Origin of the sequence: Kitasatospora sp. NPDC101235, assembly GCF_044767505.1 — a bacterium.
Taxonomy (GTDB): Bacteria; Actinomycetota; Actinomycetes; order Streptomycetales; family Streptomycetaceae; genus Kitasatospora.
In genome coordinates, this window is record NZ_JBIWNZ010000007.1 from 148,473 (window position 1) to 260,118 (window position 111,646).

General features: G+C 72.6%; 110 protein-coding genes, 4 tRNA genes and 1 riboswitch (1 of these 115 running past the window's edge). Of the genes, 83 read left to right on the plus strand and 31 right to left on the minus strand.

Annotation, left to right across the window (positions count from 1 at the left end):
* Positions 1–45 precede the first annotated feature (45 nt).
* Together ACIRRH_RS14445 and ACIRRH_RS14450 are read right to left on the minus strand one after the other, a co-directional pair.
* Positions 46–119, minus strand: a tRNA-Cys gene (locus ACIRRH_RS14445).
* 40 nt (positions 120–159) lie between these two features.
* Positions 160–232: transfer RNA gene (locus tag ACIRRH_RS14450), tRNA-Gly, on the minus strand.
* 319 nt (positions 233–551) lie between these two features.
* Between ACIRRH_RS14450 and ACIRRH_RS14455 the strand changes: the two genes are divergently transcribed.
* The 3 genes from ACIRRH_RS14455 (at position 552) to ACIRRH_RS14465 (ending at position 3,405) form a co-directional block, all read left to right on the plus strand.
* Positions 552–1,637, plus strand: a complete 1,086-nt coding sequence (locus ACIRRH_RS14455) for a chorismate-binding protein (protein ID WP_403066494.1) — start codon at positions 552–554, stop codon at positions 1,635–1,637.
* A 27-nt stretch (positions 1,638–1,664) separates the two neighbouring features.
* Positions 1,665–2,495, plus strand: a complete 831-nt coding sequence (locus ACIRRH_RS14460; protein WP_403066496.1) for an aminotransferase class IV — start codon at positions 1,665–1,667, stop codon at positions 2,493–2,495.
* Between the two features lie 61 nt (positions 2,496–2,556).
* Positions 2,557–3,405: a GNAT family N-acetyltransferase gene (locus ACIRRH_RS14465; protein ID WP_403066498.1), complete on the plus strand. Its 849-nt coding sequence runs from the start codon at positions 2,557–2,559 to the stop codon at positions 3,403–3,405.
* Positions 3,406–3,417: 12 nt separating this feature from the next.
* Here the strand turns inward: ACIRRH_RS14465 and ACIRRH_RS14470 are convergent, their stop codons facing one another.
* Positions 3,418–3,918, minus strand: coding sequence for a DsbA family protein (locus tag ACIRRH_RS14470; RefSeq protein ID WP_403066500.1), 501 nt, complete (start codon positions 3,916–3,918; stop codon positions 3,418–3,420).
* A 110-nt stretch (positions 3,919–4,028) separates the two neighbouring features.
* Between ACIRRH_RS14470 and ACIRRH_RS14475 the strand changes: the two genes are divergently transcribed.
* Positions 4,029–4,490: a hypothetical protein gene (locus tag ACIRRH_RS14475; protein WP_403066502.1), complete on the plus strand. Its 462-nt coding sequence runs from the start codon at positions 4,029–4,031 to the stop codon at positions 4,488–4,490.
* Positions 4,491–4,511: 21 nt separating this feature from the next.
* Here ACIRRH_RS14475 and ACIRRH_RS14480 read toward each other — a convergent pair whose 3' ends face one another.
* Both ACIRRH_RS14480 and ACIRRH_RS14485 read right to left on the minus strand, forming a co-directional pair.
* On the minus strand, positions 4,512–5,081 hold the full coding sequence (locus tag ACIRRH_RS14480; RefSeq protein ID WP_224278788.1) for a CGNR zinc finger domain-containing protein: 570 nt from the start codon (positions 5,079–5,081) through the stop codon (positions 4,512–4,514).
* A gap of 432 nt (positions 5,082–5,513) precedes the next feature.
* Entirely contained in the window at positions 5,514–5,927 is a 414-nt protein-coding gene (locus ACIRRH_RS14485; RefSeq protein WP_030056266.1) for an SsgA family sporulation/cell division regulator, read from the minus strand.
* 336 nt (positions 5,928–6,263) lie between these two features.
* On the opposite strand from ACIRRH_RS14485, the gene ACIRRH_RS14490 reads away from it, so the two are divergent.
* From ACIRRH_RS14490 to ACIRRH_RS14500, 3 genes are all read left to right on the plus strand, one after another.
* Positions 6,264–6,572, plus strand: coding sequence for a TIGR02611 family protein (locus ACIRRH_RS14490; RefSeq protein ID WP_403066504.1), 309 nt, complete (start codon positions 6,264–6,266; stop codon positions 6,570–6,572).
* A 78-nt stretch (positions 6,573–6,650) separates the two neighbouring features.
* Positions 6,651–6,722 (plus strand) — tRNA-Val (locus tag ACIRRH_RS14495).
* Between the two features lie 209 nt (positions 6,723–6,931).
* A tRNA-Val gene (locus ACIRRH_RS14500) sits at positions 6,932–7,003 on the plus strand.
* 80 nt (positions 7,004–7,083) lie between these two features.
* Here the strand turns inward: ACIRRH_RS14500 and ACIRRH_RS14505 are convergent.
* Positions 7,084–7,851, minus strand: a complete 768-nt coding sequence (locus tag ACIRRH_RS14505) for an exonuclease domain-containing protein (protein ID WP_403066506.1) — start codon at positions 7,849–7,851, stop codon at positions 7,084–7,086.
* A gap of 164 nt (positions 7,852–8,015) precedes the next feature.
* On the opposite strand from ACIRRH_RS14505, the gene ACIRRH_RS14510 reads away from it, so the two are divergent.
* The 4 genes from ACIRRH_RS14510 (at position 8,016) to ACIRRH_RS14525 (ending at position 12,479) form a co-directional block, all read left to right on the plus strand.
* The gene (locus tag ACIRRH_RS14510; protein ID WP_403066508.1) at positions 8,016–8,570 is read left to right on the plus strand and encodes a DUF4365 domain-containing protein; all 555 of its coding nucleotides are present in this window, start codon (positions 8,016–8,018) and stop codon (positions 8,568–8,570) included.
* A gap of 32 nt (positions 8,571–8,602) precedes the next feature.
* Positions 8,603–9,766, plus strand: coding sequence for a hypothetical protein (locus ACIRRH_RS14515; RefSeq protein WP_403066510.1), 1,164 nt, complete (start codon positions 8,603–8,605; stop codon positions 9,764–9,766).
* Between the two features lie 88 nt (positions 9,767–9,854).
* Complete coding sequence (gene thrS, locus ACIRRH_RS14520; protein WP_403066512.1) at positions 9,855–11,834, plus strand: threonine--tRNA ligase; 1,980 nt, start codon at positions 9,855–9,857, stop codon at positions 11,832–11,834.
* 84 nt (positions 11,835–11,918) lie between these two features.
* The gene (locus tag ACIRRH_RS14525; protein WP_403066514.1) at positions 11,919–12,479 is read left to right on the plus strand and encodes an HIT family protein; all 561 of its coding nucleotides are present in this window, start codon (positions 11,919–11,921) and stop codon (positions 12,477–12,479) included.
* A gap of 63 nt (positions 12,480–12,542) precedes the next feature.
* Here the strand turns inward: ACIRRH_RS14525 and ACIRRH_RS14530 are convergent, their stop codons facing one another.
* Positions 12,543–14,189, minus strand: a complete 1,647-nt coding sequence (locus ACIRRH_RS14530) for a hypothetical protein (protein WP_403066516.1) — start codon at positions 14,187–14,189, stop codon at positions 12,543–12,545.
* A 194-nt stretch (positions 14,190–14,383) separates the two neighbouring features.
* Here ACIRRH_RS14530 and ACIRRH_RS14535 point away from each other — a divergent pair, with 194 nt between their 5' ends.
* On the plus strand, positions 14,384–14,812 hold the full coding sequence (locus ACIRRH_RS14535) for a thiol-disulfide oxidoreductase DCC family protein (RefSeq protein ID WP_403066518.1): 429 nt from the start codon (positions 14,384–14,386) through the stop codon (positions 14,810–14,812).
* Here the strand turns inward: ACIRRH_RS14535 and ACIRRH_RS14540 are convergent.
* Positions 14,800–16,848, minus strand: coding sequence for an elongation factor G-like protein EF-G2 (locus ACIRRH_RS14540; protein ID WP_403066520.1), 2,049 nt, complete (start codon positions 16,846–16,848; stop codon positions 14,800–14,802). The two genes, ACIRRH_RS14535 and ACIRRH_RS14540, sit on opposite strands and share 13 nt — an antisense overlap.
* 254 nt (positions 16,849–17,102) lie before the next feature.
* Between ACIRRH_RS14540 and pgsA the strand changes: the two genes are divergently transcribed.
* From pgsA to ACIRRH_RS14620, 16 genes are all read left to right on the plus strand, one after another.
* Entirely contained in the window at positions 17,103–17,750 is a 648-nt protein-coding gene (gene pgsA / locus ACIRRH_RS14545; RefSeq protein ID WP_224278759.1) for a phosphatidylinositol phosphate synthase, read from the plus strand.
* A 16-nt stretch (positions 17,751–17,766) separates the two neighbouring features.
* Complete coding sequence (locus tag ACIRRH_RS14550; protein WP_403066522.1) at positions 17,767–18,729, plus strand: phosphatidylinositol mannoside acyltransferase; 963 nt, start codon at positions 17,767–17,769, stop codon at positions 18,727–18,729.
* A 52-nt stretch (positions 18,730–18,781) separates the two neighbouring features.
* Positions 18,782–19,963, plus strand: coding sequence for a glycosyltransferase family 4 protein (locus ACIRRH_RS14555; RefSeq protein WP_403066524.1), 1,182 nt, complete (start codon positions 18,782–18,784; stop codon positions 19,961–19,963).
* A 94-nt stretch (positions 19,964–20,057) separates the two neighbouring features.
* Complete coding sequence (locus ACIRRH_RS14560) at positions 20,058–20,426, plus strand: 5-carboxymethyl-2-hydroxymuconate Delta-isomerase (RefSeq protein ID WP_403066526.1); 369 nt, start codon at positions 20,058–20,060, stop codon at positions 20,424–20,426.
* A 74-nt stretch (positions 20,427–20,500) separates the two neighbouring features.
* Positions 20,501–21,001 carry a hypothetical protein gene (locus ACIRRH_RS14565; protein WP_359825351.1) on the plus strand — a complete coding sequence of 167 codons (501 nt, stop codon included), beginning with the start codon at positions 20,501–20,503 and terminating at the stop codon, positions 20,999–21,001.
* A 129-nt stretch (positions 21,002–21,130) separates the two neighbouring features.
* A complete protein-coding gene (pdxS, locus tag ACIRRH_RS14570) occupies positions 21,131–22,042 on the plus strand; it encodes a pyridoxal 5'-phosphate synthase lyase subunit PdxS (protein WP_030286348.1) in 912 nt (303 codons plus the stop codon).
* Positions 22,043–22,135: 93 nt separating this feature from the next.
* On the plus strand, positions 22,136–22,759 hold the full coding sequence (pdxT, locus tag ACIRRH_RS14575) for a pyridoxal 5'-phosphate synthase glutaminase subunit PdxT (protein ID WP_403066528.1): 624 nt from the start codon (positions 22,136–22,138) through the stop codon (positions 22,757–22,759).
* A 99-nt stretch (positions 22,760–22,858) separates the two neighbouring features.
* Complete coding sequence (locus ACIRRH_RS14580) at positions 22,859–23,617, plus strand: YebC/PmpR family DNA-binding transcriptional regulator (RefSeq protein WP_049651428.1); 759 nt, start codon at positions 22,859–22,861, stop codon at positions 23,615–23,617.
* 153 nt (positions 23,618–23,770) lie between these two features.
* A complete protein-coding gene (gene ruvC / locus ACIRRH_RS14585; protein WP_403066530.1) occupies positions 23,771–24,325 on the plus strand; it encodes a crossover junction endodeoxyribonuclease RuvC in 555 nt (184 codons plus the stop codon).
* On the plus strand, positions 24,322–24,933 hold the full coding sequence (gene ruvA / locus ACIRRH_RS14590) for a Holliday junction branch migration protein RuvA (RefSeq protein ID WP_403066532.1): 612 nt from the start codon (positions 24,322–24,324) through the stop codon (positions 24,931–24,933). Before ruvC ends, ruvA begins: the two co-directional genes overlap by 4 nt.
* Before the next feature lie 53 nt (positions 24,934–24,986).
* A complete protein-coding gene (gene ruvB, locus ACIRRH_RS14595; RefSeq protein WP_403066534.1) occupies positions 24,987–26,057 on the plus strand; it encodes a Holliday junction branch migration DNA helicase RuvB in 1,071 nt (356 codons plus the stop codon).
* A gap of 261 nt (positions 26,058–26,318) precedes the next feature.
* A complete protein-coding gene (yajC, locus tag ACIRRH_RS14600) occupies positions 26,319–26,720 on the plus strand; it encodes a preprotein translocase subunit YajC (protein WP_224278745.1) in 402 nt (133 codons plus the stop codon).
* A 147-nt stretch (positions 26,721–26,867) separates the two neighbouring features.
* Positions 26,868–28,691 carry a protein translocase subunit SecD gene (gene secD, locus ACIRRH_RS14605; RefSeq protein ID WP_403066537.1) on the plus strand — a complete coding sequence of 608 codons (1,824 nt, stop codon included), beginning with the start codon at positions 26,868–26,870 and terminating at the stop codon, positions 28,689–28,691.
* Positions 28,692–28,695: 4 nt separating this feature from the next.
* On the plus strand, positions 28,696–29,790 hold the full coding sequence (gene secF, locus ACIRRH_RS14610) for a protein translocase subunit SecF (RefSeq protein WP_403066539.1): 1,095 nt from the start codon (positions 28,696–28,698) through the stop codon (positions 29,788–29,790).
* Positions 29,791–29,837: 47 nt separating this feature from the next.
* Positions 29,838–30,389, plus strand: a complete 552-nt coding sequence (locus tag ACIRRH_RS14615) for an adenine phosphoribosyltransferase (RefSeq protein ID WP_224281760.1) — start codon at positions 29,838–29,840, stop codon at positions 30,387–30,389.
* A gap of 96 nt (positions 30,390–30,485) precedes the next feature.
* The gene (locus ACIRRH_RS14620) at positions 30,486–32,996 is read left to right on the plus strand and encodes a RelA/SpoT family protein (protein ID WP_403066541.1); all 2,511 of its coding nucleotides are present in this window, start codon (positions 30,486–30,488) and stop codon (positions 32,994–32,996) included.
* A gap of 85 nt (positions 32,997–33,081) precedes the next feature.
* On the opposite strand, the gene ACIRRH_RS14625 is transcribed toward ACIRRH_RS14620, so the two are convergent.
* Together ACIRRH_RS14625 and ACIRRH_RS14630 are read right to left on the minus strand one after the other, a co-directional pair.
* Positions 33,082–34,311, minus strand: a complete 1,230-nt coding sequence (locus tag ACIRRH_RS14625; protein ID WP_403066543.1) for a DUF349 domain-containing protein — start codon at positions 34,309–34,311, stop codon at positions 33,082–33,084.
* 265 nt (positions 34,312–34,576) lie between these two features.
* On the minus strand, positions 34,577–35,425 hold the full coding sequence (locus tag ACIRRH_RS14630) for a peptidylprolyl isomerase (protein ID WP_403066545.1): 849 nt from the start codon (positions 35,423–35,425) through the stop codon (positions 34,577–34,579).
* 249 nt (positions 35,426–35,674) lie between these two features.
* On the opposite strand from ACIRRH_RS14630, the gene ACIRRH_RS14635 reads away from it, so the two are divergent.
* From ACIRRH_RS14635 to rpsD, 7 genes are all read left to right on the plus strand, one after another.
* Entirely contained in the window at positions 35,675–36,382 is a 708-nt protein-coding gene (locus ACIRRH_RS14635) for an MBL fold metallo-hydrolase (protein ID WP_074002379.1), read from the plus strand.
* Between the two features lie 11 nt (positions 36,383–36,393).
* Positions 36,394–37,656: a histidine--tRNA ligase gene (gene hisS / locus ACIRRH_RS14640; protein ID WP_403066548.1), complete on the plus strand. Its 1,263-nt coding sequence runs from the start codon at positions 36,394–36,396 to the stop codon at positions 37,654–37,656.
* Entirely contained in the window at positions 37,653–39,443 is a 1,791-nt protein-coding gene (gene aspS, locus ACIRRH_RS14645; protein WP_403066550.1) for an aspartate--tRNA ligase, read from the plus strand. Before hisS ends, aspS begins: the two co-directional genes overlap by 4 nt.
* 95 nt (positions 39,444–39,538) lie before the next feature.
* Positions 39,539–40,045, plus strand: coding sequence for a GNAT family N-acetyltransferase (locus ACIRRH_RS14650; RefSeq protein ID WP_403066552.1), 507 nt, complete (start codon positions 39,539–39,541; stop codon positions 40,043–40,045).
* A 137-nt stretch (positions 40,046–40,182) separates the two neighbouring features.
* Positions 40,183–41,001, plus strand: a complete 819-nt coding sequence (ppk2, locus tag ACIRRH_RS14655) for a polyphosphate kinase 2 (RefSeq protein WP_403066554.1) — start codon at positions 40,183–40,185, stop codon at positions 40,999–41,001.
* 54 nt (positions 41,002–41,055) lie between these two features.
* A complete protein-coding gene (locus ACIRRH_RS14660) occupies positions 41,056–42,498 on the plus strand; it encodes a replication-associated recombination protein A (RefSeq protein ID WP_403066556.1) in 1,443 nt (480 codons plus the stop codon).
* A 312-nt stretch (positions 42,499–42,810) separates the two neighbouring features.
* A complete protein-coding gene (gene rpsD, locus ACIRRH_RS14665) occupies positions 42,811–43,425 on the plus strand; it encodes a 30S ribosomal protein S4 (protein ID WP_270148363.1) in 615 nt (204 codons plus the stop codon).
* A gap of 81 nt (positions 43,426–43,506) precedes the next feature.
* Here the strand turns inward: rpsD and ACIRRH_RS14670 are convergent, their stop codons facing one another.
* A complete protein-coding gene (locus ACIRRH_RS14670) occupies positions 43,507–43,833 on the minus strand; it encodes a tetratricopeptide repeat protein (RefSeq protein WP_403066557.1) in 327 nt (108 codons plus the stop codon).
* 354 nt (positions 43,834–44,187) lie between these two features.
* Between ACIRRH_RS14670 and ACIRRH_RS14675 the strand changes: the two genes are divergently transcribed.
* The 15 genes from ACIRRH_RS14675 (at position 44,188) to ACIRRH_RS14745 (ending at position 60,467) form a co-directional block, all read left to right on the plus strand.
* Entirely contained in the window at positions 44,188–44,667 is a 480-nt protein-coding gene (locus ACIRRH_RS14675) for a DUF948 domain-containing protein (RefSeq protein ID WP_403066559.1), read from the plus strand.
* Between the two features lie 4 nt (positions 44,668–44,671).
* Positions 44,672–45,175 carry a DUF6167 family protein gene (locus ACIRRH_RS14680; RefSeq protein ID WP_403066561.1) on the plus strand — a complete coding sequence of 168 codons (504 nt, stop codon included), beginning with the start codon at positions 44,672–44,674 and terminating at the stop codon, positions 45,173–45,175.
* Positions 45,162–47,831 (plus strand): alanine--tRNA ligase, encoded by a 2,670-nt coding sequence (alaS, locus tag ACIRRH_RS14685; protein ID WP_403066563.1) that lies wholly within the window; start codon positions 45,162–45,164, stop codon positions 47,829–47,831. The genes ACIRRH_RS14680 and alaS overlap by 14 nt, the downstream gene beginning before the upstream one ends.
* Positions 47,831–48,310: a Holliday junction resolvase RuvX gene (gene ruvX, locus ACIRRH_RS14690; RefSeq protein WP_224282406.1), complete on the plus strand. Its 480-nt coding sequence runs from the start codon at positions 47,831–47,833 to the stop codon at positions 48,308–48,310. Before alaS ends, ruvX begins: the two co-directional genes overlap by 1 nt.
* A 136-nt stretch (positions 48,311–48,446) precedes the next feature.
* Positions 48,447–49,703: an endolytic transglycosylase MltG gene (gene mltG / locus ACIRRH_RS14695; RefSeq protein WP_403066565.1), complete on the plus strand. Its 1,257-nt coding sequence runs from the start codon at positions 48,447–48,449 to the stop codon at positions 49,701–49,703.
* A 188-nt stretch (positions 49,704–49,891) separates the two neighbouring features.
* Positions 49,892–51,748: an endolytic transglycosylase MltG gene (gene mltG, locus ACIRRH_RS14700; RefSeq protein WP_403066567.1), complete on the plus strand. Its 1,857-nt coding sequence runs from the start codon at positions 49,892–49,894 to the stop codon at positions 51,746–51,748.
* 34 nt (positions 51,749–51,782) lie between these two features.
* A complete protein-coding gene (locus ACIRRH_RS14705; RefSeq protein WP_403066569.1) occupies positions 51,783–52,613 on the plus strand; it encodes a shikimate dehydrogenase in 831 nt (276 codons plus the stop codon).
* Between the two features lie 187 nt (positions 52,614–52,800).
* The gene (aroC, locus tag ACIRRH_RS14710) at positions 52,801–53,985 is read left to right on the plus strand and encodes a chorismate synthase (RefSeq protein WP_403066571.1); all 1,185 of its coding nucleotides are present in this window, start codon (positions 52,801–52,803) and stop codon (positions 53,983–53,985) included.
* Positions 53,985–54,572 (plus strand): shikimate kinase, encoded by a 588-nt coding sequence (locus ACIRRH_RS14715; protein WP_403066573.1) that lies wholly within the window; start codon positions 53,985–53,987, stop codon positions 54,570–54,572. The genes aroC and ACIRRH_RS14715 overlap by 1 nt, the downstream gene beginning before the upstream one ends.
* Entirely contained in the window at positions 54,565–55,656 is a 1,092-nt protein-coding gene (aroB, locus tag ACIRRH_RS14720; RefSeq protein WP_224284020.1) for a 3-dehydroquinate synthase, read from the plus strand. Before ACIRRH_RS14715 ends, aroB begins: the two co-directional genes overlap by 8 nt.
* Positions 55,657–55,664: 8 nt before the next feature.
* Positions 55,665–56,093, plus strand: a complete 429-nt coding sequence (aroQ, locus tag ACIRRH_RS14725) for a type II 3-dehydroquinate dehydratase (protein ID WP_224284021.1) — start codon at positions 55,665–55,667, stop codon at positions 56,091–56,093.
* An 85-nt stretch (positions 56,094–56,178) separates the two neighbouring features.
* Positions 56,179–57,051, plus strand: a complete 873-nt coding sequence (locus ACIRRH_RS14730) for an AAA family ATPase (protein ID WP_403066575.1) — start codon at positions 56,179–56,181, stop codon at positions 57,049–57,051.
* Positions 57,052–57,130: 79 nt separating this feature from the next.
* Positions 57,131–57,940, plus strand: a complete 810-nt coding sequence (locus tag ACIRRH_RS14735) for an Fpg/Nei family DNA glycosylase (protein WP_403066577.1) — start codon at positions 57,131–57,133, stop codon at positions 57,938–57,940.
* A 120-nt stretch (positions 57,941–58,060) separates the two neighbouring features.
* Positions 58,061–58,387 carry a putative quinol monooxygenase gene (locus ACIRRH_RS14740; protein ID WP_403066578.1) on the plus strand — a complete coding sequence of 109 codons (327 nt, stop codon included), beginning with the start codon at positions 58,061–58,063 and terminating at the stop codon, positions 58,385–58,387.
* A 70-nt stretch (positions 58,388–58,457) separates the two neighbouring features.
* A complete protein-coding gene (locus ACIRRH_RS14745) occupies positions 58,458–60,467 on the plus strand; it encodes an AAA family ATPase (RefSeq protein ID WP_403066580.1) in 2,010 nt (669 codons plus the stop codon).
* Here the strand turns inward: ACIRRH_RS14745 and ACIRRH_RS14750 are convergent.
* The gene (locus tag ACIRRH_RS14750) at positions 60,464–62,137 is read right to left on the minus strand and encodes a hypothetical protein (protein WP_403066582.1); all 1,674 of its coding nucleotides are present in this window, start codon (positions 62,135–62,137) and stop codon (positions 60,464–60,466) included. The genes ACIRRH_RS14745 and ACIRRH_RS14750 overlap by 4 nt on opposite strands.
* A 74-nt stretch (positions 62,138–62,211) precedes the next feature.
* Positions 62,212–62,595, minus strand: a complete 384-nt coding sequence (locus ACIRRH_RS14755; RefSeq protein ID WP_224276672.1) for a metalloregulator ArsR/SmtB family transcription factor — start codon at positions 62,593–62,595, stop codon at positions 62,212–62,214.
* An 81-nt stretch (positions 62,596–62,676) separates the two neighbouring features.
* Positions 62,677–62,890: riboswitch (cobalamin riboswitch) on the plus strand.
* A gap of 30 nt (positions 62,891–62,920) precedes the next feature.
* On the opposite strand from ACIRRH_RS14755, the gene ACIRRH_RS14760 reads away from it, so the two are divergent.
* Positions 62,921–64,036 (plus strand): HoxN/HupN/NixA family nickel/cobalt transporter, encoded by a 1,116-nt coding sequence (locus tag ACIRRH_RS14760; protein ID WP_403066585.1) that lies wholly within the window; start codon positions 62,921–62,923, stop codon positions 64,034–64,036.
* Position 64,037: 1 nt separating this feature from the next.
* Here the strand turns inward: ACIRRH_RS14760 and ACIRRH_RS14765 are convergent, their stop codons facing one another.
* Positions 64,038–64,892 carry an EamA family transporter gene (locus ACIRRH_RS14765; RefSeq protein ID WP_403066587.1) on the minus strand — a complete coding sequence of 285 codons (855 nt, stop codon included), beginning with the start codon at positions 64,890–64,892 and terminating at the stop codon, positions 64,038–64,040.
* A 151-nt stretch (positions 64,893–65,043) separates the two neighbouring features.
* Here ACIRRH_RS14765 and ACIRRH_RS14770 point away from each other — a divergent pair, with 151 nt between their 5' ends.
* Positions 65,044–65,616, plus strand: a complete 573-nt coding sequence (locus tag ACIRRH_RS14770) for a helix-turn-helix domain-containing protein (protein WP_403066589.1) — start codon at positions 65,044–65,046, stop codon at positions 65,614–65,616.
* Positions 65,617–65,679: 63 nt separating this feature from the next.
* Here the strand turns inward: ACIRRH_RS14770 and rpmG are convergent, their stop codons facing one another.
* Positions 65,680–65,844, minus strand: coding sequence for a 50S ribosomal protein L33 (rpmG, locus tag ACIRRH_RS14775; protein ID WP_030056206.1), 165 nt, complete (start codon positions 65,842–65,844; stop codon positions 65,680–65,682).
* A gap of 425 nt (positions 65,845–66,269) precedes the next feature.
* Between rpmG and ACIRRH_RS14780 the strand changes: the two genes are divergently transcribed.
* The 5 genes from ACIRRH_RS14780 (at position 66,270) to ACIRRH_RS14800 (ending at position 70,641) form a co-directional block, all read left to right on the plus strand.
* Positions 66,270–67,376 carry a Xaa-Pro peptidase family protein gene (locus ACIRRH_RS14780; RefSeq protein WP_224276677.1) on the plus strand — a complete coding sequence of 369 codons (1,107 nt, stop codon included), beginning with the start codon at positions 66,270–66,272 and terminating at the stop codon, positions 67,374–67,376.
* Positions 67,377–67,456: 80 nt separating this feature from the next.
* A complete protein-coding gene (gene efp / locus ACIRRH_RS14785) occupies positions 67,457–68,020 on the plus strand; it encodes an elongation factor P (protein WP_224276679.1) in 564 nt (187 codons plus the stop codon).
* 4 nt (positions 68,021–68,024) lie between these two features.
* Complete coding sequence (nusB, locus tag ACIRRH_RS14790; RefSeq protein ID WP_403066592.1) at positions 68,025–68,462, plus strand: transcription antitermination factor NusB; 438 nt, start codon at positions 68,025–68,027, stop codon at positions 68,460–68,462.
* 138 nt (positions 68,463–68,600) lie between these two features.
* Complete coding sequence (locus ACIRRH_RS14795; protein ID WP_403066594.1) at positions 68,601–69,422, plus strand: thioesterase family protein; 822 nt, start codon at positions 68,601–68,603, stop codon at positions 69,420–69,422.
* A 301-nt stretch (positions 69,423–69,723) separates the two neighbouring features.
* Positions 69,724–70,641, plus strand: a complete 918-nt coding sequence (locus ACIRRH_RS14800; protein ID WP_403066596.1) for a hypothetical protein — start codon at positions 69,724–69,726, stop codon at positions 70,639–70,641.
* A gap of 148 nt (positions 70,642–70,789) precedes the next feature.
* On the opposite strand, the gene ACIRRH_RS14805 is transcribed toward ACIRRH_RS14800, so the two are convergent.
* Positions 70,790–71,293: a transcriptional regulator gene (locus ACIRRH_RS14805; protein WP_030056198.1), complete on the minus strand. Its 504-nt coding sequence runs from the start codon at positions 71,291–71,293 to the stop codon at positions 70,790–70,792.
* 329 nt (positions 71,294–71,622) lie between these two features.
* Here ACIRRH_RS14805 and pyrR point away from each other — a divergent pair, with 329 nt between their 5' ends.
* The 14 genes from pyrR (at position 71,623) to ACIRRH_RS14875 (ending at position 88,194) form a co-directional block, all read left to right on the plus strand.
* The gene (gene pyrR, locus ACIRRH_RS14810; RefSeq protein WP_403066598.1) at positions 71,623–72,270 is read left to right on the plus strand and encodes a bifunctional pyr operon transcriptional regulator/uracil phosphoribosyltransferase PyrR; all 648 of its coding nucleotides are present in this window, start codon (positions 71,623–71,625) and stop codon (positions 72,268–72,270) included.
* Positions 72,271–72,275: 5 nt separating this feature from the next.
* Complete coding sequence (locus ACIRRH_RS14815; protein ID WP_403066600.1) at positions 72,276–73,265, plus strand: aspartate carbamoyltransferase catalytic subunit; 990 nt, start codon at positions 72,276–72,278, stop codon at positions 73,263–73,265.
* A gap of 26 nt (positions 73,266–73,291) precedes the next feature.
* Positions 73,292–74,596, plus strand: coding sequence for a dihydroorotase (locus ACIRRH_RS14820; RefSeq protein WP_403066837.1), 1,305 nt, complete (start codon positions 73,292–73,294; stop codon positions 74,594–74,596).
* Positions 74,596–75,159: a hypothetical protein gene (locus ACIRRH_RS14825; RefSeq protein ID WP_224276689.1), complete on the plus strand. Its 564-nt coding sequence runs from the start codon at positions 74,596–74,598 to the stop codon at positions 75,157–75,159. Before ACIRRH_RS14820 ends, ACIRRH_RS14825 begins: the two co-directional genes overlap by 1 nt.
* Positions 75,156–76,313 (plus strand): glutamine-hydrolyzing carbamoyl-phosphate synthase small subunit, encoded by a 1,158-nt coding sequence (gene carA, locus ACIRRH_RS14830; protein WP_403066602.1) that lies wholly within the window; start codon positions 75,156–75,158, stop codon positions 76,311–76,313. The genes ACIRRH_RS14825 and carA overlap by 4 nt, the downstream gene beginning before the upstream one ends.
* On the plus strand, positions 76,306–79,614 hold the full coding sequence (carB, locus tag ACIRRH_RS14835; protein ID WP_403066604.1) for a carbamoyl-phosphate synthase large subunit: 3,309 nt from the start codon (positions 76,306–76,308) through the stop codon (positions 79,612–79,614). Before carA ends, carB begins: the two co-directional genes overlap by 8 nt.
* A gap of 89 nt (positions 79,615–79,703) precedes the next feature.
* Positions 79,704–80,807: a quinone-dependent dihydroorotate dehydrogenase gene (locus ACIRRH_RS14840; protein ID WP_403066606.1), complete on the plus strand. Its 1,104-nt coding sequence runs from the start codon at positions 79,704–79,706 to the stop codon at positions 80,805–80,807.
* A 32-nt stretch (positions 80,808–80,839) separates the two neighbouring features.
* Positions 80,840–81,673 carry an orotidine-5'-phosphate decarboxylase gene (gene pyrF / locus ACIRRH_RS14845; RefSeq protein ID WP_224276696.1) on the plus strand — a complete coding sequence of 278 codons (834 nt, stop codon included), beginning with the start codon at positions 80,840–80,842 and terminating at the stop codon, positions 81,671–81,673.
* 360 nt (positions 81,674–82,033) lie between these two features.
* A complete protein-coding gene (mihF, locus tag ACIRRH_RS14850) occupies positions 82,034–82,360 on the plus strand; it encodes an integration host factor, actinobacterial type (RefSeq protein ID WP_403066609.1) in 327 nt (108 codons plus the stop codon).
* Positions 82,361–82,409: 49 nt separating this feature from the next.
* Positions 82,410–82,967, plus strand: a complete 558-nt coding sequence (gmk, locus tag ACIRRH_RS14855; RefSeq protein ID WP_403066611.1) for a guanylate kinase — start codon at positions 82,410–82,412, stop codon at positions 82,965–82,967.
* A gap of 37 nt (positions 82,968–83,004) precedes the next feature.
* A complete protein-coding gene (gene rpoZ, locus ACIRRH_RS14860; protein ID WP_188297240.1) occupies positions 83,005–83,274 on the plus strand; it encodes a DNA-directed RNA polymerase subunit omega in 270 nt (89 codons plus the stop codon).
* Positions 83,275–83,426: 152 nt separating this feature from the next.
* Positions 83,427–84,644 carry a bifunctional phosphopantothenoylcysteine decarboxylase/phosphopantothenate--cysteine ligase CoaBC gene (gene coaBC / locus ACIRRH_RS14865; protein WP_403066839.1) on the plus strand — a complete coding sequence of 406 codons (1,218 nt, stop codon included), beginning with the start codon at positions 83,427–83,429 and terminating at the stop codon, positions 84,642–84,644.
* 151 nt (positions 84,645–84,795) lie between these two features.
* Positions 84,796–86,004 (plus strand): methionine adenosyltransferase, encoded by a 1,209-nt coding sequence (metK, locus tag ACIRRH_RS14870; protein WP_224276700.1) that lies wholly within the window; start codon positions 84,796–84,798, stop codon positions 86,002–86,004.
* 105 nt (positions 86,005–86,109) lie between these two features.
* Complete coding sequence (locus ACIRRH_RS14875; protein WP_403066613.1) at positions 86,110–88,194, plus strand: primosomal protein N'; 2,085 nt, start codon at positions 86,110–86,112, stop codon at positions 88,192–88,194.
* A gap of 176 nt (positions 88,195–88,370) precedes the next feature.
* Here the strand turns inward: ACIRRH_RS14875 and ACIRRH_RS14880 are convergent, their stop codons facing one another.
* Complete coding sequence (locus ACIRRH_RS14880; RefSeq protein WP_403066615.1) at positions 88,371–89,003, minus strand: hypothetical protein; 633 nt, start codon at positions 89,001–89,003, stop codon at positions 88,371–88,373.
* A 252-nt stretch (positions 89,004–89,255) separates the two neighbouring features.
* Between ACIRRH_RS14880 and def the strand changes: the two genes are divergently transcribed.
* The 4 genes from def (at position 89,256) to ACIRRH_RS14900 (ending at position 93,528) form a co-directional block, all read left to right on the plus strand.
* Positions 89,256–89,801, plus strand: a complete 546-nt coding sequence (gene def, locus ACIRRH_RS14885) for a peptide deformylase (RefSeq protein WP_403066617.1) — start codon at positions 89,256–89,258, stop codon at positions 89,799–89,801.
* Positions 89,802–89,891: 90 nt separating this feature from the next.
* Entirely contained in the window at positions 89,892–90,830 is a 939-nt protein-coding gene (gene fmt, locus ACIRRH_RS14890; protein WP_403066619.1) for a methionyl-tRNA formyltransferase, read from the plus strand.
* A gap of 103 nt (positions 90,831–90,933) precedes the next feature.
* Complete coding sequence (locus ACIRRH_RS14895) at positions 90,934–92,367, plus strand: RsmB/NOP family class I SAM-dependent RNA methyltransferase (protein WP_403066621.1); 1,434 nt, start codon at positions 90,934–90,936, stop codon at positions 92,365–92,367.
* A 216-nt stretch (positions 92,368–92,583) separates the two neighbouring features.
* Positions 92,584–93,528: a MerR family transcriptional regulator gene (locus ACIRRH_RS14900; RefSeq protein ID WP_403066623.1), complete on the plus strand. Its 945-nt coding sequence runs from the start codon at positions 92,584–92,586 to the stop codon at positions 93,526–93,528.
* Positions 93,529–93,591: 63 nt separating this feature from the next.
* Here ACIRRH_RS14900 and ACIRRH_RS14905 read toward each other — a convergent pair whose 3' ends face one another.
* The 8 genes from ACIRRH_RS14905 to ACIRRH_RS14940 form a co-directional block, all read right to left on the minus strand.
* Entirely contained in the window at positions 93,592–94,041 is a 450-nt protein-coding gene (locus tag ACIRRH_RS14905) for a hypothetical protein (protein ID WP_403066624.1), read from the minus strand.
* Positions 94,042–94,194: 153 nt separating this feature from the next.
* Positions 94,195–94,524 carry a sulfurtransferase TusA family protein gene (locus tag ACIRRH_RS14910; protein ID WP_403066626.1) on the minus strand — a complete coding sequence of 110 codons (330 nt, stop codon included), beginning with the start codon at positions 94,522–94,524 and terminating at the stop codon, positions 94,195–94,197.
* Positions 94,521–95,207, minus strand: a complete 687-nt coding sequence (locus ACIRRH_RS14915) for a class I SAM-dependent methyltransferase (protein WP_403066628.1) — start codon at positions 95,205–95,207, stop codon at positions 94,521–94,523. The genes ACIRRH_RS14910 and ACIRRH_RS14915 overlap by 4 nt, the downstream gene beginning before the upstream one ends.
* A gap of 151 nt (positions 95,208–95,358) precedes the next feature.
* Positions 95,359–95,877, minus strand: a complete 519-nt coding sequence (locus ACIRRH_RS14920; protein WP_403066630.1) for a MarR family winged helix-turn-helix transcriptional regulator — start codon at positions 95,875–95,877, stop codon at positions 95,359–95,361.
* 74 nt (positions 95,878–95,951) lie between these two features.
* Complete coding sequence (locus tag ACIRRH_RS14925) at positions 95,952–96,308, minus strand: DUF6204 family protein (RefSeq protein WP_403066632.1); 357 nt, start codon at positions 96,306–96,308, stop codon at positions 95,952–95,954.
* A gap of 150 nt (positions 96,309–96,458) precedes the next feature.
* Positions 96,459–97,685, minus strand: a complete 1,227-nt coding sequence (locus ACIRRH_RS14930) for a serine hydrolase domain-containing protein (RefSeq protein ID WP_403066634.1) — start codon at positions 97,683–97,685, stop codon at positions 96,459–96,461.
* Between the two features lie 298 nt (positions 97,686–97,983).
* Positions 97,984–98,673: an alpha/beta hydrolase gene (locus ACIRRH_RS14935; protein ID WP_403066636.1), complete on the minus strand. Its 690-nt coding sequence runs from the start codon at positions 98,671–98,673 to the stop codon at positions 97,984–97,986.
* A gap of 80 nt (positions 98,674–98,753) precedes the next feature.
* Complete coding sequence (locus tag ACIRRH_RS14940) at positions 98,754–99,254, minus strand: hypothetical protein (protein ID WP_403066638.1); 501 nt, start codon at positions 99,252–99,254, stop codon at positions 98,754–98,756.
* A gap of 38 nt (positions 99,255–99,292) precedes the next feature.
* Here ACIRRH_RS14940 and ACIRRH_RS14945 point away from each other — a divergent pair, with 38 nt between their 5' ends.
* On the plus strand, positions 99,293–99,511 hold the full coding sequence (locus tag ACIRRH_RS14945; RefSeq protein WP_403066640.1) for a hypothetical protein: 219 nt from the start codon (positions 99,293–99,295) through the stop codon (positions 99,509–99,511).
* Positions 99,512–99,650: 139 nt separating this feature from the next.
* Here ACIRRH_RS14945 and ACIRRH_RS14950 read toward each other — a convergent pair whose 3' ends face one another.
* Positions 99,651–100,574: an NAD-dependent epimerase/dehydratase family protein gene (locus ACIRRH_RS14950; protein ID WP_403066642.1), complete on the minus strand. Its 924-nt coding sequence runs from the start codon at positions 100,572–100,574 to the stop codon at positions 99,651–99,653.
* A 191-nt stretch (positions 100,575–100,765) separates the two neighbouring features.
* Here ACIRRH_RS14950 and ACIRRH_RS14955 point away from each other — a divergent pair, with 191 nt between their 5' ends.
* The 3 genes from ACIRRH_RS14955 to ACIRRH_RS14965 all read left to right on the plus strand — a co-directional run bounded on the left by ACIRRH_RS14955 (position 100,766) and on the right by ACIRRH_RS14965 (position 104,730).
* Complete coding sequence (locus ACIRRH_RS14955; RefSeq protein WP_403066644.1) at positions 100,766–101,404, plus strand: TetR/AcrR family transcriptional regulator; 639 nt, start codon at positions 100,766–100,768, stop codon at positions 101,402–101,404.
* Entirely contained in the window at positions 101,401–102,834 is a 1,434-nt protein-coding gene (locus tag ACIRRH_RS14960; RefSeq protein WP_403066646.1) for a carotenoid oxygenase family protein, read from the plus strand. The genes ACIRRH_RS14955 and ACIRRH_RS14960 overlap by 4 nt, the downstream gene beginning before the upstream one ends.
* A gap of 384 nt (positions 102,835–103,218) precedes the next feature.
* A complete protein-coding gene (locus ACIRRH_RS14965) occupies positions 103,219–104,730 on the plus strand; it encodes a hypothetical protein (RefSeq protein WP_403066648.1) in 1,512 nt (503 codons plus the stop codon).
* Between the two features lie 124 nt (positions 104,731–104,854).
* On the opposite strand, the gene ACIRRH_RS14970 is transcribed toward ACIRRH_RS14965, so the two are convergent.
* Positions 104,855–105,370, minus strand: coding sequence for a GNAT family N-acetyltransferase (locus tag ACIRRH_RS14970; RefSeq protein WP_403066650.1), 516 nt, complete (start codon positions 105,368–105,370; stop codon positions 104,855–104,857).
* A 163-nt stretch (positions 105,371–105,533) separates the two neighbouring features.
* Between ACIRRH_RS14970 and ACIRRH_RS14975 the strand changes: the two genes are divergently transcribed.
* The gene (locus ACIRRH_RS14975; RefSeq protein ID WP_403066652.1) at positions 105,534–106,343 is read left to right on the plus strand and encodes an alpha/beta fold hydrolase; all 810 of its coding nucleotides are present in this window, start codon (positions 105,534–105,536) and stop codon (positions 106,341–106,343) included.
* A 51-nt stretch (positions 106,344–106,394) separates the two neighbouring features.
* On the opposite strand, the gene ACIRRH_RS14980 is transcribed toward ACIRRH_RS14975, so the two are convergent.
* The gene (locus ACIRRH_RS14980; RefSeq protein WP_403066654.1) at positions 106,395–106,961 is read right to left on the minus strand and encodes a hypothetical protein; all 567 of its coding nucleotides are present in this window, start codon (positions 106,959–106,961) and stop codon (positions 106,395–106,397) included.
* Entirely contained in the window at positions 106,949–108,091 is a 1,143-nt protein-coding gene (locus tag ACIRRH_RS14985) for a serine hydrolase domain-containing protein (RefSeq protein ID WP_403066656.1), read from the minus strand. The genes ACIRRH_RS14980 and ACIRRH_RS14985 overlap by 13 nt, the downstream gene beginning before the upstream one ends.
* A gap of 142 nt (positions 108,092–108,233) precedes the next feature.
* Here ACIRRH_RS14985 and ACIRRH_RS14990 point away from each other — a divergent pair, with 142 nt between their 5' ends.
* Both ACIRRH_RS14990 and ACIRRH_RS14995 read left to right on the plus strand, forming a co-directional pair.
* Positions 108,234–108,791 (plus strand): hypothetical protein, encoded by a 558-nt coding sequence (locus tag ACIRRH_RS14990; protein WP_403066658.1) that lies wholly within the window; start codon positions 108,234–108,236, stop codon positions 108,789–108,791.
* Positions 108,792–108,945: 154 nt separating this feature from the next.
* Complete coding sequence (locus ACIRRH_RS14995) at positions 108,946–109,776, plus strand: VWA domain-containing protein (RefSeq protein ID WP_403066660.1); 831 nt, start codon at positions 108,946–108,948, stop codon at positions 109,774–109,776.
* A gap of 308 nt (positions 109,777–110,084) precedes the next feature.
* On the opposite strand, the gene ACIRRH_RS15000 is transcribed toward ACIRRH_RS14995, so the two are convergent.
* Positions 110,085–110,318 (minus strand): DUF397 domain-containing protein, encoded by a 234-nt coding sequence (locus tag ACIRRH_RS15000; RefSeq protein WP_403066662.1) that lies wholly within the window; start codon positions 110,316–110,318, stop codon positions 110,085–110,087.
* Complete coding sequence (locus tag ACIRRH_RS15005) at positions 110,315–111,175, minus strand: helix-turn-helix domain-containing protein (protein WP_403066664.1); 861 nt, start codon at positions 111,173–111,175, stop codon at positions 110,315–110,317. Before ACIRRH_RS15005 ends, ACIRRH_RS15000 begins: the two co-directional genes overlap by 4 nt.
* Before the next feature lie 169 nt (positions 111,176–111,344).
* On the opposite strand from ACIRRH_RS15005, the gene ACIRRH_RS15010 reads away from it, so the two are divergent.
* Positions 111,345–111,646 carry the 5' portion of an ATP-binding protein gene (locus tag ACIRRH_RS15010; RefSeq protein WP_403066666.1) on the plus strand. It continues 142 nt past the right edge of the window, so the window shows 302 of its 444 coding nt (coding positions 1–302); it begins with the start codon at positions 111,345–111,347; its stop codon lies beyond the right edge, outside the window.

Sequence of the window (111,646 nt, forward strand, 5' to 3'; positions counted from 1 at the left end):
GCTAATCGCGCGGGGAGGCCCCCCGGTGGAACCGGGGGAACCTCTTGGAGGTGGAGACGGGATTTGAACCCGTGTACACGGCTTTGCAGGCCGTTGCCTCGCCTCTCGGCCACTCCACCAGGCAACACATGAAGAACGATCTTACACTGTTCTCCATCGAGCGGACGACGAGATTCGAACTCGCGACCCTCACCTTGGCAAGGTGATGCTCTACCAACTGAGCCACGTCCGCCTGTCTCCCGGGATCTTCACCGACTTTCCTCGGCTGCGCTCCCCGGCGACGTGTTGAACTCTAGCGGATTCCCGGGCCAGCTAAAAATCCGTTCCCGCAGCATGCCGAGGGGATGGCCGGTGAGTGCCGTCCCGTCAGCCCTCCCGGCCGGTCACCGGCCACCACCTGCGGCACTCCCGGACGATCATCCGCAGGTCACCCCACGCACACCCGCGCGACGCACAGGGCTGCTCGTGTGTGGGGGCGCGGGCCCGACCCGGCTCACGCCCCCCGACCTACACTTCAGGCACCGCCCCCAGCACCACCGCGCAGGAGAACCGTGTCCGGCCACCCCGACCCCCGCACCCCGCTCGCCCGCTTCGGCGGCCGCCTGGCCACCGGACTGCGCGACGTCACCTCGGACCCGGCGGCCCTCGACTCCGCCGGCTACTGGGCCGTCGCCTACGACTTCGAGGGCCGCCTCACCTGTGCCCGCTTCGACGAAGTCCGCCCCGCCCCCGCCCCGCCCTCCGGCGCCGGCTGGCGCGGACCGGAGTCCGGCAGCTGGCACAGCTCCCTCGACCGCGCCGCCTACACCGCGGGCGTCCGCCGCATCCGCGAGCACATAGCCGCTGGCGAGGTCTACCAGGCCAACCTCTGCCGGGTGCTGTCCGCACCGCTGCCCGAACCGGACCGCAGCGACGTCGACGCCCTCACCGGACTCCTCGCCCACGGCAACCCCGCCCCCTACGCCGGCACCATCCGCCTGCCGGGGCACGGCGTCGAGATCGCCACCGCCTCGCCCGAGCTCTACCTGCGCCGCACCGGCCGCACCGTCTCCTCCGGCCCGATCAAGGGCACCGGCCGCACCGAGGACGACCTCCTCGACAAGGACCACGCCGAGAACGTGATGATCGTCGACCTGGTCCGCAACGACCTCGGCCGGGTCTGCGAGACCGGCAGCGTCACCGTCCCCGACCTCTGCGCCGTCGAGAAGCACCCCGGCCTGGTCCACCTGGTCTCCACCGTCGAGGGCACTCTGCGCGAGGGCGCCGGCTGGCCCGAGCTCCTCGCCGCCACCTTCCCGCCCGGCTCCGTCACCGGCGCCCCCAAGTCCAGCGCCCTGCGGATCATCGAAGCGCTGGAGACCGCCCCGCGCGGCCCGTACTGCGGCGCGGTCGGCTGGGTCGACGCCGACCGCGGAGAGGCCGAACTCGCCGTCGGCATCCGCACCTTCTGGATCGACCGGACGGACCCGGACGCGCCCGTCCTGCGCTTCGGCACCGGCGCCGGCATCACCTGGGGCTCGGACCCCGAGCGCGAATGGGCCGAAACCGAACTGAAGGCCGCCCGACTGGTCGCGATAGCGTCGGGCAGCGAGCCCGGTGGCGAATCCGGCAGCGGATCCGACCCGACCAGGGCCTGAGCCCCTACCGCCCAGGAGCAGCATCCGATGCACAACCGCCCCACGAGCTGGGTCAACGGCGCCCTCGTCGACTCCGCCGACGCGGCCGTCTCGGTCCTCGACCACGGCCTCACCACCGGCGACGGCGTCTTCGAGACCCTGAAGACGGTCGACGGCCGGGCCTTCGCGGTCACCCGCCACCTCGACCGCCTCACCCGTTCCGCCCGCGGTCTCGGCCTGGCCGACCCCGACCACGACCTGGTCCGCGAAGCCTGTGCCCAGGTCCTCGCCGCCAACCCGGCACCGCTCGGCCGGCTGCGCATCACCTACACCGGCGGCAACGGCCCGCTCAGCTCCGAGCGCGGCACCACCGGCCCCACCCTGGTCGTCGCCCTCAGCGCGATCGGCCACCGCCCCGACGAGACCGCCGTCGCGGTCGTCCCCTGGCGCCGCAACGAGCACAGCGCCGTCGCCGGCCTCAAGACCACCTCGTACGCCGAGAACGTCGTCGCCCTGGCCGCCGCCCACCGCGCCGGCGCTTCCGAGGCCCTGCTCGCCAACACCGCCGGACTGCTCTGCGAGGGCACCGGCTCCAACGTCTTCGTGGTCGTCGACGGCCGCCTCCTCACCCCCACCCTGGCCTCCGGCTGCCTGGCCGGCATCACCCGGCAGCTCGTCATCGACTGGTGCGGCGCCGAGGAGACCGACCTCCCGCTCGGCGCACTCCGGGACGCCGAGGAGGTCTTCCTGACCTCCACGACCCGCGACGTCCAGGCCGTCACCCGCGTCGACGACCGCGAACTGCCCGGCATCGGCCCCGTCACCGCCAAGGCGATGGCCGTCTTCACCGAGCGCAGCGGCGACGACCTCGACCCGTGATCCCCGACCGGGGGAGAGCGCACGGTGGATAACCTCCCGCGCAAGGGGAAGGGACCACCACATGACCACCACGCTGCGCCCCGAGGGCCCGGAGACACCCACCGCGGCCGGCGGCCGCACCAGACGCTGGCTGATCCTCTCGAACGGCCACCCGGTCGGCGCGCTGCGCACCACCGCCGACCCGCAGGGTGGTCAACTCTGGGGCCGCATATCCGAGTTGGAGATCACCGAGGGGCGCGGACGGGGCCGTGGCACGTTCGGCGGGCTGGCCGCCGAGGAGGTGCTGCGGACCTGGGGCTGCACCCGGGTCGACGTCAGCGTCCCCGGAACGGCCACGACGGCCCGCGGACTCGCCACCACCCTCGGCTACACCGAGCGGGCCCTGGCCATGTCCAAGCGGCTGGTCGCCGCCCCCGACCTGCCCGCCGGGGTGAGCGTGCGCCCCTTCGACCCGGCCGACCTCGACGGCTGGCTCGCCCGGTCCGCGGAGCACTTCCGCCACTCGCTCATCGAGTCCGGCCTCACCGAGGAGCAGGCCGGGGCCAAGATCGGCGGCGACGACCGGCCGAGCCCGGTCCCGCAGGGCGTCGAGACCCCCGGCGTCGTCCTGCGCAGGCTGTACGGCGCCGACGGCGGGGAAGGCCCGTACGGCTCGGTCTGGATGCAGCTGCGCCTGCGCGACCTGCCGGACGGCGAACCGCTCGCCTGGGTGATGAGCGTCGAGGTGTCCCCGGCCCACCGGGGCCGGGGACACGGACGCACCCTGATGCTGCTCGCCGAACGCGAGTGCCTGGCCGCCGGGGTGCGCAACCTCGGCCTCAACGTCTTCGCCCGCAACGAGGTGGCCGCCCGGCTCTACGACTCGCTGGGCTACGAGGTCACCGAGCGTCTCTACGGCAAGCAGCTGTGACCTGACATGCCGTCAGGATGCCTTCGCCGCCTCGATGACGGCCACGATCTGCGCCCGCAGCCCGTCCTGGCTCCGGCCGCCGTCGAGGCGCTTCCCGCCGATCACGTACGTCGGCGTGCCCGTGACCCCGATCGCCTTGCCCTCGGCCTGGTCGGCGTCGACGGTCAGCATGTGCCGGCCGTCGATCAGCGCGGTGTCCACCTCGTCGACGTCGGCCCCGACCTCCCGGGCCACCTCCAGCAGCACCTGCTGTCCGCGCGCGTCCAGCTCCGCGGTGCGGGCCAGCAGCGCCTCCACGAACGGCCAGCCCTGCCCCTGCGCGAACGCCTCCTCGGCCGCCTCCGCGGCGGCGTAGGCGTGCTTGTGCTTCTCCAGCGGGAAGTGCCGCAGCTCCACGGTCAGCGCGTCGCCGTACTGCGCTCGCAGCGCCCGTACGTCGTCCAGTGCGGTGTGGCAGTCCGGGCACTGGAGGTCGCACCAGAACTCGAGGCGGGGGAGGGAACCATCGATCATTCCCCCAGTGTTCCACTAGTGGGCGCCCGCTCCGGGCGGAGGTGCGCCCGAGGGCGGCCCGAGAGGAAGGCACCGATGACCAGGACGACCGGACACGAAGGAGTGGCCCCGTGCTGAGCGCGGCGATCAGCTTCATCCTCACGGCGGGCGGGGTGGCCTTCGCGGGGCTGCGGGCCTACCGGCGGCGCTTCCTGTCGGCGACCCGGTGGTTCGCGGTGGCCCTGCTGCTGGCCGGGCTCTACCTGACCGGCCTGTTCCCGCTGGCGAGCACGATCGGACGGGAGTTCGCCGACTGGGCGGGCAAGCTGGTCCTCGACCCCCGGGTGTGGACCGGCATCGCGCTGCTCGGCGTCTCCGCGGTCCTGCTGGTCACCACCCGCTGGGTGGGCCGCCGCGGCAGTGCGGTGGTGGAGGGTGCCCCGGAGCGCCCGGCCGCGGCCGGCCCGGCGCCCGAGCGCCCGGCGGTGGCGGCGACGCCCAAGGCCCCGAAGAAGCCGGCCGCGGGCAAGCGGGAGGACGGCCTCGGCGACTTCGCCGACATCGAGGAGATCCTCCGCAAGCGCGGGATCTAGGGCGGCGGCCAGGGCGGCGGGTCAGGCGGAGGGGACGGCCTCCGCCGACCGCTGCCGTGCCCGGTAGGCGGCGACGTGCAGCCGGTTGCCGCAGGTGCGGCTGTCGCAGTAGCGCCGCGAGCGGTTCCGGGAGAGGTCCACGAAGACCCGCGCGCAGTCCGGGGCCTCGCAGCGGCGCAGCCGCTCCCGCTCGCCCGCCATGAGGATGAAGGCGAGCGCCATGCCCAGCTCGGCCGCCAGGTGGTCGCCGAGCGCGGCGTGCGGCGCGAAGTAGTGGATGTGCCAGTCGTGGTCGTCGTGGTTGGTCAGCCGGGGCGTCGTCCCGGCTGCCGCGACGATCGAGTTGACCAGCTCGGCGGCCTCCGCGGTGGACTCCGTCGCGAAGACCTCACGCAGCCGGGTGCGCAGCTCGTGCACCCGCCGCAGGTCGTGCTCGGTCAGCGAGTCGATCTCGCTGATCTCCTGGCGGACCACGAAGGCGTCCAGTGCGGCGACGTCCGGCAGTCGCTCGGCGCCGCACACCTCGGGCGCGGTGTTGAGCAGCTCCACGAGGATGCTCAGCGCGCACTCGGTGTCATGGGTGATCAGCACGTTGGGGGCTCCTCGCGCAGGGGGACTCCGATACCCCGCGTCCGCGGTTACCCCAGACCATACCGGGCCTCGTGCCGGTGGGGCGGCGCCTTCTTTCGAAGATGTGTGCGCAGTCCGGCAAGGCGTCCGAAACCGGGCGTCGCCCGGGCCTGTCGGCGTCCGAACCGGCGTGCGGGACCCGCAGTCGTGGGCGGCCACCGGAAGACGTCGGCGCCCGACACCGAGGCCGGCCACCCGTGGGGATGACCGGCCTCGGTGCCGGGCGCCTGCGGTGCTGTGGTCCCGCTCCGGCGGGAGCGGGACCGCTTACCGGCCCCGAGACCGCGTCGTGCGCGGCTGAGTCCGCTGCCGTGCCCCCGAGTAGGACGGCTGCGATGACGGCAAGGGGGTACGGCCCCGCCGACAGCGGGGCGTGACCGCCTCCGGACGGGGTCAGCTTTCGGCGAGGATGTGGGACAGCTCCCGGTCGAGGTCGAAGTGACGGTGTTCGGTGCCGGGGGGCACCGCGGCGTCCGTCCGCTTGAGGAACGACTCAAGCGCACGGGCCGGGGCCTCCAGCAGGGCTTCTCCTTCCGGAGAGCTCAGTGCGATGCAGACCACCCCTTGCCCGTGGCTGCGCGACGGCCACACCCGGACGTCGCCGGTACCGGTGGGTCGGTGCAGCCCCTCCGCGAGGAGATCTCGGGCGAACACCCACTCCACGGTCTCATCGGCGCCCGTGTGGAACGTGGCATGCACGGCGTAGGGGTCGGCAGTGTCGTAGCGCAGGCCCGCGGGGACGGGCAGTGAGGACTCGCTGGACACGATGAGGCGCAGGTGCAGCTCGCAGCTGACCGTGGTGTTCATAAGCGCCATGGCCTTTCGCTCAGTGTGCGCTCGGGGAATCGCACGTCGGCGAACGGACCATCCCACCTCCAAGACCGATGTAAACCCCTCTGTCCCGATTCGGGCGCGAGTCGTACCCCTTACGGCGCATTGCGGATTCGCCCTGCAGCGGCCGGGCCGGGCATTACCCCGGCTTCTTCTTGGTTAGTTTCCCGGGATGACTGTGCGAAACGACAAGGTGGGCGGGAACACGAGAACGGGTGAAGCGGTCGTGGCGGTTGACGCGGTCGCCGACGGCGGTCGGGCGGTCGGTTCGCGGGCCCCGGCCCTCGTCCGGCGCTGTACCGCGTCCGGCAGGTGGTGATCTTCCTGGCCGGCCTCGCCGTGGTGGTGCTCGGACTGATCATGCTGCCGCTGCCCGGCCCCGGCCGGCTGGTGATCTTCCTGGGCACGGGGATCTGGGCCACCGGGTTCGCCTGGGCCCAGCCGGCCCTGCGCTGGACCCACCGCAGGGTCGCGGAGGCCGCCCAGCGGGCCATGGACCCGCGGGTGCGCCGCCGCAACCTGACGCTCACCGCGATCGGACTGGCCGCCGTCCTCGGGGCGGGCGGCTGGTACTTCGCCCGCCACGGGCCGGCCGTCCCCTGGCGGCTGGACGAGAGCTGACCTGCCCGGGCGTGGGGCCGCGGGCGGGGAGGGGGTTCGGAGCACCCCTCGGGATGCGGTAATGTTTTCCCTGCACCCGGGCGATTAGCTCAGCGGGAGAGCACTTCGTTCACACCGAAGGGGTCACTGGTTCGATCCCAGTATCGCCCACCGGAATGCATTGTGATATGTGAGGCCCAGCCGATTTTCGGCTGGGCCTCACGTGTATTTCCGGAATCCGCCCGAAGGGGCGCCGGTAATCACCTGAGGCACAGTCACCTTCCATGCGGAGCGCGAGTTCTGCGGAGGCGTCGGCGCTACCCGGAACGGGCGAGTTGTACGACCGGCCCCGAATGGTGCTACAGTTCTTCTCGTTGCCCGGGCGATTAGCTCAGCGGGAGAGCACTTCGTTCACACCGAAGGGGTCACTGGTTCGATCCCAGTATCGCCCACCGGACAGCACGCAGGCCCTGACCAGGAAACCGGTCAGGGCCTGCGGCGTATCCGGGGCCGGGGTTCCGCGGGCCGCCCGTTACGCCGCCGCCTCGCAGCCGTGCTCCGGCTCCAGCCGGCGCCCGCAGCCGCACCGGGCAGGCCGCAGCGGCCAGGACAGATCCACCCGCTCCGGCGTCCCCGAGCGGTCGAACCAGTTCTGCAGCCCGCGCGCCTGCGCCGCGTGCCAGATCGCCTGCCGCAGGTGCAGCTCCGCCGCCGACAGACCGCCGAGCGCCGCCGGGTAGCGGGCGCCTATCCGCCGGGTCAGCGCCAGCGCCGCCGTCGCGTCCGCCGCCGCGTCGTGCGCCCCGGCCAGCTCCACGCCGTAGTGGGCGCACAGGTCGGTCAGCGTCCGGCGGCCCTTGCGGTAACGGTCCACGTGCTTGTCCAGCACCCGCGGATCCAGTACCACCAGCCCGGCCGTCGCCAGTCCGTCGGCCAGTGTCAGCCCGTGATGGCGGCGCAGCTCCCGGTCCAGCAGCGTCAGATCGTAGGGCGCGTTCATCACCACCACCGGATGCCCGGCCCGAGCCTCGGCCGCCAGCGCGCGCGTGACCTCCGCCACCACCGTCCGGGCCGGGCGGCCGTGGGCGCGCACCTGCTCGTCCGTGATGCCGTGCACCGCGCGGGCGCCGTCCGGGATCGGAACGCCCGGATCGGCGAGCCAGGTGGTGGTCCGCGCCGGTGTGCCCGGCGCGAGCTGGACGACCAGGGCGGCGGAGACGATCCGGTCGTTCTCCACGTCCACGCCGGTCGTCTCGGTGTCGAAGGAGGCGAGTGGGCCGGTGTACCAGTGCTGCTGCATGACTGCCCCTCAGACGAGCGTTGCGCCCGGTTGATACCCGGTTCTGACGCCACTTCAACCCGTTTGGCCCAAGCCCGACCGGGGATCCTGCCCATGACTGTCCCGTTCGAATCGACTGACCCGTCCGGACCGGGACGGGCGCGGACCGGGGAGGCCACGGGGCGATGGCACCGATCCAGCCGCAGCCCGAGGAGGCGGCGGCCGTACTGCGGGGGAACCTCGCGGTCACCGCCTGCATGGAGACCTTGCAGGTCGGCTATCTGCACGCGGTCGCCGCCGCGGCCGGCTGCTCGCTCTCCCAGCCGTTCCCGGACAACGGCATCGACTGGCACGTCAGCCACGGCTCCCGGACGCACGAGGTGGACGACGAGGTCACCGTCAAGATCCAGCTCAAGGCCACCCAGCAGGTCGCGCCCGACCCGGCCGGGCCGTTCTTCAGCTTCACCCTGGACAACGACCACCTGCGCAAGCTCGCCCGGCCCCGGGTCGCCGTGGCGCGGATCCTGGTCGTGATGCTGCTGCCGCGCCGGGTCGACCACTGGCTGCGGGCCCGCCCGGACGCCTTGGAACTGCGGCACTGCTGCTACTGGGTCAACCTGGCCGGCCACCCGGTCACCGGGCAGCGGCGCACCAATGTCCGCGTGCCCACCGACAGGGTCTTCGACGACCGCGCGCTGTGCGACATCATGGCCCGGGTCGGTGCGGGCGGCAGCCCGTGACGGCCCGGCCCCGGCAGGGAGGAACCGGACCCATGACACCGCCGTACGGACCGGGCGAGCCGGCCCGGCCCCTGCCCGACCCGGCCGCCGTCGACCCGACGGTGCTGGCCACCCTCCTCGCCCGGCACGGCTGGGTCCGCCGCGGCGGACCGGCCGCCCGGTACGGACGCTGGACCCCGCCCGACGGCGAACCCGGCACCAGCCTGCTCGTCCCGGCCGGGGCCGGCTTCGACGACGCCGTCGAACTCCTCACCGACGCCGTCACCGCGCTCTCCCGCTCCCGCACCCCCTCCGCCCGCTCGATCCTGCTCGCCCTCGCCGTCCCCGGTGACGAGCTGCGCTGGCACCGCGAACCGCCCGGTCGCGCCGGGGCCACCCCCTGGGACGAGGCCGAGCGGCTCCGGCAGGCGGCGCGCGGGATGCTCGCCGCGGGCGCCAAGGCCGCCCGGACCAGGGCCGGATACTTCGGTGCCCGGCTGGACGGACTCGCCGGGGACTTCCTGGACCGCGTCCTGCTGGTCGAACAGGGCGCCGCCCTCACCGCCCACACCCCTGCTCCCGAGGGCCGCGCCGCCGTCACCACGCTGGTCCGCGCCCTGGAGGCGCTGCGCGACGCGGTCGACTACCGCCGGGTCAGCGGCGGGCCCGAGGCCTTCGGGAACGCCGTCCAGGCCGGGGTCAGCAGGGAGCTCGTCCGGTCCGTCGAGGACCTGGTGCGCGACGCGACGGCCGCCCGGCTCAGCGTCGCCTGGTCGCCCGCCGCCGGGACGCCGGGCGGCTTCGGGGACCGCCGGATCGACCTCGACTTCTCACCCGGGGACCTGCCCGCCCTGACGGAGGCCGCCGACCTGCTGGAACGGATCGAACCCGCCGTTGCCGTCACCGTGGTCGGCGTGGTCACCCGGCTCAAGCGCGCCGAGCCGGCCGGCCCGGGCTCGGTGCGGCTGCGGGTGCTGACCGGCGCCGAGGTCCGGGAGCTCAAGCTCCGCCTGCCCGACCCCGACTACCGGCTCGCCGCCGAGGCCCACCTCGCGGGCCTGCCGGTCCGGGTCTCCGGCCGGCTGGACCGGCACGGCGGCTTCCGCCGGCTGACCGGCCCACACGGACTGGAGCTCTGCGGCTGGGAGGAAGGGGACCGTGAGCGGCTGCTGAAGTCGCTCGGGGAGAAGGCGGAGGAAGGGGGAGACGGGGCATAGGTGGACGGCAGGGGCGGCGCTCTCGGTACCATCGTCACGCGCAGCGCAGTGCTGCGTCCTCTGAAATCCAGCACGTCAGGAGAGACCGGTGACGGACGTCCGGGTAATCATCAGCCGCGAACCCGATCGGGAAGAGCGCGTGGTGACGACGGGCACCACGGCCGCCGAGCTCTTCGCCGACGACCGCTCGATCATCGCCGCCCGCGTCGGCGGCCAGCTCAAGGACCTCGCCTACGTCCTCCAGGACGGCGACGAGGTCGAGCCGGTCGCGATCGGCAGCAAGGACGGCCTCGACATCCTGCGCCACTCCACCGCGCACGTCATGGCCCAGGCCGTGCAGCAGCTCTACCCCGAGGCCAAGCTCGGCATCGGCCCGCCGGTCAAGGACGGCTTCTACTACGACTTCGACGTCGAGAAGCCCTTCCACCCCGATGACCTCAAGGCCATCGAGAAGAAGATGCAGGAGATCATCAAGCGCGGGCAGAAGTTCTCCCGCCGCGTGGTCACCGACGAGTCCGCCCGCGAGGAGCTGGCCGCCGAGCCGTACAAGCTGGAGCTGATCGGCCTCAAGGGCTCCGCCGCCACCGCCGGCGAGGGCGCCGACGTCGAGGTCGGTGCCGGCGAGCTCACCATCTACGACAACCTGGACGCCAAGTCCGGCGACCAGTGCTGGGGCGACCTCTGCCGCGGCCCGCACCTGCCCAGCACCCGGCACATCCCGGCGTTCAAGCTGATGCGCAACGCGGCCGCCTACTGGCGCGGCAGCGAGAAGAACCCGATGCTGCAGCGCATCTACGGCACCGCCTGGCCGACCAAGGACGAGCTGAAGGCCCACCTCGACTTCCTCGTCGAGGCCGAGAAGCGCGACCACCGCAAGCTCGGCAACGAGCTCGACCTCTTCTCCATCCCCGAGGAGATCGGCTCCGGCCTCGCCGTCTTCCACCCCAAGGGCGGCATCATCCGCCGCGCCATGGAGGACTACTCGCGCAAGCGGCACGAGGAAGAGGGCTACGAGTTCGTCTACACCCCGCACGCCACCAAGGGGAAGCTCTTCGAGAAGAGCGGCCACCTCGACTGGTACGCGGACGGCATGTACCCGCCCATGCAGCTCGACGAGGGCGTGGACTACTACCTCAAGCCGATGAACTGCCCGATGCACAACCTGATCTTCGACGCGCGCGGCCGCTCGTACCGTGAACTGCCGCTGCGCCTCTTCGAGTTCGGGACGGTGTACCGCTACGAGAAGTCCGGCGTGGTGCACGGCCTGACCCGTGCCCGCGGTTTCACGCAGGACGACGCCCACATCTACTGCACCCGTGAGCAGATGGCGGACGAGCTCGACTCGACCCTGACCTTCGTGCTCAACCTGCTCCGCGACTACGGTCTGACCGACTTCTACCTGGAGCTGTCGACCAAGGACCCGGTGAAGTACGTCGGCAGCGACGAGACCTGGGAGGAGGCCACCCGCGTCCTGGCGAGCGTGGCCGAGAAGCAGGGCCTGCCGCTGGTGCCGGACCCGGGCGGCGCGGCCTTCTACGGTCCGAAGATCTCGGTGCAGGCGAAGGACGCCATCGGCCGTACCTGGCAGATGTCGACCATCCAGCTCGACTTCAACCTGCCCGAGCGCTTCGACCTGGAATACACCGCGGCGGACGGCTCGCGCCAGCGGCCGGTCATGATCCACCGCGCGCTGTTCGGTTCGATCGAGCGCTTCTTCGCGGTGCTGCTGGAGCACTACGCCGGCGCCATGCCGCCGTGGCTGGCCCCGGTCACCGTGACCGGCATCCCGATCACCGACGAGCACGTGCCGTACCTGCTGGAGGTCGCGGCCGAGCTGAAGAAGCACGGGATCCGGGTCGAGGTGGACACCTCGGACGACCGCATGCAGAAGAAGATCAGGAACGCGCAGAAGACCAAGGTGCCGTTCATGCTGATCGCCGGTAACGACGATGTCGAGGCGGGTGCGGTCTCCTTCCGCTACCGCAATGGCGAGCAGAAGAACGGTGTCCCGGTCGCGGACGCCGTGCAGGAGATCGTGGACGCGGTGAAGAGCCGCATCCAGGTGTGATGTAGTCCCCGCTCAGGCGGGATGCGCGGGGCAGGCTCTCGATGAGTCTGCCCCGCGCGGCTTTGCAAGCACCGTTGGGCGAATATGCTGATCAGCATGACGACTGAGCCGGAACTTCAGCGGGGCGTCGGTGAGCCGGACGGCTTCCGCCGCCTGTGGACGCCCCATCGGATGGCCTACATCCAGGGTGAGAACAAGCCCACCGGCCCGGCTCCGGACGACGGTTGTCCGTTCTGCTCGATCCCGGCCCTGAGCGATGAGGACGGGCTGATCATCGCCCGGGGGAGTGCCGTGTTCGCGGTGCTGAACCTGTACCCGTACAACGGTGGGCACCTGATGGTGGTCCCGTACCGGCACGTGGCCGACTACACCGACCTGGACGAGGCCGAGACGGCCGAGCTGGCGGACTTCACCAAGAGGGCGATGACGGCGCTGCGGGCGGCCTCCGGGGCGCACGGGTTCAACATCGGGATGAACCAGGGCGCGGCGGCCGGGGCCGGGATCGCGGCGCACCTGCACCAGCACGTGGTGCCGCGCTGGGGCGGGGACACCAACTTCATGCCGGTGGTCGGCCACACCAAGGTGCTGCCGCAGCTGCTGGCGGACACCCGGAAGATGCTGGCCGAGGCCTGGCCGCAGGGCTGATCCGGAGAGCACGGGAGGGCCCCACCGAGGATCTCGGTGGGGCCCTCCCGCATGTTCTCCGGATCAGCCGGCGTTGAAGGTGTCGACGTCGTACGGCCGGGGGCTCTGCGCCTCGGACTTGATGATCGAGGTGCGGTTCTTGAAGAAGCGGTCGGCGTCCAGGTCGTGCTCCTCCAGGAACTCCAGCGTGGCGGCGTGGACCGCGGCGAGCACCGGGACGGAGGCGTTCTGGGCGTTGTCGACCATGGAGCGGTTCTCCCAGGCCCGGCCGGCCCAGATGTGCCGCAGCCCGAACGGCTCCGGCAGGCCGAGCCCGCCACCGAGCCAGCCGAGCAGGCCGGGCATCCGGTAGAAGGGGGCGCGGACGGCCTGGCGGACGACCTCGTCGTTGTCGATCAGGGGGAGCTTGACGGTGCGCTCCTCCCAGAACTTCACGGTCTTGGCGACCGACTTCTCCTTGTCCTTCGGCTTGTCGAAGAAGACGCCCTTGACCGGGCCGAGCGCGTAGCCGGAGACGGTGATGTTCAGGACGTTGGCGAGCAGGGTGACGGTGACGGTGAAGGTGAGGACCAGCTTGCCGTCGTGGGTGATGAACTGGGTGGCGAGGTAGTGCCGGGGGCCGCCGGAGAAGGTCTGCTTGTCGGCGACGCTCTGCACGGCGAAGTCGCGCATCCGGTCGCCGTCCATGTCGGCGCTGCCGGGGCGGCCGATCTCGTCGGCGCCCTCGCCGATGTCGAAGACCACCCACTGCTTGATGGCGACGCTGGGCATGCCGCTGTTGGCGACGTGGCTGACGCCGAGGCCCTTGAGGTGGGAGGAGATCCGGCGGATCAGGTCCCAGGGGTGGAAGGCGCGGAAGTCGACGTGGCCCTCGGCGGGGTGGAGGGTGTCGGCGAGGCGCCACTCGCCCCAGCGGCGGCCGGCACCGAGGATGCCCTTGGGCCCGGCGTAGTGGTGGATGTTGGTCTCCTGCTCGGCGTCCAGGCGGCCGAGCTTGTCGCGCAGGTCGGTGGCCTTCTTGTCGAGGTCGTCGCGGGGGACGGCCTTGGCGACGGAGGCGGCCACCGCGCTGCCCTCGACCAGTGACTGCCATCGGGCGCGCAGGTCCTTGGCGGAGCGCTCGACGATCTGGCGGGCGAGGAACCAGCCGATGACCGGGGCGAGCATGGCGATGCGCAGGTAGATGCCGAGGAGGCCGCCGGCCGGCGGGCGCCACACGAACACGACGGCGAGGACGGCGGTCGCGGCGAGTACCAGGCCGCCGTAGATGTCCGCGTTCTTCGGGTTGTCCCGCTTGAGCCAGGCGCGGAGCTGGAAGGCGCCGAGCCAGATCAGGGTGCCGGGGAGGAAGAGCACGATGGTGGCGATGGAGACGGTGCTGAGCTGCCGGTCGCGGGTGTTGCGCAGTTCCTCGGCGGCCAGGCAGTGCTCGACGACCTGGCGGGTGTCGACTCCGAAGGCCGGGACGAGGGGTTTCCGGTCGCCGCCCAGGGCACGGGAGATCAGCGCCTTGCTGAACGCCTCGCCGAGGTTGGGCCGGAAGAGCGCGAAGCGACCGTTCTTCACCTTGGCGTCGGTGACGGCGTCGACGAAGCCCTTGATCTCGCCGTCGCGGTAGGCGGTCGAGGAGAGCCCCTGGGTGATGGCGGTCTGCGGGCCGGCGTCGGTCCGGGGTATCTGCGCACCCGGGGTCATGTCGAGTGTGGTCACGGTGGCGTCCCTCCTCCCCTTGTCAGCGGCAGGTTACCGTGCCGTGGCACCCCCGCGCGGATGATCGTCTGAAGTGCCGTCACCGGAGGCCTGAGGGGCATGATGCCCAGCTTCGGACGGGTCGATACCCGCCGAGGTGCCCCTGATGGTGGTGGGGCAGGATGGAGGGCGGGAGCGAGGAAAGGGGAGCGGCCGTGAAGGATCCGGTGCTGGTCTTCGACGGGGACTGTTCGTTCTGTTCGTCCTGCGTGCGCTGGGCGGAGCGGTACCTGCGGCAGACGCTGGCCTCGGGGGGCTGGGAGGCGGTGCCGTTCCAGTTCGCGGATCTGGCGGGGCTGGACGGGCACGCTGGCGGCCGGGGAGAGGTGTCGGCCGAGCGGGCGGAGCGCGAGGTGCTCTGGGTGACGCCGGCCGGCCGGGTGTACGGGGGCGCGCAGGCGGTTGCGCGGCTGCTGATGCGCTCCGGCGGGGCGTGGGCGTACCTGGGCGCGGTGTTGACGGCGGCGCCGGTGCGGCCGCTGGCGGGGCTGGCCTACCGCTGGGTGTCGCGCAACCGGCACCGGATGCCGGGGGGCACGGCGGCCTGCGCGCTGCCGAACCGGAAGTCCGCTCAGTCGGTGTAGCGCCCGGCCAGGGCGGCGGGCATGGGTTCGTGGCGCAGGTAGGCGCGGGAGAACTCGGCGGTGCCGTGGGTGAGCGAGCGCAGGTCGATCGGGTAGCGGACGAGTTCGAGTTCGGGGACCTCGGCGCGCAGCAGGGTGAGGCCGGTGCCGCCGGTCTCGGTGCCGAGGACGCGGCCGCGGCGGGCGGAGAGGTCGCCGAGGACGGCGCCGAGGTAGTCGTCGGGCAGCAGGACGCTGACGGCGGCGACGGGTTCGAGCAGACGGATGACGGCGTGCTCGGCGGCGTCGCGCAGGGCGAGGGCGGCGGCGTTCTGGAAGGACGCGTCGGAGGAGTCGACGGAGTGCGCCTTGCCGTCGGTGAGGGTGACCCGGACGTCGACGAGCGGGTACCCGGTGGAGACGCCCTTGGCGAGCTGGGCGCGGACGCCCTTCTCGACGGAGGGGATGAAGTGCTTGGGGACGGCGCCGCCGACGACGTGCTCCTGGAACTCGAAGCCGGAGCCGGCCGGGAGCGGTTCGACCTCCAGGTCGCAGATGGCGTACTGGCCGTGGCCGCCGGACTGCTTGACCAGGCGGCCGTGGCCGGCGGCGGCGGTGCCGAAGGTCTCGCGCAGGGCGACCTTGGGCTCGACGGTGTCGACGTGGACGCCGTGGCGGGTGCGCAGACGGTCGAGGACGACCTCGGCGTGGGCCTCGCCGGTGCACCAGAGGACGAGCTGGTGGGTGTCGGGGTTCTGTTCCAGGCGTAGCGCCGGGTCCTCGGCGGTGAGGCGGGAGAGGGCCTGGGAGAGCTTGTCGTCGTCGGCCTTGCTGTGGGCCTCGACGGCGATCGGGAGCAGCGGCTCGGGGAGGGTCCAGCCTTCGAGCGCGACCGGGTGGCCGGGGTCGTGGACGGTGTCGCCGGCCCGGGCGGTGGTGAGTTTGGCGGCGCAGACGAGGTCGCCGGCGATGGCGTGCGGGACGGGGCGCTGGAGCTTGCCGAAGGGGCTCGTGAGGGCGGTGACGCGTTCGTCGCCGTTCTGGTCGGCGGTGTGGGCGGGGCCGTCGAGGTGGATCCTGGTGTCGGGGCGCAGGGTGCCGGCGTACAGGCGCAGCAGGCTGATCCGGCCGACGTAGGCGTCGCCGGTGACGCGGACGACCTGGGCGGCGAGCGGGGCGTCGGGGTCGCACTCGGGGGCGGGGCGGGTGCGTTCGGTGGGGTCGGGGAAGGTGTGCGCGATGAGGTCGAGGAGTTCGGCAGCGCCGAGGCCGCTCTCGCTGGTGGGGACGGCGGGGTGGAGGGCGCAGGAGAGGACCTCGCGGCGCAGGCCGGCTTCGAGGGAGTCGGTGTCGAGGGGGGCGCCGGAGAGGTAGCGCTCCATGAGGGTGTCGTCCTGGCCGGAGATGGCCTCGACGAGGCTGTCGTGGGCGGGCGTGGTGTCGGGCAGGGGTTCGGCGTCGCCGTAGGTGTCGCCGGTGAGGAGGTCGACGCTGCCGTCGGGGTGTCCGTCGTGGAGGACCGGCTGGAAGAGCGGGCGGAGGGTGTCCGGGCCCAGGTCGAAGGCGTCGTGGCAGGCGGTGAGGATGTCGTCGAAGCCGGTGCGGGCGAGGTCGAGTTTGGCGACGGCGATGGCGCGGGGGATGCCTTCGGCGGCGCATTCGCGCCACAGGGCGCGGGTGGGGGCGGTGACCGGGTCGGTGGCGGAGACGACGAAGACGGCGGCGTCGGCGGCGTGCAGGGCGGCGCGCAGGTCGGCGGTGAAGTCGGGGTGGCCGGGCGGGTCGATCAGGTTGATCTTGACGCCCTTCCATTCGAGCGGGAGGAGGGCGAGCTGGACGGAGCGCTGCTGCTGGTGCTCGATGTCCTCGTGGTCGGAGACGGTGGTGCCGTCGGCGACCCGGCCGGCCCGGCCGATGGCGCCGGCGGCGAGGGCGAGGGATTCGGCGAGGGTGGTCTTGCCCACACCGCTGGAGCCGATGAGGACGACGTTGCGCAGGTCCTGCGGGCCGGTGACGGCGGGTGCCTGGCCGGCTCGTGCCGTGCTGCGGTCGGGCATCGGGGTCTCCTCCCGTGGCGCCGAGGCTGTCCTTCGCAGTCTAGGGTCGGGTGTCGCGGTGGCGCGTGTCGTACGGCCGGTCGGTGACCGTACGTGTGCGTGCGGTGGCGGGGGTGGCGTGCGGCGGTGCGTGCGCCGGAGCGTGCCCCCGGCGTGGCTACGATGGGTGGGCCGGACGGGCTGATCCGCCCGGCCGTCTGCTGCGCGTGCTGCGCCAGGCGGGTATCTGGGAGATCGGAGCGGCTGGGAAGGCCATGCTCAACAAATACGCGCGTGCCTTCTTCACACGTGTCCTGACCCCGTTCGCCGCGTTCCTGATCCGCCTGGGCGTGAGCCCGGACGCCGTGACGCTGATCGGTACCGCCGGTTCGGTGGCCGGTGCGCTGGTGTTCTTCCCGCGAGGGGAGTTCTTCTGGGGCACCATCACGATCACGCTGTTCATCTTCTCGGACCTGGTGGACGGGAACATGGCCCGCCAGCTGGGCCGGAGCACGAAGTGGGGGGCGTTCCTCGACTCCACCCTGGACCGGGTCGCGGATGCGGCGATCTTCGGCGGTCTGGCGATGTGGTATGCGGGCAAGGGTGACAACAACCTGCTCTGCGCGGTGGCGATCTTCTGCCTGGCGAGCGGTCTGGTGGTGTCGTACACCAAGGCGCGGGCGGAGAGCCAGGGCCTGCCGTGCGACGTGTCGGGGCTGGTGGAGCGGGCCGAGCGGCTGGTGGCCAGTCTGGTGGCGGCCGGTGTCGCGGGTCTGCACAAGTTCGGTGTGCCGTACGTAGAGTGGCTGCTGCCGGTGGCGCTGTGGCTGGTGGCGGCGGGCAGCCTGGTGACGGTGTTCCAGCGGATGCTGACCGTGCGCCGGGAGGCGTTCGAGGCCGACCGAGCGGCGGCCGGGAGCTGATGGGGGGCGTCCTGCGGTGACGGACCGACTGGTGTACTGGGCGTACGCGCTGGGGTGGGGGCTGCTGAAGCACCTGCCGGAGCCGATGGCCCGGGGGCTGTTCGACCGGCTGGCGGACTACGCGTGGCGCAAGCGCGGCAAGCGGGTGCTCCAGCTGGAGGCGAACCTGCGGCGGGTCCGTCCGGGGCTGGACGAGGCCGCGATGCGGGAGCTCTCCCGGGCCGGGATGCGCTCGTACCTGCGGTACTGGATGGAGTCGTTCCGGCTGCCGGTGTGGAGCCGGGAGCGGGTGGCCCGGGATGTCCAGGTGGGCGGATTCGAGAACCTGCGGGCGGCGGTGGAGTCCGGGCGGGGCGCGGTGATCGCGCTGCCGCACATGGGCAACTGGGACCTCGCGGGGACCTGGGTGGCGCAGAAGGGCTACCCGTTCACCACGGTCGCGGAGCGGTTGAAGCCGGAGCGGCTGTTCGACCGGTTCGTGGCGTTCCGGGAGGGCCAGGGCATGGAGGTCCTGGCGCTGACCGGTGGTTCGGTGAACGTGATCGGCACGCTGGCGAGGCGGCTGCGCGAGGGCCGGCTGGTCTGCCTGGTGGGGGACCGCGACCTGTCGGAGGCGGGCATCGAGGTGTCGTTCTTCGGCGAGCCGACCCGGATGCCGGCCGGTCCGGCGGCGCTGTGCCAGCGGACCGGGGCGGCGCTGCTGCCCGTGACGCTCTGGTACGACGGCCCGGTGCTGCGGGGGCGGATCCACCCCGAGGTGCCGGTGCCCGAGGAGGGCGACCGCAAGGAGCGCACCCTGGCGATGACCCAGGCGATGGCGGAGGTGTGGGAGCGGGGCATCCGCGAGCACCCGCAGGACTGGCACATGCTGCAGCGGTTCTGGCTGGCCGACCTGCCGGCCCGTGAGACGGTGGAGGCGGCGCCCGCGGAGCGCGCGCAGGCGGCGCCGGAGCCCGCGGCCGAGGCCTCCGGGGCCTGACCCGTTCCGCCCCTCCCGCCCGCACGACTGTCCGAAGGAGCTTGAGGAACCCGTGAAGATCGGCATCGTCTGCCCGTACGACTGGGACGTCCCCGGTGGGGTGCAGTTCCACATCCGGGACCTGGCCGAGCACCTGATCGGTCTGGGGCACGAGGTGTCGGTGCTGGCGCCGGCCGAGGACGACGAGGCGCTGCCGCCGTACGTGGTCCCGGCCGGGCGGTCGGTGGCGGTGCCGTACAACGGGTCGGTGGCGCGGCTGAGCTTCGGGATCCTGTCGGCGGCGCGGGTGCGGCGCTGGCTGCACGACGGGCGCTTCGACATCCTGCACGTGCACGAGCCGGCCGCGCCGAGCCTGTCGATGCTGGCCGCCTGGTCGGCGACCGGGCCGATGGTGGGGACCTTCCACACCTCCAACCCGAGGTCGCGGGTGATGATCGCGGCCTCGCCGATCCTCCAGCCGGGGCTGGAGAAGATGCGGGCCCGGATCGCGGTGTCGGAGTACGCCCGGCGCACTCTGGTGGAGCACCTCGGCGGGGACGCGGTGGTGATCCCGAACGGCGTGGACGTGGGTTTCTTCGCCGAGGCCGAGCCGGACGAGCGCTGGACCGGCGGCGCGGCGAAGGGGGAGCCGGGCACGATCGGCTTCATCGGCCGGATCAACGAGCCGCGCAAGGGCCTGCCGACGCTGCTGGCGGCGCTGCCGAGGATCCTGGCGGAGCGGCCAGGGGTGCGGCTGCTGGTGGCGGGCAAGGGCGACGAGGAGGAGGCCGTCGCGGGCCTGGCGCCCGAGGTGCGCCGACAGGTGGAGTTCCTCGGCATGGTGAGCGACCGGGACAAGGCCCGGCTGCTGCGCAGCGTGGACCTGTACGTGGCGCCGAACACCGGGGGCGAGAGCTTCGGGATCATCCTGGTCGAGGCGATGTCCGCGGGCGCGCCGGTGCTGGCGAGCGACCTGGACGCGTTCAAGCAGGTGCTGGACGGCGGGGACGCGGGGGAGCTGTTCCCGGTGGAGGACGCGGACGCGCTGGCCCGTACGGCGCTGCGGCTGCTGGGCGATCCGGCGCGGCTGGAGGAGCTGCGGGAGGCGGCGTCGCGGCACGTGCGACGGTTCGACTGGTCGACCGTCGGCGCGGACATCCTGGCGGTGTACGAGACCGTGACGGCCGGCGAGGCGGTGGTCGAGGAGGACGTGCGCAGCGGGCGACGCAGCCGGTTCGGGCTGGCCCGGGACTAGCCGGCCGGGGCTGCGTCCGGCACCCCGCGGCGGCACCGGGTGTCGGCGGAGTTAGGGTCGGTCGTCCGCACCACTGCGATTCACGGGGGCAACGATGCCGCAGATCTCCGTCGAGTACTCGGCCGACCTGGCCGGCACCTTCGACCGCCGGGGCCTCGGCCTGGCGATCAACCGGCTGGCGGAGGCGACGATCGACGCGAAGCCGGAGTCCTGCAAGACGGTGTTCCGGCAGAGCGAGGTGCTGGTGGTCGGCACCAGCGGGGCCGCCGCCGACACCCAGGTGTTCGTGGAGTTCCAGATCTTCCCGGGCCGCACGCCGGAGGCGAAGGCGGCGCTGAGCGAGGGCGTGCTGGCGCTGCTGGCCCAGTACGTCCGGCCGAAGCCGGGCACCCGGCTGTTCACGGCGGTGAACATCGCGGACATCGACCGGGAGAGCTACCGGAACGCGACCGCTCAGGGCTGAACCGGTGACACCGGGTAACGTAGCGGCCCGTGACTACCTGGATCTGGGCCGGCGTGGCCGTGGTGCTGTTCGGCATGTACCTGAGTTGGACGGCCGGTCGGTTGGACCGGCTGCACGCCCGGATCGACGCCGCGCGGGCGGCGCTGGACGCGCAGCTGGTCCGGCGGGCCTCGGTGGCGATGGAGCTGGCGACGTCGTCGTTGCTGGATCCGGCGGCCTCGCTGCTGCTGCTGGACGCGGCGCACGCGGCCCGGCAGGCCGAGGACGAGCAGCGCGAGGTGGCGGAGAGTCAGCTGAGCCTGGCGCTGCGGGCGGTGTTCGAGGAGCCGGAGCAGGTGGCGGCGCTGATGGCCGAGCCGGGGGGCGAGGACGCGGTTCGTGATCTGACGGCCGCGGTGCGGCGGGTGCCGATGGCCCGACGGTTCCACAACGACGCGGTGCGGGCGGCGCGGGCGGTGCGCGAGCACCGGTTGGTGCGGTACTTCCGACTTGCGGGGAAGGCGCCGTTCCCGTTGGCGTTCGAGATGGACGATGCTCCGCCTCCCGCTCTTACACCCGAAGGGGCGCCTGCTTAAGGTGTCCCCCGGATACGGCCCGTTTGTCGTATCCCGTCGTCCGGGCTGGACTTGGTGGCGCATGTATGGGCCACCCGGTCTGCCTACCATAGGGCGATAGCACTGATTCATCTTCGAGTGAGGTCTCACGTGTCCACCACCCCCACCACCGCAGACCAGCCGCAGATCGGTACCGCCCGGGTCAAGCGCGGCATGGCCGAGCAGCTCAAGGGCGGTGTGATCATGGACGTGGTCAACGCCGAGCAGGCCAAGATCGCCGAGGACGCCGGCGCGGTGGCCGTCATGGCCCTGGAGCGGGTTCCGGCGGACATCCGCAAGGACGGCGGCGTGGCCCGCATGTCCGACCCGAACATGATCGAGGAGATCATCGAGGCGGTCTCCATCCCGGTGATGGCCAAGTCCCGCATCGGTCACTTCGTCGAGGCCCAGGTGCTCCAGTCGCTGGGTGTCGACTACATCGACGAGTCCGAGGTGCTGACCCCGGCCGACGAGGTCAACCACTCGGACAAGTGGGCCTTCACCACCCCCTTCGTCTGTGGCGCCACCAACCTGGGCGAGGCCCTGCGCCGCATCGCCGAGGGCGCGGCCATGATCCGCTCGAAGGGTGAGGCCGGCACCGGCAACGTCGTCGAGGCCGTTCGCCACCTGCGCCAGATCAAGAACGAGATCGGCCACCTGCGCGCCCTGGACCACAACGAGCTGTACGCCGCCGCCAAGGAGCTGCGCGCCCCGTACGAGCTGGTCAAGGAGGTCGCCGAGCTCGGCAAGCTGCCGGTCGTGCTGTTCTCCGCCGGTGGCGTGGCCACCCCGGCCGACGCCGCGCTGATGCGTCAGCTGGGCGCCGAGGGCGTCTTCGTCGGCTCCGGCATCTTCAAGTCGGGCGACCCGGCCAAGCGCGCCGCCGCCATCGTGAAGGCCACCACCTTCTTCGACGACCCGAAGATCATCGCGGACGCCTCCCGCAACCTGGGCGAGGCCATGGTCGGCATCAACTGCGACACCCTGCCGGAGACCGAGCGCTACGCCAACCGCGGCTGGTAGTCGCCGTCCTTCGAGCCGGCCCGCCGCAGCGCCTCGGTGCGCGGCGGGCCGCTCCACGTAGTCCGTCGTAACGATCGATTGAGGTTGAAGACCGTGAGCACTCCTGTCATCGGCGTCCTCGCCCTCCAGGGCGACGTACGCGAGCACCTGGTGGCGCTGGCCGAGGCCGACGCGCTCGCCCGTCCGGTGCGCCGCGCCGAGGAGCTGGCCGAGGTCGACGCGCTGGTGATCCCCGGCGGGGAGTCCACCACCATGTCCAAGCTGGCGCTGCTGTTCGGCGTGATGGACCCGCTGCGCGAGCGGGTCGCCGCCGGGATGCCGGTCTACGGCACCTGCGCGGGCATGATCATGCTGGCGGACAAGATCCTGGACGGCCGTGAGGACCAGGAGACCGTCGGCGGCATCGACATGACGGTGCGCCGCAACGCCTTCGGCCGCCAGAACGAGTCCTTCGAGTCCGGGATCGACTTCGCGGGCCTGGACGACGCCCCGGTGCACGGCGTCTTCATCCGCGCCCCCTGGGTCGAGTCGGTCGGTGCGGGCGTCACGGTACTGGCCGAGCTGCCCGCCGCGGACGGCCCGGACAGCCGGATCGTGGCGGTGCGCCAGGGCAACCTGCTGGCCACCTCCTTCCACCCGGAGCTGACCGGCGACCACCGGGTGCACGCGTACTTCGTGCGGATGGTCGAGGATCACCTGGCGCAGGCCGCGCACTGACCGTGTCGGCCGCGCGCTGACCGTGTGCGCCTCACCGGTGACGACACCGGTAAGATCTCATCTGTTTCATTTCCCTTTGGCGACGTAAAGGAGCTGGCGATGTCCGGCCACTCTAAGTGGGCTACCACCAAGCACAAGAAGGCCGTGATCGACGCCAAGCGCGGCAAGCTCTTCGCCAAGATGATCAAGAACATCGAGGTGGCGGCGCGCACCGGCGGTCCCGACCCGGCGGGCAACCCGACCCTCTACGACGCCATCCAGAAGGCGAAGAAGAGCTCGGTCCCGATCGACAACATCAACCGCGCCGTCAAGCGCGGTGGCGGCCTGGAGGCCGGCGGCGCCGACTACCAGACCATCATGTACGAGGGCTACGGCCCGAACGGCGTCGCGGTCCTGATCGAGTGCCTCACCGACAACCGCAACCGCGCCGCCTCCGACGTGCGCGTCGCGATGACCCGCAACGGCGGCTCGATGGCCGACCCGGGTTCGGTGTCGTACCTGTTCACCCGCAAGGGTGTCGTCATCGTCCCCAAGGCCGACGGCGTGGACGAGGACAAGCTGTTCGAGGTCGTCCTGGACCAGGAGCCGGAGGAGATCAACGACCTCGGCGACTCGTTCGAGATCGTCTCCGAGGCCTCGAAGATGGTCGCCGTGCGCACCGCGCTGGTCGACGCCGGCGTCGACTACGACTCGGCCGAGGCCAACTTCCTCCCCAGCATGCAGGTCGAGCTGGACGTCGACGGCGCCCGCAAGATCCTCAAGCTGATCGACGCGCTGGAGGACAGCGACGACGTGCAGAACGTCTTCGCCAACTTCGACATCTCCGACGAGGTCGGCGCGCAGCTCGACGCCGAGTGATCACTGCCCAGTGATCGTCGGTGAGTGACCGTTCTCACTGCCCGGCCCGGTGGTCCCTGGACCACCGGGCCGGTGTCGTCGGCGGGGTTGTCGGACCCGGACGGTAGCCTTCGCAGGTCGCCTCCGGGCGGCGATCGACGAGAGGCGGGGCGAGTGGTACGGGTACTGGGCGTGGACCCGGGGCTGACCAGGTGCGGAGTCGGCGTGGTCGAGGGCGCGCCGGGCCGGCCGCTGCGGATGGCCGGGGTCGGCGTGGTGCGCACCCCCGCCGACGCCGAGATCGGGCAGCGGCTGCTCCAGGTCGAGCAGGGCATCGAGGCCTGGCTCGACGAGCACCGGCCCGACCTGGTCGCCGTCGAGCGGGTCTTCGCCCAGCACAACGTCCGTACCGTGATGGGCACCGCCCAGGCCAGCGCTGTCGCGATGCTCTGCGCCACCCGGCGCGGCATCCCCGTCACCCTGCACACCCCCAGCGAGGTCAAGGCCGCCGTCACCGGCTCCGGCCGGGCCGACAAGGCGCAGGTCACCGCCATGGTGCAGCGCCTGCTGCGGCTGGACGCGCCGCCCAAGCCCGCCGACGCCGCCGACGCGCTGGCGCTGGCCATCTGCCACATCTGGCGCGGCGGGGCGACCAACCGGCTGGAGGCCGCCGTCCGGGCCGCCCGCGCCACTCCCCGTTCCACCTCCCTGAAAGGCACCGTCCGATGATCGCCTTCGTGCAAGGGCCCGTGGCGGCCATCTCCTCCGGGATCGCGGTGGTCGAGGTCGGCGGGGTCGGCATGGCCGTGCAGTGCACCCCGAACACCCTGGCCGGGCTGCGGCTGGGCGAGCCGGCCCGGCTCGCCACCTCGCTGGTGGTCCGGGAGGACTCGCTGACCCTGTTCGGCTTCGCGGACGACGACGAGCGCGCCGTGTTCGAGATCCTCCAGGCCGCGCCCGGCGTCGGCCCCAAGCTGGCGCAGGCGATCCTCGGCGTGCACAGCCCCGACGCGCTGCGCGCCGCGGTCGCCGGCGGCGACGAGAAGGCGCTGGTCGCGGTGCCGGGCATCGGGAAGGCCAAGGCGGCCAAGCTGCTGCTGGAGTACAAGGACAAGCTCGGTGCCCCGCACGGCGCCGTCCCCGCGCAGAAGCCGATCGCGGCCGGCCCGGCGCCGTGGAGCGAGCAGCTGCACTCCGCGCTGACCGGCCTCGGCTACGCCCCGCGCGAGGCGGACGATGCGGTCGCGGCCGTCACCCCGGAGGCCGAGGCGCAGGCGACGCCGGACGTCGGCGCCCTGCTCCGGCTCGCCCTGCGCGGCCTCAACCGCGCCCGCTGACCATCTGCCGATCTGTCCTTTTGTCGACACTGGAGACTCTGGAGCCCGCGACGATGTACGACCCGGAACCCACCGACCGGCTGGTCACGGCCGCCGCCGACGGTGAGGACCAGGCGGTGGAGGCGGCGCTGCGCCCCAAGCTGCTGGACGAGTTCATCGGCCAGGAGCGGGTGCGCGAGCAGCTGTCGCTGGTGCTCCAGGCCGCCCGCAAGCGCGGCAGCGCGCCCGACCACGTGCTGCTGAGCGGGCCGCCCGGGCTCGGCAAGACCACCCTGTCCATGATCATCGCCGCCGAGCTGGGCGCCCCGATCCGGATCACCTCCGGCCCGGCCATCCAGCACGCCGGGGACCTCGCGGCGATCCTCTCCTCGCTCACCGAGGGCGAGGTGCTCTTCCTCGACGAGATCCACCGGATGTCCCGGCCGGCCGAGGAGATGCTCTACATGGCGATGGAGGACTTCCGGGTCGACGTGATCGTCGGCAAGGGCCCGGGCGCCACCGCCATCCCCCTGGAGCTGCCGCCCTTCACCCTGGTCGGTGCCACCACCCGGGCCGGCCTGCTGCCGCCGCCGCTGCGCGACCGCTTCGGTTTCACCGGGCACATGGAGTTCTACGCCCCGGCCGAGCTCCAGCGGGTGGTGCACCGCTCGGCTGCGCTGCTGGACGTGGAGATAGACCCGGCCGGCGCGGCCGAGATCGCCGGGCGCTCGCGCGGCACCCCGCGGATCGCCAACCGGCTGCTGCGCCGGGTCCGCGACTACGCCCAGGTCCGGCACGACGGCCAGGTCACCGCCGAGATCGCCGCCCAGGCGCTGGACGTCTACGAGGTGGACGCCCGTGGCCTGGACCGGCTGGACCGCGCGGTGCTGGACGCGCTGCTGCGGCTGTTCGGCGGCGGCCCGGTCGGTTTGTCGACACTCGCGGTCGCCGTGGGGGAGGAGTCCGAGACGGTCGAGGAGGTCGCCGAGCCCTTCCTGGTCCGCGAGGGCCTGCTCGCCCGCACTCCGCGCGGCCGGATCGCTACCGCGGCCGCGTGGCAGCACCTCGGGCTCACCCCGCCGGTCCAGACCACTCGCGGAAGCGTTCCGGCGCAGCCGGAGCTGTTCCCCGCCGACGAAAGTTGACCGCCATCGGCTGAACGGGTGACTTCGGGCGGGTCGGTTCCCACCCGGCGCCGCCGTGGTGGCACAGGGAGAAGTCCGGAGCGAGATCCGGGGAAACTGTGCAGGCGGAAGGTCGCCACTTTCGGCGGCAGGATGCGATGCTTGGCGTTGTCCGATCGATTCGGGGTCGCCTAGACTCCGCCGGACCGCCCCTCTCACCTGACGGGCCGACCAATACCACACAGGCCGCCGGCCGGCGGCCCGTAAAGGACCCTGGCTGCAGTGAACCTCATCATCCTTCTCCTCCCGATCATCGCGATCGTGCTCATGTTCCGGTCGCAGAAGAAGCGCCAGCAGCAGATGCAGCAGATGCAGACCGCGCTGGAGCCCGGGGCGGGGGTGCGCACCATCGGTGGCCTGTACGCCCAGGTGAAGGCGGTCAACGAGGAGACCGTCGAGCTGGAGATCGCGCCCGGCGTGGTCACCCACTTCACCAAGAGCGCCATCGCGGCCGTCCTGGAGCCCCAGGAGTACGACGCGATCATCAACGGCCGCCCCGCCGATGACGAGCTGCCCGAGCCGGAGGCCGAGGACGCCGAGCCGGTCGAGGACAAGCCGCTGACGCTCACCAAGGACAGCGCCGAGAAGGGCGATGCCGAGGGCGGGGCTCCCGCGAGCAAGTAGTACGGCCGGGCAACCCGCCCGGTCGCGCGGCGCAGTGCCGCGAGCCCACAGGACCTCAGGGCCGCCCAACCGCCGTACCCCCGTCCCGACATCCGCCGGCCGGGGGTACGGCCGGGGGAGTGGCATGGACAGGGAGAAACGAGCAAGGTGGCAACACCCAAGTCGCGCCCGCGCGACGGCTACCCAGGGCGGGCGCTGGCCCTCATCCTGGTCGTCACCGTCGGACTGGTCGCCCTCATGTTCGGGAACGGCACCACCAAGCCCCGGCTCGGGATCGATCTCGCCGGCGGCACCAGCATCACGCTGACCGCGAAGTCGACCGACCCCAAGGCGCTCAACAAGTCCAACATGGACATCGCCGTCGGGATCATCGAGCGCCGCGTCAACGGGATGGGTGTCTCCGAGGCGGAGGTCCAGACCCAGGGCTCGGACACGATCATCGTGAACATCCCCAAGGGCGGCAACCAGCAGAACGCGGCGGACCAGGTGGGTACCACCGCCGAGCTGTTCTTCCGCCCGGTCCTGGCCGTGGCCCCCAGCGGCATCACCGCCCCGGCGCCGACCGACACCCCGTCCGCGGGCGCCACCGGCACCCCGGGTGCGGCCCCGTCCGCCGGCGCCACCCCGCCCGCGGGTGCCGCGACCGGCACCCCGTCCGCGACCGCGAGCGCGACCAAGCAGGGCCGCGCCGCGAGTGAGGCGCTGGCCGCCGAGGGCGCCAGCCCGACCGCCGCCGCCACCGGCGCCGCGAGCGCCGCGCCCTCCGCCACCGGCAGCGCGGCCCCGGCCGCCGGCGCCCCGAGCGCCCCGGCCGCCCCGTCGGCCGCCGATCTCAGCGCCGCGATGACCCAGGGCACCGTGCCGCCGGAGCTGGCCGCACAGTTCGCCGCCCTGGACTGCTCCAAGCCCGAGGTCCGCGCCGCCCAGACCGGCGCCGAGGACAAGCCCGTCGTCGCCTGCTCCCAGAAGGCCGAGAAGGGCTACTACGAGAAGCTGGCCCTCGGCCCCGCGGCCGTGAAGGGCGCGGACGTCTCCAAGGCCCAGGCCACCATCGACACCCAGACCGGTGCGGGCTGGCAGGTCCAGCTCCAGTTCGACAACGCCGGCACCGACGCCTTCGCCAAGGTCACCGGCCAGCTGGCCACCCAGGCCCCGCCGACCAACCAGTTCGCCATCGTGCTGGACAACCAGGTCGTCTCCCACCCGCAGGTCAACGGGCCGATCCCGGGTGGCAGCGCGGTCATCACCGGCCAGTTCAAGCAGGCCGAGGCGCAGGACCTCGCCAACGTGCTGAGCTACGGCGCCCTGCCGCTGGAGTTCAGCAAGAGCGACGTCACCACCGTCTCCCCGGCGCTCGGCAGCGACCAGCTCAAGGCCGGTCTGGTCGCCGGCGCGATCGGCATGATCCTGGTGGTCGCCTACTCGCTGATCTACTACCGCGGCCTCGGCCTGGTCTCGATCGCCGGTCTGCTCGTCTCGGCGGCCCTGACCTACTCGATCATGAGCCTGCTCGGCAGCGCGATCGGCTTCGCGCTGAACCTGCCGGCGGTCTGCGGTGCGATCGTCGCGATCGGTATCACCGCCGACTCCTTCATCGTCTACTTCGAGCGCATCCGCGACGAGGTCCGCGAGGGTGCCCCGCTGCGCCCGGCGGTCCAGCGGGCCTGGCCGCGCGCCCGGCGCACCATCCTGGTCTCGGACTTCGTGTCCTTCCTCTGTGCCGCCGTGCTCTACGTGGTCTCGGTCGGCAAGGTCCAGGGCTTCGCGTTCACCCTGGGTCTGACCACCGCGCTCGACGTCGTGGTGATCTTCCTCTTCACCAAGCCGCTGATCACGCTGCTGGCCCGCCGGAAGTTCTTCCTGAACGGTCACCCGTGGTCCGGCCTGGACCCGAAGCGGCTGGGCGCCCGCCCGCCGCTGCGCAGCAGCCGTCGCCGTAGCCCCTCCTCTGCCGCCGTGAAGGAGGCCTGACACCGTGTCACGCTTCTCCAACCTGGGCCACCGGCTCTACCAGGGCGAAGTCAGCTTCGACTTCGTCGGTCGCCGCAAGCTCTGGTACTCCATCTCCGGCGTGATCGTGCTGGTCGCGGCGATCGGCCTGACCATGGGCCTGCACCTGGGCATCGAGTTCAAGGGCGGCTCGGTCTACACCGTGTCCAAGCCGGGGCTGACGGTCTCCCAGGCGCAGGACACGGCGAACGGGGTCGTCTCCGAGCACCCGCTGGTCCAGTCGACCGACAACGGCAAGATCCGCATCCAGGTCAGCACCGAGGAGCCGAAGAGCTCGGACCAGGTCCGCTCCGAGCTCTCGCAGAAGTTCGGTGTGCCGCTGGACACCGTCGAGGCCCAGGTGATCGGCCCCAGCTGGGGCAAGCAGATCTCCCAGAAGGCGCTCACCGGTCTGATCGTCTTCATGATCCTGGTGACGGTCTACCTGGCGATCGCCTTCGAGTGGCGGATGGCGGTGTCCGCCCTGGTCGCCCTCATCCACGACCTCCTGATCACCATCGGCGTGTACGCCCTGGTGGGCTTCGAGGTCACCCCGGGTACGGTGATCGGCTTCCTGACCATCCTCGGTTACTCGCTCTACGACACGGTCGTCGTCTTCGACACCGTGAAGGAGAACACCAAGGGGATCACCAAGCAGAACAAGCTCACCTACAGCGAGGCGGCCAACGCGGGCCTCAACCAGACCCTGGTGCGCTCGCTCAACACCACCGTGGTGGCGCTGCTGCCGGTCGCCGCGCTGCTGTTCATCGGTGGCGGCATCCTGGGCGCCGGCACCCTGAACGACATCTCGCTCGCGCTGTTCATCGGCCTCGCGGCCGGTGCCTACTCCTCGATCTGCGTCGCCACCCCGCTGCTGGCGCAGCTCAAGGAGGAGCAGCCGGAGATGAAGGCGCTGCGCAAGCGGGTCCTGCAGCACCGGGCCGCCAAGGCCGAGGCCGCGGACGCCGTCGCGGTGGACGAGGGGCCGACGGGCGAGGAGCAGCCTGCGGGTATGGTCGGACAGCGCGGCCGGTCGGCCGGCACCACCCGTGCCAAGGGCCGTCCGTCCACCAAGCGCTGACCCCGGCCACGACGCCGAGGCCCCACCGGACCGTTAAGGACTGAACCGTGACCACCGCCGACACCGCACTGGCCGAGCTGCTGAACAGCCGGATCCGGGACGTCCCGGACTACCCGAAGCCGGGTGTGCTGTTCAAGGACATCGCGCCGCTGCTCGCCGACGCCGAGGCCTTCGGCGCCCTCACCCGGGCGCTGGCGGACCGGGCCGCGGAGCTCGGTGCGACCAAGGTGGTGGGCCTGGAGGCGCGCGGCTTCGTGCTGGCGGCCCCGGCGGCCTTCGCGGCCGGGCTCGGCTTCGTGCCGATCCGCAAGCAGGGCAAGCTGCCCGGCGAGGTGTTCCGGCGCTCGTACGAGCTGGAGTACGGCTCGGCGACGCTGGAGGTGCAGTGCGACGCCTTCGCGCCCGGTGAGCGGGTGCTGGTGGTGGACGACGTGCTGGCCACCGGTGGCACCATCGGCGCCTCGCTGGACCTGGTGAAGGAGGCCGGGGCCCAGCTGGTGGGCGTCGTGGTGCTGATGGAGCTGGGCTTCCTGGACGGCCGCGAGCGGCTGGCCGGGCACCTCGACGGCGCTCCGCTGGAGACGCTGGTCACGATCTGAGGGATCTGTCAGGAGGACGGCGGTCGGAACATCCGACCGCCGTCCTGCTGTTTCCTGGCCCGGCCGGATGAACACCCCGGCGCCCGGCTCGGTACCATGAAGATTCATCCCCTCCCGGTTGTTCCCGACCGTTCGGGCCTCGGCAGGGGTCGGCCCCGGTGCCCCGAGGAGTTGTCCTTGCCCGACGAGGTTGTGCCCACGGCCGCAGCGGCCACCCCCGAAAACCGTCCCACGCCCTCGGGGGCCACCCCGGCACGCCCGGCGCCGACCTCCTCGCGCTCGCTCGGCCCCTCCGGCCGCGGCTCCACCGGCGGCATGCGGGCCCGGCTGGCCCGCCTGGGCGGCCAGCGCTCCAGCGTGCTCAACCCCGTCCTGGAGCCGCTGTTCCGCTCGATCCGGGCCAACGACCCCAAGGCCGACCCGGCACTGCTGCGCGACATCGAGCGCGCCTACGCGGTGGCCGAGAAGTGGCACCGCGGGCAGAAGCGCAAGAGCGGCGACCCGTACATCACCCACCCGCTGGCCGTCGCGACGATCCTGGCCGAGCTCGGGATGGACGCCCCGACCCTGATGGCCGGGCTGCTGCACGACACCGTCGAGGACACCGACTACGGCCTGGAGACCCTGCGCAAGGAGTTCGGCGACTCGGTGGCGCTGCTGGTGGACGGCGTCACCAAGCTGGACCGGGTCAAGTTCGGCGAGGCCGCGCAGGCCGAGACCGTCCGCAAGATGGTCGTGGCGATGGCCAAGGACCCGCGGGTCCTGGTGATCAAGCTGGCCGACCGCCTGCACAACATGCGCACGATGCGCTACCTCAAGCGGGAGAAGCAGGAGAAGAAGGCCCGCGAGACGCTGGAGATCTACGCCCCGCTGGCGCACCGGCTGGGCATGAACACCATCAAGTGGGAGCTGGAGGACCTCGCCTTCGCGATCCTCTACCCCAAGATGTACGACGAGATCGTCCGGCTGGTCGCCGAGCGCGCCCCCAAGCGGGACGAGTACCTGGCGACCGTCATCGACCAGGTCCAGGCGGACCTGCGCGGCGCCCGGATCACCGCCTCCGTCACCGGCCGGCCGAAGCACTACTACTCGGTCTACCAGAAGATGATCGTCCGGGGCCGGGACTTCGCCGAGATCTACGACCTGGTGGGCATCCGGGTCCTGGTCGACACCGTCCGCGACTGTTACGCGGCACTGGGCACCATCCACGCGCGGTGGAACCCGGTGCCGGGGCGGTTCAAGGACTACATCGCGATGCCCAAGTTCAACATGTACCAGTCGCTGCACACCACGGTGATCGGTCCCGGGGGCAAGCCGGTCGAGCTGCAGATCCGCACCTTCGACATGCACCGGCGGGCCGAGTACGGCATCGCCGCGCACTGGAAGTACAAGCAGCGCGCGGTGGCCGGGGCGTCCAAGGTCCGCACCGACACCCCGACCCAGGTCCGCAAGGACGACAAGGCCGGCGCCGTCAACGAGATGGCCTGGCTGCGGCAGCTGCTGGACTGGCAGAAGGAGACCGCCGACCCGGGCGAGTTCCTGGAGTCGCTCCGCTTCGACCTGGCCAGCAACGAGGTCTTCGTCTTCACCCCCAAGGGTGACGTGATAGCCCTGCCGGCCGGGGCGACCCCGGTCGACTTCGCCTTCGCGGTGCACACCGAGGTCGGCTACCGGACGATAGGCGCCAGGGTCAACGGGCGGCTGGTGCCGCTGGAGTCGACCCTGGAGAACGGCGACACCGTCGAGGTGTTCACCTCCAAGGCGGAGAACGCCGGTCCGTCCCGCGACTGGCTGGGCTTCGTCAAGTCGCCGCGCGCCCGCAACAAGATCCGCGCCTGGTTCTCCAAGGAGCGCCGCGAGGAGGCGATCGAGCACGGCAAGGAGGCGATCGTCCGGGCGATGCGCAAGCAGGGCCTGCCGATCCAGCGCATCCTGACCGGCGACTCGCTGGTCACCCTGGCCCACGAGATGCGCTACCCCGACATCTCCTCGCTCTACGCCGCGATCGGCGAGGGCCACGTCGCCGCGCCGAACATCGTGCAGAAGCTGGTCCAGGCGCTCGGCGGCGAGGAGGGCGCGACCGAGGACCTGGCGGAGACCGCCACCCCGACCCACGACAACCGCCGCGCGGTGCGCCGCCGGGCCAAGGGCGACCCGGGCGTGATCGTCAAGGGCGTCGAGGACGTCTGGGTCAAGCTCTCCCGCTGCTGCACCCCGGTGCCGGGCGACCCGATTGTCGGCTTCGTGACCCGCGGCAACGGCGTCTCGGTGCACCGCGCCGACTGCGTCAACGTGGAGGCGCTGAGCCAGCAGCCGGAACGCATGATCGACGTCGAGTGGGCGGCCACCCAGTCCTCGGTCTTCCTGGTGGCCATCCAGGTCGAGGCGCTGGACCGCTCCCGGCTGCTCTCGGACGTCACCCGGGTGCTCTCCGACCAGCACGTCAACATCCTGTCGGCTGCGGTGCAGACCTCCCGGGACCGGGTGGCGATGAGCCGCTTCACCTTCGAGATGGGCGACCCGAAGCACCTGGGCCACGTGCTCAAGGCGGTGCGCGGCGTCGAGGGCGTGTACGACGTCTACCGCGTCACCTCCGCCCGCAAGTAGGCGGCGCCCTCTGCCCGAAAGCAGCAGCGACGAAGGCCCCCGGGAGTGCTCCCGGGGGCCTTCGTCGTTCAGGGCGTCAGGGCGGTCAGCCGCTGAACTCATCCTGGCTCTTGTGCGCCTGCTCCAGCAGGGTCTGCACGCCGGCCAGCTCGGACTCCAGCTTGGCCACCTTGGAGGCGTTGCCGGCCGCGCGGGCCTTGTCCAGGTCGGCCTGGATCTTGTCGGCCTTCGCCTGGAACAGGCCCACCATGCCGGCCGCGCGGGCCTTGGCCTCCGGGTTGGAGCGCTTCCACTCGGCGTCCTCGGCCTCGCGGATGGCCCGCTCGACCGCGTTCAGCCGGCCGTCCAGCTTCGGACGGACCTCGCGCGGCACGTGCCCGATCGCCTCCCAGCGCTCGTTGACCTCGCGCAGCGCGGCCTTGGCGGCCTTGAGGTCGGTGATCGGCAGGATCGCCTCGGCCTCGGCGGCCAGCGCCTCCTTGAGCTTCTGGTTGGCCACCTGCTCGGCGTCCCGCTCGCTGAACACCGCGGAGCGGGCCTGGAAGAAGACGTCCTGGGCGCCGCGGAACCGCGCCCACAGCTCGTCCTCGATGTCCCGCTGGGCCCGGCCGGCGGCCTTCCAGCGCGCCATCAGGTCGCGGTAGGCGGCCGCGGTGCTGCCCCACTCCGTGGACGAGGACAGCGCCTCGGCCTCGGCGACCAGCGCCTCCTTGGTCTGCCGGGCCTTGTCGCGCTCGGCGTCCAGGGTGGCGAAGTGCGCCTTGCGGTGCTTGGAGAAGACCGAGCGGGCGTGCGAGAAGCGGTGCCACAGCTCGTCGTCACTCTTGCGGTCCAGCCGCGGCAGGCCCTTCCAGGTGTCCACCAGGGCGCGCAGCCGGTCCCCGGCCTCCCGCCACTGGGTGGACTCGGCAAGCCGCTCGGCCTCGGCGACCAGGGCCTCCTTGGCCCCGCGGGCCTCGTCCTGGGCCTTGGCGCGGGCGGCCTTGCGCTCCTCGCGCCGGCTCTCGATCTCGCCGGCGAGCGTGTCCAGCCGCTTCGCCAGGGACTCCAGGTCGCCGACCGCGTGCCCCTCGACCACCTGGGCGCGCAGGTGCTCCAGCGCGGTTTGGGCGTCCTTGGCGGCCAGGTCGGTGGTGCGCACCCGCTTCTCCAGCAGGCCGATCTCCACCTCGATGCCCTGGTACTTGCGCTCGAAGTAGGCGAGGGCCTCCTCGGGCGAGCCGGCCTGCCAGGAACCGACGACGCGTTCACCGTCGGCCGTCCTGACGTAGACCGTGCCCTGCTCGTCCACACGGCCCCACGGGTCGCTGCTCATAGCGCGTCCTCCACATGACGTCGCGCCCGCGCCGGGGCGGCGCGCGTCCGTCGTCCACAGTTGATGTGCGACGGACCGAAAGAGTCCGCCGTCCCCGTCCGCCGTGCCTTGCTGCCGAGGGTGACGGCTAGGCGGGTCCGGGCACCCTATACAACGCCAACATAGGCGACCAGGACCGGTGCTGTCCGCATCCGGGCCGGGCGATTTCCGTCCGGGGCCGTGCGGGAGCGGCGCGCAGGCCCCTCGCGGACGGCCCCGGAGGCGGTCAACCCTTCGCCACCGTAACGGAGTTGAAGGTGACGTCGGCCATCGGGTGGCCGTCCGACGAGCCCTCCAGGGTGCCCGCGGCGGCGATCTTCTGCACCACGTCGAGGCCGCCGGTGACCTTGCCGAAGGGGGTGTAGTTCGGCGGCAGCTTGGTGTCCTTGTAGACCAGGAAGAACTGGCTGCCGTTGGTGCCCGGGCCGGAGTTGGCCATCGCCACGGTGCCGGCCGGGTAGGTCGCGCCGGTCAGGTTCTCGTCCGCGAACTTGTAGCCGGGGCCGCCGGAGCCGCCCGGGACGGTCGCGCTGGCCGTCGGGTCGCCGCACTGGAGCACGTAGATGCCGTCGGTGGTGAGGCGGTGGCACTTGGTGTGGTCGAAGTACTGCTCGCCGGCCAGGAAGGCGAAGGAGTTCACGGTGTGCGGGGCCTTGGCCGCGTCCAGCGCGATCGTCACCTTGCCGCAGTTGCTGTCCAGCGTCATGGCGTACGAACCGCTCGGGTCGATCGTCATGGGCGGCTCGGCCTGCCACTGCTTGCCGTTCGGCGCGCCCGGCGCCGGGGCGGTGCAGCCCTCGACCGGCTTGCGGGTCGGGGTGGTCGGCTCCCCGGCGTCGGTCGGCACGGGCTGGGCGCTCTTCGCGGCCGAGGACTTCTTGTCGCCCTTGTCGTCCGAGCTGAACGCGCCGGTGGCGATCAGGGTGCCACCGCCGGCCAGCAGCACGACGGCGAGCGAGGCGCCCAGGATCGTGTTGCGCCGCCTGCGCGCGGCCTGGGCCGCGACCCGGCGCTCCAACTGGCGCTCGTACTTCTCTCGGGCGAGCTGCCGCCGCCGCTGTTCGCTGCTGACCACCGGCCGTGTCTCCTACGGATGTGCGGGAAAAGTGGATGGATTCCGGAGCGGATCATCGCATCCCTCGGCGGCCAAGTGTAGGGACCGGGCCTGTAAGAACGCGGTGAACCTGCCGAGCCGCGGCGCCCCGTCACCCCTGTCTGGTTCGCAACCGGACCCGCGGCGCCGGTAGGCTGCACCTACATCACCACTGGCAGCATCACCACCGGCAGCCGCCGAAGCCGACCGCCGCACACCCGAAGGACGCGCGTGTTCATCGCCGGATTCCCCGCTGGAGCCTGGGGCACCAACTGCTACCTGGTCGCTCCGGCGGCGGGCGAGGAGTGCGTCATCGTCGATCCGGGCCACCAGGCGGCCCGCGGCGTCGAGGAAATGGTCCGCGAGCACCGGCTGAAGCCCGTCGCCGTGCTGCTCACCCACGGCCACATCGACCACGTGGCCTCGGTGGTCCCGGTCTGCGGCGCCCGCGGCGTCCCGGCCTGGATCCACCCCGAGGACCGGTACATGATGTCCGACCCGGAGAAGGCGCTCGGCCGCTCCCTGGGCACCCAGCTGATGGGCGAGCTCACCGTCGGCGAGCCCGACGACGTGCGCGAGCTCACCGACGGCAGCGTGCTGGAGCTGGCCGGCCTGAAGCTCACCGTGGACCACGCCCCGGGCCATACCGGGGGGTCGGTGACCTTCCGGACGCCCGGTGCCGAGGACCTCCCCCCGGTGCTCTTCTCGGGCGACCTGCTGTTCGCCGGCTCCATAGGGCGTACCGACCTCCCGGGCGGGGACAGCGAGGCGATCATGAACTCGCTGGCCCGGGTGTGCCTGCCCCTCGACGACTCCACCGTGGTCCTCTCCGGCCACGGCGGTCAGACCACCATCGGCCGCGAGCGCGCCACCAACCCCTACCTCCGACAGGCAGCAGGGGCGGCGGGCGCCCCGGCTTTCCCGCGACGAGGAATGTGACGGAAGAGAAGTTGAGCACCTTCACCGCCCCCAAGGGCACCTACGACCTGCTGCCCCCGAGCTCCGCGACCTTCCTGGCGATCCGCGACCGGCTCTCCGAGCCGTCCCGCCGGGCCGGTTACGGATACGTCGAGACCCCGGTCTTCGAGGACGTGAAGCTGTTCTCCCGCGGCGTCGGCGAGTCCACCGACATCGTCACCAAGGAGATGTACACCCTCACCACCAAGGGCGGCGACGAGCTCGCGCTGCGCCCCGAGGGCACCGCGCCGGTGCTGCGCGCCGCCCTCCAGGCCAACCTGCACAAGCAGGGCAACCTGCCGGTCAAGCTCTGGTACTCCGCCTCGTACTACCGCTACGAGCGTGCCCAGAAGGGCCGCTACCGCCAGTTCTCCCAGGTCGGTGCCGAGGCGATCGGGGCCGAGGACCCGGCGCTGGACGCCGAGCTGATCATCCTGGCCGACGACGCGTTCCGCTCGCTCGGCGTGCGGAACTACTCGCTGCTGCTCAACAGCCTCGGCGACAAGCAGTGCCGCCCGGTCTACCGCGCCGCCCTGATCGAGTTCCTGGCCGGCCTGGACCTGGACGAGGACACCCGTCGCCGCGCCGAGATCAACCCGCTGCGCGTCCTCGACGACAAGCGCGAGGCGGTGCAGGCCCAGCTGGTCGACGCCCCGATGCTGCGCGACTACCTGTGCGAGGACTGCAAGGCGTACGACGAGAAGGTCCGCGAGCTGCTCACCGCGGCGGGCGTGGCCTTCGTGGACGACCCCAAGCTGGTGCGCGGCCTGGACTACTACACCCGCACCACCTTCGAGTTCGTGCACAACGGCCTCGGCGCCCAGTCCGCGATCGGCGGCGGCGGCCGCTACGACGGCCTGTCCGAGATGATCGGCGGCCCGGCGCTGCCGTCCGTCGGCTGGGCGCTCGGCGTGGACCGCACCTACCTCGCGATGGAGGCCGAGGGCGTCACCCTCGACCTTCCGGCCGCCACCTCCGTCTACGCCGTCGCGCTCGGCGAGGAGGCCAAGAACATCCTGTTCGCCAAGGTGATCGAGCTGCGCCGGGCCGGCGTGGCCACCGACCTCGCTTTCGGCGTCAAGAGCATCAAGAACGCCATGAAGTCCGCCGACCGGTCCGGCGCCCGCTTCGCCCTGATCGCCGGGGACCGGGACCTCGCCGAGGGCGTTGTCCAGCTCAAGGACCTGAGCACCGGCGAGCAGACCCCCGTCGCCCTCGACGCACTCGTCACCACCCTGAAGGAGAAGCAGCTGTGATCCGCACGCACGACGCGGGCACGCTCCGCCCGGAGCACGCAGGCACCACCGTCACCCTGGCCGGCTGGGTCGCCCGCCGCCGCGACCACGGCGGCGTCGCCTTCATCGACCTGCGCGACGCCTCCGGCACCGTGCAGATCGTGGTCCGCGACCTCGACTCGGTGCACGGCCTGCGCGCCGAGTACTGCGTCAAGGTCGTCGGCGACGTCCGGGTCCGCCCCGAGGGCAACGAGAACCCGGACATCCCGACCGGTGCGGTCGAGGTCGTCGTCAGCGGGATCGAGGTGCTCTCCGAGGCCGCCCCGCTGCCCTTCCCGGTCGCCGAGTACGAGCCGGGCACGGTCAACGAGGAGGTCCGGCTGCGCTACCGCTACCTGGACCTGCGCCGCGAGGGCCCGGCCAAGGGCCTGCGGCTGCGCTCGAAGGTCAACAACATCATCCGCCGGGTGATGGAGGAGAACGACTTCCTCGACATCGAGACGCCGTACCTCACCCGCTCCACCCCCGAGGGCGCTCGCGACTTCCTGGTCCCGGTCCGCCTCCAGCCCGGCCACTGGTACGCGCTGCCGCAGTCGCCCCAGCTGTTCAAGCAGCTGCTGATGGTGGCCGGCATGGAGCGCTACTACCAGATCGCCCGCTGCTTCCGCGACGAGGACTTCCGCGCCGACCGGCAGCCGGAGTTCACCCAGCTGGACATCGAGGCCTCGTTCGTCGACCAGGAGGACGTCCTGGCCCTCGGCGAGAAGATCGTCGGTGCCGTCTGGCGCGAGGTGCACGGCTACGAGATCCCCAACCCGCTGCCGCGGATGACCTACGCGGACGCCATGGGCCGCTACGGCTCGGACAAGCCGGACGTCCGCTTCGGCCAGGAACTCACCGACCTGACCGAGTACTTCAAGGGCACCGACTTCCGCGTCTTCCAGGCCCCGTACGTCGGCGCCGTGGTCATGCCCGGCGGCGCCTCGCAGCCGCGCAAGCAGCTGGACGCCTGGCAGGACTGGGCCAAGGCGCGCGGCGCCAAGGGTCTGGCGTACGTCCTCATCGACGCCGAGACCGGCGAGCTGCGCGGCCCGGTCGCCAAGAACCTCTCCGAGGAGCACCTGGCCGGCCTCGCCGCCGCCGCGGGCGCCAAGAACGGCGACGCGATCTTCTTCGCGGCCGGCAAGGAGCGCGCCTCGCAGGAGCTGCTCGGCGCCGCCCGTCTGGAGATCGGCCGCCGCTGCGAGCTGATCGACGAGTCCAAGTGGGCCTTCCTCTGGGTCGTCGACTTCCCGATGTTCGAGCCGATCGAGGACGACAAGGGCCAGTTCCAGGGCTGGCACGCGGTGCACCACCCGTTCACCGCCCCGACCGCGGAGTCGCTGGCCACCTTCGACACCGACCCGGGCTCGGCGCTGTCCAACGCCTACGACCTGGTCCTCAACGGCTCGGAGCTGGGCGGCGGTTCGATCCGTATCCACCAGCGCGACGTGCAGAAGCGGGCGTTCGACGCGATCGGCCTCTCCGAGGAGGAGGCGGCCTCGCAGTTCGGCTTCCTGCTGGACGCCTTCAACTACGGCCCGCCGCCGCACGGCGGTGTCGCCTTCGGCCTGGACCGGATCGTCACCCTGCTGGGCGGGTACGACACCATCCGGGACGTCATCGCCTTCCCGAAGACGTCCACCGGCGGCGACCCGCTGACCGGCGCCCCGACCCCGATCACCCCGGCGCAGCGCCGCGAGGCCGGCGTGGACGCCCAGCCGAAGGTCCGCGAGGACGCCAAGGGCGAGGCTCAGCCCAAGTCCTGACACCGCGTCATTCGCTAACCTGCAACGGCCCCGGACGGCCCACCTGCCGTCCGGGGCCGGTCCACAACGGTGTGTGACACAGGGAGGGTTGACTCATGAAGGTCACAACGAGAGTCGAATGTCCGCAGGACGCCCCGGCGACCAGACGCGTCCACATGGCCGCGTTCCCCGGCCCGGACGAGGCGGACCTGGTGGACGCGCTGCGCCGCGACCCGGCCTGGCTGCCCGGCCTGTCCGTGGTGGCGGTCGACGAGGCGGGGCTGGTGATCGGGCACGCGCTGCTGACCCGGCTGCGGGTCGGCGGTGGCAAGGGGCTGGCGCTCGCGCCGGTCGCGGTGGCGCCCGAGTGGCAGCGCCGGGGCGTCGGCGAGCTGGTCGTCCGGGCCGCGCTGGCGGCGGCCGAGGAGGCGGGCGAGAAGCTCGTGGTCGTCCTCGGCGACCCGGAGTACTACGCGCGGTTCGGCTTCGCGCCGGCCGGGCGGCACGCGGTCACCGGCCCGTTCGAGGTGCCGGAGGCGTACTTCCAGGCGCTGCCGCTGGCGGCGTACGACGGCGGCCCGCGCGGGCTCTGCCGCTACCCCGAGCCCTTCGTCGCGGTCTAGGGCCGACGTCCGTCCCGCTCGGTTCCGACCGCGGTCTCGACCCGCTCCTTTCCGATCCGCCCGCTCCGACCTGCGAGTTCGCCGTGCTGCGCCTACGGTGAGTGTGCATCAGCATCAGTCGGACGGAGGATCAGAGGGTGGCGCAGGAGCAGCGGACCGCGAAGCCGAAGCAGTTGGCGAGGAGGTCGTACGAGCGGGAGCTACTGCGGCTGCAGCAGGAGCTGGTGAAGCTCCAGGAGTGGGTGCGGGCCGAGGGAGCCCGGCTGGTGGTGGTCTTCGAGGGACGTGACGCCGCGGGCAAGGGCGGAGCGATCAAGCGGGTGACGGAGTACCTGAACCCGCGCATCGCCCGGGTCGCGGCGCTGCCCACGCCGACCGAGCGGCAGAAGACCCAGTGGTACTTCCAGCGGTACGTCGAGCACCTGCCGGCGGCCGGGGAGATCGTGCTGTTCGACCGCAGCTGGTACAACCGCGCCGGGGTCGAGCGGGTGATGGGCTTCTGCACCGACGAGGAGTACTGGCAGTTCCTGCACCAGTGCCCGACCTTCGAGCGGATGCTGATCGAGGCGGGCATCCTGCTGCGCAAGTACTGGTTCTCGGTGAGCGACACCGAGCAGGAACGGCGGTTCCGGGACCGGCTGGAGGACCCGATGAAGCGCTGGAAGCTGTCCCCGATGGACGTCGAGTCGATCACCCGCTGGGAGGACTACTCGCGGGCCAAGGACGAGATGTTCATCCACACCGACATCCCGGACTCGCCCTGGCACGTGGTGGAGAGCGACGACAAGCGCCGGGCCCGGATCAACATGATCGCCCACCTGCTGTCCACCGTGCCGTACCAGGAGATCGAGGCGCCGCAGATCAAACTGCCGCCCCGCCCGGCCTCGCGCGGCTACCAGCGGCCCCCGCGCGACCTGCAGAAGTACGTCCCGGACCACGCCGTCGGGCTGGAGTAGGGCGCTTCCCGTGGGTCTTGGCGGGCTGTCCGGGGCCTCGCATAGGCTTCCGGTGTGGACGAACCGGACCTCTTCACCGCCGCAGCCGAGGAACGCCAGACCAGGGAGCCCGGCCGGGCGCCGCTGGCCGTACGGATGCGTCCGCGCACCCTGGACGAGGTGGCCGGGCAGCGGCAGCTGCTGAAGCCCGGCTCGCCGCTGCGCCGGCTGGTCGGGGGCTCGCGCGGTCCGGCGGCGACCAGCTCGGTGATCCTCTGGGGGCCGCCCGGCACCGGCAAGACCACCCTGGCGCACGTGATCAGCCAGGCGGTCGAGGGCCGCTTCGTGGAGCTGTCCGCGATCACCGCCGGGGTCAAGGAGGTCCGGGCGGTGATCGACGGCGCCCGGCGGGCGGTCGGGATGTCCGGCCGGGAGACGGTGCTCTTCCTGGACGAGATCCACCGCTTCTCCAAGGCCCAGCAGGACTCACTGCTGCCGGCCGTGGAGAACCGCTGGGTCACCCTGATCGCGGCGACCACGGAGAACCCGTACTTCTCGGTGATCTCCCCGCTGCTGTCCCGCTCGCTGCTGCTCACCCTGGAGTCGCTGACCGACGAGGACATCCGGGCGCTGCTGCGCCGCGCGGTGACCGACGAGCGCGGTCTGGAGGGCGCGCTGGAGCTGTCCGCGGAGGCCGAGGACCATCTGGTGCGGCTGGCCGGCGGGGACGCCCGGCGGGCGCTCACCACACTGGAGGCGGCGGCCGGGGCGGCGCTGGAGAAGGGTGAGTCCAGCATCACGCTGGCCACCACCGAGACGGCGGTCAACCACGCGGCGGTGCGCTACGACAAGGACGGCGACCAGCACTACGACGTGGCGAGCGCGCTGATCAAGTCGATCCGCGGCAGCGACGTGGACGCCACCCTGCACTACCTGGCCCGGATGATCGAGGCGGGGGAGGACCCGCGCTTCATCGCCCGCCGGCTGATGATCTCGGCCAGCGAGGACGTCGGCCTGGCGGATCCGACGGCCCTGCAGACGGCGGTGGCAGCGGCCCAGGCGGTGGCCCTGATCGGCTTCCCGGAGGCCCGGATCATCCTCTCCCAGGCGGCCATCGCACTGGCCCTGGCACCCAAGTCCAACGCCGCCTACCTGGCGATCGACGCGGCGCTGGCGGACGTCCGGCAGGGCCTGGCGGGCGCGGTCCCGTCCCACCTGCGGGACGCGCACTACGGCGGCGCGGGCAAGCTCGGCCACGGCAAGGGCTACCGGTACCCGCACGACCTGCCGGAGGGCATCGCCGCCCAGCAGTACGCGCCGGACGCGGTGCACGGCAAGGAGTACTACCAGCCGACCAGGCGCGGCGGCGAGGCCCGGTACGCGGACGTGGTGGAGTGGACGCGCGGGCGGCTGCGAGGGGAGCGCAGGATGGAGAGGAAGGCCGAGAAGAAGACCGGGAAGGCGCCGGAGAAGCCGGAGCAGAGGACCGAGCAGCAGCCCGGGGAAAAGGGCGAGTGATCCACCGGTATACTTCGTCGAAGTGCCATGTCTCGGGACGGCGGCGGGGGAGACCCCACCGACCGGCCGCACCAGCGGGACATCGGCGGTAGGCCTCCTCCGGGAGGCCCGCACCAGGAGCGTCGCGCACCGTCATCGGTGTCGCGGGCGGCCCAGGTTTCTGGGCCGGTCCGTGTGACCAGCACTTCCGTGCCCGGCTCCGGAGAGCGGCTGACCCCATCGCGCAGGTGGCGGGGTTTTCTCCGGGTCGCGACATGCGACCTCCGTCAACACCTGGTGAAGCCGTATTCGTAAGCAAGGAAGGTTTGGTTCATGGCGAACCAGAAGCGTCCCAAGGTCAAGATCGCGCGCGCGCTCGGTGTGCCGCTGACCCCGAAGTCCGTCAAGTACTTCGAGGCCCGCCCGTACCCGCCCGGCCAGCACGGCCGTGGCCGCAAGCAGAACTCGGACTACAAGGTCCGTCTGCTCGAGAAGCAGCGTCTTCGCGCCCAGTACGACCTGAGCGAGAAGCAGCTGTCGCGCGCGTTCGACCGCGCCAAGAAGGCCGAGGGCAAGACCGGTGAGGCGCTCGTCGCCGAGCTGGAGACCCGTCTGGACTCGCTGGTGCTGCGTTCGGGCATCGCCCGGACCATCTACCAGGCCCGCCAGATGGTCGTCCACGGCCACATCGAGGTCAACGGTGGCAAGGTCAACAAGCCGTCGTTCCAGATGAAGCCGGGCTACGTGGTGACCGTCCGCGAGCGCAGCAAGGAGAAGGTCCCCTTCCAGGTCGCCCGTGAGGGTGGCTACGCGGGTGAGGGCCAGACCCCGAAGTACCTCGAGGTCAACCTGAAGGCCCTGGCCTTCCGCCTGGACCGTGCGCCGCAGCGCAAGGAGGTCCCGGTGATCTGTGACGAGCAGCTGGTTGTCGAGTACTACTCGCGCTGACCCGGTTCCGCTCTTCGCGACACCACGAGCGAGCCCCCGCCGCCTTTCGAGGCGGCGGGGGCTCGCCCCTTTTCTCCGCTGCTACAGGCTCTCGCCGGTCATCGCGGCGGCCAGCCGCAGGTGCGGGCGGGCCTCCTCGGCGCGGCCCTGGCGCTCCAGGGTGCGGCCGAGCATCAGCCGGGCGTAGTCCTCGGCCGGGTCGGCCTCCAGGATCCGCAGCAGCTCGGCCTCGGCGCGGCCGAGCTGGGCGGAGTGGTAGTAGCTGCGGGCCAGCAGCAGCCGGACGGAGAGGTTGGCCGGCTCCTCGGCCAGCACGCCTTCGAGCATGCGGGCCGCGTCGGTGTACGCCTTGGAATCGAAGTAGAACTTCGCCATGCGGTACTCGTTGGCGGCGTTGTGGACGGCCATGATGCTCCTTCCGGGCGGTTCCTTGCCTCCTCAAGCAATCGGCAAGTTCCAACTATTCCGGACCGGCCCCGGCCCCGGCCCCGGCCGCACCCGGACCCGGGCTCCCCGGGCTGTGCCGTCCGGTCCCCGGCCGAAGGCTGCACCCCGTGTTCCGGGCCGGACCGTCGCGGTCCGGACGTGCGTCGGGCCGTACGGGCGACGTTCTGCCAGGCAGAACGAGGTGACCGGCCGGTAGGTTGCGCGCGCGGATCGCACACCCGACCGGATCGCCGGGGAAAGAACCCGGTCCGGAAACCGGGCGTGGGCGCGATAGGGTTCCCTCTGAAGAGCTGCAAGGCGAGGGAGCGCGCAAAGGTGTCCGTGGGAGAGCTGGCCGGATTGCTCGTCGCCGTGTTCTGGGCGGTCCTGGTCACCCTGCTCGCCGTGGTGCTGGTCCGCCTCTCCCGGGTGCTCAAGGAGGCCGCCGTCCTGGTCTCCGCGGTCACCGATCAGGCCGTGCCGCTGCTGACCGACGCGGGCGCCGCCGTGCGCAGCGCCAACGAGCAGCTGGAGCGGGTGGACGAGATCACCGCCAACGTGCAGGACGCCGCCGCCAACGCCAACGCGCTCTCCTCCACCGTGGCCGCCACCCTGGGCGGACCGCTGGTGAAGGTCGCGGCGTTCAGCTACGGCGTGCGCAAGGCCGTCGCCCGGCAGCAGGGCGGCCTGCCGCCGGTGCCGTCACAGGCCGGCGAGCGCGAGGAGCTGGCCCGGCTGGTCCGGGCCGAGGTGCGCGCCGCGACCGCGCCCAGGAGCGGCCTGTTCTCCCGGGTCCGGCGCGCGGTGAGGGGCTGACGGCATGGTGCGACGCATCTTCTGGATGGCGGTCGGCGCCGGCGCCACCGTCTGGGCCATGAACAAGGCCAACGAGGCCGTGCACCGGCTCACCCCGGACAGCCTCTCCGGCACCGCCGCCCGCGGTGCACTGCACCTGGGCGATCTGGCCAAGCAGTTCGCCCAGGACGTGAAGGCCGGCATGGCCGAGCGCGAGGACCAGCTGAAGGACGACCTCGGGCTGCACGGCACCGCCGTGGTGGAGCCCCGCAGCGCCCGCCGCGCCCGCCCGTCGCCCGCCACCACCCTTCTCGGGAAACGCTCCGCGTTGCCCCCCTCGGGCGAGCCGCAGTACCGAGCTATCTCGGCGGCGCCCGGTAGCCCGGCCGCCGCCCTGCCTCCGTCCCGCACCCGCTCTGCGCCCAGCGGTGCCCGCACCACCCCCCGGACCACTGAAGAAACGCCCCGCCGTGCCCTGCCGCCGCGGGGCGGCACCCCGAACGGAAGGACCACTAATGGAGTCGGCTGAGATCCGCCGCCGCTGGCTGCGCTTCTTCGAGGAGCGCGGTCACACCGTCGTTCCGTCGGCGTCCCTGGTCGCCGACGACCCCACCCTGCTGCTCGTCAATGCCGGCATGGTGCCGTTCAAGCCCTACTTCCTGGGCGAGGTCAAGCCGCAGTTCTCGCGCGCCACCAGCGTCCAGAAGTGCGTGCGCACCCTGGACATCGAGGAGGTCGGGAAGACCACCCGGCACGGCTCCTTCTTCCAGATGTGCGGCAACTTCTCCTTCGGCGACTACTTCAAGGAAGGAGCCATCAAGTTCGCCTGGGAGCTGCTCACCACTCCCGTCGCGGACGGCGGCTACGGCCTGGAGAAGGAGAAGCTCTGGATCACCGTCTACAAGGACGACGACGAGGCCGAGCAGATCTGGCGTGACGTCATCGGCGTGCCCTCCGAGCGCATCCAGCGCCTGGGCATGAAGGACAACTTCTGGTCGATGGGCGTCCCCGGCCCGTGCGGCCCGTGCTCGGAGATCAACTACGACCGCGGCCCCGCGTACGGCGAGGAGGGCGGCCCGGCCGTCAACGGCGAGCGCTACCTGGAGATCTGGAACCTGGTCTTCATGCAGTACGAGCGCGGCCACGGCGACGGGAAGGACGGCTTCGAGATCCTCGGCGACCTGCCGAGCAAGAACATCGACACCGGCCTCGGCCTGGAGCGCCTCGCCGCCATCCTCCAGGACGTCGACAACCTCTTCGAGATCGACACCAGCCGGATGATCCTCGACCGCGCCGCCGAGCTCACCGGCCACACCTACGGCGCCGACCACAAGTCGGACATCTCGCTGCGCGTGGTCACCGACCACATCCGCACCGCGCTGATGCTGGTCGGCGACGGCGTCACCCCGGGCAACGAGGGCCGCGGCTACGTGCTGCGCCGCATCCTGCGCCGCGCCATCCGCAACATGCGCCTGCTGGGCGCCACCGAGCCGGTGGCCAAGGAGCTCATCGACGTCGCGATCAAGGCGATGGCCCCGCAGTACCCCGAGCTGGAGACCGACCGCAAGCGCATCGAAACGGTCGTCGTCGGCGAGGAGGCCGCCTTCCTCCAGACCCTGAAGGCCGGCACCAACCTGCTGGACGTCGCGGTCACCGAGACCAAGCAGTCCGGCGGCGCGGTGCTCTCCGGCGAGCAGGCCTTCAAGCTGCACGACACCTACGGCTTCCCGATCGACCTCACCCTGGAGATGGCCGAGGAGCAGGGCCTCCAGGTCGACGAGGCCGGCTTCCGCCGCCTGATGCAGGAGCAGCGGGACCGCGCCAAGGCGGACGCCAAGGCCAAGAAGATGGGCCACGCCGACGTCGCCGCGTACCGCGAGGTCGCCGACAAGTCCGGCGCCAGCGTCTTCACCGGCTACAGCCTGACCGAGGGCGAGGCCACCGTGGTCGGCCTGCTGGTGGACGGCGTCCCGGCGCCGGCCGCCTCCGAGGGCGACGAGGTCGAGATCATCCTCGACCGCACCCCGTTCTACGCCGAGGGCGGTGGCCAGCTCGCCGACCAGGGCCGGATCCGGCTGGAGTCCGGCGCGGTGGTGGAGATCCGCGACGTGCAGCAGCCCGTCCCGGGCGTCATCGTGCACTCCGGCGGGGTGCTGTTCGGCGAGGTCGTGCTGGGCTCCTCGGCGTACGCCACGATCGACACCGAGCGCCGCCGGGCGATCGCCCGCGCCCACTCGGCCACCCACCTGACCCACCAGGCGCTGCGCGACGCGCTCGGCCCGACGGCCGCCCAGGCCGGCTCCGAGAACGCCCCCGGCCGCTTCCGCTTCGACTTCGGCTCGCCCGCCGCCGTCCCGGGCAGCGTGCTGGTCGACGTCGAGCAGAAGATCAACGACGTGCTGACCCGCGAGCTGGAGGTCACCGCCGAGGTCATGACGATGGACCAGGCCCGCAAGGCCGGCGCCATCGCGATGTTCGGCGAGAAGTACGGCGACGAGGTCCGGGTCGTCACCATCGGCGACTTCTCCAAGGAGCTGTGCGGTGGCACCCACGTCGGCAACACCGCCCAGCTGGGCCTGGTGAAGCTGCTCGGCGAGTCCTCGATCGGCTCCGGCGTGCGCCGGGTCGAGGCGCTGGTCGGCAGCGACGCGTACCGCTTCCTGGCCCGTGAGCACACCGTGGTCTCCCAGCTCACCGAGCTGGTCAAGGGCCGCCCGGAGGAGCTGCCGGAGAAGATCTCGGGCATGCTCGCCAAGCTCAAGGACGCCGAGAAGGAGATCGAGCGCTTCCGCGCCGAGAAGGTGCTGGCCGCCGCGGCGGGCCTGGCCGACTCGGCCGAGGACGTGCACGGCATCGCCGTGGTCGCCGCGCAGGTCGCCGACGGCGTGGGCGCGGACGAGCTGCGCAAGCTGGTCCTGGACGTGCGCGGCCGGCTCGGCTCGCGCCCGGCCGTGGTCGCCGCCTTCACCGTGGCGAACGACCGCCCGCTGACCGTGATCGCCACCAACGAGGACGCCCGCGGCCGCGGCATCAAGGCCGGCGAGCTGGTCCGGACGGCCGCCAAGACCCTCGGCGGCGGCGGTGGCGGCAAGGACGACGTCGCCCAGGGCGGCGGATCCAACCCGGCCGCGGTCGGCGAGGCCATCGCCGCGGTGTGCGGCCTGGTCGCGGAGCGCGCCAGCTGATGGAGCAGGAGGAGAGGCCCTTCCGGCGGGGGCGGCGGATCGCCGTCGACGTCGGGGACGCCCGGATCGGGGTCGCGTCCTGCGACCCCGACGGGGTGCTCGCCACGCCCGTGGAGACCGTCCCGGCCGGGGTGAAGTCGCAGGCCAGGATCGCCGCCATCGTTGACGAGTACGGTGCGATGGAGGTGATCGTCGGGCTCCCGCGCTCGCTGAGCGGCAAGGAGGGCCCGGCGGCGGAGAAGGTCCGGGCGTACGCGGCCCGGCTGGCCAACCGGCTCTACCCGGTGCCGGTGCGGCTGGTGGACGAGCGGATGTCGACCGTCACCGCGACCCACGGGCTGCGCGCCTCGGGGGTCAAGGCGAAGAAGGGCCGCTCGGTGGTCGACCAGGCCGCCGCGGTGGTGATCCTCCAGACCGCCCTTGAGTCCGAACGGGTGAGCGGACGCCCGCCCGGTGAGAGCGTCGAGGCGGCCGGCTGACCGGCCTGGTTTAACGTCCCGTTGAGGGGTCCGTGCGGACGCGTCCGCACGGACCCCTTTCATTCGTTTCCGTGTCCGTTTTGGATCGATTCGCATCGATCCGGATCGATCTGGGACCGTCGAGGGGGCGCGAGCCATGACCGACCAGGACTTCCACCCGGGGCTCACGCCCGGACACCTGGGTGCGCCGGTGCTGGAGCCGGAGGGCCGTCCGCCGGGCGCGCCCCGCCCGCGCTTCGATGCGCCGGATCCGCGTCGGCGGCGCGACAGACTGGCCTGCGGGCTGACCGCTCTCGCGTTGGTCGCGGTGTTCGGCGGGATCGGGCTGACCGGGTACACCTGGCTGCAGTCGCAGCGCAGACCCCCGACCGCGGCCGACTTCCCCGGACCGGGCAACGGCAGCGTGCAGGTCTCGGTGCCGGAGGGCGCCGGCCTCTCCCAGATCGCGTCCGCGCTGGTCCGCAACGGGGTGGTGGCCAGCTCGCTCGCCTTCACCCGGGCCGCGAAGGGCAGCGCGGCGGCGGCCGGGCGGATCCAGCCCGGGACGTACACGCTGAAGCAGAAGATGTCGGCCGCGGCGGCGCTGGCGATCCTGATCGACCCGGCCAACGCCAACGGCCTGACCATCCCCGAGGGCTGGCGCGGCCACCAGATCTACGCGGCCATCGACCAGAAGCTGAACCTGCCCGAGGGCACCGCCCTGAAGACCGCCCAGGACCGCGGCGCGGAGCTCGGCCTGCCGGACTTCACCAACGGCAGCCCGGAGGGCTACCTGTTCCCGGCGACGTACAGCGTCACCGAGGACACCACCGCCTTCGACCTGCTGAAGCAGATGGTGGACCGGGCCGGCACGGAGTTCAACCGGGACGACGCCACCGTGGTCGCCCAGAACCTCGGGCAGAGCGTGTACGGGCTGGTCACCGTGGCCAGCATGGTCCAGGGCGAGGCCGACAACACCGAGGACATGGGCAAGGTGGCCCGGGTCATCTACAACCGGCTGGTCAAGGGCATGCCCCTGCAGCTGGACTCCACCATCAACTACGCGCTCGGCCGTTCGACCCTGAACACCTCGGTGACCGACACCAAGCTGGACTCCCCGTACAACACCTACCTGCACCCCGGGCTGCCGCCGAGCCCGATCTCCAACCCCGGGCGGCAGGCGATCACGGCGGCGCTGGACCCGACGCCGGGGGACTGGCTGTACTTCGTCACCGTGAAGCCGGGGGACACCCGCTTCACCGACAGCTTCGACGTGCAGCAACGCAACGTGGCGGAGTTCAACGCCAACCGGGCGGCGGCCAAGCCGAGCGCCCCGGTGCCGGGCCCGTCCTCCCACCCGGCGGCGCCGGGTGGGGCGGGGGCACCCTCGGGCGCCGGTGCGACGACACCGTGACGGTGTTGTGTGCCGTCGGTGAGATCGCTCACTGACGGTGCTTCCGCCCGGGCGGGGGTAAGGCTGCGGTACGGTAACGTCTCCCTCCAGGCGCTGCGCTAGCACGCCGGTTCGAGAATCAGCCGGGACTGCGTCGTCCCGGACGGCCGGTTTGATCCTCCGGCCGTCACCGTCGGTTAAGGGGATCGATGACCGATCTGGGCGGGGGCTACAACCCCCAGGGCGAGCCGTGGCACCCCGGTGATCCCGGGTACGACGGCCGGCAGCCGGTCCCCGGCCAGCAGGACGGCCAGTGGCAGCAGCAGTACCCGCAGCAGGGCCAGGCGGCCCAGCAGCCGTACGGGGACGTGCAGCAGGGGTACGCGCAGCAGCAGATGACGCCGCAGATGCAGCAGCAGATGATGGCGCAGCAGGGCTACCCGCAGCAGCAGGTGCCCCAGCAGCAGATGCAGCAGCAGGGCTTCCCGGGCGGTCAGCAGGGCTACCCGCAGCAGGTGCCGCAGCAGGGCTACCCCCAGCAGGGGTACGCGCAGCAGCAGCCGGTGCAGCAGGGCTACCCGCAGCAGCAGATGCCCCAGCAGCAGGCGCCGATGCAGCAGCAGGGCTACCAGCAGCAGGGTTTCCCCGGCGGCCAGCCGCAGGCGCCGCAGCAGCAGGTCCAGCCGCAGCAGCCGCCGCGGCAGCAGGCCCGGCCGCAGCAGGCCGCGGAGCCCGCGCCGGCCGCCGGCCCCGGCCCGGACGGGATCGACTGGGAGGCCGAGGCCGCCGCGCTGGAGGCCGGTGCCGACCCGGTGCGCGCCGCCCGCGAGGGCGGGAAGGACGAGTGGGACGGCCAGGAGGACGGCCGCCACGAGGACGACGGGTACCTCGACGAGCACGCCGAGGCCGGGGAGGCCGGCTTCCTCGGGGAGCAGGACGACTCCCGCGAGGCCCAGAAGAAGCGCAAGGAGAAGGGCAAGAAGTCGGGCCGCCGCAACGGCGGCGCCTGCCTGCTGGTCGCACTGGTGCTGCTCGGCGCCGTGGGCGGGGCCGGCTGGTGGGGCTACGGCTTCTGGCAGGACCACTTCGGCCCCGCGCCGGACTTCACCGGCGAGGGCACCGCCCCCGTCCAGGTCGAGGTCAAGAAGGGCGCGGTCGGCGGGCAGATCGGCCTGGCGCTGAAGAACGCCGGCGTGGTCAAGAGCGTCGACGCGTTCTCCGAGGCCTGCAAGGCCGAGCCCAAGTGCAGCACCATCCAGTACGGCTACTACGGGCTGAAGAAGGAGATGTCGGCCGCCTCCGCGCTCAAGGAACTGCTCAACCAGGCGGGCGGCGCGGCGATCGTGGTCCCGGAGGGCAAGAACTCCACCGAGATCTACACCCTGATCGACAGCAAGCTGAAGCTGCAGCCGGGCACCACGGCGGGCGTCGCCAAGGCCCAGGTCAACGACCTCGGCCTGCCGGCGTACGCGCAGGGCAACATCGAGGGCTTCCTCTGGCCGACCCGCTACAACATGGCCGAGGGCATGAAGCCCGAGGACCTGCTCAAGCAGATGGTGAAGAACGCCACCGAGAAGTACGCCAACCTGGACTCCCAGGCCGCCTCGGTGGGGCTGAAGACCGGCTACGAGGTGCTCATCGAGGCGAGCATCCTCCAGCGCGAGGGCAACAACCCGGAGGACTTCGCCAAGATGGCGAAGACCATCCAGAACCGGTTGGCCGCCGGCGGCGAGATCAACCACCGGCTCGGCATGGACACCACGCTCCAGTACTCGTTGGGCCGCAAGGAGCTCGACAAGAAGGACATGGACGACGCGTCCAACAAGTACAACACCTACATCAACCAGGGCCTGCCGCCCGGTCCGATCTCCAACCCCGGCGACGACGCGCTCAACGCGGTGCTGCACCCGGCGGACGGCAAGTGGCTGTACTTCATCGCGATGTCCCCGACCAGCACCCGGTTCGCCGAGACGAGCAAGGAGCACTACGCCAACGTCAAGGAGTTCTGCCTGGCGGCCGGCAACGGCTTCGACGAGACACGCGGCCACTGCACCACCAAGAAGTAGCCCCGGTCGGAAGACAGTTCACGGAGAGGCAGCGTTGACCAGCAAGCACCGGGCGGCCGTACTCGGCTCGCCGATCGCCCACTCGCTCTCGCCGGACCTGCACCGCGCCGCCTTCGCGGCGCTCGGGCTGGACGGCTGGCGCTACGACCGCTTCGAGGTCGACGAGGCCGGGCTGCCCGGGTTCGTCGCCGCCCTGGACGAGGCCGAGTGGGCCGGGCTGTCGCTCACCATGCCGCTGAAGCGGGCGGTCATCCCGCTGCTGGACGAGGTCAGCGCGACGGCCCGCGCGGTGGACGCGGTGAACACCGTGGTGTTCACCGCCGACGGCCGGCGCACCGGGGACAACACCGACGTTCCCGGTCTGGTCAACGCGCTGCGCGAGCGCGGGATCACCGAGGTGCCCGAGGCGGCCGTGCTGGGCGCCGGGGCCACCGCCTCCTCGGCGCTGGCCGCGCTCGCCCAGATCTGCACCGGCGAGGTGACGGTCTACGTGCGCAGCGCCGAGCGGGCCCGGGAGATGGCCGAGCTGGGCGAGCGGCTGGGCGTGGCCGTGCGCACCGCCGACTGGGAGCGCGGCGCGGAGGCGCTGGCCCGGCCGCTGACCGTCTCCACCACGCCGGTCGGTGCGACCGACGTCTTCGCCGACGCGCTGCCCGCCGAGCCGGGTGCGCTGTTCGACGTGCTGTACCACCCGTGGCCGACGGCGCTGGCCGCCGCCTGTGCCGGGCGCGGGGCGACCGTCCTGGGCGGGCTGGACCTCCTGGTGCACCAGGCGGTGCTGCAGAGCGAGGCCTTCACCGGGCGCACGCCCGGGCCGCTGGCGGCGATGCGCGAGGCGGGGGAGAAGGCGCTCGCCGGGCACTGAGCCCCGGCCGCGGACTCCGCCCTCCGGCGGGCTCCCGGGCCGTTCCCGGCCGGATCGTGGCCGGTTGCCGTCCGTCACGCGGACTGTGCCCCCAGGTGCTGCTGGGGCATGAAAGGATTCAGGCACAAGGCACGCCCGGGCGGGCCCCGGCGGTGCCGAGGTCCGGTCCGCTGATGAAGGAGCTCCGTTGGGTACGTTGCGCTGGCTGACGGCGGGGGAGTCGCACGGCCCCGCACTCGTCGCGACGCTGGAAGGCCTGCCCGCCGGTGTACCGGTCACCACCGACGTGGTGGCCGACGCGCTGGCGCGCCGCCGGCTCGGTTACGGCCGCGGGGCGCGGATGAAGTTCGAACAGGACGAGGTGACCTTCCTCGGCGGCGTCCGGCACGGTCTGACCATGGGCAGCCCGGTCGCGATCATGGTCGGCAACACCGAGTGGCCGAAGTGGGAGCAGGTCATGTCGGCCGACCCGGTCGACCCCGAGGTGCTGGCGGGCCTGGCCCGCAACGAGGCGCTCACCCGCCCCCGGCCCGGTCACGCCGACCTGGCCGGCATGCAGAAGTACTCGATCGAGGAGGCTCGGCCGATCCTGGAGCGCGCCAGCGCCCGTGAGACGGCCGCCCGGGTCGCGCTGGGCGCCGTCGCCCGCGCGTACCTCCGCGAGGTGGCCGGGATCGAGATCGTCAGTCACGTGGTCGAGCTGGCCGCCGCCAAGGCGCCGGCCGGCGTGCTGCCGCTGCCCTCGGACGAGGCCCGGCTGGACGCCGACCCGGTGCGCTGCCTGGACGCCGGGGCCTCGAAGGCGATGGTCGCCGAGATCGACCAGGCCCACAAGGACGGCGACACCCTGGGCGGCGTGGTCGAGGTGCTGGCGTACGGCGTGCCGGTGGGCCTCGGCTCGCACGTGCACTGGGACCGCCGGCTGGACGCGCGGCTGGCCGCCGCGCTGATGGGCATCCAGGCGATCAAGGGCGTCGAGGTCGGCGACGGCTTCGACCTGGCCCGGGTGCCGGGTTCCAAGGCGCACGACGAGATCGTCCCCACCCCCGAGGGCGTCAAGCGCACCTCCGGCCGCTCCGGCGGTACCGAGGGCGGCCTGTCCACCGGCGAGGTGCTGCGGGTGCGCGCCGCGATGAAGCCGATCGCCACCGTGCCGCGGGCGCTCAAGACCCTGGACGTGCGCACCGGCGAGCCGGCCAAGGCGCACCACCAGCGCTCGGACGTCTGCGCGGTGCCGGCCGCGGGCATCGTCGCCGAGGCGATGGTCGCGCTGGTGCTGGCGGACGCCGTGAACGAGAAGTTCGGCGGCGACAACGTCTCCGAGACCCGGCGCAACGTCCAGGGCTACCTCGACAACCTGATCGTCCGATAATGAGCGAGCGGCCAGAAGAAGGGGCCTCTTTGCGAAGCCACCGGCCGAGCGAAGCGAGGGCCGGGGGCAATTCGCCCGTTGTCGTGCTGGTCGGCCCGCCCGGCAGTGGCAAGTCCACCGTCGGGCGGGTCCTGGCCGAGCGCCTGGGTGTCGGCTTCCGGGACACCGACGCCGACATCGAGGCGACGGCCGGCAAGCCCATCCCGGAGATCTTCGTCGACGAGGGCGAGCCGCACTTCCGCACGCTGGAGACGGCCGCCGTGCGCGCGGCCGCCGAGGGGCACGACGGGATCCTGGCGCTCGGCGGCGGCGCGGTGCTGGCCGAGGCCACCCGCGCGCTGCTGCGCGAGCTGCCGGTGGTCTTCCTGGAGGTCCCGCTGGCCGACGCGGTCAAGCGGGTCGGCCTGGACGCCCCGCGCCCGCTGCTGGCCATCAACCCGCGGGCCCGCTGGCGCGAGCTGATGGAGGCCCGCCGCCCCCTCTACCTGGAGGTGGCCACCGCCGTGGTCGACACCGCCGGGCGCAGCCCGGAGCAGGTCGCGGACGCCGTACTGGAAGCACTGGAGCTGAAGACCCCCCATGACTGACACCACCGTCAGGATCCACGTCGGCGGCAGCGCCGGCCACGACCCGTACGACGTGCTGATCGGGCACCAGCTGCTCGGCGAGCTGGCGCCGCTGATCGGCGCCCGGGCGAAGCGGGTCGCGATCATCCACCCGGAGGCGCTGGCCGCCACCGCCGACGCGATCCGCGAGGACCTGCTCGGCGAGGGCTACGAGGCCATCGCGCTCCAGGTGCCCAACGCCGAGGACGCCAAGAGCGCCGAGGTCGCCGCGTACTGCTGGTCGGTGCTCGGGCAGACCGGCTTCACCCGCAGCGACGTCATCGTCGGCCTCGGCGGCGGCGCCACCACCGACCTGGCCGGCTTCGTCGCCGCCACCTGGCTGCGCGGGGTGCGCTGGATCTCCATGCCCACCACGCTGCTCGGCATGGTCGATGCGGCGGTCGGCGGCAAGACCGGCATCAACATCGCCGAGGGCAAGAACATGGTCGGCGCGTTCCACCCACCGGTGGGCGTGCTGGCGGACCTCGGCACCCTGGAGACCGTGCCCAGGCACGACTACGTCTCCGGCCTGGCCGAGGTCATCAAGTGCGGCTTCATCGCCGACCCGGCCATCCTCGACCTGATCGAGGCCGACCCGGAGGGCGCCAAGTCGCCGGCGGGGCCGCACACCGTCGAGCTGATCCGCCGGGCCATCCAGGTCAAGGCCGACGTGGTCTCCGGGGACCTCAAGGAATCCGGGCGGCGCGAGATCCTCAACTACGGCCACACCCTCGGCCACGCCATCGAGCGCAACGAGCGGTACAAGTGGCGGCACGGCGCGGCGATCTCCATCGGCATGGTCTTCGCCGCCGAACTCGGCCGCCTGGCCGGGCGGTTGGACGACGAGACGGCCGACCGGCACCGCACCGTGCTGGCCTCGGTCGGTCTGCCGCTGAGCTACCGGGCGGACGCTTGGCCGAAGCTGCTGGACGCGATGAAGATCGACAAGAAGTCGCGCGGCGACCTGATCCGCTTCATCGTGCTGGACGGCCTGGGCAAGACCTCCGTGCTGGAGGGCCCCGACCCGTCGCTGCTGGTCGCGGCGTACGCGGAGGTCTCCGCGTGACCAGGGTGATGGTCCTCAACGGCCCCAACCTGGGCCGGCTGGGCAGCCGCGAGCCGGACGTCTACGGCGCCACCTCGTACGCCGGACTGGTCGAGCGCTGCACCGCGCTGGGCAAGGAGTTCGGCTTCGAGGTCGAGGTGCACGAGACCAACTCCGAGCAGCAGATGGTGGAGTGGCTGCACGAGGCGGCCGACGGCCGGGTGCCGGTGGTGATCAACCCCGGTGCGTTCACGCACTACTCGTACGCGATGCGGGACGCCGCGGCGCAGCGCACCGCGCCGCTGATCGAGGTGCACATCTCCAACCCGTACGCCCGGGAGACCTTCCGGCACACCTCGGTGATCGCCGCGGTGGCCTCCGGCACCATCGCCGGATTCGGGCTGGGCTCCTACGAGCTGGCACTGCGCGCGCTGGCCGAGCAGCTCACCACCCGCTGAGGGTACGGGCGGTGGCCCGGCGGCGGACTGTGCCCGCTGCCGGGCCGCCGTGTAGTGTCCCCGCTGAAAGGTGTCGGGAGGTGCCGTGACGCAGTACGCCGGAGGCGGGCAGGTCCCGCCGCGTCCTGTCGCTCCGCCGGTGCCGCCGGGGGGCGGTACACGGGGGACGTCCTCGGGGGCGCCGGTCTCCCCTCCGCCGGTCCGCCCGGCGCCCGCTGCTCCCACCGCCCCCACCGCTCCCGGGCCCACCGGCCCCGGGCCCGCCGCTCGTCGGGCTCCGGCCTCCGCGGCCGCTTCGGCGCCGAGCGCGCCGGTGCCCGCCGGGGGCACCGGGCACTTCGTGCTGCCGTCCGGCGCACCCGTCCAGCTGCCCACCCACCCGCCGCAGCACCAGGCGCCCACCGGGCCGATCGCCGTCCTGCTGATCGGACCGGCCGGGGCCGGAAAGACCACCGTCGCCCGCCACTGGGCCGAGCGGCGGCCCACCCCGACCGCGCACATCAGCCTGGACGACGTCCGCGAGTGGGTGCAGTCCGGCTTCGCCAACCCGCAGGCCGGCTGGAACAACTCCGCCGAGGCGCAGTACCGGCTGGCCCGCCGCACCTGCGGCTTCGCCTGCCGCAACTACCTGGCCAACGGCATCTCCTGCATCATCGACGACGCCGTCTTCCCGGACCGCCCGGCGATCGGCCTCGGCGGCTGGAAGCGGCACATCGGCCCCGGCATGATCCCGGTCGTGCTGCTGCCCAGCCTGGACTCGGTGCTGCGCCGCAACGCCCGGCGCAGCGGCAACCGCCGCCTCGGGGACGAGGAGGTGGCCCGCATCCACGGGCGGATGGCCGGCTGGTACAACTCCGGGCTGCCGATCATCGACAACTCCTACCTGGACGTCGCCGGGACGGCCGCCGAGCTGGACCGCGTCATCCTGGCCCGGCTGATGGGCATTCCGGTCCGCTGACCTGCGGCGTCGCGGAGCTGTCGGAGCCGGCTGCGATGATGGACGGGTCCAGTCGAAGCGCCCGGAGGAGCTGACGCCCGTGCCCGAAGGCCACATCATCCACCGCCTCGCCGCCGAGAACCGGAAGGCCTTCGGTGGCCGCCCGGTGCGGGTCTCCAGCCCGCAGGGCCGGTTCGTGGACGAGGCCAAGGTGATCGACGGGCAGCTGCTCAGCGGCGCGGAGGCCACCGGCAAGCACCTCTTCCTCGGCTTCGAGGAGGGCGCCTGGGTGCACGTCCACCTCGGCCTCTACGGCGGCTTCACCTTCGGCACCGGCCCGGCGCCCGCGCCGGTCGGGCTGGTCCGGCTGCGGCTGGAGAACGAGTACGGCTACGCCGACCTGCGCGGTCCCAACACCTGTGCGCTCGTCACCGAGGACCAGAAGGCCGCCGTCGCCGCCCGGCTGGGCCCCGACCCGCTGCGCGCCGACGCCGACCCGGAGGCCGCCTGGCGCCGGATATCGGGCAGCCGGACGACCGTCGCCGCGCTGCTGATGGACCAGAAGGTGCTGGCCGGGGTGGGCAACGTCTACCGGGCCGAGGTGCTGTTCCGCCACGGTATCGACCCGCACCGGGCCGGGCGCGACCTCACCCGCCGCGAGTGGGACGTGATCTGGGCCGACCTGGTCGCCCTGATGCGCGAGGGCGTCACCGCCGGCCGGATCGACACCGTCCGTCCCGAGCACACCCCCGAGGCGATGGGCCGCCCGCCCCGGGTCGACGACCACGGCGGCGAGGTGTACGTCTACCGGCGGGCCGCCATGCCCTGCCTGGTCTGCGGCACCGAGGTGCGGACGGAGGAGCACGCCGCCCGCAACCTCTTCTGGTGTCCGACCTGCCAGGCGGTGTGAGCGGGGCCCGGCCCCGTGTCGTGGGAAGCCCTCTGACCTGCGACGATGGACGTCGTGCGCGCCGAGCCGCGTGCCCCTGTCCGCACTGCCACGTGTGAACGTGGAGCGAAAGGAAGTCCCATGATCTTCATTACGGTCAAGTTCCCGGTCCGCCCCGAGCGCGCCGGCGACTGGCTGAGCCTGGTCGACGAGTTCACCCGGGCCACCCGCCGCGAGCCCGGCAACCTCTTCTTCGAGTGGTCCCGCAGCGTCGACGACCCCAACGAGTTCGTCCTGGTCGAGGCGTTCCGCGACGGCGACGCGGGCAAGGAGCACGTGGAGTCCGCGCACTTCGCCAAGGCCATGGAGGAACTGTCGTACGCGGTGGCCGCCAAGCCGCGGATCGTCTCGACCGAGATCCCCGGCCTGGACGGCTGGGCGGAGATGGGCGAGATCACCCCCCGGTGACACCCGAGGGCCCCTCCGGCCGGGTGCCCAGCCCGTAGGCTGGGGCCGACCGGCCGGAGGGAGCAGGCGGATGGAACGGCACGAGGTGGCCAACACCGTGTCAGGTGCCACGGTGGGCGGCCACGTGGTGCAGGCCCGGGACATCGGATCGGTGCACTTCCACGATCGGGAGCCGCTGCCGAGGCCGCATCAGATCCGGCCTCCGCACGGTCCCTTCGTCAACCGGGAGCCGGAACTCGCCGCGCTCACCGAGGTCTTGGGCCGGGTCGAGGAGGGCGGACTCGGGGTCGTGGTCTTCACCGGCCTCGGTGGGGTCGGGAAGACCGAGCTGATCGCCAAGTTCACCGAGGACCACCGGGAGCACTTCCCGGGCGGGGACCTCTACGCCGACCTGGAGGCCTACCGGCACCAGGGCGGGGTGGACCTCCCCGAGCTGCTGGCCGGCTTCCTCCGGGCCCTCGGCGCCGAACCGCCGGCGGTGGAGGCCGAGCGGTTCACGGCCTTCCGCACCGCCACCGCCGAACGCCGGTGCCTGTTCTTCCTGGACAACGTCGAGCATGCCGCGGAGGTCCGCGCACTGCTCCCGTCCAGCGGGCTGGTGGTGGTCGCGAGCCGGCGGCGGTTGCCCGCGCTGCGGACGGACGGCGCGGAGGTGCGCCGGCTCGGGCCGCTGAGCGCGGCGGCGGGCGCCGAACTGGTGCGCGGCTGGGTGGGCTCCGGGCGGGGCACCGACGGGGAACTGGCGGAACTGGTCGAGCTGTGCGGCGGGCTGCCGCTCGCGCTGAACGCGGTCGGGAGCCAGCTGCTGGACCGGGACAGCCTGCCGGTCGGCCGGGTGGTGGCCGAACTGCACGACCGGGAGGGCGGGTTGGCGGTGCTGGAGGACGAGGAGAACGATCTCGGCGCGACGTACGACCTGGTCTACGAGCGGCTGTCGGCCGAGGGGCGGGCGCTCTACCACCTGATCGGCGTGCACCCCGGCCCCTTCGTGTCCGCCGAACTGGCACGTGCGGTCGGCGTCGAGCGGGCCGAGCGGGCGATCAAGGAGCTGCGCGGCGTCCACCTGCTGGACGAGGTGGTGGACGACGACGACCGCGAGAACCGCTTCCGGGCCCACGACGTGGTGCGGCTGCACGCCTACGGTCGGACGCGGGAGCTGTCCGACCGCGGGGGACTCCTCGCCGGCGTCGTCGCGTACTACCGGGGCCGGGCGTCGGTCGCCGACCGCGCGATGGCCAGGAAGCGGCTGCGTCTGCAGGACCGGAGCGGTGACGGCCTGCCCGGCTTCCCCTCCGGGACCGCTGCCCTGGAGTGGCTGTACGCCGAACGCGCCAACTTCCGTGCGGTGGTGGAGGAGGCGGCTGCGCAGGGGTGGCACGGCGAGGTGTGGCGGCTCTGCGAGTCGCTCTGGCTGCTCTACCACGGCCGGAAGCTCTACCAGGACTGGATCGCGACCCACCGGCTCGGCATCGAGTCCGCCCAGTGGGACAACCGGCCGGACGCCGTGGTCCGGATGCGCAACCAGCTCGCCCGCGCCCACCACGAGCGCAAGGAGTACCGGCTCGCCGCCGAGCAGTTGGCGCTCGCCACGGAGCAGGTGCCGTTGGTGACCGACCGTCAGGTGGTCGGGGTGCTCTACGAGACCGACGGCCTGCTCTGCCTGGCCGACGGCCGCCCGGGCGACGCGGTGGAGCGGTTCACGCTGGCCCTGGCGGAGAACCGGGGCGACGACCACGGCGAGATCGTCCAGAGCTACAACCTGGCGCAGGCGCTGATCGCCGACGGGCGCGCCGAGGAGGCGCTGACCGTGCTGACCGGGGCCACCGGGCGGGCCGTGGCCACCGGGGACGACGACATGCTGATGAAGCTGCCGCTGGTCCGCGCCCGGGCCCACCGGGCGCTCGGGCAGCTGGACCTCGCCGTCGCTCACGCGGAGGACTGCGCCCGGCAGGCCGAGAGGCGGAGCCAGTACGCGAAGGAGGCGCAGGCGCACACCCTGCTCCTCACCCTCGCCGAGGAGCTGGACGACGCGGGGCTGGCCGAGCGCAGCCGCGAGCGGCTGCGGCAACTGTCGGGTTAGGGCCCCGTCCGGAAGGACACCCGGGTGTGGTGCCGGCCGGTGCGGACGGTGAGCCCGTGCTCGGGCAGGCCGGCCGGGTCACCGCCGTCGGCGAGCCAGCAGGCCACGGCGGAGCCGAGCAGCAGCGGGTCGATGCCGGGGTCGGGACAGCCCCAGTCCGGTTCGGCGCGGGCCTCCAGCAGCAGGCCGGTGCGCAGCCGGAGCAGGTGGCGGGCCGGGCCGAGGGCGGCCACCGCGACGGCGAGGCCGGGGAGTTCGGCGGTGGTGTCGGCGAGCCAGCGGGTGGCGGGGCGTTCGGCGTGCACCTCGGTGCGGGCGAGGACCTCCGCGGTGTAGCGCAGGGCGTCGCCCGGGTGTTCGTCGGTCAGGGCGTGGAAGCCGCGCGGGGTGTGGTCGTTCGGGTCGAAGGGGTAGCGCCGGAGGCTGACGTCCGTGCCCTCGCTCGTGCCCTCGACGTCGTACGCGGTGGGCCCCTCGGTGGCCGCGGGGCATGGAACGGGCTTGGGGTAGGGCAGGAGGGCCGGTTCGTCCCGGGGTTCGTCCAGCCCCTCCAGGAAGGAGTAGAGCAGCGGGCGCAGCAGCCGGGCGGACTCGCCGCGGTGGGCGAGCGATCGGCCGGTGATGTCGCTCAGGTCGGCCGGGTCCTGGGCCAGGACCAGTTCGAGTTGGGCGGCGAGGTCCCCGTCCGGGTCGAGGAGGGGTGCGGCCTGGCCGAAGGCGTAGCCGGGGGAGCGCGGGTCGAGTTCGGCGGCGCCGGTGGCGACGAGCACGGTGCGGTGGTCCAGGGCGGCGCCGTAGACGGTGACCGAGCCGTGGTCGCCGATCACGCAGTCGGCGGCGACGAGTGCGGCCTGCCAGCCCTGGTGGGGCGGGATCAGACGCAGGCCCATCCGGCGGGCGTCGTCGAGCAGCGCCTCGGGGTCGTGGCGGCTCCACACGTTGGGGTGCAGGACGACGGCCACCGTGTACTCGTCGGCGGGCAGTTGGCGGACCAGCCGCTGGGGCAGGTCGGGACGGCGGCCGAATAACGAGTGCTCGCTCCAGGTGGAGCTGACGACGACGAGCCGTCGGCCGCCGGTGGCGCCGAGCGCGGCGCGGTAGCCGTCGCGGGAGCGCCGACTGCCGAGCATCCGGTCGAAGCACGGGTCGCCGACCACCTTGGCGACGTCGAGCGCCTCGGGGCAGGAGACCCGTAGCCGGTCCAGCTGTTCGGGGTGGGAGAGGCCGAGGACGTCCACGAACACCCGCCCGTGGTGGGTGAGTTCGTTGCGGGACAGGCCGGCGGCGCTGATCGTGTCGCCGGTGGACTCGGTGACCAGGCGGTTGTAGCCGGCGCCGTGCGGGAGGACGACGAGGCGGGCGTCCAGGCGGTGCATGGAGGAGTGGACGGCGCAGGCGACGGCCAGGTCGAAGTGGCGGCGGACGGCGTCCTCCCAGTCCAGCACGGTGAAGCCGGGCAGGCCGTGGAGGTACTCGTCGAGGGCGCGGTCGGCGAAGGCGGAACCGGGGTTGACGGTGAAGTAGAGGTCGATGCCGTGCGGGCCCAGCAGGGAGAGGACGTCCAGGACCCGGGTGGCGGAGGTGAGGGTGCGGGCGACCGCCAGCACGCGGGCCTTGACCGGGTCGGTGTTCCAACGGTCGGCGGGCCAGGCGTGGGGGTGGGACGGCACGTCATGATCGTACTGGCAGGGGCCGCCTCCGGCGCGTCGCGTCCTTCCCGGGAACCGGCGGGCCCGGGAAGGAGTCAGCCCGCGGCCGCGCTGGGTTCGTGGTGCTCGGCGGCGGCGCACTCGTCAAGGAGGGGGCGCATGGCCTCGTCCACGAGCCGGTAGCGCACCACTCGTCCGTCCCGGTCGCCGGTGACCACGCCGGCCGTGCGGAGCAGCCGCAGTGCCTGGGAGACGGCGGGGTCGCGCATGCCGGTGGCGACCGCGAGGTCGGTGACGGCGAGCGGGCCGGCCCGGTGGAGGGCGAGCAGCAGGGCGAGCCGCCCGGGGTCGGCGAGCAGGGAGAACCGCTCGGCCCAGGACCGGACGTGCGCGGGGTCGCCGATCGCGGCGATGGCCTCGCAGACCCGGTGCCCGTCGATGGTGCGGTGGCCCGCGCGGTCGGCCGGTACGAGATGCATGCGGACATTCTTGCAGGCGCTCCCCTGTGATCCTGGACACCTGCGCAGGTGCGCAGCCTTGCACGGGTCGTGCCCGGCCCCTACGGTGTAGCCCGCCGTGGTGCTCGGGAAGACCGGTGACGGACCCTCAGGGGTCCCAGCCCGGAGCGGCCCTCGCCACTGTGATCGGGTCGTTCCTCCGCCTGCGGAGGAACGTCGTCCGTACCCACGGAGCCACTGGGCGCCTCGCGCGCCTGGGAAGGCGGGTACGGGCGTCCCGTAAGCCAGGAGACCGGCCACGGCATCTCACGAGGTTTTCCACGAGGTGCTGGAGCGTGATCCGCAGATGACCCTGCCCGAAACCGTTGCTGCCGGGGCGAAGACGGCCCCTTCCGTCCTGCCCGCCTTCAGATGGCGGCGCGAGGACACCGTCCGTACGGCCGGGTTGATGGTGGTGATCCTGGCCATGCACGTGGTGGCCTTCGGGACGCTGATCTTCCTGGTCGCACCCGAGAAGTACGCGGTCGGCACCCAGGTCTTCGGGGTGGGCCTGGGCATCACCGCGTACACCCTCGGCATGCGGCACGCCTTCGACGCCGACCACATCGCGGTGATCGACAACACCACCCGCAAGCTGATGGCGGACGGCAAGCGGCCGGTCTCGGTGGGCTTCTGGTTCGCCCTCGGACACTCCTCGATGGTGGTGCTGATGGCCGCCCTGGTGGCGGGCGGCGCGCAGCTGGCGAACACGCTGATGGACGACGAGTCGACCACCCACAAGTGGCTCGGGATGGTCGGTACGACGGCCTCCGGCGCGTTCCTCTACCTGATCGGCGCACTCAACCTGGCGGCACTGCTCGGCATCCTCAAGGTGTTCCGGGCGATGCGGGCCGGGCGGTTCGACGAGAAGGAGCTGGAGGCGCACCTCGACTCGCGCGGCTTCATGGCCCGGGTGCTGAACCGGGCGACCCGTTCGATCACCCGGCCCGGGCAGATGTTCCCGGTGGGCATGGTGCTGGGCCTGGGCTTCGACACCGCGACCGAGGTCACCCTGATGGTGATGGCCGGCTCGGGCGCGGCCTCCGGCCTGCCCTGGTACGCGATCGTCTGCCTGCCGCTGCTGTTCGCGGCCGGGATGAGCCTGTTCGACACCCTGGACGGGACGTTCATGAACTTCGCGTACCAGTGGGCCTTCGCCAATCCGGTCCGGAAGGTGTACTACAACCTGACCATCACTGGTCTGTCGATCGCGGTGGCCTTCATCATCGGCACCATCGAGCTGGTCGGAGTGCTGCACGAGAAGCTCGATCTGACCGACCCGGTCACCGGGTTCATCGCGGACATCTCGCTGGACAACGTCGGCTACGCCATCGCCGGGCTGTTCGTGGTGGTCTGGGCGATCGCGATCGGGTACTGGAAGCTGGCCCGGGTCGAGCAGCGCTGGACGCCCGAGAACTCGTGACTCAGGTGGCCGCGAGCAGCAGCGTGCCCGCGACGGCGAGCCCGGCGCCGACCGTCTGGACCGGGCGCAGCCGCTCCTTGAACACCCCGCGCGCCATCAGTGCGGTGACGACCGGGTAGAGCGAGGAGAGGACGGCGGCCACGGCGGCCGAGCCGCGGTGCGAGGCCATCGCGTAGACCCCGTTGGCGGCGACGTCGGCGAGCCCGGTCGCGGTGAGCGCGGGCAGCTGCGCCCGTATGCCGGGCAGCAGCTCGGCCGTCCCGCCGGAGCGGCGCAGCCCGGCCAGCAGGACGGCGCCGCCGACGGCCACGTTGCACACCCGCTGGACGCACAGCACCAGCAGCAGGCCGCCACCGGTGGAGGCGTGGGCGATCAGGGCCATCACGGTGCCGAAGCCGAAGGCGGCGGCGACGGTGAGCAGCAGCGCCTTGCGGGCCGCACGCGGCCCGCCGCGCTCGGGGCCGGCGGCCAGCACCACGCCGACCACCGCGACCGCGATCCCGGCGACCTGGCCGAGGCCGGGCCGGTCGCCCAGGGCGAGGCCGACGCCCACCGGCACCGCGACGCCGACGGTGGTGAGCGGGGAGATCACGCCCATCGGGCCGAGGGCGAGGGCGCGGTAGAAGGCGAGCACCGCGAACGGGCCGATCACCCCGGCGGCGACCGCCCACCAGAGCGCCGGGGTGGCGTCGGTCCAGCCGCCGGTGGCCAGGACGGCGGCGAGCAGCACGGCGGCGGCCGTCGCCTGGGAGGCGACCACCACGGTGAGTGCGGGCAGTCGTCGGGCGAGCGCGCCGCCGCCGAAGTCGGCGACGCCCCAGAGCAGGCTGGCGGCGAGGGCGAGCAGGGCGGTCACCGCGAGGCCCCGCAGATCGAGGACAGCACAATGCACTCCGAAGTACAGTCGGATGGACTCGTTGTCGAGACGGCAGCGTAGTGCAATGAACTGAACTTGCCGAAGAATATTTTGTACTGTTTCAGCCAGTGGACACCGGAGGACTGCCCGCGTGCCGGACCCCGACCTCGTCTCCCGGGCGCTCGCCCACAACCTCAAGCGGCTGCGCACCGAGCGCGGCCACACCCTGGACGCCCTCGCCGCCCGCTCGGGGGTGAGCCGCGGCATGATCGTCCAGATCGAGCAGGGCCGTACCAATCCGAGCGTGGCCACCGTGGTCCGGCTCGGCGACGCGCTCGGCGTCTCGATCGCCACGCTGCTCGACTACGAGAAGGGCCCGGACGTCCGGATCGTGCCCGGTGACCAGGCCGTGCCGCTGTGGACCGGGCCGTCCGGCGGGACCGGCACCCTGCTGCACGGGATCGAGGCGCCCGGGCCGCTGGAGCTGTGGGAGTGGCGGATGGAGCCGGGCGAGGAGTACTCCTCCGAGCCGCACCCGGCCGGGACGGTGGAGATCGTCCGGGTCGACGAGGGGGAGCTGACCCTGGTCCACGACGGCACGGACCATCCGGTGCCGGCCGGTGGCACGGTCTCCTTCGACGCCTCGTACGCGCACGTCTACCGCAACGCGGGGGAGCGGGTGCTGCGGCTGACCATGGTGGTCTCCGTCCCGCCGCCGCGCTGAGCCGTCGAGCGGACGCGGCGGCGCCTCCCCGGGCTCGGGGAGGCGCCGTTCGGGTGTGCGGGGTCAGCGCTCCTCGCGGAAGTCGACGTGCCGGCCGGCCGCCGGGTCGTACTTGCGCAGGACCATCCGGTCCGGGTCGTTGCGGCGGTTCTTGCGGGTCACGTACGTGAAGCCGGTGCCGGCGGTGGAGCGGAGCTTGATCACCGGGCGCAGTTCGCTGCGGGCCATCGGGCGTCCTCCTGGGTCCTGGGTGTCGGGTCTCGGGCGTCGGCCGGGGCCGTACACCGAAATGGAAGTCGTTTTCGTGCGGTGAGAACGCGAGCCCGGCCCTGCCCATTCCCGGATGCCGGGGAGCGCCCGTGTCCGCCCACTGTCGGCCCACCGGCCGCCGGCCCGGCTTCGGCAGCGCGATCCCGCGCTGCGGCGGGGCCCGCTCGACCCGGACGAGTGGTGAACGGGTGGTGACGGACGGTGAGGGGTGGGCGCCGCCGAGGGGTGCGGGGCCCTCGGTGTGCGGCGCGTGGGGGAGCGGGGGCCACGGCGCGTGTCCGAGAGTGACGGCGCGGTCGCGCAGGGGGCGCGCAAGGGGCACCGGGGGTTCTGTCGGGGGTGCTCGGCGGGCGGTTCGGGCCGGGGGTTCGTAGGCTCGACGCATGGCGGATGCGTACGCGGGGCGGCGGGAGCGGGTGAGGGAGCACTGCAGTGCGGCCGGGGCCGACGCAGCGCTGATCACCCGCGCGGCGAACGTGCGGTACCTGACGGGCTGCGCGCCCTGCGGGGCGAGCCTGCTGCTGACCAGGGAACGGGCGCTGCTCGCGCTGCCGGACGACCTGCCGCCGGACGACTCCGGGGAGCACCTGATCGCTCCGGACGTCACCCGGATGCCGGTGGCGGCCGGTTCGGACACCGCGCTGGCCGCCGCGGCCGCGGCCGTACGGGCCGGGGTGTCGGGCCTGGCGGTGGAGGAGCACGACCTGACCGTCAGCCGGCACCGGGCGGTGGGGGGCCGCTCCGAGGGGGCCCGGCTGGTGGACCTCGGGCAGACGGTCGAGCGGCTGCGGGTGATCAAGGACGAGCGCGAGATCGCCGACCTGCGGATCGCCGCCGAGATCGCCGACCAGGCGCTCGGCGAGCTGCTGGAGTCGATCCTGGTCGGCCGCACCGAGCGGCACCTGGCGATGGAGCTGGAGCGCCGGATGATCGACCACGGCGCCGACCGGGCGGCCTTCCCGGTCTCGGTCGGCACCGGCAGCCACTCCGGCCAGGCCGCCCACCAGCCGACCGACCGCCGGGTGGAGGAGGGCGACTTCCTGACCGTGGTGATGGGCGCCCAGTACCGCGGCTACGGCGTCTCCACCGCCCGCACCTTCGTGATCGGCGCCACCCCCGCGCCCTGGCAGGTGGAGCTGCACCGGCTGGTCTTCCGGGCCCAGCGGGCAGGGCGGGAGGCGCTCGGACCAGGGGTGGAGCAGTGCGTACCCGACCGGGCGGCCCGGCAGGTCCTGGAGGCGGCCGGCCACACCGAGGCCTCCCCGCGCCCGGTGGGCCACGGCATCGGGCTGGAGATCCGGGAGGCGCCGCGCCTCGGTCCGTCGGACATGGGTAAACTGGACAGCCGCGTACCGGTCACCGTCGGCCCAGGGGTCCACCTCCCGGGCAAGGGCGGGGTCCGGATCGAGGACACGCTCGTCGTGCGCCCCCTCGAAGAGGGCGGGCCCGAGCTGCTCACCATCACCACCAAGGAGCTCCTCGCCCTGTGACCGCGGCCTCCCGACGGCCGTCGGCGGCAGGACGCAACCCCTTGGTTCCTTGACAGCTATATCCAGGAGTAAGTGCGCCCGTGGCTTCCACGAACGATCTCAAGAACGGCATGGTCCTCAAGCTGGAGGGCGGCAAGCTCTGGTCCGTCGTCGAGTTCCAGCACGTCAAGCCCGGCAAGGGCCCGGCCTTCGTGCGGACCAAGCTCAAGGAGGTCCTGACCGGCAAGGTCGTCGACAAGACCTTCAACGCGGGCACCAAGGTCGAGACCGCCAACGTCGACAAGCGCGGCATGCAGTTCTCGTACAAGGACGGCGAGAACTTCGTGTTCATGGACATGGACACCTACGACCAGCTGACCATCGAGCCGGCCGTCGTCGGCGACGCCGCCAAGTACCTGCTGGAGGGCTTCGAGGCCCTGGTCGCGCAGAACGAGGGCTCGGTCCTGTACATCGAGCTCCCGGCCGCCGTCGAGCTGGTCATCTCCGAGACCGAGCCGGGCGTCCAGGGCGACCGCTCCACCGGTGGCACCAAGCCGGCCACCCTGGAGACCGGTGCCGAGATCCAGGTCCCGCTGTTCGTCGTCACCGGCGACAAGGTCAAGGTCGACACCCGCGACGGCAGCTACCTCGGCCGGGTGAAGTAAGTCCGTGTCGGCCGCACGCAGCAAGGCCCGGACCCGGGCCTTCCAGATCCTCTTCGAGGCCGACCACCGCGGGGTGGACCCGCAGCAGGTCCTTGCCGACTGGGTGGCCCGCGCCCGCGAGCCCAGGCCCGACGAGGGCACCCCGCAGGTCGGTGAGTACACCATGGAGCTCATCGAGGGGTACGTCCAGCACGCCCGCCGCATCGACGACCTGATCGAGCAGTACGCCGTGGGCTGGACGCTCGACCGGATGCCGATCGTGGACCGCAACGTCCTGCGGCTCGGTGCGTACGAGCTGATCTGGGAGGACGGCGTCCCGGACGCCGTCGTCCTGGACGAGGCCGTCGAGATCGCCAAGGAGTTCTCCACGGACGACTCTCCGGCCTTCGTCAACGGCATGCTCGCCCGCTTCCTCGAACTGAAGCCGAGCATCCGCCGGTAGCAGGTCGACCCCGTGGACGGCCGTCGGACCCGAGCAGGTGTCCGGCGGCCGTTCCGCGTTTCACCCGGGCGGCGTAAGGTGAGGGACTACTCGTCAGTAACTTGACGTCCGGAGCCACGCGTGAAGGCAGGTCCCCACATGACCACGGCGATCCGCAGCGAGTTCGACCAGGGCATCGCCCTGACCAGGCACCCCGAGGAGGCCGGCCGCTACGAGGCCGAGCTCGGCGCCGGCTGGCAGATCGGCGGCGGGGTGAACGGCGGACTGCTGCTCGCGGTGGCCGGACACGCGCTGTCGCTGGAGCACGGCACCCACCCGGACCCGGTGTCGATCAGTGGTTACTACCTGTCCGCCTCCGTTCCCGGCCCGGCCACCGTCCGCACCGAGGTGCTGCGCACCGGCCGCGGGCTGTCCACCGGCACCGCCTCGCTCAGCCAGGACGGCGTCGAGCGGCTGCGCGTGGTGGCCAGCCACGGCGACCTCGCCGACGCCGACGGCGAGGTGCGCACCACCGCGCAGCCGCCGCAGCTGCCGCCGCCGGACCAGTGCATCGGCGTCGAACACGCGCCCAAGGAGCTGATCGCCCAGGCCGCCCTGTTGGAGCGGTTCGACCTGCGGCTGGACCCGGCCACCGTCGGCTGGGCGCTCGGACAGCCCTCCGGCAACGGGCGGATCCAGGGCTGGTTCCGGCTCGCCGACGGCCGCGAGCCCGACCCGCTGCTGCTCCTGCTGGTCGCCGACGCGCTGCCGCCGGTCACCTTCGACCTCGGCCTGCCGGGCTGGGCGCCCACCATCGAGCTGACCGTCCACCTGCGCGCCAAGCCCGTGCCCGGCTGGCTGCGGGTCACCCACGCGACCCGCAACCTGGCCGGGGGCTACTTCGAGGAGGACGCGGAGGTCTGGGACGAGTCGGGCCGGCTCGTCGCGCAGTCCCGCCAGCTGGCCCGGGTGCCGCGGTAGGCCGGGCAGCAGTGCTATTACCGGTGGTTACATTCCTGTGACACGCCGTACGTGTGCGGCGCGCGCGGATGGGGAGGAAGACGGTCAGCGGCGAGCTCGCCGCTGACCGTCAACGATGACCCGACCGCCGAAGCCAGGAGCCATCCCGTGAGCGAGCGCAGCGAGCGAACAGTCGACAGGCGCGTGTGGGCGAATGCCCCTGCCGAGCGCTGCGAGGTGGGCGCATGAGCGAGCGCAGCGAGCGAACAGTCGACAGGCGCGTGTGGGCGAATGCCCCTGCCGAGCGCAGCGAGGTGGGCGCATGAGTCACCTGGGGCGTGCCCGCCGCAACTCCGACTGCACCGCCGGCGGCTCGCGGCCCGCGGTACGGGCGTCGCACCGGCCGCGGCGGGCCGAGGGTGCCGAGCAGGCGTTCGTCATCGGGGTGCTCACCAACGCCGCCGACTTCGCCCGGGCCCGTGCCTGGGGGATCTCCGACGCCCCCGACCACGAGCGCTACCTGGCCGACACCGCCGAGCTGCTGGCCGAGGCGCTGGAGCGGTTCGACACCGTCCGGGCCCGGATGTTCCACCCGCAGGACTTCGAGGAGTTCTGCGTGCTGCACGGGCTGGACCCGGCCGAACCCGCCGCCCGCGACCGCTACCTGGTCAACCCGGCCCTGCAGAGCCAGCTGCTCGCGTACCAGGGCGAGGAGCTGGCCGGGGACTTCGTGCCGCGCCTGGTGCGCGCCCGGGAGAACGGGCTGACGCTCTGCCACGCCGACCTGCTGCTCGACGGGGGCCTGCACGGGGGCGCGGGCGCGCCCGACGAGGCGCACGTCGCCTGGGTGCGCGCCGCCTACCAGCGCGGGGGCGAGGTGTTCCGGCGGATGCTGGTCGGCGCGGGCGCCGGCGTGTACGAGCTGCGCCTGCGGGTGGACGCGCCCGGCGGGGCGCTGACCGCGGCGGCGCGGGTGCTCCAGTGGGAGGACGGCGTGGTCCGGATCAACGACGAGGACCTGGAGCTGGTCTGCGCGGTCCTGTGCACCGGGCTGGCCCTGGAGCTGCCGGGCGTCGCGGTGCTGCACGGCTCGCAGGGAACGGCCGCCTCCTGCGGGGAGTACCTGCCGGCCTCCTGGGCCTGGTCGAGCGTCGGGCAGGAGTGGGCGCCGGCCGACCGGCCGGTCCGGCTGGACGGCGTGGCGGCGCAGCCCGGCTACAGCCTGGGGACGGTCTGCTGACGCCCGTGCCGCCCCGGGGTGGTCTGCCCACGCCGCGGCGCGGCCCCCGATCCGGGGAGCCGCGCCGTGACGTTTCTGCTTGCCAGCACTACGGAAACGAGTGCTGGATCGTGCCTGGATCCGCTGGCCGGAGCCGATGCGGTGAGCCTCAGCTCGCGTCCTCCTCGCGCACCGCACGGCGCGCGTCGGGGTTCAGCACGCCCCACGAGATCAGCTGCTCGGTGAGGATCGACGGCGACTGGTCGTAGATGACGGCCAGGGTGCGCAGGTCGTCCTGGCGGATCGACAGCACCTTGCCGTTGTAGTCGCCGCGCTGGCTCTGGATGGTCGCTGCGTAGCGCTGCAGCGGGCCGGCCTTCTCGGAGGGGACCTGGGTCAGTCTCTCCAGGTCGAGGACCAGGCGCGGCGGCGGCTCGGCCGCACCGCCGGGCGTGCCGCCGGGCAGCAGCTCCTGCACCGGGACGCCGTAGAACTCCGCCAGTTCGGCCAGCCGCTGCACGGTGACCGCACGGTCACCACGCTCGTACGAACCGACGACGACTGCCTTCCAGCGCCCCTGGGACTTCTCCTCGACACCGTGCAGGGAGAGCCCCTGCTGAGTGCGGATCGCTCGGAGCTTGCCTCCGAGTTGCTTCGCGTAGTCGCTGGACATTGATCTCCCCGGACGAGATTGCTTCGCGTTCAGTGGTGGGTCACGGGCGATTGCCGACGCCGTTACCGGTGGGTCCGACGTCCGTCTCGTAACTCACTGTGAGGTTACGTAGAGTAAGGTAGCTGCGTCAAGCCGAATGGGGCAGTCGTGCGAATGGCCCGCATCGTCGGCGCGTCCGGAGTGTTAACCCGGGGAAGCGGAATGATGGACGTCTGTTTGCGATCCGGCGCGCTGGTAGAATGACTAAAGCCCGCGCCCCGTCGGCGGGGGCCATCCCAGACATCCTTTAAGGCCCGTCCCGTGAGGCGGGGAAGGAGGTCCGCTTCGGCATGACCACACACCACGAACCGACGCCCCGGCCACCGCACCAGGTGCTGGACGGCACGGACATCGCCCGGGTCGTCACCCGGATAGCGCACGAGATCGTCGAGCGCGCCAAGGGCGCGGAGGACGTCGTGCTGCTCGGCATCCACACCAGGGGCGTTCACCTCGCCCGCCGCCTGCACGGCCGGCTGGCCCAGATCACCGGGCGCGAGATCCCGCTGGGCACCCTGGACATCACCATGTACCGGGACGACCTGCGGCTGAAGCCCGCCCGCGCCCTGGAGCACACCGAGATCCCGCCCGGCGGCATCGACGGCAAGCTCGTCATCCTGGTCGACGACGTGCTCTTCTCCGGCCGCACCATCCGCGCCGCGCTCGACGCTCTGAACGACATCGGCCGCCCGCGCGCCGTCCAGCTCGCCGTCCTGGTCGACCGAGGCCACCGCGAGCTGCCGATCCGCGCCGACTACGTGGGCAAGAACCTCCCCACCTCGCTGCGCGAGGCCGTGCAGGTGCGCCTGTCCGACAGCGACGGCGTGGACGCCGTCCTGGTCGGGGACCGCGACTTCACCGCTACGTCGCGCTCCGCGCGCAATGAACAGGGCTCGCAGGCCATGGCAGCCAAGCCGTCCGAACCGCACCTCCCGGAGTAACCCGCGTGAAGCGCCACCTCGTCTCCGCCGCCGATCTCAGCCGCGACGACGCGCTGCTGATCCTGGACACCGCCGAGGAGCTGGCCCAGCTCTCCGGCCGGGCCGTCAAGAAGCTGCCCACGCTGCGCGGCCGCACCGTCGTCAACCTGTTCTTCGAGGACTCCACCCGGACGAAGACCTCCTTCGAGGTCGCCGAGAAGCGCCTGTCGGCCGACGTCATCAACTTCTCCGCCAAGGGCTCCTCGGTCTCCAAGGGCGAGAGCCTCAAGGACACCGCGCTGACCCTCCAGGCGATGGGCGCCGACGCGGTGGTCATCCGCCACCACGCCTCCGGCGCGCCGGCCCGGCTGGCCCAGTCCGACTGGCTGCACGGCAGCGTGATCAACGCCGGTGACGGCACCCACGAGCACCCCACCCAGGCGCTGCTCGACGCCTTCACCATGCGCCGCCACCTCAACCCGGGCGCCGGCCACGACCTGGACGGCCGCCGGGTGACCATCGTGGGTGACGTCCTGCACAGCCGGGTCGCCCGCTCCAACGTCCACCTGCTGAACACCCTCGGCGCGCAGGTCACCTTCGTCGCCCCGCCCACGCTGCTGCCGATCGGGGTCGAGAACTGGCCCTGCGAGATCAGCTACGACCTGGACAGCGTGCTGCCCAAGACGGACGCGCTGATGATGCTGCGGGTGCAGCGCGAGCGGATGAACGCCGCGTTCTTCCCGACCGAGCGCGAGTACAGCCGCCGCTACGGCATGAACGGCCGCCGGATGGCCCAGCTGCCGGACCACGCCATCGTGATGCACCCCGGCCCGATGGTCCGCGGCATGGAGATCACCGCCGAGGTCGCCGACTCGCCGCGCTGCACCGCGGTCGAGCAGGTCGCCAACGGCGTCTCCGTCCGGATGGCCGTCCTCTACCTGCTGCTCGGCGGCGCCGTCTTCGCCGACGCGCCTGCCGACACCCCCCGTACCGACTCCGTGGAGACCGCCCAGTGAACGAGAGCAGCGAGCGAACCGGCAACATGGTCAGCTACCTGATCCGCAACGCCAGGATCCTGGGCGGCGCCCCGCAGGACCTCCACCTCGCCGACGGCGTGATCAAGGAGATCGGCACCGGCCTGACGGTCGATGCGGACATCGAGATCGACGCCACCGGGCTGATCGCCCTGCCCGGGCTGGTCGACCTGCACACCCACCTGCGCGAGCCCGGCCGCGAGGACGCCGAGACCGTGCTGACCGGCACCCGGGCCGCCGCGATGGGCGGCTTCACCGCCGTGCACGCGATGGCCAACACCACCCCGGTGGCCGACACCGCCGGCGTGGTCGAGCAGGTCTGGCGGCTCGGCCAGGAGGCCGGTTACTGCGACGTGCAGCCGGTCGGCGCCGTCACCGTCGGCCTGGAGGGCAAGAAGCTCGCCGAGCTCGGCGCGATGCACGAGTCCGCCGCGGGCGTCCGGGTCTTCTCCGACGACGGCAAGTGCGTGGACGACGCGGTGCTGATGCGCCGCGCCCTGGAGTACGTCAAGGCCTTCGACGGTGTCGTCGCCCAGCACGCCCAGGAGCCGCGGCTGACCGAGGGCGCCCAGATGAACGAGGGCCAGGTCTCCGGCGAGCTCGGGCTCGGCGGCTGGCCGGCCGTCGCCGAGGAGTCGATCATCGCCCGCGACGTGCTGCTCGCCGCGCACGTCGGCTCCCGGCTGCACGTCTGCCACCTCTCCACGGCCGGCTCGGTCGAGATCGTCCGCTGGGCCAAGTCCAAGGGCTGGGACGTCACCGCCGAGGTGACCCCGCACCACCTGCTGCTCACCGACGAGCTGGTCCGCACCTACGACCCGGTGTACAAGGTGAACCCGCCGCTGCGCACCGCCGAGGACGTCCAGGCGCTGCGCAAGGCGCTGGCCGACGGCACCATCGACGCCGTCGCCACCGACCACGCGCCGCACCCGGCGGAGGACAAGGACTGCGAGTGGGCCGTGGCCGCGATGGGCATGGTCGGCCTGGAGACCGCACTGTCGGTCGTGCAGCAGACCATGGTCGACACCGGCCTGCTGAACTGGGAGGGCGTCGCGGACCGGATGTCGCACCGCCCGGCCCGGATCGGCCGTCTCGCCGGCCACGGCCGGCCGATCTCGGTGGGTGAGCCGGCCAACCTGGTGCTGTTCGATCCCGCGTACCGTGGTGTCGTGAACCCGGACAGCTTCGCCACCCGCAGTCGCAACACCCCCTACAAGGGCCTGGACCTGCCCGGACGGGTGCACGCCACCTTCCTGCGCGGGCGTGCCACCGTGCTGGCCGGCGAGCCGGCCGAACAGGGCGGCACGGAGTGATGTACCACGCCACGCTCGCCCAGGAGCAGGCGAAGGTCACCAACTGGCCCGGCTACATCGGCTGGTCCGTCGGCCTGCTGATCGTGATCGGCCTCGTCTACTGGCTGATGCGCCAGGGCTGGAACTGGCGGCGCACCCTGCAGTCCGGCATCCCGCCGCTGCCGGCCGTGCCGGCCCGCGCCGGGCGCACCCTCCTGGAGACCAGCGGCCGGTACCACGGCACGACCACCGCCGGGAACTGGCTCGACCGGGTCGTCGCACACGGCCTGGGCACCCGAAGCCGTGCCGACCTCACCCTCGGCGAGGACGGTCTGCTGGTGCAGCGCCCTGGTGACGTCGACTTCTGGATCCCGGCCGAACACCTGACCGGTGCCCGCACGGACTCCGGGATCGCCGGCAAGGTCGTCCCCTCCGGGCTGCTCGTCGTCACCTGGACGCACGAGGGCTCCGAGCTGGACTCCGGCTTCCGGGCCGACCACCCCGATGAGCACGCCGCCTGGGTCGAGGCGATCGCTCAGCTCGCAACACGCACGAAGACGAAGACGGAAGAGGCCGCCCAATGACCGCACCTGCCCCCACCACGCAGCGCCAACGGCGGGAGCGTACGCCCGCTGTGCTCGTCCTGGAGGACGGCCGGACCTTCCGCGGCCAGGCCTACGGCGCCGTCGGCGAGACCTTCGGCGAGGCGGTCTTCAACACCGGCATGTCCGGCTACCAGGAGACCCTCACCGACCCGTCGTACCACCGCCAGGTGGTCGTGATGACCGCCCCGCAGATCGGCAACACCGGCTGGAACGACGAGGACGACGAGTCCAAGCAGATCTGGGTCGCCGGCTACGTGGTGCGTGACCCCGCCCGGGTCGCCTCCAACTGGCGCTCCCGCCGCCCGCTCGACGAGGAACTGGTCAACCAGGGCGTCGTCGGCATCAGCGGCATCGACACCCGCGCGCTGACCCGCCACCTGCGCGAGCGCGGCGCGATGCGCTGCGGCATCTTCTCCGGCGAGGCGCTGGCCGACCAGGCCACCCTGCTCGCCCGGGTGCAGCAGTCGCCCGAGATGAAGGGCGCCGACCTGTGCACCGAGGTCGCCACCACCGAGCCGTACGTGGTGCCCGCGATCGGTGAGAAGCGCTTCACCGTCGCCGCGCTGGACCTCGGCATCAAGGCGATGACCCCGCAGCGGATGGCCGAGCGCGGCATCGAGGTGCACGTGCTGCCGGCCGACTCCACCCTGGAGGACGTCTACGCGGTCAACCCGGACGGCGTCTTCTTCTCCAACGGCCCGGGCGACCCGGCCACCGCCGACCACCAGGTCGCCGTGGCGCAGGGCGTGCTGGAGTGCAGGACCCCGTTCTTCGGGATCTGCTTCGGCAACCAGATCCTCGGCCGCGCCCTGGGCTTCGGCACCTACAAGCTCAAGTACGGCCACCGCGGCATCAACCAGCCGGTGCAGGACCGCACCACCGGCAAGGTCGAGGTGACCGCCCACAACCACGGCTTCGCCGTGAACGCCCCGCTGGACAAGGTGAGCGACACCGCCTACGGGCGGGTCGAGGTCTCCCACGTCTGCCTCAACGACGACGTGGTCGAGGGCCTCCAGGCGCTCGACGTCCCCGCCTTCAGCGTGCAGTACCACCCCGAAGCGGCCGCCGGTCCGCACGACGCCGCCTACCTGTTCGACCGCTTCGTGAAGCTCATGGAGGGCCAGCGTGCCTAAGCGCACTGACATCAAGTCCGTCCTGGTGATCGGCTCCGGCCCGATCGTGATCGGCCAGGCCGCCGAGTTCGACTACTCGGGTACGCAGGCCTGCCGGGTCCTCAAGGCCGAGGGCCTGCGGGTCGTGCTGGTCAACTCCAACCCGGCCACGATCATGACCGACCCGGAGATCGCCGACGCCACCTACGTCGAGCCGATCACCCCGGAGTTCGTCGAGAAGATCATCGCCAAGGAGCGCCCCGACGCGCTGCTGCCGACCCTCGGCGGCCAGACCGCGCTCAACACCGCGATCTCGCTGCACCAGGCGGGCACGCTGGAGAAGTACGGCGTCGAGCTGATCGGCGCAGACGTCGAGGCGATCAACAAGGGCGAGGACCGCGACCTCTTCAAGGGTGTCGTCGAGGCCGTCAACGCCAAGATCGGCCACGGCGAGTCCGCCCGCTCGGTCATCTGCCACACCATGGACGAGGTGCTGGCCGGCGTCGACACGCTCGGCGGCTACCCGGTCGTCGTCCGCCCCTCCTTCACCATGGGCGGCGCCGGCTCCGGCTTCGCCCACAACGAGGAGGACCTGCGCCGCATCGCCGGCCAGGGCCTGACCCTCTCGCCGACCACCGAGGTGCTCCTGGAGGAGTCCATCCTCGGCTGGAAGGAGTACGAGCTGGAGCTGATGCGCGACAAGCACGACAACGTCGTGGTCGTCTGCTCCATCGAGAACTTCGACCCGATGGGCGTGCACACCGGTGACTCGATCACCGTCGCCCCGGCGATGACCCTCACCGACCGCGAGTACCAGATCCTGCGCGACATCGGCATCGCCGTCATCCGCGAGGTCGGCGTCGACACCGGCGGCTGCAACATCCAGTTCGCCGTCAATCCCGAGGACGGCCGGGTCATCGTCATCGAGATGAACCCGCGCGTCTCCCGCTCCTCGGCGCTCGCCTCCAAGGCCACCGGCTTCCCGATCGCCAAGATCGCCGCCAAGCTGGCCGTCGGCTACACCCTGGACGAGATCCCCAACGACATCACCGAGGAGACCCCGGCCTCCTTCGAGCCGACCCTCGACTACGTCGTGGTCAAGGTGCCGCGGTTCGCGTTCGAGAAGTTCCCCAGCGCCGACGCGACGCTGACCACCACCATGAAGTCGGTCGGCGAGGCCATGGCCCTCGGCCGCAACTTCCCCGAGGCGCTCCAGAAGGCGCTGCGCTCGCTGGAGAAGAAGGGCTCCCAGTTCTCCTGGACCGGCCCGGTGGGCGAGAAGGCCGAGCTGCTGGCCAAGGCGGTCGTGCCGACCGACGGCCGGATCAACACCGTGATGGAGGCCATCCGGGCCGGCGCCACCCCGGAGGAGGTGTTCGAGGCCACCAAGATCGACCCGTGGTTCGTCGACCAGCTCTTCCTGCTGGACGAGATCGCCGCCGAGCTGGCCGAGGCCGCCGAGCTCACCCCCGAGCTGCTGCGCCACGCCAAGCGGCACGGCTTCTCCGACCAGCAGATCGGCGAGATCCGCGGCCTGAAGCCGGACGTCGTCCGCGAGGTGCGCCACGCCCTCGGCATCCGCCCGGTGTTCAAGACCGTCGACACCTGCGCCGCCGAGTTCGCCGCCAGGACCCCGTACTTCTACTCGTCCTACGACGAGGAGAACGAGGTCGCCCCGCGCACCAAGCCCGCCGTGATCATCCTGGGCTCGGGCCCGAACCGCATCGGCCAGGGCATCGAGTTCGACTACTCCTGCGTGCACGCCTCCTTCGCGCTCGCCGACGCCGGGTACGAGACCGTCATGGTCAACTGCAACCCGGAGACCGTCTCCACCGACTACGACACCTCCGACCGGCTCTACTTCGAGCCGCTCACCCTGGAGGACGTGCTGGAGATCGTCCACGCCGAGCAGCAGGCCGGCCCGCTCGCCGGGGTGATCGTCCAGCTCGGCGGCCAGACCCCGCTGGGCCTGGCCCAGGCGCTCAAGGACAACGGCGTGCCGATCGTCGGCACCCAGCCCGAGGCGATCGACCTCGCCGAGGAGCGCGGCGCCTTCGGCCGCGTCCTGCGCGACGCCGGCCTGCCCGCGCCCAAGCACGGCACCGCCTTCTCCTTCGCGGAGGCCAAGGCGATCGCCGACGAGATCGGCTACCCGGTGCTCGCCCGCCCGTCCTACGTGCTCGGCGGCCGCGGCATGGAGATCGTCTACGACGAGGCCTCGCTCGCCTCGTACCTGGAGCGGCACGCCGGTCTGATCTCCGAGCACCCGGTGCTCATCGACCGCTTCCTCGACGACGCGGTGGAGATCGACGTCGACGCGCTCTACGACGGCACCGAGCTCTACCTCGGCGGCGTCATGGAGCACATCGAGGAGGCCGGCATCCACTCCGGCGACTCCGCCTGCGCGCTGCCCCCGATCACCCTCGGCGGCTTCGACATCAAGCGCCTGCGCACCTCCACCGAGGCCATCGCGCGCGGTGTCGGCGTCCGCGGCCTGATCAACATCCAGTTCGCGCTGGCCGGGGACATCCTCTACGTCCTGGAGGCCAACCCGCGCGCCTCCCGGACCGTCCCGTTCACCTCCAAGGCGACCGCCGTGCCGCTGGCCAAGGCCGCCGCCCGGATCTCGCTCGGCGCCACCATCGCCGAGCTGCGCGCCGAGGGCCTGCTGCCGGCCGAGGGCGACGGCGGCACGCTGCCCGCCGACGCGCCGATCGCGGTCAAGGAGGCCGTGATGCCGTGGAGCCGCTTCCGCGACGTCCACGGCCGCGGGGTGGACACCGTGCTCGGCCCGGAGATGCGCTCGACCGGTGAGGTCATGGGCATCGACAAGGTCTTCGGCACGGCCTACGCCAAGTCGCAGACCGGCGCCTACGGCGCGCTGCCGACCAAGGGCAAGGTCTTCGTCTCGGTGGCCAACCGGGACAAGCGCAACCTGGTCTTCCCGGCCCGGGCGCTGGTCGGCCTCGGCTTCGAGCTGCTCGCCACCGCCGGCACCGCCGAGGTGCTCCAGCGCGGCGGCATCCCCGCCACCGTGGTGCGCAAGCACAGCGAGGGCGAGGGCCCGAACGGCGAGAAGACCATCGTCCAGCTGATCCACGACGGCGAGGTCGACCTCATCATCAACACGCCGTACGGCACCGGCGGCCGCCTCGACGGCTACGAGATCCGCACCGCGGCCGTGGCCCGCGCGGTGCCCTGCCTGACCACCGTCCAGGCGATGGGCGCGGCCGTCCAGGGCATCGACCGGCTGCTGCGCGACGAGGTCGGAGTGATGTCGCTCCAGGAGCACGCCGAGCTGATCAACGCCGGCCGCAAGTAGCACCACCGCAGTGGGGGGCACCGAAGCCAGTCGGGTGCCCCCCACTTCCATGCCCAAGACCGGTAACAGCTCCGGGAGTTGAACCACCCTTGTACAAGCTTCTGTTCGACCTCGTCTTCAAGAAGATGGACCCCGAGAAGGCCCACCACCTCGCCTTCTTCTGGATCCGCCTCGCCTCCTCGGTGCCCGGCCTGCGCACCCTGGTGCGGCTGGTGCTCGCCCCGCGTGACCGGGCCCTGCGCACCGGTGCCCTCGGCCTCGACCTGCCCGGCCCGTTCGGCCTGGCGGCCGGCTTCGACAAGAACGGCGTCGGCATCGACGGCCTGTCGATGCTCGGCTTCGACTACGTCGAGATCGGCACCATCACCGGCGAGCCCCAGCCGGGCAACCCGGCGCCCCGGCTGTTCCGCCTGGTCGAGGACCGCGCGCTGATCAACCGGATGGGCTTCAACAACCAGGGCTCGGCCCGGGTCGCCGCCCGACTGGCCGCCCGCCCGCACACCAGCTCCACCCCGGTGATCGGCGTCAACATCGGCAAGACCAAGGTGGTCGAGGAGGCCGACGCCGTCGCCGACTACGTGAAGTCCACCGAGCGGCTGGCCAAGTACGCCGACTACCTGGTGGTCAACGTCAGCTCGCCGAACACCCCCGGGCTGCGCAACCTCCAGGCCGTGGACCACCTGCGGCCGCTGCTGGCCGCCGTCCGCGAGGCCGCCGACCGCACCACCGCGCACCGCGTGCCGCTGCTGGTCAAGATCGCCCCCGACCTGGCCGACGAGGACGTCGACGCGGTCGCCGACCTCGCCCTGGAGCTGGGCCTGGACGGCATCATCGCCACCAACACCACGATCGGCCGCGAGGGCCTGCGCACCGACGCCGGGCGGGTCCAGGAGATCGGCATGGGCGGCCTGTCCGGCGCCCCGCTCAAGGCCCGCGCCCTGGAGGTCCTCCAGCGGCTGCGCGCCCGCACCGAGGGCCGGCTGACCCTCGTCTCGGTCGGCGGCATCGAGACCGCCGAGGACGCCTGGCAGCGGATCGTCCACGGCGCCGACCTGGTCCAGGGCTACAGCGCCTTCGTCTACGAGGGCCCGTTCTGGTGCCGGAAGATCCACAAGGGCCTGTCCGCCAAGGTCCGTGCGGGCGGCTTCCGCAGCCTGGCCGAGGCCGTCGGCAGCGCCGTGCGCAGCTCCTGAACTCCTCCCCACCACCTCCGGAAAGAGACGACATGACCCTCGCCCCGTTCGGCGCCCGGCTGCGCCAGGCCCTCGACACCCGTGGCCAGCTCTGCGTCGGCATCGACCCGCACGCCTCCCTGCTCGCCGCCTGGGGGCTCGGCGACGACCTGGCCGGGCTGGAGACCTTCAGCCGCACCGTGGTCGAGGCGCTGGCCGACCGGGTGGCCGTGCTCAAGCCGCAGGCCGCCTTCTTCGAGCGCTTCGGCAGCAAGGGCGTCGCGGTGCTGGAGAAGACCGTCGAGGAGGCCCGGGCGGCCGGCGCGCTGGTCCTGATGGACGCCAAGCGCGGCGACATCGGCTCCACCATGGCCGCGTACGCCGAGGCCTTCCTGTCGCCGGGCAGCCCGCTGTTCTCGGACGCGGTGACGGTCAGCCCGTACCTGGGCTTCGGCTCGCTGCGCCCGGCCCTGGACCTGGCCCGGGAGCAGGGCTGCGGTGTGTTCGCGCTGGCGCTCACCTCCAACCCGGAGGGTGCCGAGGTGCAGCGCGCGGTGGGCGCGGACGGCGAGCCGGTCGCGGCCTCGGTGCTGCGGCAGCTGGCGGCCGAGAACGCGGGCGCCGCGCCGCTCGGCTCCTTCGGCGCGGTGGTCGGCGCGACGCTGGCCGACGCGGGCGTGGAGCTGGCCATCAACGGCCCGCTGCTGGCCCCCGGGATCGGCGCCCAGGGCGCGACCATGGCGGACCTGCCGCGGGTGTTCGGCGCCTCGGTGATCAACGTGGTGCCGAGCGTCAGCCGGGACGTGCTCAAGCACGGCCCCTCGGTGCCGGCGCTGCGGGAGGCGGCGGAGCGGTTCGTCGGCGAGTTCGCGGACGCCGTCAAGTAGGTCCGCGGCCGTCGGGCGGGGCGGCCGGGCATCCGTCCGGTGACGTGCGCGGTGTCCGCAGGACGGCGGCGGCGTTCGCGAGTTGACGTGAGCGCCGTCACATCGACCCTGTCAAAGTCTCGCAATCGCGGTCATTTTGCCCCGGAAAGTCCTGGTCGGCCTTGGCTGACCAGGACTTTTCGTGTTCTTTTCCTGACGTGGCGCCGCAATGCGGGTAGTGTCCGGCGATAGGTCATCGGCGAGCCGCGATTTTCGCGTCTCCCGCAGGTCAGGGCCTTGTGGTTCCCCTTGCGGACGGTGTCCTCGGTACCGAACCAGTCCTAGCTCAATCCCTTCCATCCACACCCTGAGGTGAACGGCGTGGCTCTTCCGCCCCTTACCCCTGAACAGCGCACCGCCGCGCTCGCCAAGGCCGCCGAGGCTCGCCGGGAGCGCGCCGAGGTCAAGAACCGGCTCAAGCACTCCGGCGCCTCCCTGCACGACGTGATCAAGGCCGGCAAGGCCGACAACGACGTCATCGGCAAGATGAAGGTCTCGGCGCTGCTGGAGTCCCTTCCGGGCGTCGGCAAGGTCCGTGCCAAGCAGATCATGGAGCGCCTCGGCATCAGCGAGAGCCGGCGTGTCCGCGGCCTCGGTACGAACCAGATCGCTTCCCTGGAGCGGGAGTTCGGCGGTGGCGCCGCCTGACCGTGCCCCCGTGGTCTCAGGATCCCCCGCGATCCGGGATAATCGGTGCATGAGTGAGCGTCCGCGGCTGACCGTGCTCTCCGGCCCTTCGGGGGTCGGCAAGAGCACGGTCGTCGCTCATATGAGGAAGATGTACCCCGAGGTCTGGCTCTCGGTGTCGGCGACGACCCGCCACCCGAGGCCCGGCGAGAAGAACGGGGTCCAGTACCACTTCGTCGACAACGACGAGTTCGACAAGCTGGTCGCCAACGGCGAGCTGCTGGAGTGGGCCGAGTTCGCCGGGAACCGCTACGGGACCCCGCGCGCGGCCGTGCACGAGAAGCTGGAGCGCGGCGAGCCGGTGCTGCTGGAGATCGACCTCCAGGGCGCCCGGCAGGTGCGCGAGTCGATGCCCGAGGCGCAGCTGGTCTTCCTGGCTCCGCCGAGCTGGGACGAGCTGGTCCGCCGGCTCACGGGCCGGGGCACCGAGCCGCAGGACGTGATCGAGAAGAGGCTGGAGGCGGCCAAGGTCGAACTCGCGGCCGAGCCCGAGTTCGACGCGACCCTTGTCAACACCTCCGTCGAGCAGGTAGCGGCCGAACTGCTAGCCTTGCTCGGTGTAGCCTGACCTGTCTGTCTTTTCCACCCTTTCGGAAGGTTTTAGCGTGTCCTCTTCCATGACCGCGCCCGAGGGCATCATCAACCCGCCGATCGACGAGCTGCTCGAGGCCACCGACTCCAAGTACAGCCTCGTGATCTACGCCGCCAAGCGCGCGCGCCAGATCAACGCGTACTACTCCCAGCTCGGCGAGGGCCTGCTGGAGTACGTCGGCCCGCTGGTCGACACCCACGTGCACGAGAAGCCGCTGTCGATCGCGCTGCGCGAGATCAACGCGGGCATGCTGACCGCCGAGGCGGTCGAGGGCGCCGCCTGAGGCAGCCCCGTACCTTTCCCGGAGGGCCCGGCGGAATCGTTTCCGCCGGGCCCTCCGGTGTTCCGGCTCTGGGGTGGGGCACCGTGCGGGTGCCGACCGAGGGGTCGTAGGGTGAGCGGGTTCCTGATCGGGAGAAAGGTCGGTACGTGACTGTGGACGCCCCCCGCGTGGTCCTCGGCGTGAGCGGCGGGATCGCCGCCTACAAGGCGTGCGAGCTGCTGCGCCGCTTCACCGAGTCCGGCCACCAGGTCACCGTGGTGCCGACCGCGGCCGCACTGCAATTCGTCGGCGAGGCGACCTGGGCGGCGCTGTCCGGGCGCCCGGCCGCCACCGAGACCTGGGAGCGCGTGCACGAGGTGCCGCACGTGCGGATCGGGCAGCAGGCGGACCTGGTCGTGGTCGCCCCGGCCACCGCCGACCTGATGGCCAAGGCCGCCCACGGCCTCGCCGACGACCTGCTGACCAACACCCTGCTCACCGCCCGCTGTCCGGTCGTGCTGGCGCCCGCCATGCACACCGAGATGTGGGAGCACCCGGCCACCCGGGACAACGTGGCCACGCTGCGCCGCCGGGGCGTGATCGTGCTGGAGCCGGCCGTCGGGCGGCTGACCGGGAAGGACACCGGCAAGGGGAGGCTGCCCGAGCCGTCGGCGATCTTCGACGCCTGCCGGGCCGTGCTGCGCCGAGGCGGGGCGGTGCCGACCGACCTGGCGGGCCGGCACGTGGTGGTCTCGGCCGGCGGTACCCGGGAGCCGCTGGACCCGGTGCGCTACCTGGGCAACCGCTCGTCCGGCAAGCAGGGCTACGCGCTCGCCGTGACGGCCGCGGCGCGCGGGGCCAGAGTGACGTTGCTCTCGGCCAACGCCGAGCTGCCGGACCCGGCCGGGGTGGACGTGGTGCACGTCTCGACCGCGCTGGAGCTGCGCGAGGCGGCGCTGAAGGCGGTCCGGGACGCGGACGCCGTGGTGATGGCCGCGGCGGTGGCGGACTTCCGCCCCGCCGAGTACGCGACCGGCAAGATCAAGAAGGTCGAGGGGGTCGAGCAGGCGCCCGTCGCCCTGGTCCGCAATCCCGACATCCTGGCCGAGCTGTCGGCCCACCGGGCCCGTTCGGGTCAACTCGTGGTGGGTTTCGCGGCGGAGACCGACGACGTGCTCGCCAACGGTCGCGCCAAGCTCGCCCGCAAGGGCTGCGACCTGCTCGTCGTGAACGAGGTGGGCAACGGCAAGGCCTTCGGCACGGACGTCAACGAGGCCGTGGTGCTGGGCTCGGACGGCAGTGAGACGGCCGTTCCGGTGGGCCCGAAGGAGGCGCTCGCGGACGTGGTCTGGGACCTGGTTGCAAAGCGGCTGGAAACGGGCGGCAACTGATCGGAACCGCTCGCGCGGCGGTCGAGAATTCCTGAAGCGGGTGACGTTCTCCGGAACCAGACCGTTAGACTCCAGGAATCAAGTCTTTCCGGAGTTCCCCGGTTCGCCCGGGGAACTTCAGTCAGCAGCCGCTGCAACCCCAGGGAGCGCTGTGTCTCGCCGCCTGTTCACCTCGGAGTCCGTGACCGAGGGACACCCCGACAAGATCGCTGACCAGATCAGCGACACCATCCTTGACGCTCTCCTGCGGGAGGACCCGACGTCCCGGGTCGCCGTGGAGACGCTCATCACCACCGGCCAGGTGCACGTGGCCGGCGAGGTGACCACCAAGGCGTACGCGCCGATCGCCCAGCTCGTCCGGGACAAGATCCTGGAGATCGGCTACGACAGCTCCAAGAAGGGCTTCGACGGCGCCTCCTGCGGTGTCTCGGTGTCCATCGGTGCCCAGTCGCCCGACATCGCGCAGGGCGTCGACACCGCGTACGAGGCCCGGGTCGAAGGCGACGAGGACGACCTGGACAAGCAGGGCGCCGGTGACCAGGGCCTGATGTTCGGCTACGCGTCCGACGAGACGCCCGAGCTCATGCCGCTGCCGATCACCCTGGCGCACCGCCTCTCCCGCCGCCTGACCGAGGTGCGCAAGAACGGGACCATCCCCTACCTGCGCCCCGACGGCAAGACCCAGGTCACCATCGAGTACGACGGTGACAAGGCCGTCCGCCTCGACACCGTGGTCGTCTCCACCCAGCACGCCAGCGACATCGACCTGGAGTCGCTGCTCACCCCGGACATCCGCGAGTTCGTGGTCGAGCCGGAGCTGAAGGCGCTGGCCGAGCAGGGCATCAAGCTGACCACCGAGGGATACCGCCTGCTGGTCAACCCGACCGGCCGCTTCGAGATCGGCGGCCCGATGGGTGACGCCGGCCTCACCGGCCGCAAGATCATCATCGACACCTACGGCGGCATGGCCCGCCACGGCGGCGGCGCCTTCTCCGGCAAGGACCCGTCCAAGGTGGACCGCTCGGCCGCGTACGCGATGCGCTGGGTGGCGAAGAACATCGTCGCCGCCGGCCTCGCCCGCCGCGCCGAGGTGCAGGTCGCGTACGCGATCGGCAAGGCCGAGCCGGTCGGCCTGTTCGTGGAGACCTTCGGCACCGAGACCGTGCCGGTCCTCTCCATCCAGAAGGCCGTCTCCGAGGTCTTCGACCTGCGTCCCGCCGCGATCATCCGCGACCTGGACCTGCTGCGCCCGATCTACGCCCAGACCGCGGCGTACGGCCACTTCGGCCGTGAGCTGCCGGACTTCACCTGGGAGCGCACCGACCGGGTGGAGCAGCTGAAGGCCGCCGTGCAGGACTGACGTCCCCGGCTCCTGATCCGTAGCGCCCGAAGCGGCGTCCGCCCCCGGACGGGGACGGGCGTCGCTTCGTGCATTGTCGGTGTGACCTGGTAGTACTTGGTGGCGATGAGCAGCACAGGGGACAACGGGGCCGGCGAGCCGGAGCAGCTGGCGTTCATCCGGGAGACGGTCAAGCGGGCCAAGCCGCGCACCTGGCGCGGGGCCAAGCGGGCCGAGCACCTGCCGGTGGCCCGGGTCGTGGTGGACAAGGGCGTGCTCACCATCGACAAGTTCTTCGACTACGAGGTGCCGGCCGGCATGGCCGAGGAGGCCCAGCCCGGAGTGCGGGTGCGGGTGCGCTTCGGGGCGCGGGTGGTGAAGGGCCAGCGCGAGGGCGGGGAACTGCACGACGGGTTCATCGTCGCCCGGCTGGAGAAGAGCGACTTCCCCGGCCCGCTCGCCCCGCTGGCCCAGGTGCTCTCGCCCGAGCCGGTGCTCACCCCGCAGCTGCTGCGGCTGTGCCGCACCGTCGCCGACCGGTACGCCGGGACGCTGGCCGACGTGCTCCAGCTGGCCGTCCCGCCCCGGCACGCCAAGGCCGAGGCCGAACCCTCGCCGCCGCCGCTGCCGCGCCCGGCCGCCCCGGCCCCCGGTGGCTGGCAGCGCTACCCGGCCGGGTCCGACTTCCTCGCCTCGCTGGCCGGGGGCGGCTCGCCGCGCGCGGTCTGGGCGGCGCTGCCCGGGCCCGGCTGGCCGTACGAGATCGCGCGGGCCGTGGCCGCGACGCTGGCGAGCGGGCGCGGGGCGCTGGTCGTGCTTCCGGAGGGGCGCTCGGTGGCCCGCGTCGACCAGGCACTGACCGACCTGCTCGGCCCCGGGATGCACGTGGCGCTGGAGGCCGACCTCGGCCCGCGCGAGCGCTACCGGCGCTGGCTCGCGGTGAGCCGGGGCTCGGTGCACGCCGTGGTCGGCACCAGGGCCACCATGTTCGCGCCGGTCCGGGACCTCGGACTGGTCGTCGTCTGGTCGGACGGGGACAGCAGCCACAGCGACCCGCGCTCCCCCCACCCGCACGTGCGCGAGGTGGCCCTGCTGCGTGCCGCCGAGGAGGGCGCGGCGGTGCTGCTCGGTGGGCACGCGGTGACGGTGGAGGGCGCGCAGCTGGTCAGTACCGGCTGGGCACGCCCGCTGGTCGCGGACCGGGAGACGGTGCGGCAGGTCGCGCCCAGGGTGCGGACCGTCACCGACCAGGACCAGCACCGGGACGCCGCCGCCCAGGCCGCCCGGCTCCCCTCGGTGGCCTGGGAGGCCGCCCGGGAGTCGCTGGCCGCCGGGCACCCGGTGCTCATCCAGGTGCCCCGGCGCGGCTACGTGCCCCGGCTGGCCTGCGGGCGCTGCCGCACCCCCGCCCGCTGCCGGCGCTGCGAGGGGCCGCTGGAGGCGCCCTCGGCGGACGCCGCACTGTGCTGCGGCTGGTGCGGGGAGCCGGAGAACGACTGGCACTGCCCCGAATGCGGGTCCTTCCGGCTGCGGGCCCAGGTGGTCGGAGCCAGGCGGACGGCGGAGGAGCTGGGCAAGGCGTTCCCGCGCATCCCGGTGCGGACCTCGGGCCGGGAGGCGGTGCTGACCACCGTGCCGGACGAGCCTTCCCTGGTGATCTCCACGCCCGGCGCGGAGCCGGTGGTGGAGGGCGGCGGCGGGTACGGGGCCGCGCTGCTGCTGGACGGCTGGGCGCTGCTCAGCCGGCCGGACCTGCGGGCGGGGGAGGAAGCGCTGCGGCTCTGGCTCGCGGGGGCCGCGCTGGTGCGGCCCTCGACGGAGGGCGGGACGGTGGTCGTGGTCGCCGAGCCCTCGGCCCGTCCGGTGCAGGCGCTGGTGCGCTGGGACCCTCTGGGGCACGCCGGGCTGGAGCGGGACGAACGGGCACAGCTGCACTTCCCGCCGGTGTCCCGGATGGCCTCGGTGAGCGGGAGTCCCTCGGCGGTGGCGGACCTGCTGAACCTGATCCGGCTCCCGGAGGGGGCGGACGTGCTGGGGCCGGTGCCGGTGCCGGCGCTGCGGGGGGAGGAGCAGGAACGCGCGCTGCTGCGGGTGTCGCCCGGGCAGGGGGCCGCGCTGGCGGCGGCGCTCAAGGCGGCGCAGATCGCGCGGATCGCGCTGCGGACGGCGGAGCCGGTGCGGGTTCGGGTGGATCCGACGGACATCGGCTGAGCGGCGGGCGGGGGCTTCGGCGCGGTTCGGGCGCGTGCTACGGGTTTCGGTGGCCCGGCGGTTTCCGCGCCCGGGTGTCCTCGTGTCCGGTGGCCCGGGGTCTTCGTGTCCGGTGGCCGGGTGGGGCGGGGTGAGTGGGCCACCCCGCCCCGGACGGCCCGGCTGCGGCGGCTCGGTCAGCCGCGCAGCGGGATGCCGGGTCGGTCCGCCTGGGGGCGGTCGACGGGGGTGCTGCGATCGGTCGTGCCGCGCTCGACGGGGGTGTGGTCCATGGGGCCGCGGTCCGTCCTGGTGCGGTCGATCGTGCCGCGGTCCAGGCTGCTGCGGTCCAGGCCGCCCTGGCGGGCCGCCGGGACGGTCGTGGCCAGACCGGTGCGCTCGGCGGCGGCGGGCAGCTCCTCGGAGCGGTCCGGGCGGCTCTGGCCCGGGACGGCACCGCTCGCGGCGAGGAGCTCGCTGGTCGGGCGACGCATGCCGTAGCGCCGGTGCACGGCCTGCTTGGTGACCCCGAGGGCGGAACCCACCGAGTCCCAGGAGAAGCCCAGCGCCCGGTCGAACTCGACCGCCGCCGCCACCAGGGTCTCCACGCTCTCCCGCAGCTCCTGCGCCAGGCGCACGGTCGGCGCCGGCGCCCGCCCGTACACCACGAAGCCGGCCGAGGTGCTCGGTCGGCGCGGACGGTAGACGTTGCCCAGTTGCGCGGTGAGCGTCCGCAGCGCGTCGACCTGCCGCCTCACCCGCTCGATGTCCCGCACCAGCAGGTGCAGGCTCGCCCTCGCCCGGGCGTCGTGGTTGATCTGCTCGGCCATGGCCTACGTGCCACCTTCCGTACGGTTCAGCTCGGCCGGGGCGCGGTGTCCCGTGCGCCCGGCCCTGGTCAATCTCTCTTGACCAACGCCGAAGCGGGGGCCGGGGTAACGCCGCTCGGCACAGTCGGGCCGTGCCGGACGCCGATCCGGCCCGGGGGAAGCCCCCGGCGGGCGGCCGTGCGGGTTGCATAGACTGGCGGGTGAACCAGCCCGACCGCAGCCCGTGCCCCTACGGACAGGAGCCCGTACCCCGTGGCGATCCAGCCGATCCGTCTCTTCGGAGACCCCGTCCTGCGGTCCACCGCCAAGCCGGTGACCACCTTCGACAAGGAACTGCGCAAGCTGGTCCGCGACCTCACCGACACCATGCTGGACGCCCCCGGTGCCGGCCTTTCCGCGCCCCAACTCGGCATTTCCCTGCGGGTGTTCACGTACCACGTGGACGGTGTCACCGGGCACCTGATCAACCCGGACCTGTCGCTGAGCGAGGAGGAGCAGGACGGCCCCGAGGGCTGCCTGTCGCTGCCCGGCCTGCGCTACGACACCAAGCGCTCGTACGGCGTGGTGGCCAAGGGCTTCAACATGCACGGCGATCCGGTGACCCTGGAGGGCACCCAGCTGCTCGCCCGGTGCATCCAGCACGAGACCGACCACCTGGACGGCATCATCTTCATCGACCGGCTCGACCGCGAGCAGCGCAAGGCTGCGTTGAAGGCGATCCGGGAGGCGGCCTGGGGCGGCGGGCCGGCCCCGGTGGTCAAGGTCTCGCCGCACAGCACCTTCGGTTCCGCCCGCTGATCTCGGCCCGCCGACCTCGGCCTGCTGACCTCCGCCGGCTCTCGTCGGCTTCGCTGGTTTCTTGAACTTCCTTTTCCAGAAAGGCACTTGATGCGTCTCGTCTTCGCCGGCACCCCCGAGGTCGCCGTTCCCGCCCTGGATGCCCTGCTCGCCTCGGACCGGCACGAGGTCGTCGCGGTGGTCACCCGCCCCGACGCTCCGGCCGGGCGCGGGCGCAAGCTGGTTGCCAGCCCCGTCGCCCAGCGCGCCGAGGAGGCCGGGATCGAGGTCCTCAAGCCGGCGAAGCCCAGCGACCCGGACTTCGTCGCCCGGCTCACCGAACTCGCCCCCGACTGCTGCCCGGTGGTCGCCTACGGTGCGCTGCTGCGCCCCGGCACCCTGGAGATCCCCAAGCACGGCTGGGTCAACCTGCACTTCTCGCTGCTGCCCGCCTGGCGTGGCGCGGCCCCGGTCCAGCACGCGGTGATGGCCGGCGACGAGGTCACCGGCGCGTCCACCTTCCTGATCGAGCAGGGCCTGGACTCCGGCCCGGTCTACGGCGTGATCACCGAGGAGATCCGCCCGACCGACACCAGTGGCGAGCTGCTCACCCGGCTCTCGCTCTCCGGTGCGCGGCTGCTCGCGGCCACCATGGACGGCATCGAGGACGGCACCCTGCACGCCGTGCCGCAGCCGGCCGAGGGCGTCACGCTCGCGCCGAAGATCACCGTCGAGGACGCGCGGATCGACTGGAACCACCCCGCGCTGCGTATCGACCGGGTGGTGCGCGGCTGCGCGCCGGCGCCGGGGGCCTGGACGGAGTTCCGGGGCGAGCGGCTGAAGGTCACCGGGCCGGTCAAGCTGCTGCCGGACTCCGCCGAGCTGGCGCCGGGCGAGGTCGCGATGGCGGGCAAGAACAGCGTCCGGGTCGGGACCGGCAGCCACGACGTCGAGCTGGGGGAGGTGCGTCCGCAGGGGAAGAAGGAGATGCGGGCCGCCGACTGGGCCCGGGGCGCGCGGCTGGAGGCCGGGGAGCGCTTCGGGGGCTGACGCTCCGGTTCGGCGCTACTGTTCGTTCGAGACCGTCCGTGTTCGTTCGAGCTACTTCATCTCCACCGTTCGTTGATAGCCACCGCAGCACCTTGAGGCACCTGTGACCACCCCCAGCGCCAAGCGCGCCCCCCGCCCGCACCGCCGCCCGAAGAAGGACCCGGCCCGGATCGTCGCGTTCCGCGCGCTGCGCGCCGTCGACGAGCGCGATGCGTACGCCAACCTGATCCTGCCCTCGCTGCTCCGCGAAGCCGAGCAGAAGGGCATGGACCGGCGCGACGCCGCCCTCGCCACCGAGCTGGTCTACGGCACCCTGCGCCTGCAGGGCACCTACGACGCGATCATCGCCGCCTGCATCGACCGGCCGCTCAGCAAGGTCGACCCGCCGGTGCTGGACGTGCTCTCGCTCGGTGCGCACCAGCTGCTCACCACCCGCATCCCCAGCCACGCGGCCGTCTCGGCGACCGTCGAGCTGGCCCGGGTGGTGCTCGGCGACGGCAAGGCCAAGTTCGTCAACGCCGTGCTGCGCCGGATCAGCGCCCACGACCTGGACGCCTGGATCGAGCAGGTCGCCCCGCCGTACGACCGGGACGCCGAGGACCACCTCGCGGTCGTGCACTCCCACCCGCGCTGGGTCGTCTCCGCGCTCTGGGACTCGCTCGGCCGCTGGCAGCCGGACGCCTCCGGGCGCACCGCGATGGAGGAACTGCTGCGGGCCGACAACGAGCGGCCCGAGGTCACCCTGGTCGCCAGGCCCGGCCGGGCCACCGTCGGTGAGCTGGCCGACGCGCTGCCGGAGGCCGAGCCGGGGCGCTGGTCCCCGTTCGCGCTGCGTCTCGCCGAGGGCGGCGACCCGGGCGCCGTCGCGGCCGTGCAGGAGAACCGGGCGGGCGTGCAGGACGAGGGCAGCCAGCTGGTCGCGCTGGCGCTGGCCTCGGCGCCGCTGGAGGGCCAGGACCGGCTCTGGCTGGACGGCTGCGCGGGCCCCGGCGGCAAGGCCGCGCTGCTCGGTGCGCTGGCCGCCGAGCGGGGTGCGGCACTGGTCGCGAGCGAGAAGCAGCCGCACCGGGCCCGGCTGGTGGCACGCGCGCTGGCAGGCAACCCCGGCCCGTACACCGTGATCGCGGCCGACGGGACGCGCCCGGCCTGGCGCTCCGGCGGCTTCGACCGGGTGCTGGTCGACGTGCCGTGCTCCGGCCTAGGTGCGCTGCGTCGCCGCCCGGAGGCGCGCTGGCGGCGCCGGCCGGCCGACGTCGCGGCCTTCGGCCCGCTCCAGCGGGACCTGCTGCGCTCGGCGATCGAGGCCACCCGGGTCGGCGGCGTGGTCGGCTACGCGACCTGCTCGCCGCACCTCGCGGAGACCCGGGCGGTCGTGGACGACGTGCTGCGGGGCGAGGGCGGCCGGGTCGAGTGGATCGACGCGCGCCCGCTGCTGCCCGGCCTCCCGGCGCTCGGCGACGGGCCGGACGTGCAGCTGTGGCCGCACCTGCACGGGACGGACGCGATGTACCTGGCGCTGCTGCGGCGCACCGCCTGACGTCGTTCCGATGTCGTCTCCCCGGCCGGGGCCGTGACCTCGGCCGGGGCCGGCGATCCCGGCGGTGTGCACCCTGATCTGTCTGTCTGTCGGCCTGCACCGGGGGAGGGCCGTCGGTGCGGGCCCCGGGGGTGATGCGGCGGCGCGCGGTGTGGTGACGGTCACGGCCGTGGGCGGCTTGCATCTCCCGTGGGGGGAGGTAGCAGGGTGGTGGCCATGAACGGCGACGTGACGTACACCATCGGTGAGCTGGCTCGGCGGACGGGGCTGACGGTCAAGACCGTCCGCTTCTACTCGGACCAGGGGATCGTGTCGCCGGCCGACCGCAACCCGGCCGGCCACCGGCGGTACGGCGCCGACGCCGTCGCGCGCCTGGAACTGGTCCGTACCCTGCGGGAGCTCGGGCTCGGACTGCCCGCGATCAGGCGGGTGGTGGAGCGTGAACTGACGCCGGCCGAGGTCGCTGCCGCGCAGGCGGAGGCGATCGACCTCCGGATCCGGGTGCTACGGCTGCGGCGGGCGGTGCTCGGGGCGGTGGCCAGGCTCGGGTCGACGCCTGAGGAGTTGACGCTCGTGCACCGGTTGGCCCGGCTCACGGAGGACGAACGGGGGCGCCTGATCGCGGAGTTCCTGTCGGGGGTGTTCGGCGGGATCGGTGGCGACGAGCGGTTCTCTGCCGTGGCGCGCTCGTTGACGCCGGAGCTGCCGGAGGATCCGTCGGTCGAACAGGTCGAGGCCTGGGTGGAGTTGGCGCAGCTGGCGGGGGACTCGGGGTTCAGGGCGCTGCTGCGCGGGCTCGCCCGGGCGGAGGCGGCGGAGGCGGCGATCGCGGAGGAGCGGGCCGGCACGGGCTTGCCGAGGCCCGGACTGGCGGTGGCAGTGCGGGAGTTGGCCGGACCGGCGGTCGCGGCCGGGGTGGACCCGGGGTCGGCGGAGGCGGCGGCCGTCGTCGCGGAGCTGGTGGAGCGGTACGGGCAGTGGTGTGCGGGGGCGGTGCCGGGGGACACCGGGGCGCTGCGCGACCGGTTGGCGGAACGGCTGGGGGCGATGGCCGATCCGCGGCGGGAGCGGTATCTGGAGCTGCTGGCGGTGGTCAACCAGTGGGCCGTCCCGGAGAGTTGGGCGGCGGAGGTGGACTGGGCGGTGCGCGCCGTGGCGTGAGCCGGGTGCGGGTGCGGGGGCTGTGTGGCTGTGGTGGTTGCGGTTGCGGCAGTGGCTGGGCGGCTATCGGCGGGTGGGGCCGGGGAAGGCGGTGAGGAAGGCGTGGGCCTGGGCGCGGAGGTGGTCGACCGGCGGGTCCTCGCAGATCACCTCCAGGCCGAGTCCGGTTGCCCGGCCCAGGTCGTAGTAGGACTGGTAGGCGAGGTACGGGCGGTGGTCGTCGGTGGGGTCGAGGCCGACGGCGAAGGTCGCGAAGTGGGGCTGCGGCCCGCCCTCGGCAGCGGCCGATCCGGTGCGGGAGAGCTGCCACTCGAACTCGTACGGCTCGGGTTCGGCGGGCAGGTCCAGCAGGGCCTGGGCGAGTCGGCGGACCTCCTCCGGGTTCGCGAAGGGGATCGACTCCGACCAGGAGGGGGCCGAGGCGAGCAGTTCCCAGCCGTCGCCGTTGTGGCCGACGGTCAGGGCCCATGCGCCCTGCCGGTTCTGCCAGTGGCAGCTGATGATCGGGTCCACGGCGGTCAACCTCCCTGCGGTGCCGGGTCGTTCGTACCTCCTCATCGTGGCACACCGGGCGGCCCGGGGGCTTCGGCCGTGAGCCGTCCTCGGGCCCGCTGCCAGGCCTCCTGGAGCGTGTGATGGCCGAGGGCGGCAGCGGGGTGGGGTCGGTCAGTCGGTGTCGGGGGCCGGGTGCCAGGGGCGGTCGGGGCGGGTCGGGACCGGGGCGGAGGTGAGGCGCAGCGCGTACACCTCGCGGTCGGTCGCCTCGTGCGGGACCTGGCCGAGGTACTCGTGGCCGGTCAGGTGGCACCAGGCGGGGAGGTCCAGCGGGGCGGCGGGGTCGGTGGTGTGGATGTGGACCACCGCGCCGGCCGGGAGGTGCGCGATCCGGGCGCGCAGCCGGAGCAGGAGCTGGACGCAGAGCAGGCCGGTGCCGTCGATGGAGAGGTCGGGGGCCTCTGCGGCGGCCTTGGGGGTGGCGGCGTCGGCTGCGGTCATCGGGGGGTCTCCTGGGTGATGCGCCAGAGGCGGCGGGGCAGTTCGCCCTCCTCGAAGGGGTGGACGTCGGTCAGGCGCCAGCCCTCGGCGAGCGCGTCCACCAGCTCGCGGGGGAAGAAGTGGACGGCGAAGCCGCCGTGCTCCCAGATGTCGTCCCCGTGGCCGGTGCCGGCGCCGTAGTGGGCGTCGCCGGTGTGGCGGACGGTGTAGACGAAGGTGCCGCCGGGGCGCAGGACCCTGCGGACCTCGGCGACGAGCGCCTCGATCTCCTCGGTGGAGAGCGCCATGCAGAGCAGCATGTGGGCGAAGACCGCGTCGACGGAGGCGTCGGGGAGGGGGAGCGGCTCGCGGACGTCATGGGTGAGGACCGAGAGCCGGTCGGCCAGGCCCTGGTCCGCCGCGGCGGCGCGCAGCTGGTGCAGGGCGGTCGGGCTGAAGTCGGCGGCCAGCACGCGGAAGCCCGCGCGGGCGAAGTGCAGCGCGTCGCGCCCGTGGCCGGCGCCGAGTTCCAGCACGTCCCGCGCCCCGGCGGCGGCGAACACCTCGGCGGCGTGCTCGGAGGGGGAGGAGGGCTGCTCGCCGTACATCCCGGGGTTGGCGGTGTAGGTCTGCTGCCAGTGCGCACGTTGGGCGTCCGCGAGGGTGTGCTCCAGTCCGGGCCCGGTGCCGGGGGTGTCGGTCATGGTGCTGCCCTTCACGGGGGGTGGGGTGGTGCAGGTGGTGCGCCTGGTGCGGGTGGTGTGGCGGTACGGGGTCAGCCTAGGACGTGGGGGCACGCGGTGGGTGTGCCGGGGTGCGGTGGGCGTGCGGCGGGGCCCGGCCGGGGCGGGCGGCTCAGCCGAGGCGCTGACCGGGGGCGGTGCCGCCGAGACGGGTGAGCAGGGTGGACAGTCGGCCGAGGTCCTCGGCGCTCCACTGCTCGGCCGCGAAGTGGTCGGCGGCGACCTGGCGGGCGGTGTACAGCATCTCGGCGAGCCGCTCGCGGCCGGTCGGGGTGAGGGCGGCGTAGGCGACCCGGGCGTCGCGGGCGGCGGTCTCGCGGGTGACCAGGCCGATCCGCTCCAGCGGCGCGAGGCCACGGGTCACACCGGAGGCGGTGAGCCCGAGGGCTTCGGCGAGGTCGACCCGGCGCATCCGGCCGCCGGGGGCCTGGGAGAGGTGGAGCAGCATGGTGAAGTCGGCCAGGCTGACGCCGTGCAGGCCGCTGAGGCCTGCGTCGAAGCGCTTGACCACGGCCGTCTGGGCGCGGACCAGCCGCAGGGCGGTATCCAGCGGGTCGGGGCCCGGGCCCGTTGTGGCCGGCTCGGTCGCGGCCCACCCCGTTCGCTCCGTCTGTTCTGGCTGTTCTGTCATTGCCACCTCCTTGACTGCTCAAGTATATCCCGACAGGGAGCCGTCAAGGAGGTGGCGGAGGGGGAGGGGTCGGATCAGTGAGCGGTGTTGGCGGCGCGGCGCTGACGCTTGCCGAGCGGCGCCTGGGAGAGGTCCTCGGCCTGGGAGCGGAGGTTCTTGTAGCCGTAGCCGCGTTCGGTGAGCCAGTTCTGCGCCGACTGCTCGGCCCGCTCGGTGGCATCCAGGATGTCCTCCTCGGCCTCGCCCTCGTCGAGGAAGCGGAAGGTGAAGGCGGTCCTCGCGGACAGGTCGTAGCTGAGGTGGCCCTCGTGGGTGAAGGCGGCGTGCAGCACGTCGTGCTCGGGTGCGGCGGCGAGCAGTTCGGAGCGCTGTTCGTCGGTGAGGCCGTCGAAGACGCCGCGCACCATGATGCGGAAGGTTCGAGTGGTCATCCCCCGACCATAGGCAGTACGGGCCGCCGGCCGCCAACGCGATTTCGGGCGACGCGGTGTCGCAGCCTGGAGACAGCCCACCTGGACGCCTACGGCGTGGCTCCCTCACGATCGGGGCGGAGGGCCGGCGGGGTGACCGGCTGACCGGGCTCAGGGGGCGAAAGGGCCGAAGGTCGTGGCGGCGAGGCGGAGCGCCGGTGCCGGGGTGTCGGGCCCGGTGCCGACGGAGTAGACCAGCCGCTTGCGGAGGTCCGGGGTGGTGAAGAAGCCGCCGGAGTACCCGAGGTCGTGTCCGGTCTTGCCCCAGAGCACCGTGCCGTCCTGCAGGGCAATGGCCGTCAGCCCGGCGCTGTGGCAGGCCCGTCCCTTGTCCGGACCGAACCGGCACTCGCCCGCCCCGCGTACGGGCAGCAGTCGGCCCGAGGCGTCCCGCGGCAGGGTGAGCAGGTCGTGCAGCTGCTGGGGCGGCAGGAGTTCGCCGTCCAGCAGGGCGCGCAGGAAACGGTCCAGGTCGGCCGGGGTGGAGACCATTGACTCCGGGTTGCCGCCCTGCTCGGAGACGTCCGTCGGGGTGCCCGCGTTGTCAGGGTAGTAGCCGGCCAGGTGGGGCTCGGGCATCGCGGGCCTGCCCTCCGTCACCTCGGTGTGCCGCAGGCCGAGCGGCTTCAGGACGCGGGCCGTCACCTCCTCCCTGATCGTGTGTCCGGTCACCTGCTCGATGATCCGGCCCGCCAGCCGGTAGTTGAAGCTGTTGTACTCCTGTGCGGTGCCCGGATCGAAGGCCGGGCTCGCCTCGGGTAGGCCCTTCTCCGGGTGGGGGCGGAGTGTCCGCTGGATGACCAGGTCGAGCGTCTCGTCGGCGAACCGGTGGGCTATCAGGCCGTCGTGGTCCTCGACCTCCGGACCCTCGACGGCCTGCGGAAGTCCGCTGGTGTGGTCGAGGAGCCGGCGGACGGTGATCGGCAGCGTGAAGCTCGCGGGCAGGGTGCCGGGCAGGTACTGCTGGACGGTGCCGTCCAGGGAGATCCGCTGCTCGGCGGCGAGCTGGAGCAGTACCGCGGCGACGAAGGGCTTGTTGATGCTGCCGATCCGGAACGCGGCGTTCGGCGCCACCGGCCGCCCACTCACCGGATCGCCCGCGCTGCCGCGCCAGGCCCGGCCGTCGACCGTCACCCGGGCGACCACTCCCGCCACCGGGTCGCCCGGCCGGGCGGTGATCGCGGCGTCGAGGGCGGCCGGATCGGGACTGGTGGGCGGCGCCTGGCCGACGGCGGGCGAGGGCGCGGGCTCGGCGGCGAGGGCGGGTGCGGCGGGCGCCGCTGCGAGGAACAGGGCGGCGAGGCCGCGTGCGAGGGCGGCGGTTTTGGTGACGGCCATGTGCTCTCCGATGCCGTTGGGACGGGTGTGAGGCGGATCGATCCGCCCCGGAGAACACGAAGTTGACGGATGTTCAGTTTCACCCCGCCGGAACGGAGGAGGAGAGCGTGGTCACGGAACACGGTGGAGACTCCCTTCCACGGCGGCCCGGGTGGCCGCCGTCGCGGTGACTCCAAGATTGATCGCCGAGACCCCGTTCGCGCATGTGCCGATCGGCAGGAATCCCGCCGGAATGCGAGCGGCCCTCCCCTGCCGATCAGCAGGGGAAGGCCGCTCGCATTCCGGCGGAGGGGGGTGGCTACACCCGTGCCGGGAGCCGGGTGCAGACCGCCCCCGCCACCAGCGGCGCGGGCTCGGCGCCCAGGGTGGCGAGGGTGAAGGCGGTGGTCAGCGCACTGATGTCGCGGGACTCGCGGATCAGGAGGTGGTTGGCGCCCGGGGCCTCGTACCGCGCGAGGTCCGGGACGACCCGCCGGGCGCGCAGCGCGTACTCCAGGGACTGGGTGGCGCCGGCCGTGCTGTGGTCCCCGGTGCCGTGGACGATCAGCACCCGCCGACCGGCCAGCTGGTCGACCGGGTCGCCGCTGGGCAGCCAGGGGGCGATCCCGGCCACGCCGACCACGGAGGGGTGTCCGGCACACCAGAAGGCGGCGCGCCCGCCCAGCGAGTTGCCGATCAGGGCGACGGGGGTGTCCGGGTACAGCCGGGTGAGCTCGTCGAGCGCCCAGCGGGTGTCGACGGCGGTGTCGGCGTCGGCGCCGTTCCAGCCGCCGTGGCGGTAGCGCAGCAGGTGCACCGCGAGGCCGTGCGGCCGGCCGCGCTCGGTGAGCTCGGCGGCCAGGTCCCGCAGGCCCAGCTCGGCGAGCTTCAGGGGTGCGCGCCGGCTGCGGATGAATCCGCCCGGCAGCAGCAGGGCGACGCCGTTGACCGGCCCCTCCCCCTGTCGCGGGGTCAGCTCTGCGGTGCGCGGACGCTGCGCTCGGAACACGCGAAATCCCTCCTGATGTGTACAGGCGGATTCTACGGTTCCGGCGAGGGGCCACGGTGCACCAGCAGGGACCGCAGGACTCAGCCGGAGACCCGGGTGCGCGCCACCGTGACCTTCGCCCAGCGGGCGCCGAGCGGCGAGGTCCAGGTGTCCACGACCTCGACCCGGTCACCCGAACGGGCGAGGCCGATGACGGTTTCCTCGCCGAAGTGGTCGACCCGGACGTTGGCGGCGTTGGCCGACACCTCCCACCAGCCCGCGCCGGGCTCGGGCGGCAGGTCGGCGCGGGCCGTGACGGCCGCCGGGACGAGCGGGATGCCCAGTGCGACCACGGTGGCCGTCGCACGGCCGATCACGGCCACGGGTACCTCCGTGCGGTGTCGTGCGCGGGCAGCGGCGCACAGGTCGCCGAAGTCGAGCACGCCGGAGAGGGTGCCGCCGGTGACCGCCCACGGGCGCGGGAAGCGCCCGGACGGCATGCCCGCCCGGAGCGGGACGGTGACCGGCAGCGGGAGGCCCGGGGCGATCCGGGTGGCCGCCGCAGCTCCTTGCGCGGCAGCTCGGGCGCGCGGTCGGTGCACGGCAGCCGCACCGCCGACTCCTGGCCGAGGCGCTGGAGTTGGTTGTCCCCGCCGCAGGGGACGGGGCGCAGCGGGAGGTCGGCGAGGTCCGGGTGCTGCTCGCGGAGCAGGGCGCGGACGGCCGGGGCGTCGAGGGTGGTCCGGGTGCCGGGGCGGTCGAGATTTCGGGGAGTCGGGCGGCGCCGTCGGGCTTCGGTTCGGTCGTCGGCGGGTGCCGGTCATCCGGCTCCGGGCTGGTGGCGGCGGTGTGGCGGTGACGGGCGGGGCCGTTCATGGTCGGCTCCCCTCGGTGGTGGGCGCGCCAGTGTGGTGAGGGGCGGGCCGGCGGAGCGGGAAGTCGGTCGGGTCGACTTCCTGCTCCGGGCCAGGGGACGGGTGGGGTGTGGTGCCCGCCACTCAGTGCGGGCCGGCGGCCGGTACGGCGCGGGGATCGGGATGGCGCGGGGTCCAGTGCAGCTCGCGAGCGGCCTTGGCGTTGGAGACCCGCAGGGTGGTGCCGAGCATCAGCTCGCCGAGGTAGGGCGCGGCAGCCCGCAGGGCCCAGCCGGGGAGGCGGAGGGCCGGGCGGCCGCGGCGGGTGGCGGTGGCCAACTCGCCGAAGCTCGCCGGGTGGTCGCCCGTGAGGTTGTACGCCTCGCCCGCGCGGCCGTGCTCCAGCGCGGCCAGCGTGGCGGTGGCGGCGTCCTCGACGTGGATCCACGGCACCACCCCGCCGCCGCCCAGCGGAACCGGCATCGGGCGGGCGCCGGGGGTTGGGTCGAACCACGTGCCCGGGCCGTGGAACAGGCCGTAGCGCAAGGCGGTCCCGGCGACGTGCGGGGCCTCGAAGGCCCGCTGCTCGGCCTCGACCAGGCCGGTGACGACATGGTCGGAGGCGGTGGCCCGGGGGCCCGTGCCGTACACGCCGAACGGCTCCTCCTCGGTGAGGAACCGGCTTCCGTGGTCGCGATAGCCGTACCCGAGGACCAGGGACTGGGTGAGGAAGCGCTCGGCGCCCACGACCCGTGCGGCGGCCAGCAGATTGGCGGAGCCGCGGACGCGCAGCACGTTGGTCGGATTGTCGGCGGCCACCCTGCGGGAGGGCGCGCGGAGCGCGGTCAGCTGGTGGACCACCGCGTCCGCGGCCAGGCCGTCCACCGCGCGCAGCAGCCCCTCGCGGTCCAGCGCATCGGCCCGTACGGGCGTGCAGCCCGCGGCCAGGACGGCCTGCGCCGAGTGCTCGGAGCGGGTGAGGGCCAGGACCTGGTGGCCCGCGTCGATCAGCACCCGGGTCAGCGGGGCACCGATGGCCCCGGTCGCACCTGCCAGCAGTACGCGCATCGTCCGCTCCTTCGAGTTCTTCGAGTCCTTCGGGCCGGGCCCTGAGGCCGCCGCCAGCAGGGACCGGGCGGGCCGCCGGAACGTGACACGGCGGTGGGCGCAGGGGTTCGGGCACGGGGCCGCGGGCGGGCTCGGACAGTGTTCGCGCCAAAGGGTGGTAACACTGTTTCCCATCGGTTACGTTGTTGCCCATGAGCACGCCCTACCAGGACGCGCAGCGGGTCGGCCAGGACGCCGTACGCGCCGTGATCCTCGACTGCGCCATCGCCCTCCTCGTCGCCGAAGGCCCCGCCGCGCTGACCGTGCGCCGGATCGCCGCCGAGATCGGCTCCTCGACCAAGGTGCTGTACACGATGTTCGGCGGGAAGGAGGGACTGCTCGACGCGCTGTACCGCGAGGGCTTCGCGCGGCTGCGCCGGGCGCAGGAACAGATCCCGCGCGGCGAGGACCCGTTGGCGTACCTGACCGAGCTCGGCCGGGCCTACCGGGAGCGGGCGATCGCCGAACCCGCCTACTACCGGGTGATGTTCGAGCAGCCGGTGCCCGGATTCCGGCCCGGCGCGGAGGCGCTGGCCGTGGCGGACAGCGCGTTCGGCGCCTCGGTGGCCGCCGTGGACGCCTGCATGGCGGCCGGAGCCTTCCGGCCGGGCGACGCCCAGGAGGTCTCCAGACTGTTCTGGGCGGCCACCCACGGCGCGGTGAGCCTGGAGCTCGCCGGCCACTTCGCACCGGCCGAGGCCGGGGCGCGCTACGAGGCGCTGATGGCCGCGCTGGGGCGGGCGTTCGGCGCAGACACCCCATCATCACCTGACGTGAGGTCGACACCATGAGCCGGGACACCGTGAGCAGCAACGGCACGAGCCGCGACGGCACGAGCAGCAACGGCACGAGCCGCAACCGCTACCTGTCCGGGAACTTCGCCCCGCTGACCGAGGAGGTCACCGCCTACGACCTGCCCGTCACCGGCCGGATACCGGCCCACCTCGACGGCCGCTACCTGCGCAACGGCCCCAATCCGCTGGGCATCGAGGACCCGGCCGCGCACCTGTGGACCCTCGGCGCGGGCATGGTGCACGGCGTCCGGATCCGGGACGGTCGCGCCGAGTGGTACCGCAACCGCTGGGTCCGCTCCGGCGCGGTCGCCGACCGGCTCGGCGAGCCCCGCCGCGGCACGCCCGTCGACGAGCGGCTGGACATCTCCCCCAACGTGCAGGTCGCGGGCCTCGGCGGGCGCACCTACGCGCTGATCGAGGGCGGTATCCGCCCCTACGAACTCACCTACGAGCTGGACACGGTGGGGCCCTGCGAGCTGGGCGCCACGCCGGAGGGGTACAGCGCCAACGCCCACTCGATCCTCGACCCGCACACCGGGGAACTGCACGCGTTGGCCTTCCGCTACGGCTCGGAACACGTGCAGCACATCGTGATGGACGGCGGCGGCACCGTCCGGCGCAGCACGCTGATCGAGGTGCCCGGGAACCCGTACATGCACGACTTCGCGCTCACCGAGCGGTTCGTGCTGCTGTACGACACGCCGGTGGTGTTCAGCGCGGCGCACCTGGCCACCGGCGTGCCCTTCACCTGGGACGAGCGGCGCGCCGCCCGGGTCGGGGTGATGCCGCGCGAGGGTGGCGCGGTGCGGTGGTTCGAGCTCGCGCCGCACCTGGTCGGGCACACCCTCAACGCGTACGAGCGGTCGGCGGACTCGCTGGTCGTCGACGTCGTACGCCACCCTCCGGGCATGGACCTGCGCACCATCGGTGCGAGCCGCCCCACGCTCGACCGCTGGACGATCGACCTGGCGGCGGGGACGGTGCGGGAGGAGCGGCTGGACGACCGGGTCCAGGAGTTCCCGCGCCTCAACTCGCGCCACACCGGCCGCCCCTACCGCTACGGATACGCGGCCGCCGTCGAGCTCTACGCGTCGCCGGCCGGCCCGGGGGACGACCGCCCGGAGGAGGGCTTCAGCAACGCCCTGCTCAAGCACGACCTGAGCCGGGGGACCGTCGAGGCCCACGAGTTCGGGCGCGACGGGGCGGTGGGCGAGGCGGTGTTCGTCCCCGCCGAGTCGCCGACGGCGGAGGACGACGGATACCTGATGGCGTACGTCCTCGACCCGGACCGGGGCGCGACGGACCTGGTGATCCTCGCCGCCCAGGACTTCACCGGCGAGCCCGTCGCCCGCGTGCACCTGCCGGTGCGGGTGCCGTCGGGCCTGCACGGGAACTGGGTTCCGGGCGGGGAACCGGGGCAGAGGTAGGGGGCCGACAGCGGGGGTGGGTTCAGCGGAGCCGGAGGCCCGCGGTGGCGGCGAGGTACCGGACCCGGGCCGCGCCGAGCCGGGCCGGTTCGGGGAGGAGGGCCGCGAGGCCGGGGACGGCGGGAGTCGCGGTCATGCCGGGCGACGCCGGCTGGCAGCCCCGGGGCGGGCCATCGGATTTCCCTTGCGTGGTAGAGCAGGGCGGCGCGGCGGCCGCGGGTGCGGGGAGAGGATTCGTCATGATCCCGGTGGCCGGGGCCTGGTATGTGCGGGTCATGGCCGGGGTTTTCCCTGCTCTTTGTTTCGGATCATGGCGCGCTCTGCGACGATCCGATGATCGTCGCCCCGACGCGGTGGGCGGCGCGTCGCAGGGGAGAGACCGGCATGGCCGTTCGGCCCGAGGACAGTGTCGTCCGGGCGAGGTGGGGAGCCAGCTTCGCCTGGGACAAGGAGACCTGGCTGGTGGTCTCCGGCGGGGTGCTGGGGGCGATGTTCGCGAGCATGGGGCTGGCGGTGCTGTTCGGCCCGGCGAACGGGTTCGGCGGCGACAGCCTCGCATACATGGGGATCATCAGCATCCTCGGGCTGATGCCCTGCGGTGCGGGCTTCGTCTGGGCGCTGATCCACCCGAAGGCCGGGTTCCCCTCGGCCGCCGTCGGTGCGCTGCTGGGGCTCGGGATCTTCGTCGGCTTCGCCGGGGACGGCCTCAACGACTCCTGGAAGGCGCCGCTGGACCGGCCGTCCACGATCCGCGCGGTGGGCAGCTGGACCAGCGGGGACCTGGTGGTGCGGGCCCGGCCGGACCTGGTGGTGGCGTACCGCAGCGCCACCGGGGCCGTCGCCTGGCGCTGGATTCCGCCGGGGGAGGACTCGGTGTGCGCGATGAGCAGGGGCACCGGGCCCGACGGGACGGGACGCGGCGGCGCCGTCGGCCTGATCGGCCACTCGCCGCACGGCACACCGTGCTCGGCCGTCACCTCGCTCGACCTCGCCGACGGCACGGAGGGCTGGACCGCCACCGTGGACGCGCCCGCCCGGGACGGGGACGACGCGACACCGGACGTGGTCGCGGTGGCCGGGCAGCAGGCCCTCCTCCAGGAGAGGTCCGGCTGGCGCGCCGTCCGGCTGGCGGACGGCCGGGACGTCTGGCGCAGCGCGGCCGACCCCGGCTGCTCCCCGCTGCAGGTCGCGGGCGGGCCCGGGGACGCCGTCACGGTCGCGCAGTGCGGCGACGCGGCGCCCGTGCTGCGCTCGCTGGCGCCGGCGGACGGCCGGGAGCAGCAGCGGATCGCGCTGCCCGCGGCGGGCGGGCTGAAGAACCTCGCGGTGGTGTCGGTCGACCCGCTCGCGGTGTGGGTGGACGCCCAGGCCGAGCGCGGCACCCACGCGGTGCTCAGCTACGACCGGACCGGCCGGCAGCGGGCGGCGATACCGGTCGCCGGGGACGAGTACGACCTGGACGTGATGCTGGGCGGGCTGCACGCCTTCGACGAGTTCAGCGCCCGGCCGCTGTTCGGCGGGGTGGTGGTGGGGGACCTGTTCGTCGTGCCGGGCGAGAAGCCCGGCGACGTCGGCATCAGCGGCGGCAGGCACCCGAGCCGGACCGCCACCGGCCGGCTGCTGGCGTACTCGCTCACGGACGGCGGCAAGCGGTGGACGGCGGGACTGGACGACCAGGTGACCGGCCTGGTGGTGGACGGCGGCTCGGTGTGGGCGATGACCCGGGGCCGGGTGACCAGGGTGGAGGCGGCCACCGGGCGGCAGAGCGCCGTGCTGGACGTCAACGACACCGCGTCGCTCTACCCGGTGGACCTGTCGGTGTCGGGCTCCGAGCGGTTCACGGTGGTGGCGGAGGACGGGACGCGGGACGAGCCGCCGGTGCGGCTGATGAACTGACGGCGGCCGGCGGGTCGCCCCTGGCGCGTTCGCGGCTCGTCGTCGCCGCGCCGCGGCTTTCGTCCCCTGCCGTGTTCGCTGCTTGTCCCCGTCACGCTGCGGTTCGTCCCCGCCGCGCTCGCGGCTACCGGAAACCCGGGTAGCCGAGGACGAGGATCCGCTCCGCCGGGTTCCGGACGTAGGGGACCACCTTGCCGGTCGGCTCGAAGCCGAGCCGGCGGTAGAAGGCCTGGGCGCGCCCGTTGCCCTCGTGCACGCCCAGGGTCAGCGCCCCCACGGTGGTGTGCTCCCGGGCTTGGCGGACGACCGCGCGCACCAGGTCGGCTGCCGGGCCGGCGGCGCCGCGGTGCGCCGGGGTGACGTAGACCGAGTGGATGTGCACGTGGTCGGGGACGTCCGGCAGGGGCTCGACGCCGGCGATCCCGACCCAGGCGCCGGTCCCGTCACCGGCCGTGAAGGTGGCGGACTCCCGTGCCGTGGCCCCGTGGGCGGCCCGGTGCCGCCAGTAGTCCTCCGGGCGGGCGGCGGAGTCCGTGTACGAGGAGCTGAAGGCCTGCGGGGAGTCCCGCAGCGCCTCCAGCGTGATCCCGCGCAGTTCCCGCCACTCCCCGGCGGCCATCCGGCGTACGTCGTAGTGCATGCGTCGAGCCTGGCACAGGCCGTGCGGCGGCCGGATCACGCACGAGGATGATCTTCGCCACCCTCCGTGTACCCGTGACGGGGCCCGCCACCGGCGGATCTGAGCCTTCCCGGTGGTTGTGTCAGGCTGGTGGGGGAGCACCGCCGAGATCGGGAGACTCGTGATGGCCGAGATCAGGGTGAACGGGGTGGCGCTGCACTACGAGGCCCGAGGTGAGGGCCCCGGCGTCGTCCTGGTGCACGGTTCCTGGAGCGACGCGGACTCCTGGGCGCGGGTGCTGCCGGGTCTGGCCGAGTCCACCACGGCGGTCGCCTACGACCGCCGGGGGCACAGTCGCAGCGAGGACCTGCTCACCCAGGGGTCGGTGCACGAGGACGCGGCCGACCTGGCCGGGCTGATCCAGGGGCTGGGCCTCGCGCCGGCCTTCGCCTACGGCGACTCCTACGGCGCGCTGGTCACCCTCCGGCTCGCCGCCGCCCGGCCCGACCTGCTGCGCGGGATCGCCGTGCACGAGCCGCCGGGCACCGGTATCCTGCTTGCCGACCCGGACCTGCGCCCGATCGGCACCGCGTTCGCCGACCGGATCGCCGACGTCCGGGAGCTGCTGGAGCGGGCCGAGTCGGCCGCGGCGGCCGAGTTGTACGTGGACAGCCTCGCCCTCGGCCCGGGTGCCTGGGAGCAGCTGCCCGCGCCGGTCCGGCACACCTACATCCGCAACGCGCCCACCTACCTGGACGAGCTGCGCGACCCGGACGCGCTCGACCTCGACCTCACCGGGCTCTCCCGGTTCGGCGAACCGGCGTTGCTCACCCAGAGCGACGACAGCGCGCCGATGTTCGGCGAGGTGCTGGACCTGATCGACCTCACCCTGCCCAAGGCGGAACGTCACCTGTACGAGGGCGCCGGGCACGCCCCGCACCTGTCGCAGCCGGAGGAGTGGGTGCGGGTGGTGCTGCCGCGGGCGCTGTTCTGAGGCTTCACGGCGGGCCGTCCAGGAGCCGACGGCCAACGGCCCGCCGTCGCGTCAGTGGTTGGTGGCGCCCCAGCCGTCGTCGGGGAGCGAGCGGTCCGGCTCGGGGCACTCGACGTGCTCGAAGCCCCACAGCACGGCCTTGTGCAGCACCCACTCCGGAAGCGGCGGCTGGTCGTAGTTGTCGCGGTTGGTGAGCACCAGCTCGACCCGGACCTCCTCGGCCGGCGAGAACTCCAGGTTCCGCTGGTCCGGGAGGTTCTCGTACGTCACCGTCCGCCAGTCGTGGCCCGTGGCGGTCAGCGCGGCCAGTAGGTCGGTCTCGCTGACGTGGGTGTCGAGCGTCACCGAACCGCCGCCCGGCTGTGGGAGGTCGAGCTCGCCGTGCCAGGCCGACAGGGACAGCGAGTGGAGCCGGCGGCAGCGGCAGAACACCGTCGGCACGTCGCCCCAGCCGAAGGCGTGCGGCCAACGCTTGCCCCGGTGGATGCGGCCGCCGTCCCACGGATCGCCGTAGTGGGCGGCGAGTTCGGCCAACGAGGCGCCGTAGCGCAGCTCGCCGAGGCGGCCGGTGGTGGCCAGGCGGGTGACGAGGGGGAGGAAACCCGTCAGCCCAGGCACCCGCGCACCGCCTCGATCAGCCGGTTCGCCCGGGCGTCGCCGTGGCCGATCATCCGGTTGGCGACGTACGCGAAGCCGACGCCGAACTCGTCGTCGCCGAAGGCGAACTGGCCGCCGGCGCCGTCGTTGCCGAAGCTGCGCGCGCCGAGCAGCGGGCGGAAGGCGGGGGAGTCGAGCAGCAGGCCGGAGCCCCAGCGGGCGCCCAGGTCGAAGCCCAGGAAGCCCGCGCCGGAGGAGACTTCGCGCACCGCGTCGGTCACGGTGTCGGCGGAGAGCAGCCGCTCGCCGCCGTCCAGTCCGGTGGCCGCCGCCGCGTACACGCCCGCCAGGCCGGTGGCCGAGGCGACGGCGCCCGCGCCGGGCAGCTCGATCGCGTGCAGGGCCGGGTCGTTCCAGCCGTGCGGCACGTCCAGGCCGGGGAAGACCAGGGCGCCGTTCATGGTGACGATCCGGGTGAGCAGGTGCTCCGGGCCGGGCATCGGGCGGCGGCCATCGGCCTCCACCAGCCGGGCCAGGCACGGGAGTTCGCTCTCCGGAAGACCGATCCAGACCGGCAGGCCGAGCGGCTCGGCGATCTCCTTGCGCAGGAACGCGCCCGGGGTCAGGCCGGTGATCCGGCGGATCACCTCGCCGACCGCGAAGCCGAACACATGGCCGTGGTACTCGTGGGCCGTGCCCGGCTCCCAGAGCGGCTGCTGCGCCTCGATGGCCCGGATCACCGGCTCCCAGGCGGCGACCTCCTCGAAGGAGAGCGCCGCGTCCAGGGCCGGGAGGCCGGCGCGGTGGCCGAGGATCATCCGGGTGGTGACGGCCTGCTTGCCGTTGCGCGCGAACTCGGGCCAGTAGCGCGCGACCGGCGCGTCCAGGTCGAGCCGGCCCTGCTGGGCGAGCAGGTGCGCGCAGATGCTCACCGGGCCCTTGGCGCAGGAGAACACCGGTACCACGGTGTCCTGCGTCCAGGCGCGGCCGGTGCGCTCGTCGGCCGTGCCGCCCCACAGCTCGACCACCTTCCGGCCGCCGGCGAACACCGTGACGGCGGCACCCAGTTCGGGGAACTCGGCGAAGTTGGCGGCGAAGGCGTCGGCGACGGCGCCGAAGCGTTCGTCGGCCCAGCCCTGGTACTGCTGCATGATGTGGGTACCCCGTTCTGCCCTCAAGATCGACCGAACCACGCTACGGTAGCCGGGCGGTCGTGACGATGGATTTTCGCCAGGCCGGGACTGGTGGGGCGGATGGGGCAGACTCGCCTGCCGGCGAGGAGGAGGGAGCCAGGTGGATCGCGCGGCGCTGACGGCGCTCTGGGAGCGGCGGTGGCCCGGCACGGAGCCCGTCGGGTACGAGATCGGCCGGGCGCGTGACGTCTGGGTGCGCTTCCACAGCCTGCCGGAGTCCAAGCGCTACCCCGATGACGAGCGCGAGTACGCGATCGTCCTGGAGCGCCACAACACCGTGCTGGACGAGCTGTTCGCCGGCGCCGAGGTGTACGTCCTCACCCCGAGGTGGACGAGCCGGGCGAGCGCTCCCCGGATGCGCCGGGACGCGAAGCACTGGCGGACCTGGCTCCAGGCGGACGACCCCGAGCCGGAGTTCCGCACCTACTGCCACGTCTTCGTGGAGCGGCGGCAGTGGCGGCCGGGCTGCCTGGACCGGCTGCTGCGCCGGGTCGCCGACGACCGGGAGGGCGGGGTGATCATCACCGGCACCGGCATGCGGCGGCTGTACCACCCGTACGACGGCGGCGCGGACGTCTACCTGGCCACGACGGAGGAGCGCGACCGGTTGAAGGAGCGGCACGCCGCGTGGCTGTCGCCGTACCCGAACGGCTTGTGAGGGCCCGGCTCCGAGGGCCCGGCTCTGAGCGTCCGGCTCGCGCAAGGGCTTGCCGCCGCCCCGGTGCGCCCCACAGAGTGTCCGGAGCGCGTTGACGATCACGCGCCCCGGCAGTCCGGCAGTCCGGCTGCCGCAGTGAGCGAGGGAGCGAGCCATGGCCGTCAGTCTGAGCAAGGTCGAGCAGAGCGCGCCCGCGCTGGTGAGCCTCTACAAGACGGCGGGCGCCTCGGTGGAGCGGCGCGGGCTGAGCGGTCAGCGCCTGGCGGTGTACCTGGTGATCGACTACTCCGGCTCGATGAGGCCCTACTACAAGGACGGCAGCGTCCAGGCACTCGCCGACCGGGTCCTGGGCCTGTCGGCCCATCTGGACGACGACGGGAGCGTGCCGGTCGTCTTCTTCTCCACCGAGGTCGACGCCCAGACCGAGATAGCCCTGGCCGACCACGCGGGCTGGATCGACCGGATCGTCGCGGGCCTCGGCCACATGGGCAAGACCAGTTACCACCTGGCGATGGACGCGGTGGTCCGGCACTACGGCGAGAGCGGCTCCACGGCGCCGGCCCTCGTCCTGTTCCAGACGGACGGCGGGCCGATCAACAAGCGGGCGGCGGAAGCGCGCCTGTGCGAGGCGGCGAAGCTGCCGATCTTCTGGCAGTTCATCGGCTTCGGCGACCCGGACAGCCGACAGTTCGACTTCCTGCGGAAGCTCACCGGGCTGGCGGTCCCGGAGCAGCGGCCCATCGACAACGCGGGCTTCGTCCACCTGGGGCGTGATCCCCGGACGGTCTCCGACCGGGACCTGTACGACCTGCTGCTCGCCGACCTCCCCACCTGGCTCGCGGCAGCCCGGGCCCAGGGCATCGCACCCCAGGGCCCGGCGGTGCAGCCGCCGGCCGCGCTCACTGGGCCGGCTGCGCCGCAGCCGGAACGCCGGGGCCTTCGGGCCACGCTGACGGCGTGGCTGGGGCGTCGGAGCGGAGCGTGAGCCCGGCGCGATCCGGCGGGGGAGCGGGTTGACCGCCTCGCCCTACCGCTGAGCGTGCCGAGTAGCCGAACAGCCGGGGGGAAGTGGAGGAGTGGGGGGGGGGGGGGGGGGGGGGGGCCCCCCGGGGGGGGGGGGGGGGGGGGGGGGGGGGGGGGGGGGGGGGGGGGGGGGGGGGGGGGGGTTGGGGGGGGGGTGGGAGGTGTATCCCCCCACCCGACGGCTGGCGTGCTCGGTCCAGCCCGGGGGGGGGGGGGGGGTGGTGGGGGGGGGGGGGGGCCCCCCCCCCCCCCCCCGGGGCCGGTGGGTGGTCAGGCGGTGAAGCGGGGGTCGCGGGCTTCGATGGCCTGGATGAAGGCGGTCCATTCGGCCTTGTCGAAGGCGAGGTGGGGGCGGTTGGGGTTCTTGTCGTCGCCGACCCAGACGTCGCCGTTGTCGAAGCGCGCGACGACCACGCAGCTGCCGTTGTCGTCGCCGGAGAAGGGGGACTTGACCCAGGTGGCAGAAGCAGGGTCGTGGTCGTAGGGGTCGCGCTTTTCGCTCACGTCAACTCTTCCAACTTGCGTTCAAGGGCGGCGATAGTGTCCTCCGGAGACAGTGCGCACCGCTTGACTCGGGCAAAGGCCCGCTCGGCTCGTCGCACGTCACGTCCCGTTTTACGCGGGAGCATACCTCCGACGGCTTCGACGAAGACGAAGCCGTCGGAGGGCTCATCCGGGAAGCGCATGAGGATGAGCCCGGAGGTGAGAATGCCTTGCCGTCCGGCGCTCAAGGGGATCATGCGAACCGTGGCGTTGGGGTATTGAGCGACCTTGATCGTGTGGCGAATCTGGTCAGCCAGTACCTGTTGGTCGCCGGCCACGAGAAGGGCGACTTCGCCGAAGTAGGCCTCGAAGTTGAGAACTGGCTCCTCGACCAGCCGTCGCTGACGCAATATCCGGACTTCGGCAGCTGTCTCGATCTGCTCCTCATTGGGGGCGCTCAGACCCGCCGCGATCATCTCCTTCGCATAGCCTTCGGTCTGGAGAAGCCCAGGGAACGCAGACAGGAAGTACTCCTGCATGTGTGAAGCATCGGACTCCAGCGCGAGGTACTCGGCAAACGCGGCGGTGATCGAGTTCGCGAAGTCGAGGTTGCGCCACCACTGCCTGGTCGGGCCGTCAGTGAGTAGGCCCTCGAAGTCCTCGCGCTCCTGGCCCTCGATGCCGTAGTGGTCGAGCAGCGTCTTCAGGTCGACGGCACTGATCTGCTGGTGGGCGCGCTCGATTCTGCTGAGGCGAGCGGGGTTCCAACCCTTCAGGCCGGCCGTCGCGTTGGCCAGGGTCTTGTTGTTGTACAGCCGCCAGTTGCGCAGTTCTTCGCCAAGGCGGATCTGCCTGATCGCTGACCGGTCCTTGCTCAAGTGGCGCCCCTCGGTGTGATGGTGAGTCAAGTCTCGCCATGATGCGCAGGCTACTCAACCGTTTCAAGATCCACGGATTTGTTATGTCGTTCGGGTTGCAGGTTCGAATTGCGATGGTCCACACTCAGCGTGACCGCACGAACACGCCACTGAAGGTGTGGGGTGACTCATGTCCACCTTGCGTAACCCGGTCCTCCGAACCTGGGAGACCGTCCTCACCGAGCACTCGACCTCGGTCCGTACCGCCCGCCGCCTGATCCGCGAGCAGCTGACCGCCTGGAACTGGAGCGGCGATCCCGTCGAGGACCTCGTCCTCATCGCGTCGGAGCTCGTGACCAACGCCGTCGTCCATGCCTGCCAAGGGCACGGCGAAGTCCGCCTCTCGCTCCAGGAGTTCGACGGCGACTGCCGGATCGAAGTCTGGGATCCGCGCGGCGACCTCCAGCTCCGCCGCCCCCGCCCCCGCCGCTT

What these genes read in the sequence shown, in the direction of transcription:
- ACIRRH_RS14460 (WP_403066496.1), top strand. Translation starts at nt 1,665, where the DNA reads ATGCACAACCGCCCCACGAGCTGGGTCAACGGCGCCCTCGTCGACTCC.
- ACIRRH_RS14465 (WP_403066498.1), top strand. Translation starts at nt 2,557, where the DNA reads ATGACCACCACGCTGCGCCCCGAGGGCCCGGAGACACCCACCGCGGCC.
- ACIRRH_RS14470 (WP_403066500.1), bottom strand. Translation starts at nt 3,918, where the DNA reads ATGATCGATGGTTCCCTCCCCCGCCTCGAGTTCTGGTGCGACCTCCAG.
- ACIRRH_RS14485 (WP_030056266.1), bottom strand. Translation starts at nt 5,927, where the DNA reads ATGAACACCACGGTCAGCTGCGAGCTGCACCTGCGCCTCATCGTGTCC.
- ACIRRH_RS14505 (WP_403066506.1), bottom strand. Translation starts at nt 7,851, where the DNA reads ATGCAGCAGCACTGGTACACCGGCCCACTCGCCTCCTTCGACACCGAG.
- ACIRRH_RS14510 (WP_403066508.1), top strand. Translation starts at nt 8,016, where the DNA reads ATGGCACCGATCCAGCCGCAGCCCGAGGAGGCGGCGGCCGTACTGCGG.
- ACIRRH_RS14515 (WP_403066510.1), top strand. Translation starts at nt 8,603, where the DNA reads ATGACACCGCCGTACGGACCGGGCGAGCCGGCCCGGCCCCTGCCCGAC.
- ACIRRH_RS14525 (WP_403066514.1), top strand. Translation starts at nt 11,919, where the DNA reads ATGCTGATCAGCATGACGACTGAGCCGGAACTTCAGCGGGGCGTCGGT.
- ACIRRH_RS14540 (WP_403066520.1), bottom strand. Translation starts at nt 16,848, where the DNA reads ATGCCCGACCGCAGCACGGCACGAGCCGGCCAGGCACCCGCCGTCACC.
- pgsA (WP_224278759.1), top strand. Translation starts at nt 17,103, where the DNA reads ATGCTCAACAAATACGCGCGTGCCTTCTTCACACGTGTCCTGACCCCG.
- ACIRRH_RS14560 (WP_403066526.1), top strand. Translation starts at nt 20,058, where the DNA reads ATGCCGCAGATCTCCGTCGAGTACTCGGCCGACCTGGCCGGCACCTTC.
- ACIRRH_RS14565 (WP_359825351.1), top strand. Translation starts at nt 20,501, where the DNA reads ATGTACCTGAGTTGGACGGCCGGTCGGTTGGACCGGCTGCACGCCCGG.
- ACIRRH_RS14580 (WP_049651428.1), top strand. Translation starts at nt 22,859, where the DNA reads ATGTCCGGCCACTCTAAGTGGGCTACCACCAAGCACAAGAAGGCCGTG.
- ruvA (WP_403066532.1), top strand. Translation starts at nt 24,322, where the DNA reads ATGATCGCCTTCGTGCAAGGGCCCGTGGCGGCCATCTCCTCCGGGATC.
- ruvB (WP_403066534.1), top strand. Translation starts at nt 24,987, where the DNA reads ATGTACGACCCGGAACCCACCGACCGGCTGGTCACGGCCGCCGCCGAC.
- ACIRRH_RS14620 (WP_403066541.1), top strand. Translation starts at nt 30,486, where the DNA reads ATGAAGATTCATCCCCTCCCGGTTGTTCCCGACCGTTCGGGCCTCGGC.
- ACIRRH_RS14625 (WP_403066543.1), bottom strand. Translation starts at nt 34,311, where the DNA reads ATGAGCAGCGACCCGTGGGGCCGTGTGGACGAGCAGGGCACGGTCTAC.
- ACIRRH_RS14650 (WP_403066552.1), top strand. Translation starts at nt 39,539, where the DNA reads ATGAAGGTCACAACGAGAGTCGAATGTCCGCAGGACGCCCCGGCGACC.
- rpsD (WP_270148363.1), top strand. Translation starts at nt 42,811, where the DNA reads ATGGCGAACCAGAAGCGTCCCAAGGTCAAGATCGCGCGCGCGCTCGGT.
- ACIRRH_RS14670 (WP_403066557.1), bottom strand. Translation starts at nt 43,833, where the DNA reads ATGGCCGTCCACAACGCCGCCAACGAGTACCGCATGGCGAAGTTCTAC.
- ACIRRH_RS14680 (WP_403066561.1), top strand. Translation starts at nt 44,672, where the DNA reads ATGGTGCGACGCATCTTCTGGATGGCGGTCGGCGCCGGCGCCACCGTC.
- alaS (WP_403066563.1), top strand. Translation starts at nt 45,162, where the DNA reads ATGGAGTCGGCTGAGATCCGCCGCCGCTGGCTGCGCTTCTTCGAGGAG.
- ruvX (WP_224282406.1), top strand. Translation starts at nt 47,831, where the DNA reads ATGGAGCAGGAGGAGAGGCCCTTCCGGCGGGGGCGGCGGATCGCCGTC.
- mltG (WP_403066565.1), top strand. Translation starts at nt 48,447, where the DNA reads ATGACCGACCAGGACTTCCACCCGGGGCTCACGCCCGGACACCTGGGT.
- mltG (WP_403066567.1), top strand. Translation starts at nt 49,892, where the DNA reads ATGACCGATCTGGGCGGGGGCTACAACCCCCAGGGCGAGCCGTGGCAC.
- ACIRRH_RS14715 (WP_403066573.1), top strand. Translation starts at nt 53,985, where the DNA reads ATGAGCGAGCGGCCAGAAGAAGGGGCCTCTTTGCGAAGCCACCGGCCG.
- aroB (WP_224284020.1), top strand. Translation starts at nt 54,565, where the DNA reads ATGACTGACACCACCGTCAGGATCCACGTCGGCGGCAGCGCCGGCCAC.
- aroQ (WP_224284021.1), top strand. Translation starts at nt 55,665, where the DNA reads ATGGTCCTCAACGGCCCCAACCTGGGCCGGCTGGGCAGCCGCGAGCCG.
- ACIRRH_RS14740 (WP_403066578.1), top strand. Translation starts at nt 58,061, where the DNA reads ATGATCTTCATTACGGTCAAGTTCCCGGTCCGCCCCGAGCGCGCCGGC.
- ACIRRH_RS14745 (WP_403066580.1), top strand. Translation starts at nt 58,458, where the DNA reads ATGGAACGGCACGAGGTGGCCAACACCGTGTCAGGTGCCACGGTGGGC.
- ACIRRH_RS14755 (WP_224276672.1), bottom strand. Translation starts at nt 62,595, where the DNA reads ATGCATCTCGTACCGGCCGACCGCGCGGGCCACCGCACCATCGACGGG.
- ACIRRH_RS14760 (WP_403066585.1), top strand. Translation starts at nt 62,921, where the DNA reads ATGACCCTGCCCGAAACCGTTGCTGCCGGGGCGAAGACGGCCCCTTCC.
- rpmG (WP_030056206.1), bottom strand. Translation starts at nt 65,844, where the DNA reads ATGGCCCGCAGCGAACTGCGCCCGGTGATCAAGCTCCGCTCCACCGCC.
- ACIRRH_RS14780 (WP_224276677.1), top strand. Translation starts at nt 66,270, where the DNA reads ATGGCGGATGCGTACGCGGGGCGGCGGGAGCGGGTGAGGGAGCACTGC.
- ACIRRH_RS14795 (WP_403066594.1), top strand. Translation starts at nt 68,601, where the DNA reads ATGACCACGGCGATCCGCAGCGAGTTCGACCAGGGCATCGCCCTGACC.
- ACIRRH_RS14800 (WP_403066596.1), top strand. Translation starts at nt 69,724, where the DNA reads ATGAGTCACCTGGGGCGTGCCCGCCGCAACTCCGACTGCACCGCCGGC.
- ACIRRH_RS14805 (WP_030056198.1), bottom strand. Translation starts at nt 71,293, where the DNA reads ATGTCCAGCGACTACGCGAAGCAACTCGGAGGCAAGCTCCGAGCGATC.
- pyrR (WP_403066598.1), top strand. Translation starts at nt 71,623, where the DNA reads ATGACCACACACCACGAACCGACGCCCCGGCCACCGCACCAGGTGCTG.
- ACIRRH_RS14820 (WP_403066837.1), top strand. Translation starts at nt 73,292, where the DNA reads ATGGTCAGCTACCTGATCCGCAACGCCAGGATCCTGGGCGGCGCCCCG.
- ACIRRH_RS14825 (WP_224276689.1), top strand. Translation starts at nt 74,596, where the DNA reads ATGTACCACGCCACGCTCGCCCAGGAGCAGGCGAAGGTCACCAACTGG.
- carA (WP_403066602.1), top strand. Translation starts at nt 75,156, where the DNA reads ATGACCGCACCTGCCCCCACCACGCAGCGCCAACGGCGGGAGCGTACG.
- pyrF (WP_224276696.1), top strand. Translation starts at nt 80,840, where the DNA reads ATGACCCTCGCCCCGTTCGGCGCCCGGCTGCGCCAGGCCCTCGACACC.
- gmk (WP_403066611.1), top strand. Translation starts at nt 82,410, where the DNA reads ATGAGTGAGCGTCCGCGGCTGACCGTGCTCTCCGGCCCTTCGGGGGTC.
- ACIRRH_RS14875 (WP_403066613.1), top strand. Translation starts at nt 86,110, where the DNA reads ATGAGCAGCACAGGGGACAACGGGGCCGGCGAGCCGGAGCAGCTGGCG.
- ACIRRH_RS14880 (WP_403066615.1), bottom strand. Translation starts at nt 89,003, where the DNA reads ATGGCCGAGCAGATCAACCACGACGCCCGGGCGAGGGCGAGCCTGCAC.
- fmt (WP_403066619.1), top strand. Translation starts at nt 89,892, where the DNA reads ATGCGTCTCGTCTTCGCCGGCACCCCCGAGGTCGCCGTTCCCGCCCTG.
- ACIRRH_RS14900 (WP_403066623.1), top strand. Translation starts at nt 92,584, where the DNA reads ATGAACGGCGACGTGACGTACACCATCGGTGAGCTGGCTCGGCGGACG.
- ACIRRH_RS14910 (WP_403066626.1), bottom strand. Translation starts at nt 94,524, where the DNA reads ATGACCGCAGCCGACGCCGCCACCCCCAAGGCCGCCGCAGAGGCCCCC.
- ACIRRH_RS14915 (WP_403066628.1), bottom strand. Translation starts at nt 95,207, where the DNA reads ATGACCGACACCCCCGGCACCGGGCCCGGACTGGAGCACACCCTCGCG.
- ACIRRH_RS14920 (WP_403066630.1), bottom strand. Translation starts at nt 95,877, where the DNA reads ATGACAGAACAGCCAGAACAGACGGAGCGAACGGGGTGGGCCGCGACC.
- ACIRRH_RS14925 (WP_403066632.1), bottom strand. Translation starts at nt 96,308, where the DNA reads ATGACCACTCGAACCTTCCGCATCATGGTGCGCGGCGTCTTCGACGGC.
- ACIRRH_RS14930 (WP_403066634.1), bottom strand. Translation starts at nt 97,685, where the DNA reads ATGGCCGTCACCAAAACCGCCGCCCTCGCACGCGGCCTCGCCGCCCTG.
- ACIRRH_RS14950 (WP_403066642.1), bottom strand. Translation starts at nt 100,574, where the DNA reads ATGCGCGTACTGCTGGCAGGTGCGACCGGGGCCATCGGTGCCCCGCTG.
- ACIRRH_RS14955 (WP_403066644.1), top strand. Translation starts at nt 100,766, where the DNA reads ATGAGCACGCCCTACCAGGACGCGCAGCGGGTCGGCCAGGACGCCGTA.
- ACIRRH_RS14960 (WP_403066646.1), top strand. Translation starts at nt 101,401, where the DNA reads ATGAGCCGGGACACCGTGAGCAGCAACGGCACGAGCCGCGACGGCACG.
- ACIRRH_RS14965 (WP_403066648.1), top strand. Translation starts at nt 103,219, where the DNA reads ATGGCCGTTCGGCCCGAGGACAGTGTCGTCCGGGCGAGGTGGGGAGCC.
- ACIRRH_RS14970 (WP_403066650.1), bottom strand. Translation starts at nt 105,370, where the DNA reads ATGCACTACGACGTACGCCGGATGGCCGCCGGGGAGTGGCGGGAACTG.
- ACIRRH_RS14975 (WP_403066652.1), top strand. Translation starts at nt 105,534, where the DNA reads ATGGCCGAGATCAGGGTGAACGGGGTGGCGCTGCACTACGAGGCCCGA.
- ACIRRH_RS14985 (WP_403066656.1), bottom strand. Translation starts at nt 108,091, where the DNA reads ATGCAGCAGTACCAGGGCTGGGCCGACGAACGCTTCGGCGCCGTCGCC.
- ACIRRH_RS14995 (WP_403066660.1), top strand. Translation starts at nt 108,946, where the DNA reads ATGGCCGTCAGTCTGAGCAAGGTCGAGCAGAGCGCGCCCGCGCTGGTG.